Here is a 110652-nt window from a genome sequence, read left to right as displayed (position 1 = left end):
CGCGCAGGCGCACCAGCGGAACAGCCTGGGACAAGGTCAGCACGCCCGCGGCCACCAGCGCGGAATACTCGCCCAGCGAGTGCCCCGCGACCGCGACGGGCGCGACCCCAGTCTCGGCCATCCAGACGCGGTAGGCCGCGACGCCGGCCACCAGCATCACCGGTTGGGTGTTGGTGGTCAGCGCCAGCGTTTCCTTGGGGCCTTCATGGATGAGCCGAGCGACGTCTTCCCCCAGGGCAGTGGACGCTTCCCGCAAGGTTTTCACGACCTCTGGATGATCGCCCCAGGCATCCAGCATGCCCACGGATTGGGAACCTTGCCCCGGAAAGACAAAAGCGAAAGATTTCATTGTTCTTGTTCCTTGTACGTGGCTTCGGTGGCTCCTCAGGCCGCACGGTCCCGGAACCCACACCACGCAGCGTGTCAATAAGTGAGCAGCACAGCGCCCCAGGTCAGTCCGCCGCCCACGGCTTCGAGCAAGACGGTATTGCCTCGTTTGACGTGACCTTGGCGCACGCCATGGTCCAGTGCCAGAGGAATCGATGCCGCGGAAGTGTTGCCATGCTGGTCCACCGTGACCACGACCTTCTCGGGAGCGAGTTTCAACTTCTTGGCGGCGCCCATCATGATGCGGATATTGGCTTGGTGAGGGACCAGCCAGTCGATGTCAGCCTCGGTCTTGCCGGCCTTGGCCAGCACAGCGCGCGAAGCCTCGTCGAGCACAGTCACCGCCTGCTTGAACACGGCCTGGCCGTCCATCTTCAGGAAGGGATCACCCAGCACCTTGCCCGCTGCCACAGTGCCCGGGGTGCAGAGTATGCCCACATGCTTGCCATCGGCCTTGAGGTCGCTGGACAGGATGCCGGGTGTTTCGCTGGCCTGAAGCACGACGGCACCCGCGCCGTCGCCGAACAGCACGCAGGTTGTGCGGTCCTTGAAATCAATGATGCGAGAGAACACTTCGGCGCCCACCACCAGGGCCTTGGTCGCGGCACCCGCGCGGATCATGGAATCCGCCACGGTCAGCGCGTAGATGAAGCCGCTGCACACCGCCTGCACGTCGAAGGCTTGGCAGCCATTCGCGCCGATCTTGTTCTGCAGGATCACGGCGGTCGACGGAAAGATCATGTCGGGCGTCGAGGTCGCGACGATGATCAGGTCGATCTCGTTCGCGGCCAGGCCCGCGGCCTGCAACGCGCGGCGCGCGGCCTCGGCGCCCAGGTCACTGCTCATCACGCCCTCGGCGGCGAAATGACGGGCGCGAATGCCGGTGCGCTCCACGATCCATTCGTCGGAGGTCTCAACACCATCGGCAGCCAGTCGAGCGGCGAGATCGGCATTGGTGAGGCGCTGAGGCGGCAGGAAACTGCCGGTGCCGGTGATGCGGGAATAAAGTCTCATGGATCAGTTCTGGTTTGTTCTTTGCCTGAGCCCAGGGCTCGGCTTGTCGTCATGTTGTCGGTGAACCGCGTCGCCTGCATTACAACCCAACCATTCGCTGGGGGGCATGGTACGCCCCCCGCTGTGCGGGCAAGAATGCTGGCGTTCCGACCAGCGCACCACCTTGCGAAAGTGTCAGGCAGGCGTCGTCGAGGTCGCCGCGACGCTGGTGAGCAGAGGCGCGGCATGGGCGATACGGGCCTCCACCCTCTGCAGCAATTGATTGCGGGCCGCATCATACGCGCGGCTTAGCGCGTAACGAAACGACAATTCGTCAGCCGAACCGTGGCTCTTGAACACCAGTCCACGTAGCCCCAGCAGGGCCGCTCCGTTGTAGCGACGATGATCGATGCGCTTCTTCAGCGATAGCAGCACGGGGAATGCAAATAACGCCGCGATCCAGGTTAGCGGGTTACGCGCGAATTCCTTTGTAAGAAAGGTGCCAATCATCGAGGCTACGCCTTCGCTGGTCTTGAGCGCCACGTTGCCGACAAAACCGTCGCACACCACGATATCAGTCGTGCCTTTGAAGATGTCATTGCCTTCCACATTGCCGTGGAAGTTGAGATCGCCAGACTCCGCGGCCGAGCGCAGCAGTTCGCCCGCGCGCTTGATCACCTCATTGCCCTTGATGACTTCCTCGCCGATGTTCAGGAGGCCAACCGTCGGGCTTGGGTCGGCTTGTCCGCCCACATGTTGCAGCACCGAGACCAGGGCCGAGCCCATGACAGCGAATTGCAGCAAGTGTTCAGCCGTGCAATCCACGTTGGCGCCCAAGTCCAACACCGTGGTTGCCCCGCCCTTGGCGTTGGGGAGTTGTGTGGCGATGGCCGGGCGGTCGACGCCTTCGACGGTCTTGAGCACGTAGCGGGCGATGGCCATCAAGGCACCGGTGTTACCGGCGGAAACCGCCGCCTGAGCGGCACCGTCCTTGACCTGCTCAATGGACACCCGCATGGAGGAATCCCGCTTGCGGCGCAAAGCCACCTCGATGGGATCGTCCATGCCCACGACCTCGGAGGCGGCCACAACGCGGGCGCGCTCATGCTTGAAGCCAGCGAGGGCCTCGCTCTGGCCGACCAGCAGCAAGTGAGCGTCAGGGTGTTGTTCCAGGAAGCGACGGCACGCGGGCAGCGTGACGCGGGGGCCGTGATCGCCCCCCATGCAATCCACAGCAAGGGTGATCATGAGCGAAGCGCGCGCACCTGAAGTGCGCGTGGAAAAGATGGGCGCAACCCATCAAACGCATGGGGTTGAGAGCCGCGACACAGCGGAACCCCATATGAAAATGCGCAGCACGAGGAGGCACTGCGCACGGCTGACGCGGATGAAAAGGTCTGCATCAAGACAAAGCCCGGACTACCGGAAGGGCACCGGACCGGAAAGACTGAGGCGAAGCTCAGGCTTCAGACTTGGTCTTCAACACCTTGCGCCCACGGTAGAAGCCGTTGGGGCTGATGTGGTGGCGCAGATGGGTTTCGCCGGTGGTCGGCTCGACGGCCAGACCGGGCGTGCCCAGAGCGTTGTGGGAACGGTGCATGCCGCGCTTGGAGGGCGACTTCTTGTTCTGTTGAACGGCCATGATGGACTCCTTGGATTCCCAGGACAGGATGCCTCGAAGCGGCACCCATGGCGCAAGGGTAAGAATGGGTTGGACACAAAGCGCGGCCTGCTACAGATACCCAAAGCCGCACGAAGCCCGCCATTATAGCAGCAGCGCCTCAAGGCAACGCCAGCCGCCCTACTCCCACCGCCTCAGCCCGCCCCGCCCTTGCCAGTTCGCAGCCCCGCCAGGGCGGCGAAAGGATTCGGCTTGTCCAGGGCTGGCTCCTTGAAATCCGCATCGGCCACGCTGAAAGAGGGGCGGCTCGGACAGGACTCGTGCGTTGGCGCCAAAGGCAGTTCCATCAGCAATTCATCCTCCACAAGGGCCAGCAGGTCAAATTCCCGGCTGATTGCCAGCACGTCTTCCTCCGACTCCTCATCTTCAATCTCTGCCTGGGCCTCGGTCGCCACGAAACGAAAGCTGCGCTCCACTGCCAAGGGCATGTCCACCGGCTCCAGGCAACGCTGGCAGGTCAGCGACAGCACGGTCTCGGCCCGCAGGTGCAACCAGTGGCGCGCATGCCCGCTCGCATCTTCCTCCCGTTCCCCCTTGGCGTGCCAGTGCACGGCCCGGTCCGCGCAACGGCCATCGGTTTCAGCCAGCAAGCGCTCGAAGCCGGCCTGGGCATCGTCACGCTCCAGCACGGCGCCTGCGCCCGCAAAAGCGGGGATATCAAGGTGTCGAGGGTGATAGGCATTCATGGGCAGACGGGCACACAGCGGGGACGTGGAACGGCGAGACAGCGGCGCAGTGTAAGAGAATCGCGGCATGTCCTCCACCACTCCCCGCCCCCTGCTGCTTGGCTCCACATCGGTCTACCGGCGTGAACTGCTGCAGCGTCTGCGCCTACCCTTTGACATCGCCGCCCCGGACGTGGACGAAACACCCGAGGCAGGCGAGCGCCCGCCCGAACTGGCCCGCCGCCTGGCGCTGGCCAAGGCGCGCGCCGTGGCGGCACGCCATCCAAAGGCCGTGGTCATTGGGTCGGACCAAGTGGCCGATCTGGGCGGAGAGCCTCTGGGCAAGCCGGGCACGCACGAGCGAGCGACAGAGCAGTTGCGCCGGATGCGTGGACGCACGGTCATCTTCCAAACCGCGGTCGCCGTGGTCTGCCAGGAGAGTGGTTTCGAGCAGCTGGATATGGCGGCCGTGCGCGTGCGCTTTCGCGCGCTGAGCGACGCCGAGATCGAGTTTTATCTGCGGGCAGAGCAGCCCTACGATTGCGCGGGCAGCGCCAAGAGCGAGGGGCTGGGCATCGCTTTGCTTGATGCGATCGACAGCGACGACCCCACTGCCTTGGTGGGCCTACCGTTGATCCGCACGGCGCGGATGCTGCGCGCCGCCGGCCTTCCCCTGCTGGCATGAGCGCCGAGGCCCCTGCTGGCGCACTGCCGCGGACCACACCCGCGCGGGGCCGACTCTACTTGGTGCCCGCTCCTCTGGATTTTGGCACCCACAGCCCCACGCCCCTGGACCAGACGCTGCCGACCGCGACGCTGCAAACCGCAGCCCGCCTCACGCACTGGATCTGCGAGAACGCCAAGAGCGCGCGCGCCTACCTCAAGCGCGTGAACGAGCACCACGCCCTGGCTGCGCCACTCCAGGCTCAGGCCATACAGGAGCTACCGCGCGCGGTCCACAAAAAGGGAGACCACCGGCCTGATGCCCCCCATGGTTTTGACGCCCGCCCGCTACTGGCCCCGGCTTTGCAAGGACACGACATGGGCCTGCTGAGCGAAGCCGGCATGCCCGCCGTGGCCGACCCCGGCAGTTCGGTGGTGCGCGCAGCACATGGCTTGGGCGTGGAAGTGGTTCCCCTGGTCGGCCCGGTTTCACTGTTGCTGGCCCTGGCCGCCAGCGGGCTGAACGGTCAAAACTTTGCCTTCGTTGGCTACCTGCCGCAGGACAGCGAGGCACGCGCCCCGCGCATCCGCGAGCTGGAAACACTGGCCCTCAAGACCGGCCAAACCCAGCTCTTCATAGAGACACCCTATCGCAACACCGCCTTGCTGGACGCTTTGCTCGCGACGCTGCGCAAGGACACTCGTCTGGCCCTGGCCAGTGGGCTGACGCTGCCACAGGCCCGACTTCGCAGCGCCACGGTCCAGGACTGGAGACAACGGCGTGAGGCCGAGACCCACGAGGTCTTGGAGCTGCCTACGGTGTTCGCCATCGGCCTATGAGCCTCATCCATGGCCCCTTTTTGTACGTTGTTTGATTTGACGTCAACACGCACGATGGGTGGTTATTGCGCCGGATCATCTTTGCGCGCGGTGGGGCGACCCCGAGGAGGACAGAACCGTAGGGAGGATCCGGGCCCGCCCTGACGATCTGATCTGACTGTAACAATCATGACAACGTGCAAAAACATTCCCTTGCGCAAGAGAGTGACCGCTAGACTGAGCCGATGCAACACTTCCAAGCCCATCGCATCTTCCGCAGCACGCGCCCCTCTTTGCTCGCCGCCGCCCTCTCCACGGCGCTGCTGAGCATGGCCTGCTTCACCAACACCGCCCACGCCCAAAGCGCGCGGTCTTATCTGGGGGTTGGCGGGGGTTTGGCGCATGCAGAGATCGGCAGCGACAGCGACACCGCCCCCGGACTGCAGCTGCTGGCCGGCTTGCATTTCAACCGCAATTTCGCGGTGGAAGTGTCCTACCTGTCCACGAGCAACTACGATGCACCGGGTACAGACTTCAGTCTGAGCAGCCTTGGTGCGGCAGGTCTGTTCATCTTGCCGCTGGGCCTAGGTAGCCGAGACAGCTGGGCCATCTATGGCAAGCTGGGCCTGAGCCAGACCAGCGCCCTTTACGAGGGCAACGACGGCACGGCCACGGTGGATGACTTTGGCTTGAACTATGGCCTGGGAGTCCAATACGCCACCGGCCGCGACTTCGCACTGCGTTTGTCCCGCGACACCCGGCCTTACGCACTCGGTCGCCAAAGCAATGACGTGACGGTGACCACCGTGAGCGCGATCTTCAGCTTCTGAAGACGCGCCCACGATCCACGCTCAACTCAGCGTAGCGCGGGCTGCAACTGCAAGGCGCGCACAGCGCCAGCGCCGACAGCCGCGCCAAAGCGCTTGGCCAAGCGCTCGGCCACATTGGGCGTGCGGGTGTAATCCACCAAAGCTTCGGCTTGCACCACCTCACGCGCCACATAACCTAGGCTGCCAAGTTGGTCGGCCAGCCCCATCTGCACGGCTTGCTCGCCTGTCCAGAACAGGCCACTGAAGATGTCGGGCGTCTCCTGCAGTCGCTTGCCGCGGCCGGCCTTGACCACGGCGATGAATTGCTGGTGAATTTGATTGAGCATGGCCTGAGCGTATTCACGCTGGGAAGCCGTCTGTGGACTGAAGGGATCCAAGAATCCCTTGTTTTCGCCTGCGGTCATGAGGCGACGCTCGACCCCCAGCTTGTCCATCAGTCCCGTGAAGCCGAAGCCGTCCATGAGCACGCCAATGCTGCCGACGATGCTGGCCTTGTCCACGAAGATGCGGTCCGCCGACACAGCAATGTAGTAAGCGGCCGAGGCACAGGATTCCTCCACCACGGCATAGACGGGCTTCTTGTGCAAGGTTTTGAGTCGGCGGATCTCGTCATTGATGATGCCCGCCTGCACGGGGCTACCACCCGGAGAGTCGATCAAGAGCACCACCGCCTGGGCCTCGGTGTTCTCAAACGCCTCGCGGGCGGCGGCCAGCACCAGATCGGCGCCGGCCTCGCTGTCAGAAGAAATCTCCCCCCGGATGCTCACCACGGCCGTGTGCTTCTGGGGTGTGGCCGTGCCGGGATGGCTGGGGCGAAACAAGAGCCACAGCATGAGCAAAAACAGGAACAGAAAAATCATGCGATTGGCGATCTTCCAGCGACGCGCGGCACGCTGCTCGTTCAGGGACGCGAAAGCCAGCTTCTCCAGCACGGCGCGCTCCCAACCTGGTTCGGACGTGGAACCCGTCGCAGCCGATGAGGCCACCGTGGAGTTCGCAGACTTGGAAGTCGCAGTCGGGCCTCCCTTGGCATCGGACGCGCCGAGCGTCTCGGCATCGGCGGAGACAGGATGACCAGACAAAGGCAGCGAGGCCGTTGAATGATCGGCCGGGGATGAACTGGCACTGATGTCGCCGAAACCGGGCTCGTCGCGAGAAGATTCGTTCATGGTGTTGTAGCTACGTGGAAAGAACGGATGAAACGGTGGCTCAGTCAGGCATTGTCGACTAGCCACGCATGAAGTTCGCGGGTGCTGTGTGCGATCGCCCTCGGCTTCAAGACATGGAAGGTGCCAGGCTCGTGCGCGCCGTAGCTCACGCCCACGCTGTCGCAGCCTGCGTTGAGCGCCATTTGCAGGTCATGCGTGGTGTCGCCAATCATCAAGGTGCGCTCGGCGGGAGCACCAAACTGCAACATCAGCTCCAGCAACATGCGCGGATGCGGCTTGCCCGCAGTTTCGTCCGCCGTGCGCGTGCCGTCGAAGACGTCGTGCAAGCGCGCCACCTGCAGCACGCGGTCCAGGCCCACGCGGTTCTTCCCGGTGGCCACTGTCAGCTTGTAGCCCCGCCCCTTGAGCGCATCCAACATCTCCAGCACGCCGTCGAACAGGCTGACGTCGTTCTCGTGCGCCAGGTAGTGGTGGCGATAGCGCACGGCCAGTTCGGGGTATTTTTCCGGCGGTACGTCAGGCGCGGCATGGGCCAGTGCCTGGCTGAGCGCCATGCCGATCACGTAAGAAGCACGCTCGTCGCTGGGAACCGTGCCACCCACGTCACGCACGGCCTCCTGGATGCTGCGCGTGATGATCGCGGTCGAATCGAACAGCGTGCCGTCCCAGTCGAAAGCGATCAGGTCATAGCGGCGGGAACGGTCACTCATGGGCAGGCGGCAATACGTGGTGCAAGAACGGGGTGAGATCGGTCGGCAATGGGGACATCAATTCGATGCGCTCACCACTGACCGGATGGGTGAACTGTAGCCGCCAGGCGTGCAAGAACATGCGCTTGAGCGGCGATGTCCCTTTCTGCAGGGCCCGGTTCAATTCGAAATCGCCGTATTTGTCGTCCCCCGCAATCGGGTGCCCCTCGGAAGCCAAGTGCACGCGGATCTGGTGCGTGCGGCCGGTCTTGATCGTCACCTCCAGCAGGCTGTGGGTGTCCGAGGATTGGCGCACCTTCACCAGTGTCACGGCGCGCATGCCATCTGGATCATCCTTGGCCACAACCCGGACCCGCCTTTCGCCATCCTCCAACAGGTATTTGTGCAAGGGCTTGTCCAGCACTTTCTTGTTCTGGGGCCAAGTGCCCGTGACCAGGGCGAGGTAGGTCTTGCCAGTCTCCCGTTCACGAAACTGATCCTGCAAGGCCTTCAGCGCGCTGCGTTTCTTGGCCAGCAAGAGAATGCCGCTGGTTTCGCGATCCAGCCGGTGCACCAGCTCCAGGAACTTGGCGCCACCGGCCTGCCCATACCCCCGGGCCGTGCGCAGCTGCTCGATCACCCCAAAGCTGACCCCGGAGCCACCATGCACGGCAACGCCGGCGGGCTTGTCCACGGCCAACACAGCCTCGTCCTCGAACAGCACGGGAAACTCCCTAGCAGGGGCTGCGGTGCCCTGGGCCATCGCCTCGGCCTTGTCCGCCGCCCGCTCAGACAGCCGCAACGGTGGCAGCCGCACCGCGTCGCCCGACTGCACCCGCGTTTCCGCGTTGGCGCGGCCCTTGTTCACCCGCACCTCCCCGCTTCGGATGATGCGATAGACATGGGTCTTGGGCACGCCCTTGAGATGGCGCAGCAAGAAGTTGTCCAGGCGCTGGCCCGCCGATTCTTCGTCGACCGTCACAATCCGCGCCGCTTGCGTGGAAAGGCTGACGCCCGCCGATTTGCCCTCTATAATGTGTTTCACTGGCGCCGCGCCGTAAGTGGTTGATTTGCCTGAATTTTATTTCACGCATCACTCGGCCGACAGTTCGGGCCGCGCCAGCCGGTCGATGCCGCCTCCGCCACGAGGGCAAACGCGCGAACCCGAGTTCGCCGTGGCCCCCACCCGCAGAGGTCAAGACCTGCGTTAGGAAACCCTGAACGGAATACCCCAGCTCGTCCGCCCTGATCGTGAAACAGCCATTCATCAGGGCAGGCGGGCGGATCAAAGCGAAATGTTTGTGTTGTTGAGTCTGCTCCTGCCGCCCCTGCATCGCGTCGCGTACGCGCTGCCCGTGCTCGTGCAGCCGCCACGCGTGCCCGCGGCAGAACGCGGCCCGCTCATCCTGGCCCCAACGGTCGGATTGGCGGTCACCACTTCACAAGCCGCCGTCTCCACGGCATCCCTCGCCTTCATCCAGACGCCTGCGTCGCGACTCTCATTCTGAGTCGACGGCTCCCCGGCAGTTCCCTGTTTCCTCGCGTCAGTCCCGGCATCACCACCCGTTGCGCAGGCCGCCCAAGGCGTGCATGCGCGGTTCCCGCTTCGCGCGGGTGTGCTGAACTGAAATGCAAAGGAACCATCCCATGAAACGGATGCTGATCAATGCCACGCAGGCCGAAGAGCGCCGCTTGGCCATCGTCGATGGACAGAAGCTCCTCGACTACGAAATCGAAATCGAAGGGCGCGAACAACGCAAGGGCAACATCTACAAGGCCGTGGTCACGCGGGTCGAACCCTCGCTCGAGGCCTGCTTCGTGGATTACGGCGAGGACCGCCACGGCTTCCTGCCCTTCAAGGAAATCTCCCGCCAGTACTTCGCCCAGGGCGTGTCGCCCAGTCAGGCCAAGATTCAGGACGTGATCAAGGAAGGCCAGGAACTGCTGGTCCAGGTCGAAAAGGAAGAGCGCGGCAACAAGGGCGCGGCCCTGACCTCCTTCGTCTCGCTGGCCGGCCGTTATGTGGTGCTGATGCCGAACAACCCGCGCGGCGGCGGCGTCAGCCGGCGCATCGAGGGCGATGACCGCGCCGAACTCAAGGAAGCGCTGGACCAGCTCGAATACCCGAACGGCATGTCCATCATCGCGCGCACGGCCGGCATTGGCCGCAGCGCCGCCGAATTGCAGTGGGACCTGAACTACCTGCTCAAGCTCTGGGAAGCCATTGACGCCGCTTCGAAGGCGGGCAAGGGCGCCTTCTTGATTTACCAGGAAAGCTCGCTGGTCATCCGCGCCATCCGCGACTATTTCAACAGCGACATCGGCGACATCCTGATCGACACGGACGACGTGTACGAGCAGGCCCAGCAGTTCATGGCGCACGTGATGCCCGAGCACGCGGCCCGGGTGAAGCGCTACCGTGACAACGCGCCGCTGTTCAGTCGCTTCCAAATCGAGCACCAGATCGAATCGGCCTACGCACGCACCGTGACACTGCCCTCGGGCGGCGCCATCGTGATCGATCACACGGAAGCCCTGGTGTCCGTGGACGTGAACTCGGCGCGCGCCATCAAGGGCGGCGACATCGAGGAAACCGCCACCCGCACCAACCTGGAAGCTGCCGACGAAGTGGCACGCCAGATGCGCCTGCGCGACCTGGGCGGCCTGATCGTCATCGACTTCATCGACATGGAAGAGTCGCGCAACCGCCGGGAGGTTGAAAACCGCCTGCGCGACGCGTTGCGCCAGGACCGCGCGCGCGTGCAGTTCGGCACCATCTCCAAGTTCGGCCTGATGGAAATGAGCCGCCAGCGCCTGCGCCCGGCGCTGTCCGAAGGTGCTTCCATCCCCTGCCCGCGCTGCGGCGGCTCTGGCCACATCCGTGACACCGAATCGAGCGCGCTGCAGATCCTGCGCATCATCCAGGAAGAGTCGCAGAAGGACAACACGGCCGCCGTGCATGTGCAGGTGCCCGTGGACGTGGCTTCCTTCCTGCTCAACGAAAAGCGCAACGAGATCACCAAGATCGAACTCAAGCAGCGCCTCAACGTGCTGATGGTGCCCAACAAGTCGCTGGAAACGCCCAACTACAAGCTGGAGCGTCTCAAGCACGACGACCCGCGCCTGGATCGCGTCGAGGCCAGCTACGCCATGGCCGAGGAGATCGAAGATCCGACCGCCATCACGCGCCGCTCGCAGGAGCCCACCAACAAGCAGACGCCCGTGCTCAAGGGCTTCCTGCCCGATGCGCCGCCCGCGCCCCTTCCGACCCCGAGCCCGGCACCCAAGTCCGCGAATCCGGTGGCCAAGCAGGCTGCGCACAAGACCACCAAGCCCGCGAGCGGCGATGCCGAGGGCGGTTTCTTTGGCTGGATCAAGCGCCTGTTCGGTGGTGCGGAAACGAAACCCGCGACCAGCCGCGCGCACGGCGACAAGAAAGATGCACGCCGCGAGGGCGGACGTGACGGCGGCCGAGGCGGTCGCCGTGAAGACGGCCAAGGCCGCCGCGAAGACGCGCGCGGTGAAGGTCGCCAGCGCGGCAATGCCAACGGCGGCGCGAATGCCAACAGCGGCGGACGCGGACGCCAGGAACCGCAGGCGCGTGGCGAACGGGGTGAGCAGCGCGCTGAACGCTCGGAACGCGGTGAAGGCCAGGCTCGCAACGAAGCCCGCAATGGCACGAGCAGCGAGCAGCGCCAGGATCGGGCCCCGCGTAACGGCAACGGCGAGACACGTGGTCGCCAGGAGAACCGGGGCGAACAAGTTCGCAACGGCCGCGGCGAACGTGCAGAGCGTCCCGAGCGTGCGGAACGCGGTGAACGCCAGGAGCGCACCGAGCGCGCCGAACGCACAGAGGGCGGCGAGCAGCCTCGTCGCGAACGTCAGGAGCGTCCACGCCGTGGCGAGCAGGACGTGCGTGCCCCGCAAGAAGTGCTGGAAGCAGGCCAGGCCCTGGCCGTGGCACCGGACGCCGTAGAAACCCCGACCACGGGGACCGACGACGCGACCCAAGGCGGCTCGGGCCAAGCCCCCCGTGAGCGCCGTTCTCGCGATCGTTATGGCCGCGACCGCCGTGAACGCAACGGCGGACAGAACCGAAGTGGCGAATCGCAGGGCGAACCAGCGACGACCGAGGACCGGGCCCAGGCTACTGCGCCCGCCCCGGCCCTGGCGCCTTCCGCAGCGAACCCGGAATCTCAGGCCGCAGCCGTTCCGCAAACCAAGAACGCCAGCGGAACCCGGCTGCCCCGTGTGCAAGCCTACAAGCTGCCCGTGGGTGCCTTGAACGAGATGGCCTCGACGGCCGGTCTGCAGTGGGTGAACTCGGACGCCGACAAGGTCGCCGCCGTGCAAGCCGCCATCGCCGCCGAGCCCAGGCCGGTGCATGTGCCGCGCGAGCGACCTGCGCCCGTCGTGCTCGACGAAGGTCCGCTGATCTTGGTGGAGACACGCAAGGATTTGAGCGAGCTCAAACTGCCTTTCGAGCAGCAGTGAAACCGCCTCTGCTGGCTGGCCGATGGCGCCGGTCGGTAGGGCGCCAGGCATGACATGAAAAAACCGCCATGGCATCCATGGCGGTTTTTTTGCGGAGGCGTCAGCTTGAACTGCGCCCCTGTGAGGCGGACGTCACTGAAACACGTCCACCGAACCGGATCGTTGGACCAGGCCAAAGAAACCACGCCGAAGCAGCCCGGCATGGCTGCAGACTTGGTTGTAGCCATTCCTTTGCACATAGTCGATGGCCTGCTCGGACCGCTCCAACGCGGCGTCTGGCGTGTCATCGGACTGAATCCGGGTGAATCCGATGCTGACGGTGACGCGGCTGAGCTGCGGAAAATTGAAGCGTTCGATGCTGTCGCGAAGACGCTCCAGCAGGTTCTGCGCCGAGGATTCTTCAGGACAGTGGAACAAGGCCGCGAAGCGGTCACCGCCCAGCCGGTAGAGTCGGTCGTGGGTGCGGAAAGTGTTGTTCATGATGCGCGTGATCAGCAGCGTGTTCTCCTCCATCAGCAGATGGCCATGCTTGTCGTTGAGGAGCTGGAAATGGTCCACTGCGATGGTTGCGAGCCAGTAATTCGGAGGGACACGATGACGGCGCTCCGGCTCGGCGGGCTTCGCGTCCTGCGATGCGCTGGAGGGTGTTGTGGAAGCACCCGCGTCAGAGGTGGTGCTGGTCAGTTCCTCCAGCACGGCGCTGTAAAAGGTATCGTCCAGCGACTTGCGATTCAGCAAGCCGGTCAGGGGATCGTGATCGCTGTAGGCCAACAGCACATGCATATTGCGGTAGACGCGGTGCAACTGCGTAATGATGGCCCGCGCGCCTTCGTCCAAGATGCTGCCAGCGTGGACTTCTAGAACACCCCGTTCATCGTCACGCACTTCGTCCAGCAAGGGGTAGAAATAAATGCGGGGGCCATCTTGCCCTGCCCAGGCCAATTCGATCTCCGCGTTCTCTTGCAGGCACCGCACCCGGTCAGGCTCGTCATCCAGGCGTGGCAAGCGCTTGAGGTTGACACGCAAAGGGTCCACCACCTTGCCGCCGCCGCCCGCGTCCAAGGTCACCTTGTCAAGCCAGCGTTTCTGCTCCTCGTCCACCATCAAGCGCGCAATCACCACGCGCTGGATGGAAGTCAGGTCGAGCAAGGCTTTGGCCAAGGTCAGATCCAGCAACTCGCGGTCACGGTGATCCGTCAGCTTGATGAGGTGGTCGATCAGGGTGGGCATGGTGTCGACCATATTAGCGGGGAGCCGACCTACTGTCACGGGTATGCAACCCATGCCAGGCGGCAATGGATACCGCAATCTTGGTCGCGGCGGCCAGCCCTTCAGCCCTGGCGCCGCCGCCCGCCGCTAACCGAGTGCCGCCCGCCGCCAAGCGTCCAACGCTGCGGGAGCGTCGTCACGCTGCTCGGCCAGCCGGGCCAGGCCGACCCAGGCACGGCGACGCAATTCCTCGTCCTTGAGCTGCATGAGCGACTGTTTCAACAGTTGCTGCGCCTTGCCCCACAAACTCAGGTGCATGCAGGCCACCCCCGCCAGATACTGCAGCAAAGGGTCCCCAGGACTGGCCATTTGCGCGGTCTCGATGCGTCCCAACCACGCAGCATCCGGCGGCACCCGCTCAAAACCGCGCTCCAGCAGTCGCACCAGACGCAGGCGCAAGGCAGAAGCCGCCGCCGCCCCCTGGACGACCGACGACGCCGACAGGGATGCCGTGGCCGACAAGGGCTGGGCCGGCCGCACGAGTTGCTCCCACACCGGCTCCAGCCAGCGCAGAACCTGAAGGATGTCGCCGTCGTCATCCCCCTCCCCGCCGCCGCTTGCCCGAATTGGGTCGCTCAGGGCGAGCATCCGTTCCCCCGCCTGAAGGGCGGCCTCGGGCAGATCCCGCTCCGCGGGCTCCAGGGATTCCCAGGCCTGCAACAGTTGCGCCTGGTCGTGGGCGTCACGCAACACTTCAGCGACCAGGCCTCGCACGATGACCTGGGTGGCCGCGTCCGAGAACGCGCGGTGCTTGCTCAGCAAGCGCAAGGTCTCCAGCGCAGCCAAGGGCCGGCCTGCCATCCGCGTGACACGCAGGCGCAGGCGCAGGGCCGCCAGCCGGCGCGCCACGCCCTGTGGCAGCTCATCCACGCGGCGCAGTGCCGCCTGAGCGTCACGGTCTTCATAAGCCCATCTCGCCATCCGCAGTTGCACGCCATCGCGCACCTCTTGGGCATCGCGCATGCGCACGGCGCCGCGCTTGACGCTGTCTCCAGCGCCAGCCAACTCGCCCGCCACCGCGTCCAGCGCCGCTTGGGCATGCTCGTCCCGACGAGGTCGGTCTTGCAAGGCGTGCGCGCACTCGGCGGCCAGCAGATGGGCCAGCGCCACGGTGCGAACGCTTTGGGGCAGCGCCTGCTCATTGCGCATCAGGGATTGGGTTTGCTCCACCACGTTCTCGGCCGCCTTGCGGCCGCGCAGGTAGCGCCCCGCCGTCCAGTGAGCCATGGCATCCAGCAGGCCCTGCTGCTGGACACGCTCTTGGTGCTTGCGGCGCCAGAGCCGGGCGCGCTCAGGCATGCCCATCAGGAGGGACAACCCGCGCAGCAGCGCATGCAGGACCAGAAACGCCACCAGCAAGGCCAGCGCCGCGAAGTTGGCGGAGACGTCCAGCCGGTAGGGCGGCCAGAAGAGGGTGACCAGGCCGGTGTTGTCGGCCAGGAACAGCGCGGCCCCCACGGCCAGCGCGAACAGAAACAGCAACCAGACCAGACTGCGCATCACTCGACCTTCTCCCTCATGGCCCCAACAGCACTGCTGAACACGCGTGTCACGGCATCACGGCGGCCAAGGCCGCCAGCGTCGCGTCTGGACGCGGCAACTTCAGGTTCTGCACCTGCATCTGGACACCGCGCAGCAGCTCCAGCGCCTCGCGGGTGGCGCCGGCGTCCGGACTGAAATACTTCCTCAGCAGTGACTCGACCCGCAGCAGGTCCGTGCGCGCGGCCTCCGGCTGACGCGCCAGCAAAGCCTGGCGTGCGTTGAGCAGGAGCAACTGGAGGTTCTCACGCAGGAAAAAGGCTTGGTCCGGCGCCAGCAAAGCGGCCTCCGGCCCATCGATGCGGCTCACGCGCACCAAGCCAGCGAGCGTTTGCGACGCGTAGGCCCATTGCCGCAGCCACCAGGCCTGCAATTTGTCGGTCCAGCTGGCGCTGGCGTCGTCCGTCGTGGTGGCCGCGGTGCCCTCCCGCGATGTGGATGTGGCCGTGGACGCGGTTTTTGGAGGTTTGAGCGCCGAGTTCGTCGCAGAACTGGCCGGGGCGCCACTGGGGCGCGCCGGGTCGTGGGCGTTGGCCAAGGGCAACTCGGGCGCCAGGCGCAGCAGTTCATTCAGCCGGGCAAGCAGCGCTGGCGTGTCCAAGTAAGAGGAGGACTCGATGCGCGCCAGATCCTGCGCGACAGCGCGCTGAATGGGAGCCAACCGGGGCGAGGCGGACTGCAAGCGCCGCTGCAGGGAGCGCAGCGCAGCCACCATGGGCTGAGCGCCGCCGCTCATCTGCGTGTACTCCTGGGCCAGACGCAGCGTGGACTCGACGTCGGCCAGCAGGTGTTCATCGCGCGAGCGGGAGAGACTCTGCATCAGAGACTCGAGCTGGCTGCGCTGCAGCGCCGTGTCGCTCAGACGGGCATCGAGCACGGCTTGGCGCGCGGTCAGGTCTTGCTCACGCACATGGCCTTGCTGGGCCAGCGCACGCGCCTCCGTGGCCACCGACAAGGCATCGGAGGCTTGGCGCGCGAGCTGGTCCGCGGTGATGTGCAGTCGCACGCCCAGCAGGAGCACGAGCAGCAAAGCCAAGACGGTCAAGCCCGCCAGCAGCCAGACCGGCCAGCGCGCGGGCCTGGGCGTGGCTGCAGCGGGGGAAAACGTGCCCCCCTGCGGCAAACGGGTGTCGGGGGGGGCGCTGGGCGAGAACTCGGAACCGGTGGGCTGGGGCGTGGTGCTCATCGCAACGATTCTATCGAGGCGCCCGCCGCGCGAGGGCCGTCAAGGCCTCGCGCACGTCGGTCAAAGCCGGTCTGGAAATCTCGATATCGCCAAAGCCGGTCTCACGCGCGGCCCGCGCGATCCGCTCATGCGTCACCAACGCGCGAGCGGCCCGCCAATCTTCATCGGGCAGCAGCATGCGCAGGTTGCGCAGGGCCTCGCTGCTGCTGAACAACCAGACTGTGCCGTCTCGCGCCGCCGCGCGGGCCTGGGACAGTGGCGCGGAGTCCGCCGCCCAACGGGGCGCGCGGCGCTGGTAACTCACGAGGAAATCCACCTGCGCGCCCGCCTGGCGCAGCCGTTGCGCGAACCAGTCGCGTCCGACACCGGCGACAGGGGAATCCAGGCGAGCTCGGTCGGCAGGGCCACCGCTGGCTTGGGGGCTCATGACCGTTGCGTCAGGCGTGTCAGGCCCGTCCAGCGCGTCGGCGCCGCGCACGATCAGCACCCGCGAGTTCGCGTCCACCCGCCGCGCGACCCGTTCCCAAAGGGCTTCTGAATCGAACTGTGGCGCATCCTCCGACGGAGCGACGATGCGATCAGCCGACCAGCCCATCGCCACCAAGGCACGGGCCGTGCCCGGCCCGGTCGCCCAAGCTTGAGGCCGGTCCGCATGAAACCCGTCTACATGGTGCCCACTCATCAGCGGCTGCGCCAACCCCACACGCGCAGCGCAGAAGCCCTCGACGGCGTTCGCGCTCACGAACATCAGTGCCTGCCAACGCTGGGCATCGGCCTCCAGTTGCGCCCAAGCGCGCTGCACAGCATCCGGGTTGGGGGCGGACGCGATCTCGATCAAAGGCAGCGCTTGCGCCTGCCATCCCGTGTGCCGCAGGGCGTCTACCCACTGCTGGGCGTCACGGGCGGGGCGGGTGACGATGACACGCATCGGAGGGTTCCGGCTCAGGCGGACTCAGGATTCAGGGCTCAGGACTGCAAAGTGCCGCCGGCTCGACGCACCGCTTCTTGCAGTTGGCGGGACACCCGCAGGCCCAGGGCCTCGGCATCGTGCAGGCCCTGCACGATTGCTTCGTCTTCCACGTGCACCAGAGGCAGGCGCCCTTCCACGTCACCCCAGGCGGCGCGCAAGCGCAGGGCGCCGCCATCGGACGCGGGGGCACTCACAAAGGCCGCGTGCGCAGCCAAGGGCATCGAGCAGCTGCCACCCATGGCGCGGCTGACAGCGCGTTCGGCGGCGACGCGCAACCAGGTGGGCTGGTGCACCAGCGCGGACAGGGTCTGTTGCAGCGCGGCGGTCTGCGCCGTGGCGCCGTTCTTGATCTCGATGCCCAACGCGCCCTGCCCGGCGGCGGGCAACATCTCGTCTGGCGTGAAAATCTTGCCGATACGCGCTGCCAGGCCCAGGCGCTTGAGCCCCGCGGCGGCCAGCACGATGGCGTGGTATTGCCCCTCGTCCAGCTTGCGCAGGCGCGTATCCAGATTGCCGCGCAACGGTTCGATACGCACATCGTCGCGCCCCAGGGCACGCAGGGCCTCACGCAGCAGCACCACGCGGCGCAGGCTGGACGTGCCCACGATGGCACCGCTGGGCAGATCGGCCAGCCCAGCGCAGTGGGGCGAGACCCAGGCATCGCGCTCGTCCTCACGTTCGAGCACGGCGGCCAAGACGAAGCCCTCGGGCAGTTCCATGGGCACGTCCTTGAGCGAGTGCACGGCCAGATCGGCGCGGCCTTCGTCCAAGGCGACTTCCAGCTCCTTAACGAAGAGGCCCTTGCCACCCACCTTGCTCAAGGCACGATCCAGGATTTGATCGCCCTGGGTGGTCATGCCCAGCAGCGTCACCGCGTGGCCCTGCTGGCGCAGCAAGCCTTGCACATGCTCGGCTTGCCACAGAGCGAGACGGCTTTCACGGGTGGCGATGGTGAGATTCATGGACATCGGATCAAAGGGCGTCAAGGCCTGGGAAACGGGAGCAGAAAAAGCAGCGAGAGGATCGGATTTATTCGCCGCGAACATGAGCGTTATTCGCTGAGCGGGGCTCGCTTCGGCGGGGCCGAGCGGCTGGCGATGCTAGCATGCATGCGACACCTGACCCGAGCGCGGAACATGCACAAAACACGAGACGAAGAACAGGCTTTGATCGAAGACACCCGCTTGCTGGGCCGCGTTCTGGGCGACGTGATCCGGGACCAGGAAGGCAACAGTGCCTACGAACTGATCGAACAGATCCGCAAGCTCTCCGTCGCCTTCCGCCTGGACGCCGATGCCGAAGCAGGCCAGCAGTTGAACAAGCTGCTCAAACGCCTGAGCGATGAGCAAACCGTCAGCGTGATCCGTGCCTTCACCTACTTCAGCCATTTGGTCAACCTGGCCGAAGACCGGCACCAAATCCGGCTGCACGCGGGCCGCGAACGCGCGGGCGAGACCGAGGAAGACAGCATCGCCGCAGCGCTGACCCGCTTGAGCGACGCGGGCATCGCGAAGACCGAGATCGCCGACACCCTGGCACAGAGCTATCTCTCCCCAGTACTGACGGCCCACCCCACCGAGGTGCAGCGCAAGAGCATCCTGGACGCGGAACGCACGATCGCCCACCTGCTGGCGCAACGCGATGAAATCAAGGCCCGCGCCGCCGGCGTGGACCCGCGCCGGGACAAACTCACCCCGCGCGAGCTTGCAGCCAACGAAGCCCAGTTGCGCGCCCGCGTGCTGCAGCTCTGGCAAACGCGCCTGGTGCGCGGCAGCAAGTTGGCGGTGGCCGATGAAATCGACAACGCGCTCAGCTACTACGAGCCGACCTTCCTGCGCGAGATTCCGGCCATCTACACCCAACTTGAGGAGGCACTGGGCGCGCCCGTGCACGACTTCCTGCGCATGGGGCATTGGATCGGCGGGGACCGCGACGGCAACCCCTACGTCACCGCGAAGACCATGGAACAGGCTTTGATGCGCCAGTCCGAGGTCGCCCTGCGGCACTACCTGCACGAGGTGCATCTGCTGGGCACGGAGCTTTCCGTGTCCGAACGGCTGGTGGGTTGCAGCCCCGCGCTGCGCGCCCTGGCTGACGCCTCGCCCGACCAAAGCGAACACCGTCAGGACGAACCCTACCGCCGCGCGCTGGTGCACATCTATGCCCGCTTGGCCGGTACCCTGCGGACCCACGCTGGTGCTGAGGCCCCGCGCATGGCCCTTGCGGAACGCCCTGCCTACACCCGCGCGGACGAGCTGCTGGCCGACCTGCGCACCGTCGACGATTCCCTGGCCGAGCGCCATGGCGTGCCCTTGGCCCAGACACGCCTGCGCCCGCTGATCCGCGCCGTGCAAGTCTTTGGTTTCCATCTCGCCACACTGGACTTGCGCCAAAGCTCGGACAAGCACGAGGAAGTCATCGCCGAACTGCTGCGCGTGGCGCGCATCGAGCCCCACTACGCCGCGTTGACCGAGGACGCGAAGCGCAGCCTGTTGCTGGGCCTGTTGAATGAGGCCCGGCCGCTGCGCGTGGTTGGCGCGCGCTACAGTGACTGGACCCAGAGCGAGCTGGCGGTCTTCGAGAGCGCGCGCACCCTGCGTGAGCGCTATGGCGCCGAGGCCATCCGGCACTACATCATCAGCCACACCGAAACCGTGAGCGACTTGCTGGAGGTGCTGCTGCTGCAGAAGGAAGTGGGACTGCTGCAAGGCAGGCTCGGCGGCACCCTCGACGACGCGGACTGCACGGCGGGTCTGATCACCGTGCCCCTGTTCGAAACCATCGAGGACCTGCGCAACGCCGCGCCCATCATGCGCGACTACTACGCCCTGCCCGGCATCACCGCCATGGTGGAACGCGGCGGCGAGCAGGACATCATGCTGGGCTACTCCGACAGCAATAAGGACGGCGGCATCTTCACCAGCAACTGGGAGCTGTACCGCGCCGAGACCGAGCTGGCCGCGCTGTTCGATGGCATGAACGCCGCAGGGCTGTCCCACGGCGTGAGCTCCCCCTCGGGAGGCAGCGCACCCCGCGCAGCGGGAAGCGTGGGGGCCAACAGACCCCAAGTGAAGATGCGCCTTTTTCATGGGCGAGGTGGCACGGTGGGCCGCGGCGGTGGCCCGAGCTACCAGGCCATCCTGGCCCAGCCTCCGGGCACGGTACGCGGCCAGATCCGGCTGACCGAGCAGGGCGAGGTGATCGCCTCCAAGTACGCCAACCCATTGATCGGCCGACGCAACCTCGAAACCCTGGTGGCGGCCACGCTGGAAGCCACCTTGCTGCAACCCACCGAAGCCGCAGCCCCCGCTTGGCTGCGAGCGGCGGAAGAACTGTCACACGCCAGCATGACGGCGTACCGCAAGCTGGTCTACGAAACCCCGGACTTCGCCGATTACTTCTTCAGCGCCACGCCCATCCGCGAGATCGCGGAACTCAACATCGGCTCGCGCCCGACCTCCCGCAAGGCCACGCAGAAGATCGAAGACCTGCGCGCCATTCCCTGGGGCTTCAGCTGGGGCCAGAGCCGCATCAACCTGCCGGGCTGGTACGGCTTTGGCTCCGCCGTGACAACCTACCTCGATGCTGGCGGCGCGAACGCGCGCAAGACCCGGTTGTCCCTGCTGCGCAAGATGGCGCGCGAATGGCCCTTCCTGCGGACCCTGCTGTCCAACATGGACATGGCCCTGGCCAAGAGCGACCTGGCCTTGGGATCACGTTATGCCGGACTGGTCGACGCGCCCCTGCGCCGCAAGATCTACGCGCAGATCGAAGCCGAGTGGCACCGCACCGCCGAGGCCCTGAGCCTGCTCACCGGCGACAAGGTGCGCTTGGCCGCCAACCCGGCGCTGCAACGCTCGATCCACCACCGCCTGCCCTACATCGACCCGCTGCACCACTTGCAGGTCGAGCTGATGCGCCGCCACCGCGCCGGCAAGGCCGACGATCCCCACACCCTGGACCGCCTGCGGCGTGGCATCCACATCTCCATCAACGGGATCGCGGCGGGTTTGCGCAACACGGGCTGATTGTTTGAGGTATCGCGCGAACCAGGGCTTGTTCACACTGATTTTTCAACGGCGATGAATTGGCGTGACCAGGCAACAGAGTGTGGACGCGTGAGCGTCTGCAACGCGGAGTCCGTAGCCCTTTAGCGCCTTCCTTGGCGACGCTCCGGGCCCGAGTTCATGCGCGCCGAGGTGGAAAGCGCCACCAGCACAAAAGCACCGCGACGCCAAACAGCGTGTACGCCAAAACGAAGACTTCGAACGGCGCTTCGTAGTAAAGCAGGGCCTGAACCCAGTGTTCAACAAAGCTTTTGCTGTACCCGGAGGCGCCAGCCTGGACGCGCAGCCAGGACTCCAGCACCGTGAGCGGACAGACCTCCCCCAGCCACGACAGCGCGACCACGATCCCGATGGCGACAAGGTGCGCAAGGCGAAACCCAAAGGCATTGACCCAGCGCCAGCCCAATGCGTTGCCCACGAGGACGAGCAGCAGACCCCCCACGACGAAAAGGACGACGCCAAAGTGGAGCACCAGCACCACGTCAGCCAGGGCTTGATACGGCAACGCCATCGTCACGGCCCAGACGACCCCACCACACTGAGGACGAACCCGGTCTTGGCTTCGGTATAGGCCTCTCTGTCCTTGGGGTGCTGCATGGCGGCTGCGGCCTTGAGCTCTGCGTAACGCACCGCGAGCGCCGGGCTGGTACGCAGCGCATCCCGAAAGCGCAGCCGTTCACGCCAAGCCTGGCCATCGTGGACGACCACATGGAGATGGTGCGTGCGGCGGCCATCGGCCCAGCGCATCAGCCATTTGCGATCGCGCAGCGTTGCGTTGAATTCGGCCGAAGTGGTGTAGCCAGAAGCGCACAGAGGCGCGATGACGGATTCAGCCACCGCCATGGACGCCACGCCGGCCAGGATATCGATGATGGGCTTGGCCACCAGGCCGTCCACTGCGGTGCTGCCGATGTGCTGCACGTCGATGAACACGTCGGGCAGCATCGACAGCAGGCGCTCCCGCTCGGCAGCGTATAACTGGGGCCACAAGGGGTCATGGGGTTGCAGCTTCACTTCCTCGTGGATCGCCACCCACAGAGATGGCTGCGCGTTCACTGGCTCGCCCCGCCATCGCGCAGGAAAACGGGCAGGTCCATCACCGGCGGACGCGAGCCGATTTGGTACAGGAGATCCGCGACATAGCCACGGTGATAGGTCTTGTGGTTGACCACATGCAACAGCATTTCGCCACGGGTCATGACGCCCGAGCCGCCATCAACGAACTTGAACTGCACGGACTCGTCGTGCATAGGCTCTGTCAAGGCCAAGGCATAGTGGATGTACCACTGATCCATCTCGGCTTGCGCGCTGCGCAATTCGGCCAGCGTGGGCTCGACCTCCGTGATTCGGCTCGTGAATCCGTGAGGTTTGTGCTCGAGGTGCGCCTTCCAAATCAGGTCGACGACGTAGGCATGGTTGAGGGTGTTCACCATGCTGCCAAAACCGGTGACCCTCCTGGCACTCGCCTCGCCCTCCGGCAGAGAGCCCAACAAGTCGAAGAGGCGACGGTTGGCCCATGCGTTGTAGCGCATGAGCAGCTGGATGGTCCTGATGGCAGACATGAGCGTGCAGCCGATGAAAGCTTGCATCATGCCAAACACACGCACAGGCGCCACCTAAAATCCACCGGTCATGTCCAAAGCGCCCCTGAGTCCGCCCCACCAACCCCTGGCCGAACGCCTGCGGCCCCACACACTGGGCGAGGTGATCGGCCAGCGACAGTTACTGGGCGAAGGCATGCCGCTGCGCATCGCCTTCGAATCGGGCCAGCCGCACAGCTGCATCCTGTGGGGGCCGCCGGGCACGGGTAAGACCACGATCGCGCGGCTGATGGCCGATGCCTTTGGTGCCCAGTTCATCAGCATCAGCGCGGTGCTGGGCGGTGTGAAGGACATCCGCGAAGCGGTGGAGTTGGCCGAGGCCGCGCGCGACGGCCTGCAACAGCAGCGCACCATCGTTTTCGTGGACGAGGTGCACCGCTTCAATAAAAGCCAGCAAGACGCCTTCCTGCCGCACGTGGAAAGCGGCCTGTTCACCTTCATCGGCGCGACGACGGAGAACCCCTCCTTCGAGGTCAATTCCGCCCTGCTGTCGCGTGCGGCCGTGTACGTGCTGCAGGCGCTGACCGAGGACGACCTGAAGCAGATCGTGCAGCGCGCCCGTGACATCGACGCCGTCCCCCCCCTGGAGGACGCCGCGTTGGACCGATTGATCGCCTACGCCGATGGCGATGCGCGCCGACTGCTGAACACGCTGGAGACGCTGAGCGTTGCGGCCCGACAGCAAAAGCAGGAACAGATCCGTGATGAATGGCTGCTCAAGGTGCTGGGCGAACGCATGCGCCGCTACGACAAGGGTGGCGAGCAGTTCTACGACACCATCAGTGCCCTGCACAAAAGCGTGCGCGGCAGCGATCCAGATGCGGCGCTCTACTGGTTTGTGCGCATGCTGGATGGCGGCGCGGACCCGCGCTACATGGCGCGGCGTTTCGTGCGCATGGCCGCCGAAGACATCGGACTGGCCGACCCGCGCGCCCTGCGCTTGGCGCTCGACGCGGCGGAAGTCTACGAACGCCTAGGCTCGCCCGAGGGTGAACTGGCCCTGGCTGAAGCGGTGATCTACCTCGCCATGGCGCCCAAGAGCAACGCGGTCTACAAAGCCTACAAGGCCGCACAAGCCTTCATCAAGAAGGACGGCACGCGTCCCGTTCCACTGCATCTGCGCAACGCGCCGACGACATTGATGAAAGAGTTGGACTACGGCAAGGGTTACCGCTATGCCCATGACGAAGAGAACGCCTTCGCCGCGGGGGAACAGTATTTGCCTGAAGGAATGGCACAGCCGGGTTTCTATGAGCCAGTGGAACGTGGTTTGGAGATTAAAATCGCTGAAAAGCTGCGCCAATTACGCGCGCTGAACGAGCAGAGCGCTCAGCGCCGCTGACGGCCGCCCCAGGGTGGCGACTGACGCGCGCGAACGCTTTTCATCCCCCCCGCCGCCACAAGTGGCATAAAGCTTGCAACCACCTTGGCGCAAAACCCCGAGGCCTGCTTTTCTATGGATATTTTCTTTCAACAGATCATCAACGGACTGGTGCTGGGCAGCATGTATGCCCTCGTCGCCCTGGGTTACACCATGGTGTACGGCATCATCGGCCTCATCAACTTCGCCCACGGGGAAGTGCTGATGGTGGGCGCACTCGTGAGCTGGACGGTCATCGGCTTCATTCAGCCCCTGCTGCCGCCCTGGTTGGTGCTGCTGGTGGCGCTGGTCGTCGCCTGCCTGGTCGCCGCCGTCCTCAACTACACCATTGAGCGCGTGGCTTACCGGCCTCTGCGCAACAGCCCGCGCCTGGCGCCGCTGATCACGGCCATCGGCATGTCCATCTTGCTGCAGACGCTGGCCATGATCATCTGGAAGCCGAACTACAAGTCCTACCCGACGCTGCTGCCCAGCGAGCCGATCTCGCTCGGTGGCGCCAGCATCACGCCCACGCAGATCATGATCCTCGTCGTGACGGCGCTGACCTTGGCCGGTCTGGTGTGGCTGGTGCACGGCACCAAGCTGGGTCGCGCGATGCGCGCGACCGCCGAGAACCAGCGCGTGGCCGCGCTGATGGGCGTGCAGCCCAACCGCGTGATCTCCGCGACCTTCGTCATCGGCGCCATGCTGGCGGCCCTGGCCGGGGTGATGTGGGCCAGCAATTACGGCACCGTGCAGCACGCCATGGGTTTCATTCCCGGCATCAAGGCCTTCACGGCCGCCGTGCTGGGCGGCATCGGCAACCTGGCGGGTGCCGTGGTCGGTGGCATCTTGCTCGGATTGATCGAATCCATCGGCGCGGGCTACATCGGTGACTTCACGGGAGGCGTGCTGGGCAGCCACTACGTGGACATCTTCGCCTTCGCCGTGCTCATCGTCGTGCTGACGCTGCGTCCGTCCGGCCTGCTGGGTGAACGCGTCGCGGACCGTGCCTGAGCCGGACGCACCGCTTGATTTAAGAGCCTGATCAAAGAAACGCTCCTATGAATTTCTCTCAAATGACCAACCGGCAGCGCCTCATCGGCATCCTGCTCGCGGCCGTGGGCTTGCTGGTGCTGCCCATCCTGCTGCAAGGCTTCGGCAGCGCTTGGGTGCGCATCGCCGACATGGCGCTGCTTTTCGTTCTGCTGGCCCTGGGCCTGAACATCGTGGTCGGCTACGCCGGTCTGCTGGACCTGGGTTTCGTCGCCTTCTTCGCGGTCGGCGCCTACATGTTTGGCCTGCTGGCCTCACCGCACCTGTCGGACCACTTCCCGACCTTCGCGGCACTCTTCCCGAATGGCGTGCACATGCCACTGTGGGTGGTCATCCCGATGGCAGCCGCGCTGGCGGGGATCTTCGGCATCCTGCTGGGCGCGCCCACGCTCAAGCTACGCGGCGACTACCTCGCCATCGTGACGCTGGGCTTCGGCGAAATCATCCGGGTGTTCATGAACAACCTGGACCATCCTTACAACATCACGAACGGCCCCAAGGGCATCAGCCAGATTGATCCGATCCACTTCTTCGGTTTCAGCCTGGGCCAGCGCTGGGACTTCTTTGGTTACACCGTCACACCGGTGGTGATGTACTACTACCTCTTCCTCGTGCTGGTGGTGGTGAGCGTCATCATCTGCCATCGCCTGGAGCTGTCGCGCATCGGCCGCGCTTGGATGGCCATCCGCGAGGATGAAACCGCCGCCAAGGCCATGGGCATCAACACGCGCAACATGAAGCTGCTGGCCTTCGCCATGGGCGCCACCTTTGGGGGTGTCTCTGGCGCCATGTTCGCGGCTTTCCAGGGCTTCATCTCACCGGAATCATTCAGCCTGATGGAGTCGGTGATGATCGTGGCCATGGTGGTGCTGGGCGGCATCGGTCACCTGCCCGGCGTGGTGTTGGGCGCCGTGCTGCTGGCGTCCCTGCCTGAAATGCTGCGCTATGTGGCGGGTCCGCTGCAGGCCATGACGGACGGTCGCCTCGATTCGTCCATCCTGCGCCAGCTGCTGATCGCACTGGCCATGATCATCATCATGCTGTTGCGTCCGCGCGGCCTGTGGCCTTCGCCGGAACACGGCAAATCCCGCAAGACATCGGAAGGCAAGAAGACGGCATCGGCCCAGGAGAGCGCAGCATGAGCCAGAACAAGGAAACCCTGCTGTTCGTCACCGGCGTGTCCAAGCGCTTTGGCGGCCTGCAAGCCCTGAACGACGTCAGCCTGTCGATCGAACGCGGCCAGGTCTATGGCCTGATTGGCCCCAACGGCGCGGGCAAGACAACCTTCTTCAACGTCATCACTGGGCTGTACACGCCCGACAGCGGCGAGTTCGTGCTGGGCGGCGTCTCCTACAAGCCCACGGCGGTGCACGACGTGGCCAAGGCAGGCATTGCACGCACCTTCCAGAACATCCGCCTCTTCGCCGACATGACCGCGCTGGAGAACGTGATGGTCGGCCGACACATCCGCTCTCGCTCCGGCCTGCTGGGCGCCATCCTGCGCTCCAAGGCCTTCAAGCAGGAAGAAGCCGCGATCGCCAAGCGCGCGCAAGAGCTGTTGGACTACGTGGGCATCGGCCAGTTCGCCGACTACAAGGCACGCACGCTGTCCTACGGTGACCAGCGCCGCCTCGAAATCGCCCGCGCCCTGGCCACGGAGCCCAAGCTGCTGGCGCTGGACGAACCCGCCGCCGGGATGAACGCCACCGAGAAGGTGGAACTGCGCGCCTTGATCGAGCGCATCAGCAAGGACGGCGTGACCGTGCTGCTGATCGAACACGATGTGAAGCTCGTCATGGGCCTGTGCAACCGCGTGACCGTGCTCGACTATGGCCGCCGCATCGCCGAGGGCACACCCGCCGAAGTGCAGAAGAATGGAAAAGTGATCGAGGCCTATCTGGGCCACGGCGGCGCCAAGACGGCCGCCGAAGCCACCGCCGCATAAACATCATGAGCGACACGAAACAAAACGAAGTACTGCTGCAAGTCAGCGGCCTGACCGTGGCTTACGGCGGCATCCAGGCTGTCAAGGGTGTGGATTTCGAAGTGCGACGCGGCGAACTCGTCAGCCTGATCGGCTCCAACGGCGCGGGCAAGACCAGCACCATGAAGGCCATCACCGGCGGCCTGCCCTGCGGCGGCACGATCAGCTACATGGGCAAGAGCATCCGCGGTCAGGGCCCCTGGGACCTGGTGCGCCAAGGCCTGGCCATGGTGCCCGAAGGTCGCGGCATCTTCACGCGCATGACCATCGCCGAGAACCTGATGATGGGCGCCTACGTGCACGACGACAAGGACCGCATCGGCGCGGACATGGAGCGCATGTACGGCCTGTTCCCGCGTCTGAAGGAACGTCACCAGCAGCTCGCTGGCACGCTCTCGGGCGGTGAACAGCAGATGCTGGCCATGGGCCGCGCGCTGATGAGCCGCCCGCAGGTGCTGCTGCTGGACGAACCCTCGATGGGTCTGTCCCCCATCATGGTGGACAAAATCTTCGAGGTCGTGAACGAGGTTTCCAGCCAAGGCGTCACGGTGCTGCTGGTCGAACAGAACGCCAGCCGCGCCCTGTCCATCGCGGACCGCGGCTACGTGATGGAAAGCGGCCTGATCAGCCTGTCCGGCCCGGCCGACCAGTTGCTGCACGATCCGGCGGTGCGCGCCGCTTACCTCGGCGAAGGTTGACAGCTGGCTCCCGCGCGAGCGGCTCGGGCTTGCCGCCCGCGCGCTCATGCGGGGATGGCCTTCGGCTCCGCGCTTCAGCCGTGCCTGAAGCCGCTGCGGCATAACTCACTGCGCGCCCACCTTGTCAGGTGAGCGCTCCGTTCAAACACGATGCCGCAAATCAGAGGACGATGCGCCGCACTTGCGGCGCTGCGGCTTCATGCTCGTCTGAATCGCCATCCCCGAAATCGCGCCCGATCGGCAAACCCGATCCGCTCTCCAACCTCTCCCTCTTCACGCCGCCTTGCGCGACACCGAGGCACACTCCCCCACGATTTCACCCAGCCGACGCAGCGCGGCCTGGATCGTGTCGGTGATCGGCCAACCGCAATTGATGCGCAGGTAGTGGTCGAAACGCGAGGAGTTCGAGAACAGCGCCCCGGGCGCCACGAAGATTTTGTCGCGCAGCGCCCGGTCGAAGACGGTCATCGACGAGAGCCGATCCGGCAACTCCACCCACAGCTGCAAGCCCCCCGGCGGATAGTTCAGCCGCGTGCCCGCCGGAAAATGCGCCGCGATCGCGTCGGCCGTCTGTTCGGCCTGCTGCCGCAGGTGTTCGCGCAGACGACGCAGGTGCCGGTCGTAATCGCCCGTGTTCATGTACTCACCCGCCGCCGACTGCGACAGTTCTTCGTTGCTGCGGGATTGGGTGAACTTGAGCATCTCCACCCGGCTGTGCCAGCGGCCCGCCGAGATCCATCCCAGGCGCATGCCGGGCGCGAGGATTTTGTGCAGCGAGGCGCAGTGGATGACGTTGCCCGTGCGGTCCCAGGACTTGATCGCGCGCGGCGGCGTGTCCACGTCCAGCAGTTCGCTGTAGGTGTCGTCCTCGATCAAGGGAATGCCATGGCGCTCGCACAGGGCGACCAGCCGCTCCTTGTGCGCGTCGGGCATCACGCTGCCCAGCGGGTTCTGCAGGTGCGGCACGGTGACGACGGCCTTGATGTTGTCGTAGGCGCCCAGCGCCATGTCCAGGGCTTCGATCGACAGGCCTGTTTGCGGACTTGTGGGTATTTCGAGCGCGCGCATGCCCAGGCTTTCCAGCACTTGCAGCAGACCGTAGAAGGTAGGTGACTCAACAGCGACGGTATCGCCGGGCTGAGCGACAGCGCGCAGCGCGAGGTTGAGCGCCTCGATGCAGCCGTTGGTCGTCAGTACCTCCTGGGGTGCCAGCGTCATGCCCGTGCGCAGACCCCGCCGCGCGGCCGCTTCCCGCAGCGGGTTGAGGCTGCGCGAGGGGGTGGCGGTGGTGAGCAACGCGGGCTTCTGGCGCAGCAGCCGCATCATGATGGCGCGCAAGGCCTCGCCAGGGTACAGCTCGGGCGCGCCGCGCGCGCTGGAGAAATCGATGCGCACTTCGTCCTGGCGGCGGCGCGCGACGAAGTCTGACACTTTGGAATGGATGCCAACGTACTGCGCGGGGTCGGGCGCGACATTCGTGACGGGCTCCTCCATCGCGGCGATCGCGAGGCGGCGCGGGCGCTTGACGAAATAACCCGAGCGGTCACGCGCCTCGACCCAGCCCTCGCTTTCCATGGCGCGGCAAAGTTGCAGCGCGGTGGACAGGCTGATGCCATGCATGCGCATCAAGCCGCGCAGCGACGGCAGCTTGTCGCCGGGCTGGAGCGAACCCGCGCGGATCGCGTCCAGGTAATGCGCTGCGAGCTTGCGGTAGAGCGGCGGCGTGTCCATGCTGGGCTTCAGGGGTGATTCACGGGGTCACGTGAACTCGATGATGGCCTCGATCTCGACCGCGAAACCCTTGGGCAAAGTGCCAACACCGATGGCCGAGCGGGCGTGCTCGCCCCGGGCGCCAAGCACTTGCACGAGCAGGTCCGAGCAGCCATTGATGACTTCCGTGTGTTGCGTGAAGTCGGGCGTGGCATTGACCATGCCAAAGACCTTGACGACTTGCTGGATGCGCTCGAGGTCACCCAGGGCCTGCCGTGTCACGGCCAGCAGGTACAGCGCGATGTCCCGCGCGTGCGCCTGCGCTTCGGCGACCGAGACCTCGGCCCCGACCTTGGGGACGTGCTGCACGCCCTCTCGCAACGGCGCGCCCTTGCCGGAGAGGTGGAGGGTGTTGCCGAACATCACATAGGGTTTGAAGCTGCCCCGTGTTGCGGTGACAGCGGGAAGCACGAGGCCCAAGGCGCTCAGGCGGGATTCGATGGATTCGGGCATGGCTTAGGAGGTGATGAGTCTGCGAGCGATCTTCCCGCGCGCGGCGCGCCAAAAACAGATGCAGATTCCAGGCAGGTAGACCATAACAGATGGTCGCTGGCGCGTCTGTTGCGTTGTGCTTCCCTGGGCGCTGTGCCTGTTTTTTGCGCGCCCGGATTTCTACGATGAAGCCCTCCCCCACTCACTTCACGAGGTGCTTTCATGGATGCAGCGCTCACCGAATACACGGCCCTGGAACCGGGTCAGTCCTTGCGCATGGCTGTGGACGCGGGGGCTTGGGTGCGGGTGGTGGAGGGCCAGGTTCAGTTGCTGTCGCCGCCCGCTTGGCTGGGTGAGACGGTGTTCAACACCCGGGTCACGCTGCATGCGGAGGATGTGCACTGGGTGGAGCGTGGTGGGTGGATCGAGGTTGTGGCCCGCTCTGCGGCGCGGGTGCAGGTGTTGCCTCGTTCTGTGCCGGTACGTACGACTCACCTCACCCGCCTGATGCGCTGGGTGCAGCTGTTGACTGGAAGGTTTGGGGTTCTGCGCTGCAGATGAACCTGCTGCTGGCTGGGCAAGGAAGGGGCGTTTGATCAGGACCACCGCACCGAGCCTGCCGCCCACGCGCTCATGCGGGGATGGCCTTCGGCTCCGCGCTTCAGCCGTGCCTGAAGCCGCTGCGGCATAACTCACTGCGCGCCCACCTTGTCAGGTGGACGCTCCGTTCAAACACAATGCCGCAAAACAGAGGACGATGCGCCGCACTTGCGGCGCTGCGGCTTCAGGCCCATCTGAAGCGCCATCCCCGAAATCGCGCGCGGGCGGCAGGCCCGGTGCGGTGGTGGTTGACATGGCGAGGCCGAGGTACTCCGTGCATGGTCGACCAAAATGAGCTAGCTGAATTGCTCATGCACCATGACACCGCAGCTGCCAGATATATGGCTGCAGGCGCCTTGCCCGTGGGTCACCACTCAATCAGCGTCTTGCAGTTGAGAGGGAGTACATATATGAGGTGTTAGGCATCTCCTTCAGAGTCGCTGAATCCTGCATATTGACCTAAGGCTACCTAATCGAAGACTGTGCTTTGGGTGGTTCACACGTTTCGGCGGGCGATTCCCTTCGGGCGGGGTCAGGCTCAGCTGCACGTTCTGCACGGCGAAAGCGTCACCCATTGGCACAGCGATTCGGTACTCCTTCTGCCATTGAAAGGAGTCTGGCTTGCGCAACGCAATACGCTCCGGGAGTGCCCAGTCCACTCCTGGGGGATCGCGTGGGTTCACATACTTCACGTTTCCGTGCACGAGCTGCGTAGGTTCCGCCTGAGGGATCAACGCTAGCGCGCGACGGATTCGAGCGAGAAAGGTGCCTCGATCCTTGATAAGAACGGCCACCTTGGCTTCGAAGCGGCGCCCTATGTAGGGGCTTAGTTCCGTGCTGAGGCAATAGACAAGGATGTCGTCTTCCTTGGTCCGAGCCTCGAACGTATGAGGAAGCTCAAGTGTTTGGCGTTCCTTGACGAGTTGCGCCTTGAGCCCATCGTCTGGGCGATGGGCAAGCGTTCCTTCGTAAGGATCTGCCCTTACACCCGCGTCCTCGTAGTCTCTGAAGTATGACAACGAGCGAAGGAGAACTGCGCCTTCCTCAACGAGCGATTGGGCGTAGTCTTCGCGGCTGAAGTAGCGAACAAGCGATGCCAATGCGATGCCTAAAGTGATATGGACTGCAAAGGTGCTGAATAACTTGGAGGGACATTCATCCTGGTCTCTCCTTGCAGCAATCTAAGTATTTGTTTTGCTTGAAGAATTCAGACAACGATAGCGCAGTCCCGCACGCATAACAAACCGTGAAGCCCCGCAATGCATGTCACAGCAACGCAATCGCCGCGCCGGGCCTGCCGCCCGCGTGCGATTTCGGGGATGGCGATTCAGATGGGCCTGAAGCCGCAGCGCCGCAAGTGCGGCGCATCGTCTTCTGATTTGCGGCATCGTGTTTGAACGGAGCGCTCACCTGACTAGGTGGGCGCGCAGTGAGTTATGCCGCAGCGGCTTCAGGCACGGCTGAAGCGCGGAGCCGAAGGCCATCCCCGCATGAGCGCGCGGGCGGCAGGCTCGGCGCGGCTCCCCACAAACTCAATCCACCCGCGCCCCGCTCAGCTTCACCACCTGCTGGTACTTCGCCAGCTCGCCCTGCATGAGCGCGCCAAAGGCCTCGGGCGTGGTGGGCACGGGCTCGGCCATCAAGGCGGCGAAACGCTGACGGGTTTCGGGCGCATTCAGCGCTTCCACGAAGGCGCGGTTCAAGCGCGCGATCACATCCTTGGGCGTGCCCGCGGGCGCGACCAGCCCCCACCAGGTGTCGATGGCAAAACCCGGCAACACCTCGGCCACGGCCGGAACCTCGGGCAGCATGGCGCTGCGCCGCGCGGACGTGACGGCCAAGGCGAGCAGCTTGCCTGACTTGATGTTGGCGGACGCCGCGGCCAGGTTGTCGAAGTTGAAATCCACCTGCCCGCTCACCAAGGCCAGTTGCGCGGGATTGGCGCCGTTGTAAGGCACATGCAGCACGGAGATGCCCGCACCGGACTTGAACAGCTCACCCGCCAGATGGCCCGCGCTGCCATTGCCACCACTGCCGTAGTTCAACTTGTCCGGATGGGCCTGGGCATGGGCGATCAGGCTCTTCAGGTCCTGGATGCCCAGGCGCTGCGCGGTCTGCGCGTTGATGACCAGCACATTGGGCACGCGCGCGATTTGCGTGATCGGCGCGAAGTCCTTGGCGGCATCGAAAGGCATCTTGCTGAACAACCACGGGTTGACGGCATGGGTGGCCGTTGCCGCCAGGCCGATGGTCAGGCCATCGGGCGTGGCCTTGGCCACGGCGTCCGCGCCGATGTTGCCGCCCGCGCCCGGGCGGTTGTCCACGATCACCGTGCCCAGGCTGGCCTGCACGCGCTCGGCCAGGGCGCGCGCGGTCACGTCCAGCGGACCACCGGGCGCATAGGGCACGATCAGGCGGATGGGCTGTTGCTGAGCGAGAGCGCGCGTGGCGGATGTGGCCGCCACGGCAGCCGCGGCCGTGCCAGCGAGCAAGAGGTGTCTGCGTTGCATGGTGTCTCCTGAAGTAATTCTTAAAGTTAGCCTGCACCGCAAGCACGGCGCTACGCGCCGTGCTTGTAGCTCCGGCTCACATCCGCTACGCGGATATGACCCTGCAATGTAGTGTTTGTGGCTACGACACGGTGCTTTCGCACCTTAACTTTGCTTCGCAAAGTGAGTCTTCGCCGCAAGCACGGCGCTACGCGCCGTGCTTGTCCGCCTCGCTGGTGAAGCTGTCGGCGAAAAACTCTTCCTCGGGCAGGCCTGCCTTCACGTAATCGCGCTGCGCGGATTCGACCACGATGGGCGCGCCGCAGGCGTAAACCTGATAGCCCGACAGATTGGGGATGTCCTGCAGCACGGCGGCGTGGACGAAACCGGTGCGGCCCGTCCAGCCGTCTTCGGGCAGAGCGTCGGAGGCCACGGGCACGTATTTCAGGTTCGGCATTTCCGCGACCTTCTGCTGCACCCAGTCATTCAAGTAGAAATCCTGCGGACGGCGGCCACCCCAGTAAAGCGTCGCCGGCCGGGTGATGCCTTTGTGCTGCATCTGCTCGATCAGGGCCTTGATGGGCGCGAAGCCCGTACCCGAGGCCAGCAGCACGATGGGCTTGTCGCTGTCTTCGCGCAGGAAGAAGCTGCCGAAGGGGCCTTCGGCGCGCAGGATTTCTTTCTCCTTCATCGCGCCAAACACATGGTCGGTGAACTTGCCGCCGGGCATGTGGCGGATGTGCAGTTCCATCATGGCGCCGACCGGCGGGGTGGCGTCCGGCTGACCGGCACGGGTGTGCGGCGCGGTGGCCATGGAATAGCTGCGGCGCGAGCCGTCGCGCAGCAGGAAATCCACGTACTGGCCCGCACGGTACTGGAAGCCGTCGTTCGCGGGCAGTTGCAGCACTAGGCGCATCACGTCGGGCGAGAGTCGCTCCAACGTGTTCACGCGCACGGGCAGCTTCTTGATGGGAAAGGCCCCGGCCTCCACCACCTGGCGCGACTCGAGCACCACGTCGCTGTGCGGCACGCCGCAGCAGGTCAGCACCATGCCCGCGGCTTCCTCCTCGGGGCTCAAAGCCTTGGCCTGATGAACGCCATGCACCACCGTGCCGGAAATTTTCTTGCTCTTGCAGGAACCGCAGGCGCCATCACGGCAGCCATAGGGCAGGCCGATGCCCGCCCGGATGCCGGCGGCCAAAATCGCCTCGCCCGGCTCCACGCCAAAACAGCGCCCGCTCGGCTGCACCGTGACCTGGTATGTCATGCTCTCTTTATCCTTGCTCGGTTCCAGAAGAAAACTGCGTTGAACCCATGATTTTGCCAGCCCCCCGGCGCCTGGCCGGCCTGCCCACCACCCGGCCCCACCGCCCCGCTGTTCGACCCGCCCGCCCCATGCGATTCAGGCGCACCCGCCTGCTGATCGTGGGCTGCGGCGACGTGGGCCTGCGGGCCGTGGCCGCCCTGCCCACCCGGGTGCGCGTGCTGGCCCTGAGCTCCAGCCCAGCGCGCTTCCCCGAGCTGCGCGCACGCGGTATCACGCCGCTGGTGGGCAACCTGGACGACCCCACCAGCCTGCGACGCCTGGCTGGCCTGGCGCGGCACGTGCTGCACCTGGCACCACCGCCCGGCCAGAGCGAAGGGGACCCGCGCACCCGCGCCCTGCTGCGGGCGCTGGCGCACGGCCGGGCCGGGTCCGGCGCGGGAACAAGCACCACCCTGATCTACGGCTCCACCAGCGGCGTGTACGGCGACTGCGCGGGAGCCTTGATCGACGAGACCCGCACCCCCCGCCCGATAACGGCACGGGCGCGGCGGCGCGTGGCGGCGGAAGCATTGCTGCGCGACTGGGGCCAGCGCAGCGCACGGCGCCGGGTGAGCATCCTGCGCATCCCCGGCATCTACGCACCAGACCGCCCGGGCGGCACCCCGCGCGAGCGCCTGCTGGCGGGTACGCCCACGCTGCGGGCCGAAGGCGATGTCTACACCAGCCACATCCATGCCGATGACTTGGCGCGCGCCTGCATTGCGGCCCTCTGGCGTGGCCGACCACAACGCGTCTACCACGTCAGCGACGACAGCCACATGAAGCTGGGGGATTACCTCGACCTCGCGGCGCAGCGCTACGGCCTACCCCGCGCGCCGCGCCTCACGCGCGCGCAGGCCGAGCAGGCCCTGACACCGGAGCGCATGAGCTTTCTGCGGGAGTCGCGCCAGTTGGACAACCGGCGCATGAAGCAGGAGCTGCGCCTGAGCCTGCGCTACCCCACGGTGGCCCAGGGGCTGTGATCCACCGCCCGAGACGGGAACGGCGAAGGGGCGCTACGCGGGCCTGACCGAGGCGAGGGCCAGACCCGGCTTAGACCCGGCTCAGGTCCAGATCCCGTGTTTCACGGGTGGCAGCGAGGGCCGCCAGCGTCAGCAAGCAGTTCGCCGCCAAGTACAGGCCCACGCCGGACAAGCCGTGGCTGGCGTTGATCTGCAAAGCCACCAGGGTCGGCACGGAAGCGCCGACGATGGACGCCAGGTTGTAGGCCAGCGAAGCGCCGGAATAACGCACCTCGGTCGGGAACAACTCGGGCAACAAGGCAGCCATCGGACCGAAGGTGGCTCCCATCAGCACGAAACCGACGCAGACGAAGGCCAGCAGCGGCCCAGGCGTGGCGCCCTCCAGGGTGTAAGGCATCGCCAGGCCGAAAGCCGCAATGGCCAGAGTCACCAGCGTCAGCCAGCGGCGGCGCCCCAGACGGTCAGCGAGCACACCGCCCAGGCTGGTGCAGATGCCGAACACGATGGCGCCGACCAGCAAGATGCCCGTGAAGGTGTTGGCCGGTATGCCCAAGCCCAGCACATGCCCAGCCGCAGACAAGGCGACAGCGCTCTTGGAATAGACCTGCACGAAGGCCGTCATCAAGTAAAACAGCACGTAGGTGGTCGTCATGATCAGCGTGCCCTGCAGCAGCGCCACGCCGTGTTTGCTGAACACCACACCCACGGGCGCGTGCACCTTGCGGCCGGCTTCCTCGGCCTGGCGGAACACACGGCTCTCATGCAGGTTCAGGCGCACGTAAAGGCCCACGCCCACCAGCACGATGGACAGCAGGAAAGGAATGCGCCAGCCCCACTCGACCATGGCCTCCACGCCCAGCCAGGCGGTGACCAGGAAGAACACACCATTGGCCGCGAACAGGCCGATGGGCGCGCCCAGCTGCGGGAAGCTGCCGAACCAGCCGCGCTTGCCCTGGGGGGCGTTCTCGGTCGCGACGAGCGCAGCACCGCCCCATTCACCGCCCAGGCCGATGCCCTGCCCGATGCGGAAGATGCACAGCAGCACCGGCGCCCACAGGCCAATGCTGTCGTAGGTCGGCAGCAGGCCGATGGCCACCGTCGACAGGCCCATGGTCAGCAGCGAAGCCACCAGGGTCTGCTTGCGGCCGAGCTTGTCACCAAAGTGGCCGAACAGCGCCGAGCCGAAGGGCCGCGCCAGGAAGGCCAGCGCCAGCGTGGACAGCGAGGCCAGCATGGCGACCGAATCGTTGCCCTTGGGGAAGAACTGGGAGTTGAAGACCAGCACCGCGGCGGCGGCGTAGATGTAGTAATCGTAGAACTCGATGGCCGTGCCCACGAGGGAGGCAATGGCGACTTGGCGCGGCGTGTTGGCGGGTGCCGACGCAGCGGGGGTGGCAGAAGCAGACATGGAAGAAATGACGAAAGAAGGGGGCGACAACAACAAGGAGCAGCGGAAACTGGCCTCAGCCCGGGTAGGTGCGGTGTGCGGCCAAGAGAGCCCGACATCGTGTGTCGGGCCGATGGACCGCAAAAACGACCAGTTCGGCAAGCTGGAAAACACCTTGGCGTCCGCGGTGCACGGACGCACTGCTTGAATGTTCAAGCATTTCCAGGTCACGCCAGTGTAAACCCTAGGTCTCTTGCGCCGGATCCGATTCGCCACGATACTGCACCAAATGGTTCAGTATCAAGCCAATTCCATCAACGCATCGTTCGCCGCGCTCTCCGACGCCACCCGCCGCGGCGTTTTGGAACAGCTCGGGCAGTCGGACGCCTCGATCACAGACTTGGCCGACAAGTTCCACCTGACCCTCACGGGCATGAAGAAGCATGTCGACGTGCTGGAACAGGCGGGCTTCGTCATCACCGAAAAGGTCGGGCGGGTGCGGACCTGCAAGCTCGGTCTGCGCCGGCTGGAAGAAGAAGCGGCCTGGATCGCGCGCTACCACCAGCTCTGGGCCGCGCGCTTCGACGCGCTGGACGGCGTCATCGAAGAACTGAAACACAAGGAGCAAGTCGATGGACGCAAGCAAAGAAAGTAAGCCCAGCCCCAGGAAGCACCCCACCACGGTGGAACGCCAGTCCGCGCGTGAGGTCGTCGTCACGCGCATGTTCAACGCTCCAGCGCGCCTCGTGTTCCAGGCCTGGACGCAAGCGGAATTGTTCCAGCGCTGGTGGGTGCCGAAGTCCATGGGCATGACCCTGCTCTCCTGCAACATGGATGTGCGCGTTGGCGGCCAGTACCGCCTGGTGTTCAGCTACCAAGGCTCGGAAGCGGCCTTCTTCGGCACCTACCAGGAAGTGACGCCGAACTCGCGCCTGGTCTGGACCAACGAGGAAAGCCCGGACGGCCCTATCACCACGGTGACCTTCGAGGAGAAGGATGGCAAGACGCTGGTCGTCATGCACGAGCTGCATCCCTCGAAAGAAGCGCTCGACGCCGCCGGCACGGGTGCGTCGGAGGCCCTGGTCGAGACCTTCGGTCAACTCGACGAATTGCTGCCCACCTTGGGCTGAGCGACAACTCAGCAACTCAAACAGCGGGGCCCGAAACGCCGACCCGCTGCAGAGCGGCAATAACGCGGAGACATCGCGGCCGAACGAATGGCGAATGCCAAATTGCGGGCCACTGCGCCGTCCGAGGACAATGGGGCCATGTCCTCCATACCTCAGCCCCAACCTGCCTTCGCCGTCCCTTTTGCCCTTGGCGAAACCGACGAAATCATCGTTCAGAGCTTGCTGCATGCCCACCGAAGTGGCTCCGTCGTGGACGAACAAAGCGCCCTGACGACCATCACCCACCTGGAACAGGCCTATGCGCTGCAAGAGCGGCTGTACGCCGCGCTCGGCCATCCGCCGGGCGTGCCGCCGTACTGGAAATCCGGCGGGCCGACCCGCTCCGACCCGATGCGGCATGCGCCACTGCCTGTGGCCGGGGTCCGGCCGTCGGGCAGCGCGCTGGGGGCGATCCCTTTGCGCCACCGCTGGGTCGAGGCTGAGATCGCGCTGCGCCTGGGCCAGGCCGTGACGCCGGAACGCGCTGAGCGCCTCACGCCCGAAGACGCCCCGGCCCTGGTGGACGCCCTGTGCGTCTCGATCGAAGTCGTGGACACCCGCTGGGCCGCCGGCCGCGCCGTGCCGCCCCTGCTCAAGCTGGCCGACCTGCAGGTGCATGGCGCGCTGGTGCTGGGTGATTTCAGGCCCTACGCGCCCTTCCAATCCCACGACTGGAACGCACAGGAATGCCTAGTTCGCATCGGCACTCAGTCGCACACCTTCCGCGGTAGCCTGGGCGTGGGCGACCCAATCTGGGTACTGCCCGATTGGCTGCGCCACCTCAGCCGCCACGGCGCCATCGTCCCTGCGGGCACGGTGGTCAGCACCGGAACTTGGTGCGGGCTGCTGGATGCGCAAAAGGGCGACGACGTCAGCGTGGAGTTTCCGGGGGTGGGGGCGACTAGGCTCAGGTTCTAAAGCAGGAACCACGTGACAGCCTCAGCACAACTCAGCCTCATCACGCGTCTTGAAAGAAGAACGCCATGGGCCTCCTGACCTTCAGCCTCAACCTCACCCTGGACGGCTGCGTCGACCACCAGGAAGGCATTGCCGACGACGAGACGCACGCCTTTTTCACCCAGCTCATGGACGAGAGCGGTGCAATGCTGTGGGGTCGTGTCACCTACGAGATGATGGAGAGCTACTGGCCGGCGGTGGCCCGGGGCGACACGGAAGCACCGGCAGCGATGCGCGAGTGGGCGGTCAAGCTGGAGGCCAAGCCGAAGTACGTGGTCTCGTCGACGCGCAATCACTTCCCCTGGAACAAGAGCCATCACCTCACTGGGGATCTGCGCACGGCGGTGAGCAAGCTCAAGGACGCGACGCCGGCCGGCGTGCTCCTCGGCAGTGGCAAGCTGGCGACGGCGCTGGACCAGCTGGACCTGATCGACGAGTACCAATTCCTCGTCCATCCCCGAATCGCCGGCCATGGCCCGACGCTGTACCAGGGCGGGCTAACCAGCACACGGGGGCTGGAGCTGGTCACGGCCAAGCCACTGCGCTGCGGCGCGGTCGTCATGCACTACCGGCGCGCGCGCTGACGCGGATTGATCTGGTTTCACTCTGCCGCATGGCCGACGACTCGCCCCCAGCGGCCGAACCAGGCGCCCAACTCAGACCGGGCGCTTGAACGCCAAGCGCGCCCGCGCCACCGCGGCCCGGGTCACGCAATCGCTGGCATGGTCGTTGACCAGGCCCATGGCCTGCATGAAGGCGTACACCGTGGTGGGGCCGACGAACTTCCAGCCCCGCCGCTTGAGGTCCTTGGACAGAGCCAGTGACGTAGCCGAGGTGGATTGGGTCTGCGGCGGCGGCAACTGCGTGGGATCGGGTTCGTGACGCCAGAAGTAGGCTGCCAGCGAGCCCTCTCGGGCAACCATCTCCTCGGCCATGCGGGCGTTGTGGAGGGTGGCCTCGATCTTGCCGCGATGGCGCACGATGCCCTCGTCGGCGAGGAGCCGTTCGACATCGGACGCGCCGAAGCGCGCCACGCGGTGGAAGTCAAACCCCGCGAAGGCGGCCCGGAAGTTCTCGCGCTTGGCCAGGATGGTGCGCCAGCTCAGACCGGACTGGAAGCCCTCAAGGCAGATCTTCTCGAACAGGCGCCGGTCGTCGTCCACCGGGAAGCCCCATTCGGTGTCGTGGTAGTGGAAGAACTCGGGCGCGGCCGCGCACCAGCGGCAGCGTGGCCGTCCATCGGGGCCGGGTACGGTGCCCATCTCAAGCCTCGGGCAGCAAAAAGCGCAAGCGCGCATCGGCGAGGGACGGGGTGATCTCCATGATCTCGGCGCGCACCACGTCTGCCACCACAAACGGGTCTTGCTGCACACGCGCCTGCAGCGCCTCGCGCGTGAGGCCATGCGCCAGCAGCGCACCGCCTCCCCGGTCCCGCAGGCTGCCGGCCAGCAGGAACACCCCCTCGTCCAAGCCTTGTTTCAGCCAAGCCTGGTGCCCCGCCAGATGCAAAGCGGCCTGGGCCCGCTGGGTGGAAAAACCGAGAACAACGACGAACATGCACTTCTCCTCTGAATGCCTCAAGACCGGCCACGCGCTGCAGGCGGCGCGCAGGACCGAACCCAGACGACCATCTGGTCCACTTCCTGCGGCACAAAGGCCGGGTCGCGCAACGCCTGGGCCAGCGTGGCCACGCCCTGGCTGCGCACCAGCAAGTGCAGAGCCAGCGCGTCCGCGTCCTTGCGGCGCCCCATGCGCGCGAACTGGCCGCGCAACCACTCGCGGAACAGGTCGAGGATGGCGTTCGCCCCGTCCTGCGCGGCATGTTCCAGCTTCGCCAGCTCCATGCACAAGGTGCCCACGGGGCAGCCGTGCTTCATGATCTTGGCCTGATTGCGGACCAGGATTTCGGCGAAGAGGCAGATACGCTCCTGCGGGCTGTCCACCTCGGCCTCCCACTGCGCGAGCATGGCGCGCGTGCGGTCCAGGCGCAGGGCGATGACCGCGTCCAGGATCTCGTCCTTGGTCTTGAAGTGGTAGTAGAAGTTGCCACGCGACATCTGCACGGCGTCGGCGATGTCCGCGAAGGACGTGTGCTCGAAGCCGCGCTCGTAGAACAGCGCGTCGGCTGCCTGGACGATATGGTCGCGTTTGGTCATGGCTTGATTAGGACAAATGTCCTATGCTCGCCAGAATGTAGGATAACCGTCCTAATGTGTCAACACGATGGTCCGAATTGGTCGCCCCGATCCCGACAACGGAGCAGTCGGGCAGTCGTGCCACCGCGATCTCAAGCCCCCAAGAAGAAACCCACCTTCCAGATCGATCAACGGCCCCGTCTGCTTGAGGGCCTCGGTGGCCAACCCGTAGGCAGCGCGCGCCACGTCCTGGGGCAGCACCACGGCGCCGATCAAGGCGCAACCTTCGTAGGGATGCAGGTTTCCTAAAGAAGTACTGGCCACTGAGCCAGCACATGCTGGCCTTACTCGTTCTGACGGTCGCCGGCACAGTCGCATCCAGCGGATTTATACCGATGGAGCGCAGCATGACCGACAGCAATCCCGATACCCACACCAACACTAACACCCGTCCAAGCCAGGCTGAACGCGAAGCTCAGGACTTTGATGTGCTGCCGAAAAAGACCATCGCGGAGCCAATGTCTCAAGCCCTAGGTCCGAGAGAACTCGACGAAGAGGACGAAGAGGACGAAGAGGACGAAGAGGATTCTTCCGTTCAATTGGATGCGAACGAACCCGTTTCGGTCCCGGATTCGCTGGAGTTCGAAGACTTAATCAACGTGTGGAACAGCGGCAGCCACCGTCCCACTTTTGACTGAGAGATGGAAGACATGGCTACTTTCCCTACTTGGGTTCAGATCGGCTGGCGCGAGATGACGCTCACGCCTGGTAACGTGGTGCAGACCTCTGAGCTAGAGCGCGGGCGACCACGCAGTCGACGGATTGCCAGCGACGCGCGTGACAGCCTGGAGCTGACCCTCTACTTCAACACCATCGCGCAGCAAACGGAGTTCGAAGACTGGTTCGACCAGGAGATCAACTCCGGCGCAGACTGGTTCGACTTCACTGACCCACGCACGGGCACAGTTCGTCAAGCGCACTTTGCACAGGGCGAGATCGGGGCGCTGAAGTTCGAGAGCAATACGTTGGCCTACGCGACGAGAACGGTCAAGCTGGAACTCATGCGCTCGACCTGGAGCGGCGCGTGATGGACAGCCCCAGCATTCGCAACCTGCAAGCGGTCAGCGACCCAGTAGGACAGCTCTGGCTGGTTGAAATCGACGTGATCGGTGGCAACGACCCGGTGCGCCTGGCGCAGGACACACGCAACTGGACCATCGACGGCCACACCTATATTGGCCTGCCGATGCGCATCACGCCACCTCAAAACGTCGAGGGTGAAGCCGCGCGCGCCACGCTGCAAGTGGACAACATCGGACGCGACATGATTCCGCTGCTGGACGGGCTAGCGCCAGGCATCGCGCTGGAGTGCGTCATGAAATTCGTGCGTCGCGATGCCCCAGAGATTGTGCAGTGGGAATGGTCCACGGGCATCAGCAAAGCGGATGCCAGCGCACCGATGCTGAGCTTTACCTTGGGCGACGATGATCTGATGCGCCGCCCGGCCGTTCTGATCCGCATTGATCCGACCACTCGCCCCGGTCTCTTCAAGGGAACTGCGGAATGAGCACGCGGCCCACGCTGGCCCAAGCGGCCCGCTACACCACACGAAGCTATGTCCCAGGGCGCTACGACTGCGCTGATCTGGCCATCGACGTCCAACTGGAATTGTTTGGTCGGCGTGTCACCCTGCCCTGCCACCCGCGCCGACGCGCGGAGCAAGACAAGGCCGTCGTGACGCAGCGCGATGCGGTTTCTACACGCTTGAACCTCGCGGCTGGAGAGCAAGCCGAGACTGGCTGCGCGGTGCTGATGCGTGCCCTCGACGGAAGTTGGCACATTGGCACCTTGTTCCATGACGCTTCTGGCCAACCCTGGGTGCTGCACGCCCACAGCACGGCGCTGGGCGTCTTGCTGCAACCCCTGCCCGAGCTCGCCGCTTTGGGATTGACGGTAGAGGAGTACCGCACATGGATGTGACCCCGCAATCATCTTCACTCGTCTTGAGCACGGCACTTCGGCCGTTCGAGGCCATGCGTGTCAGCTACGCGCCCGCCGGACAGACCCTGGCTGAGTTGCTGGATGCGGAGGGCTTGGACCTGAGCAGATCGCACCTTGGCCATTGGCATGTCAGCGTTGGGGGCGTGAACGTTCCACAAACGCTGTGGGTGCGAGTGCGACCAAAACCCGGGCAGATCGTGGAAATTGCCCCTGCGATCAAAGGCGGAAATGCGCGCAATATCGCGATGATCGCTGTGGCCATCGTTGCGATCTGGCTAACCAGTGGTGCCGCGGCTCCATATGTCGGCACGTACGGTGCATATGCGGCGGTAGCTGTTCAGTACGTTGGCATGGCGCTGATCAACAAGTACCTGCCACCGCCGATCCCCAGGGCTAGCGATCCCAGCATCAACCCCACCTACTCCTTGCAAGGTGGTCGAAACCGAGCCCGGCCCTACAAGCAGGTGGCGCTGGTCCTGGGCGAAACCAAGATGGTCCCGGATTTTGCGAACGAGCCCTGGACCTGGTTTCAAGGACCCGATCAGTACCAATCCATCATGCTGGACGCAGGCATCCACTGCGGCAGCGTGTCAGACATCAAGATCGGCGATACCTCCATCGACTTCTACCAGGACGTGACCGTGCTGAAGAACGGTTTCTGGAGCGGCAACACGGGACAGATTTCCGATATGACCGACGTGGAAACTGTGGCGGGCTCCTTGATTGAGCACGCCAACGGATGGACCACACGCACGACCAGCGACGGCTGCACGCGCATCGATGTCGACATCGAAGCCACCCTCTACAGGCAGAACAGCCAAGGAAGTTTTCGGAACGCTGTCTTGCATTTGGAGATCGAATATCGTCGGGTTGGAACATCCACATGGGAGAAGTTCTATGTGACCGAACCCTACAACGTGGTGGTGGCAGGGCACACGACAAGAGATAGAGAAGGCAATGCCAATAGTGTTCCTGGCTACACCTACGTCTACACCCCTACAGACATCGAACTCTCCTCGAAATCCACGACCCCGCTGCGGCGGACATTCACCCGGAACGTCGAGAAGGGGCAATACGACGTTCGGATGCGCAAGGTCACACCGGATGTCGGAAACCCAAGCGACGGATCCAACACGGTCTATTGGACACAGCTCAAGAGCTATTTGCCGGATCCGGCGGACTATGCTGGACAAGCGCGCGCTCAAATCATGGTTCGGGCCAGTGGCCAGTTGAATGGGGCACTGGACGAGGTGAGTTGGATCGCGCGCAGCCAGCCATTGGAATTTTGGGATGCCCGCGTCGAAGGTGGCGGCGCTTGGACCCTCGTGAGTGAACCCGGCGCGGCAGGCGTCAGCAACCCTGGCGCCCAAATCCTGCGACTCTTGCGAGGCATACGCCGCGACAACAACGACAACACCAGCAAGTTGTTGGCTGGCGCTGGCCTGAGCGATCACCGCATCGACATGGACAGCCTCAAGGGGTTCATGACGCACTGCGCGCTGAACGACTATCGGTGCGACATGGTGGTCCAAGAAAGCATGGGCCTGAACGACTTGCTGCAGACGATTGCCTCTTGTGGCATGGGCAGCGTAGGCCGCATGAGCAACGGCAAATGGGGCGTGACCTGGTTCAGCAAGGACCAACCCGTGCGGGGTGTCATCAACATGGCGTCGATGAAGGCGCGCAGCTTCGCTGTGAGCTATGACCTGCGCCGCACGGCGGACGAATTGCAGGTGGAATACTTCGACGCCCAAGCTGGCTGGGCTTGGCGTCAGGTCGGTGTTCCGATGAAATCGAAGGATCAAGTCTTCGAGCAGACAGCGCGCCGTCAGTTGCAGGGCATCACTCGCGAGGAACACGCCGCCGAACTGGCTCGTTTCTACAAGGGCCAGGACATTTACGGACGCAAGTCCATCAGCTTCGAAATGGACTGGGAGTACCTGACCCATCAACGGGGCAGCCTGGTGGCCTTGAGCCATGACTTGACGCAATGGGGGTATGGCGGTCGACTGGTTTCGGCCGAGACGGACGGTATCAACGTGACGCTGGAATTGGACAACCCGGTCCCCAGCGAAGGGCTGGATGGCTCGGCCGCCCGCTACATTGGGCTGCGCCTGGCGGGGGAAATGCAGTACCGCGTGTTTGAGGTCGAGTCGTTCGAAGGAGAAACCACCCGGTTGACGCTAAAGTCAGAGTTGGGCACGGATGAGAGCCCCGTCAGCCCCTGGCCCACGGGCGTAGCGCTGCCCGGCAGCGGCACGCCTGCATGGGACACGCTCTGGATCTTCGATTTCCGATCCACGCCGGGGCTCAAAGCCCGGATCACGAGCATTGAACCTGGCCAAGACGGGGATTCGGCGCGCGTGACCGTCGTTCCTGAACCGGATGAGTTCTGGACCTTTGTCCGCACCGCGGAGTATTCCCCGCCCCCCAGCCAGAGCCTCGTGCCTCGAGCGCCCGTGATCTCGGCGGTGACTGTGACGGAAGAGCTCAAACGCCAGGGCAGCAGCTTTTACACGGAAGTGACTGCGAGTTTTGACGTGGTGGGGCCATTCGATCAGGCTGAACTGTGGGGTACCTTGGTGGAAAGCGGCGAGTTCGGCGGCGTGGGCACCTCGATGGCGTTGTTGACGACCACTCGCACCACACTGGCAAGCTGGCGAGGTAGCTTGGATGAGACATGGCTGTTGGAACTGCGGCCTTTCCATGGCTCTCGCAAAGGGCCGACTCATACCTTTCAATACGACGTGCGCGGTTTGCGCGTCCCTCCTGCAGCACTGCTCTCCTACACAGCCGTGCCGGAGGGGGAGCGACTGCTTATCACATTGTCAGAGGCCTCGGAACCTGACATCGCGGGCTACGAGCTCAGATCCACCGACAGCGACTGGGGAAGCTCAGGCCAGGTCTATCGCGGCCCAGGTCCTCAAGCGCGGGTGATGCCGCCATTGCCCGGTTCCACCATGGCGCTATACGCCAAAGCGTTTGACACCAGCGGCAACTACAGCGCGGGTGCCGCACTGGCAGTCACGTTCACATCCGCGCCCATCCCCGCGCCGTCGAGTGTCACGCATGTTTTCCAGACCACCAGCATTTCAGGGAGTACGGTCACGCTGGATTGGTCTGACGTGAGTGTCCAGTTCGGACTGGGCAGCTACCTCGTTAGCTACGAGGTGGAAGGCCTGCCCAAGGTGAAGATGGCCAAGGCCAGCAGCATCACCCTGGCCGCAGATTGGATCGGCACGCGTCATTTCCAGATCCAAGCGACCGACCAATTGGGCAATATCGGTGGCGAGATCGACTACTACATCAACAAGACCGCACCTGGTGGTGTGCTGGACCTGGACGGCTACACGATCGACAACACGGTCACCTTGAGTTGGGAACCAGCCTCCGCCAGCGCATTGCCCATCAGCCACTACCGCATCTACAAGAATGGCACCCTGGGCTGGCGCTCGGATGCACACCGCATCACCCTGGCGGAGCAAGATGCGGGCGTGAACACCTATGGCATCGCTCCAGTGGACACCGACGGGCGCGAAGGCGCAGTGACGACGATCACGCTGAATGTGGCGGCCCCGCCCGATTTTGTTCGCCACGGCCGCTACGTCGCGGATGGGTCGGGTGTGAAAAGCAAGGCCTACCTCATCCCCGCCAATGGGGCGCTGCTCTTGCCCGTGGATCCATCGCGATCTCGCGCCGATGTATTCGACGCCCGTGGCTGGTCCAGCCGCGCCGACAAGATGGCTGACGGCTATGCGCGCTGGGTACAGCCCGCGCACGACGGCCTCGTCGCCTACTACGAGCAAATGTGGGACGCAGGCCAAGTACTGCCAGCGATGATCATTCGCGCGCAGTACCAACTTCAGTTTCTGTCCGGTAGCGGCGGGGCGGCGACCATCACGTTGACCACCGCGTTGGACTCCGATTTCACGAGCGGGGTCTTGGTGGGCGAGCAATCGACGCCGATCGTCGCGGACGAACCGGTGGAAATCAGCGACGTTCGGAACAATTTCCGCTATTGGAAGATCCGGCTGGCCGTGTCCGTGCCGAACGATGCCACGGTCCTCAAACTGCTGGACGACGCGATCTCGGTGGACCTCTTCGTAAAGGTTCGCACGGAACAGCTCACTGGGCGCACTGTGCCAGGGGGTGCCCATGCGCTGCGCAGCAGCCTTCCCACCTATTGGAACGTGTGGGAGCCCGCCATGAGCATGCCGCCTCGGGGCTGGAACCTGCTCGGCGCAGACACTGAAAACGCCATCGTGCTCGATGGTGGCCCTTCTGAACCCTTTGGTGGCCAACCCGAACCGCTGTGGGCTTGCGTGAACGCCGGCCATTCGACCGGCCTGCGCGTGGATGGCTTGCCTGCGGCCCTGAGCACCACGGGTCTGCTGTATGCCTGCTGGGTCAAACAGGACATGGCAGCAGGCCAGTTCGAGATCGCAGGCGCGACGGATGGCAGTCTGCAGACCCTGGCAGGCGCGCCCGTCACAGGCGCACTGGCCACCTTGAACCTGCCTCTGCCCGATACCTGGTACCTGGTGGCAATTTATGTTCACCCGGCGGGCTACGTTGGCGTGGATACGGGGTACAGCGGGGTCTACGACGACCAGGGCGAGTTGTTGGACGTGCTTGAAGAGTTCAGATCCGACGCCAGCGTGACCCATGCGGCCTTCAGCGCCGCTCAAGCGGCGTCGAGCGGCACGCTGGATTCGACCTTGTGGCTGTGCCGCCCTGCCCTCATGTCCTGCACCGCAGCGCAAGTGCCTGAGCGCATTGCCTACCTGGTGCGCTGCGCCACCCAACCCGGCATCGCGCTGCCATTGCCTTCGGACTTGCTGGCGACTGTGTCGATTGCGCCGGGTGTCGCCGGCAACGGCGGTGAGCGTCTGGCACCTCAGGTGGACAGCGATCCGGCCACCTTGAGCCATATCAACGAGTTCGTCTTCAACAGCGCTGAGGCGCTGGTCGAGGCGGATGTGACCGCCGTCATTCGACGTTATTGACATTGAAAGGACCCCGTCATGGCAAACCATGCCCCATTCGACATTGAAGAAAACGAAATTCAACTACTCGCCCGCACGGGGGACCGCATGGTCGACCAGGCGCGCATGTTCGACCCGGGCTCAACCGCTCCACAGAACCTCCCCGAGGGTGCCGTGCGCCTGAACCTGTCGGCACGCAAGTTTGAAAAGCTCGGTCCTGGTGGGGTATGGGAAGACGCGCTGGATTACATGGCGATGAAAGTCAACGAGTTGCAAAGCTCCGCGGTGTTGCAGGTGTTGCAAGCGGCATACCCCGTCGGGTCGGTTTACATCAACGCGAATGTAGGAACGAGCCCAGCAACGCTTCTCGGATTTGGGACATGGACCTCGATCGGTGCAGGTCGGGTGCTCGTCGGGCAGGACACCGGCAACAGCGTTTTTGATGTTCTAGGCGAGACTGGCGGTACCGCAGACGCAGTTGTTGTAGCGCATACACACTCCATAAGTGATCCAGGCCATAGCCACGCATACGGGTATTTCGCCTTAAGTAACGGAGTGTCGAGTGGAAGCGGGCGGGCCGGCGCCCCCATAAGCAGTTCCACTTCGGCAAGTACAACCGGAATCACCGGCACCAACAGCGCGGGCGTCTCTGGGGTCAATGCGAATTTGCCACCGTACCTGGTCGTCAAGATGTGGAAGCGCACAGCATGAATTGGTCCATACTGAACGCGCAAGGCCTGGAGGTGCGGCGCGTGACTGCGCTTACACACACCGTGCAGGTACCGGAGGGCGGCTGGTGCGCCCGCTATGAGCCACCGGCATTCGACCCCACCACACAGACCTGCAAGCCTGTCTGGCCGGTACCGCACTTGCAGGACCGGGTGGAGTTCATGGTCACCGACAAAGTGCTGACGTCCGAGCAACAAGCCGCCTTGCTGAGACGTGCCGTGGCCGCTGCACATGCGCAGATCGACACAGCCGCTGGCAGGGCGCGCTCGCGCCACATCACGGTCGTGCCAGGGCAGGAAGCGACTTACATCCTCAAGGAACAGCAATCTCGAGGGTACATCGCCGCCCTAAAGTCCGACAACCCTCCCGCCAATGCCTCGGCCTGGCCGCTGGTCGCGGTGGAGGCCGCCGCGACAGGTACAAGTCCCGAAGCTGCGGCTCTGGCGGTCATCTCACAGGCCGAGGTTTGGATGCCATTGAACGCTCAGATCGAACAGTTGCGTATTGGCGCGAAGCGGGCGGTCGAATCCATGTCCGAATTGACGCAAATTCGCTCAACCTGTGCCGCAGCCTGTGCGGCGCTGGCAACGATTTGATGCACCAGGCTCGCCGACCACGGGCTTGATGCGCTTTGCCAAGGCCGAAACTGGGAACACGCGCGCAAAGCGCGCTTCACATTCGACCGCTCGCCAGGCGTGCCGGTTCAGTCCTTGCCAGAGATACAAAGCAAAAGCACGCCTGGAAGGCGGGCTTGAAGCGTGTTGCCGGAGGTCGGATCGAACCCGCGTACTTCAGTACGCTTCAACAATACGGCCCACGCAAGGCGTGCCGGTTCGATTCCGGCTGCAGGCACAAAAGCAAAAGCCCGCTTGAAAAGCGGGCTTGAAGCGTGGTGCCGGAGGCCGGAATCGAACCGGCACGCCTTGCGGCGGGGGATTTTGAGTCCCCTGCGTCTACCAATTTCACCACTCCGGCACGGAGGAGGAAGGCGCGAATTATGGCACAGTGCGGCCTATGAATGACGCACCCAAGCCCCAGAAATCCGTTTACCCGAGCATCGAGGACGCGATTGGCAAGACTCCCTTGGTCGCCTTGCAGCGCATCGGCGCGGCGGACAATGCCCAGCGCGGCAACGTGGTCCTCGGCAAGCTGGAGGGCAACAACCCGGCGGGTTCGGTGAAGGATCGCCCAGCGCTGTCCATGATCCGGCGGGCGGAGGAGCGCGGCGAAATCAAGCCGGGCGACACTTTGATCGAAGCCACTTCAGGCAATACCGGCATCGCCTTGGCCATGGCGGCGGCCATCAAGGGCTACCGAATGGTGCTCATCATGCCGGAGGACCTGTCCATCGAGCGCGCCCAGACCATGAAGGCTTTTGGCGCGGAACTCATCCTCACACCCCGCGCGGGCGGCATGGAATACGCCCGTGACCTGGCCGACAAGATGGTGGCCGAAGGCAAGGGCCGGGTGCTGGACCAGTTCGCCAACCCCGACAACCCCCGTATCCATTACGAAACGACCGGCCCCGAGTTGTGGGAACAGACCGGCGGACGCATCACCCATTTCGTGAGCGCGATGGGGACCACCGGCACCATCACCGGCGTGGCGCGTTTCCTGAAGGAAAAAAACCCGGCCATCCGCATCGTCGGGGCCCAACCGGCCGAAGGCGCGCGCATCCCGGGCATCCGCAAGTGGCCGCAGGAGTACCTGCCCAAGATCTACGACGCCAGCTTGGTCGATGAACTGATTTACGTGGGACAGGACGAGGCGGAAGACATGTGCCGCCGCCTGGCGCGGGAAGAAGGCATTTTCGCTGGCATCTCGGCTGCCGGTGCCCTTTGGGCGGCGCAGCAGGTCGCCCAGCAGGTACGCAACGCCACCATTGCCTTCATCGTCTGCGACCGGGGTGACCGTTACCTGTCCACCGGCGTTTTCCCGGCCTGAGGCCAGGTCTGCAAGTTTCGGGGTCACTTAAAGCCGGGGGAGACTTTCGCACCCCCAGCGACGTGCTCACCACCGGGGCAGCCCCTGAGATGCCTCAGGGGAACCTCGCCACAGCGCGTCCGGCAAGAGGCCCTACACTACCTGCCTGCAGCCGTACGTTCACGCCTGCTGACGGACAGACGCCACGCTGACAACAAAAAGGAGAAATATCCCCATGTCGGAAGAAGAGGCAAGCCAACCCCAAGGCATCGACAGCTTGGTCCTGTCGGAGCAAGGCGTGCGCGTGGTCGCGCAGGTCAGCCCCGCCGAGAGCCGCACCCCGCTGACAGGCGGCACCGTGCGCAACCTGCTGGACCAAGCCGGTTATGGTGCTTGGATGATCCTGGACGATGGCATCGGCGTGCTGGTCGAACGCTGGGAAGGCTCTCCCGAGGGGTTCGAGGTCCCCATCGCCGAAAAGCGCGATGCCTCGGTCATGGTGGGCGTAGCGGCGGACAGTTCGGTCGCCTGGCTGCAGGTGGCGCCAGCGCGTGGCGGCAAATCGCTGCAGCGCGCCGACGTGGCACGCGCCTTGCAGCAGGCCGGGGTCGTGTTCGGCATCGATGAAAAGGCCGTGCTGGTGGCCTGCAAAGCCGTGATGCCGACCAAGATCGAAGTGGCCTTCCAGAAGCCGCCCGTGGATGGCGCCGACGCCGAATTCAAGCTGCTGATCAAGACCGTCGCGGTGCGCGTGCCGCAGGTGAACGAGGACGGCCTGATCGACTTTCGCGAGCTGGGCGACATCCCCTTCGTGCAGCCGGGCACGCCCCTGATGCGCCGCATCCCGGCGACCCAGGGTGTGCCGGGACGGGACGTGCGCGGCAATGCCGTGCAGCCCACGCCAGGCATCGACACGCCATTCGCCAACGTGCTCAAGGGCGTGCGTTATTCCCCCGGTGACTTCAATGTGCTGGAAGCCGACATCAAGGGCCAGCCGGTGCAGGTGGAAAACGGCATGCTGGTCGAGGATTTGCTCTCCATGGACTCGGTGGACATGGACAGCGGCAACGTCAGTTTTGATGGCAGCATCCAAATCAAGGGCGACGTGCTGGCCAATATGAAGGTCAAGGTGACCGGCAACATCGTCGTCGGCGGCACGGTCGAGGGCGCCGAGCTCGAGGCGGGTGGCGACATCCAGATCGGCCGCGGCATCATCGCTCACGCCAAGGTGAAGGCCGAAGGCGCGGTGTCGGCCAAGTTTGTCGAGAACTCCGAAATCTCGGCGGGCACGGTCATCTCGATCGACGACATGGTGCTGCAAAGCGAGTTGCAGGCGCTCAACCAAGTGATCGTTGGCGTCAAGGCACAAAAGCGCGGGCGCATCGTCGGCGGCACCACGCGCAGCATGATGTTGGTACGCGCCCCACAGATCGGGGCGGACGACGCCAGCGGCCTGACGACCGTGCAGGTGGGCGTGAACCCCATCCTCGAAGCCAAGCTGCTGGAAGTCCAGGCCGAGATCGCGAAGATGGAAGCCGAACAGGAGAATCTGAAAAAGGCCGTGCAGCACCTCCGAGCCAATGGCGACAAGAACAACGTCTTGCCGCGCGCGCAGGCCGCACTGCAGCAAGCGCTGCAGGCTTGGGCCAAGTTGCTGAAGGAAAAGAACAAACTGGAAGAGCAGTTGGCCATGTTCCAGGACGCCCGCGTCGAAGTCTCCCAGTGCGTGGAGGGTTCGGTGGCCCTGATCTTCGGCAAGCGCTCGCGCAGGCTGCAGAAGCCCTATGACGCGGGCGCCTTCACGCTCGACCCGACGGGCCACATCTTGCACGTCGACTCGCGCGGCAGTTCCACGGTGGTCACCTGATCGGACGGTAGACCCTCCAATGCAGATCGACCGTGAACTGGACACGCGGGGGCTGAACTGCCCCCTGCCCATCCTGAAAGCCAAGAAAGCCCTGTCGGAGATGACGAGCGGTCAGGTGCTGCGCGTGGTGTCGACCGACCCTGGCTCCAAGCGTGACTTCGCGGCTTTCGCCAAGCAGACCGGCAATGAGTTGCTGGAGCAGAGCAGCGAGGGGACGGACTTCATCCACGTGTTGAAGCGACGCTGAGTTTTCACTCACTGTCCAGCACAGGCTACAGCCGTCGGGGACGGCAACGCCAATACGGAGGCTGGAGCTCGGACGCACGAGGGCACCCGAGGCAGGAGACCGCTCCTCATACGATTTGCTGCGCAAATCCAAATCGTCGGGTTCCCCTGCCTCGGGCGCCCTCGTGCTTGTAGGCTCGCGACAAACCTCAACAGACGCCACGCGCTTTCGCGCCCCCTATTTCTGCGGCGCGCGCCAACCGTGCAAATTCAAGCGAGTTGGGGGAACGCCGACTGCCGATTTAGATTTGCGCAGCAAATCATATGAGGCGGGCGGCGTTCCCCCAACTCGCGAAGCCGAGGCCACAACCAAGGCTGAGACCACGGCCAGAACCAAGACCAGGGCACGGCCACAGCCGTCCCCTGGAAACCGGCATCAAACAGCCAAGGTCTTCAAATACTCGCGGAAGCTCGCGCCGACTTCCGGGTGCGCCAAGGCCAACTCCACCGTGGCCTGCAAAAAACCTTCCTTGCTGCCACAGTCGTAGCGCTTACCCGCGTAGGTGTAGGCGTACACGCTCTCACTCGCCAACAGACCTGCGATACCGTCCGTCAGCTGGATTTCGCCACCCGTTCCACGCGGCTGTTGGCGAATCTGGTTGAACACCGCGGGCGTGAGGATGTAACGCCCCGACACCGCCAGGCGGGACGGCGCCTTCTCGGGCGCGGGTTTTTCGACCATGCGCTCGATCTGCAGCAGCCGATCACCGGCCTGCGTTCCTGCGACGATGCCGTAGCGCTTGACTTGGTCTTGCGGTACTTCCTGCACGGCCAACACGCTGCGCCCCTGGCGTCGGAAGATGTCGGCCATCTGCGCCAGCACCGGCTGCCCCTTCAAAGGGCCTTCGTCCGGGCCGATCATCAAATCGTCGGCCAGCAGCACGGCGAAGGGTGCGCCTTCGGTCAGGTGCTCGGCACACAGCACGGCGTGCCCCAAACCCAAGGCGCGCGGCTGACGAACGTAGGAACAGAGCATGTCGTCCGGCGCCATGGCTTTCACGACATTCAGCAGCGCATGCTTGCCCGCGTGCTCCAGCTCGTTCTCAAGTTCATAGGCGGTGTCGAAGTGGTCCTCGATCGCGCGCTTGTTGCGGCCCGTCACGAAGACCATGTGACGGATGCCCGCGGCATAAGCCTCTTCCACCGCGTATTGAATCAAGGGCTTGTCCACCACCGGCAGCATCTCCTTGGGGCTGGCCTTGGTGGCGGGCAGAAAACGGGTGCCCAGGCCGGCCACGGGAAACACGGCCGTCTTGATTACATTGCTCATGCGTTATTCACTCCTTCAGGGATACCCAACTTCAAATTTGATGGCGCCAGCATGCCAGCGTTTCATGACACGGCTTTTTCCAGCTGCCCCAACTGGGCCTGGACCTTGGACAACGTGGCCGTGAAATCCGCGACGCGCTTCTTCTCCTGCTCGATCACTGCGGGCGGAGCCTTGGCCACGAAGGCCTCGTTGCCCAGCTTGGCCGTGGCCTTGGTGATTTCGCCCTGCAAACGCGCGGCTTCCTTGCCCAAGCGAACCTTCTCGGCGGCGACGTCGATCTCCATGTGCAGGCACAGGCGGGCCTCGCCCACGACGGCCACCGGCGCGGCTTGGGCGGCGGCAGCCCATTCGGCTTCGACGGTGAAGACACGCACCTCGCTCAATTTGGCCAAGGACTGCAGCACAGGCGCCCACTGCCGCAAGAATTCGGCGTCGGTCGCTTTGGCGGACAAGGCGTAAAGCGGCAACCGGGTCGAGGGCGAGACGTTCATCTCGCCGCGCAGGTTGCGGCAAGCATCAATGAACTGCTTGAGGCGCGCCACCTCGGCCACGGCCTTCTCGTCGATGCGCTCGGGCTGGCTGACCGGATAGTCAGCCACGCTGACCGAAGCACCCGCTCGACCCGCTGCATCGGAAGTGGCTGGCCAGCGGCCCGCCACGGGCGCCACCTTCTGCCACAGCTCCTCGGTGATGAAGGGAATGATGGGGTGGGCCAGGCGCAGGATGGTTTCCAGGGTGCGGATCAGGGTGCGGCGCGTCGCGCGTTGCTGCGCTTCATTGCCCGTCTGGATCTGCACCTTGGCGATTTCCAAGTACCAGTCGCAGAACTCGTTCCAGACGAAGTCGTAGATGGCGTTGGCCACGTTGTCTAGGCGGTACTCGGCGAAGCCTTGCGCAACAGCGGCCTCCGTCTTCTGCAGTTCGGAAACGATCCAGCGGTCGGCCGGGCTGAAGTGCATGTAGCCCGCGAACTCACCGCCGGGCTGGCATTGTTCCTTCGTGTGCTCCTTCAGGCCACAGTCATGGCCTTCGCAGTTCATCAGCACGAAGCGGGTGGCGTTCCAGAGCTTGTTGCAGAAGTTGCGGTAGCCCTCGCAGCGCTTGCTGTCGAAGTTGATGCTGCGGCCCAGCGAGGCCAGGGCGGCGAAAGTAAAGCGCAGCGCATCCGCGCCGTAGGCCGGAATGCCCTCGGGGAACTCCTTCTCGGTGTTCTTGCGGACCTGGGGCGCTGTCTCCGGCTTGCGCAGGCCGGTGGTGCGCTTGTCCAGCAAGGGGGCGAGCGCGATGCCGTCAATCAGGTCCACCGGGTCCAGCACATTGCCTTCGCTCTTGCTCATCTTCTTGCCCTGCGCGTCGCGCACCAGGCCGTGGATGTAGACATGCTTGAAGGGCACACGACCGGTGAAGTGGGTCGTCATCATGATCATCCGGGCGACCCAGAAGAAGATGATGTCGTAACCCGTGACCAGCACGGTGCTGGGCAGGTAGAGGTCGTAGTCCTTGGTCGGCGCGGTGTCGTTCAGCGCCTCGGGCCAGCCCATGGTGCTGAAGGGCACGAGGGCGGAGGAGTACCAGGTGTCCAGCACGTCTTCGTCGCGCGTGAGCTTTTTGCCAGCGCCGGCCTGGGCCTGCGCCTCGGCCTCGTTGCGCGCGACGTAGACCTTGCCGTCCTCGTCGTACCAGGCCGGAATCTGGTGGCCCCACCAGAGCTGGCGGCTGATGCACCAGTCCTGGATGTTGTTCATCCACTGGTTGTAGGTATTGACCCAGTTCTCGGGCACGAACGTGACTTCGCCGGAGGCCACGGCGTCGATGGCTTTTTGGGCAATGCTCTTGCCGGTCGAATCCTGGTCGCTCACTTTGCTCATGGCCACGAACCATTGATCCGTGAGCATGGGCTCGACGACTTGCCCCGTGCGCGCACAGATCGGCAGCATCAGCTTGTGCGCCTTGATGTCTTGCAGAAAACCTTGCTCCTGCAGATCCTTGACCACAGCCTTGCGCGCATCAAAACGGTCCAGACCTTGATAGGCCTTGGGGCCGTTCTCGTTGACCTTGGCGTCCAGGGTGAAGATGGTGATCAGCGGCAAGTTGTGCCGCTGCGAACAGGCGTAGTCGTTGAAGTCGTGTGCGCCGGTGATCTTCACGCAGCCGGAACCGAAGGCGCGGTCCACGAAATCGTCCGCGATGATCGGAATCGTCCGGTCCATCAAGGGCAGCACCACCCGCTTGCCGACGAGGTGCTTGTAGCGTTCGTCCTCCGGATGAACGGCCAGCGCGCCGTCGGCCATCATGGTCTCGGGCCGGGTGGTGGCGATCACCATGCCGGGACGCACCTCGTCCGCCGCGCCGTCGATGCCCTTGATGGTCTGCGGACCGTCGACGAAGGGGTAGAGCACATAGTGCATCTTGCCTTCGGCCTCGGTGCTTTCCACCTCCAGATCCGACACCGCCGACTGCAGCACCGGGTCCCAGTTCACCAGGCGTTTGCCGCGGTAGATCAAGCCTTGCTCGTAGAGGCGCACGAAGGTCTCGGTCACGACGGTGGACAGCTTCTCGTCCATCGTGAAGTACTCATGCCCCCAGTCCACGCTGTCGCCCAAACGGCGCATCTGGGTGGTGATGGTGTTGCCCGACTTTTCCTTCCACTCCCAGACCTTGGCGACGAAGTTCTTGCGCCCGAGGTCGTGGCGGCTGAGTTTCTGCTCCTGCAGCTGGCGCTCCACCACGATCTGGGTGGCGATGCCCGCGTGGTCGGTGCCCGGCACCCACAGCGTGTTGTGGCCCCGCATGCGGTGGTAGCGCGTCAACGAGTCCATGATGGTCTGGTTGAAGGCATGACCCATGTGCAGCGTGCCCGTGACGTTGGGCGGCGGAAGCTGGATGGCGAAGGACGGGGCACTGGCCTGCGGCACGCCCGTACCTCGGACACCCGCTTTGCCATAGCCGCGCTTTTCCCACTCAGGGCCCCAGTGCGCTTCCAGCGCGGCGGGTTCAAAGGACTTGGACAGACTGGCAAGGCCGGGTTGCTGAAGGGCTTCGGTCATGGTGTAGGAGACGCCGTGAAGCGGAGAAACGTGGCAAGAAGGGGAAAGGGTGCGACAGGGCAGGCCAGTCATCCGTACCGGGACGGCCATGTTGCGCGCGGAAGAAGCATCCTTGAAAGCCCCTGATTTTAGGACATGGCCTCTGAACCTCCGTCGGGCCAGCTCTGGCCGCGACGGATCGCTCCGGTTCGCCATGGCGCTTGCCGCGAAGCATTTGAAATAATCCCGGCCATGCCCTCCCCCTCCGCGCCCTGGCGCGCGCGCCTGCCTGCGCTGCTCCCCTTCCTGAACTGGCCTCGCCCCACCGGCGTGCTGCTGCGCGGCGAGGCCTTGGCGGGATTGACCGTGGGCTTGATGCTGATTCCTCAGAGCGTGGCCTACGCCACGCTGGCGGGCATGCCCCCCGTGACCGGCATCTACGCCGCCATCCTGCCAGCCATCCTCGCTGTGCTGTTCAGCTCGTCGACACGCCTGGCCGTCGGCCCCACGGCGCTGACCGGCCTGCTGGTCGGCGCCGGGCTGGCAGGCGCCGTGCCTGGCTTGCAACCAGGTTCGGCGCAATGGGTACAGCTCGCAATGTGGTTGGCGCTGCTGTCGGGTCTGCTGCAATTGCTGCTGGGCTTCATGCGCTTTGGCTGGCTGCTCAACGTGGTCAATGCGCCGGTGCTCACGGCTTTCACCCAGGCTGCGGCGCTGCTGATCATTGGTTCGCAAGTGCGCGCCTTGCTGGGCGTGGGCGCCGCAACGGATGGCCCCTCCGACTGGCTGCCCTGGCTTGCCACACCCCAGAACCTCATCACCGCGATCGACGGGCGCGCCCTGGCCTTTGGCGCGGGCACCCTGGCCTGGCTGTTGCTGGCCCGGCGCTGGCGCCCCGGCTTTCCGGCGGTGCTGGTGGCCGTGCTGGCGACGTCCGGCCTGTCCTATCTGAGCGCTTACGAGGCTTCAGGCGGCGCCGTGGTGGGCGCCCTGCCCGCCGGCCTGCCCTCGCTGGCCCTGCCCGGCTGGCCGGGCTGGAGCGTGTTGGGCACGCTGGTGCTGCCCACGCTGGTGATCACCCTGATCAGCTTCCTGGAAACCGCGTCCAGCGCCAAGGTGGACCACGAGCGCAGCGGCACGCGCTGGAACCAAGATCAAGATTTGATCGGCCAAGGCCTCGGCAAGATCGCCGCCGGCTTCTCGGGGGCCTTCCCGGTCAGCAGTTCCTTCTCGCGCTCCGCGCTCAATTTGTACGCGGGCGCGCGCACCGGCTGGGCCACCGTGTTCAGCGCGGTGGTGGTGCTGCTGGCCTTGCTGTTCTTCATCCCCGTGCTGCACCACGTGCCGCTGTCCGTGCTGGCGGCCATCGTCGTGACCGCGGTGCTCGGCCTCATCAAGCCCCGTGAGTTCGCCCGGTTGTGGCGGGTGGCGCGGGCGGAGGCCTTGATCGCGGCGCTCACGTTCACCGTGACCCTGCTGGCCGCGCCCCAGCTTTACTGGGGCGTGTTGACGGGGGTCGTGCTGTCGCTGGGCCACTTCCTCTACACGCGACTGCACCCGCGCATCATCGAGGTGGGGCTGCACCCTGACGGCAGCCTGCGAGACCGCCATCTCTGGCATCTGCCACCGCTGGCCCCGCACACCGTCGGCCTGCGCATGGACGCTGCCCTGGATTTCGCCAGCGCGGCGGAGTTCGAGCGGGCCATCGTGGAGCACCTGACCGCGCACCCCGACACCCGGCATTTGGTCGTGTTCGCGCAATCCATCAACCGTTTGGACGCGACGGGCGCCGAGACCTTCCTCAAGATCGCCCAGCATCTCCGAGAGCAGCAGGTGGTGCTGCACATCAGCGGCATGAAGCTGCCCGTGGAGCAAACCTTGGCCCGCGCGGGCTGGCGGGCACAAGAACCCGCGCACCGGCTGTACCGCACGGACGCGGAAGCGCTGGCGGCACTCGCTTTGACACGTGGCGAGGGCGAGCCCTGAACCAGGGCGTGGGTCAGCGGCCTTCGGCTACACTCCCGCCCCAATTCGAAACAACCAGGTTCGCGCATGGCGCAGGCCCCCAACACCTCTCTCGCTTTCCCGGTCGCTCGCCCGGAACGCAGCGTCCTGTCGTGCGTGGTTCCCGCCTACAACGAGGCGGGCCACCTGGCCGCGTTCATCGAGGACTTGGCCCAGGCCCTGAAACCGCTGTGCGAGTCCTATGAAATCATCGTCGTGAACGATGGCAGCACGGACAACACGGAGAGCGTGATGGCGTCCCTGCTGCCGCGGCCGGGTCTGCGCTACCTCTCGCTGGCGCGCAACTTCGGCAAGGAAGTGGCCCTGACCGCAGGCATCGAACATGCCCGGGGCGACGCGGTGCTCTTGATTGACGCCGACTACCAGCACCCCTTGGCCCTGCTGCCGGAAATGGTCCGCCTCTGGCGCGAGGGCTACGACATGGTGTACGGCGTGCTGGCCAGCCGCGAGAAGGAAAGCCTTTTGCGACGCTGGGGCGTGGGTGCCTTTTACGGATTGATGGAACTGAGTTCCTCCATCCACATGCCACGCCACGCGGGCGACTTCCGCCTGCTCGACCGCCAGGTCGCCGACGCACTGCGCCAGCTGCCCGAGCGCAACCGCTTCATGAAGGGCCTGTACGCCTGGGTGGGCTACCGCAGCATCGGTCTGCCCTTCACGCCCGCCGAGCGCGCCTCCGGCCAATCCAGCTTCAACTTGCACCGTCTGGCGCAGTTGGCGGTCAATGGGGTCATGGCATTCACCACGTTGCCGCTGCGCATCTGGAGCGGGATTGGGGCGGTGATCTCGTTGATCGCGTTCTTTTATGGCCTTTACATCGTCGTGGAGCACCTGATCTGGGGCAGCGATGTGCGTGGCTGGCCCACGCTGGCAGCGGGGCTGATGTTCTTCTCGGGCATCCAGCTGATTTCGATTGGAATTGTCGGGCAATACCTGAGCCAGGTATACGACGAGGTCAAGCGGCGGCCCCTGTATTTGCTGGCCCGGGACGTGGATGGCGGCGTGGCCGCTCACGCCGATCGACCTGTGTCCCCGAACGCCAGCGGCCCAGGCGGCGCGAAAGAAGGCCGGGGTCCATGATCCCGATCGCCGTCTGCGCCGATGACTACGCGCAGAACGCCGCCATCAGCGCGGGCATTCTGAATCTGCTGGATCAAAAAGCGCTGAGCGCAGCGAGCTGTTTCAGCACGGCACCGTCCTGGCGCGAGCAAGCCGCCCCGGCCCTGCGCGAGCGCATGCAAGCCGGGGTGGACCTCCATCGGCAAGCAGACATTGGCCTGCATTTCAACCTGACGGAGGGTTTTGGCGGCTCGGCCGCGGGGTCCTTGAATGGCTGGATCCTGCGTGGTCTGGTCGGCGAATTGAATCGCCCCACGGTGAGGACGATGATTGCCACCACCCTGCAACGGCAACTCGACGCCTTCGAGCAAGGCGTGGGCCGGACGCCGGATTTCATCGACGGGCATCAACATGTGCACCAGTTTCGCGGCGTGCGCGACCTGCTGTTGGACGTGGTGGCGCAACGTTACCCCCAACGCAATTCGTCCGGCCAGGGCGCGACACAGCCCTGGATACGCAACACGGTCCGCGCGAGCCGGGCCTGGCGTGGCAAGGCCCAGGTGCTGGAGCGCTTGGGCGGGAGCACCCTGGCGAACGAGCTGCTGCGACTTGGCTACGCCAGCAACCACGGCTTTGCCGGCGTCTACGGCTTTGACCGCGCCGACTACGGCGCCTGCTTCGATCAGTGGCTGAAGGCCGCGCAGCCGGGCATGCTGATCATGTGCCACCCGGCCAACCGAGTGCTGGACAGCGGACCACCGGACCTCATCGCCGCCCAACGCGTGGTGGAGCATCGGTATTTCACCTCGTCGGCTTACACCGAAGCACTGCACGCGGCCGGTGTGCAGGTGCAACGTCTGAGCGACCTGCTTCCATGAGCCCCCTGCCCCCGCCCGCCCGCCTGATGAACGACCGCAAGACCTGGGTGCCCATGCTGTTGGCGCTGCTGGCCTGCTTCGCGCTGATGCTGCCCTTGCAGCTGTTCACGCCCATGCACTCGGACGACTACGCCTACACGCACAAGGGCATTACTTGGGCCGCGACGTGGAGGCATTACACGAACTGGAGCGGCCGGCTGGTGGCGGATTTCCTGTCCAGCGCCGTGCTGATCACGCGCAGCCACGCTCTGGCGGCCACCGTCAACACCTTGGCCTTCGTCGCGCTGATCGGTGTGCTGTGGTGGCTGCCGCGCTTTGAACTGTACCGGAGCACCTCCCTTGCCTCTGAACGCGCACGGCGCTCGCGGCCATGGAAGTCGGTTCAGACCTTCGCCTTGCTGTTCCTGCTCTACTGGCTGGGCAACCCCGCATTGGGTGAAATCAATTTCTGGCTCGTTGGATCGGCCAACTATGTGTGGACGAATGTGCTGCACCTGCTTTTTCTGGGCCTGTACCTGCGCGAAGCGCTGGAACCCAAATCCTTACCCTCCGACCGCGCGGGGTGGCCCGTACGCTTCATACTGACCCTGATGCTCGCGCCGATCGCGGGTTGCACGAATGAAAACACCAGCCTGTCCAGCCTGATGCTGATGGGCTTGGTGGGGCTGTATGTGCTCTTCGTGCGGGACGGCGGTCGCTGGCGGGTCTGGCACGCCAAGCTGCTGGCCTTGGGTCTCGCTTTCTCGCTGGGCGCGGCGGCTTTGCTGCTGGCCCCGGGCAATGCGGTCCGCCAACAGATCTACATCCAGTGGAACAAGCTGGGCTGGGATGAGCGCTTCTTGCTGCACTTCACGGAACGCGCGCCCCTGGCCTTGCACCATCTGGGGCTGGTGCTGCTGGCCGCTCTGGTGCTGCTGCTGATCGCCCAGCGCCTCAGGACGGCGGTGGCCAAGCCCCAAGTGGTCATGGCTTGGCTCTTCATGCTGGCTGCGGTCTTTTCACTGGCCATCATGGTCGCCTCGCCTGTGCTGCCGCAGCGCTCGCTCGCGGGCACGCTGGTCTACCTGCTGCTGGTCGTCAGTACCCTGATGCTCTGGTGGGAGCGGCAAGAGATCGGCACCGTTCCCAGCCGCCTGCGCCAGGGCCTGCATGCCTGCACCGCCGCGTTGGCACTGGTCTTTGCCCTCTCTTACGGACTGATGCTGCGCGCCTACCACCAGGTCGCTGAGCAGAACGCCGTGCGCCAGCAGATCATCCACGACGGCATGGCGCGGGGCGACGTCTACATTTTCATTCCCAAATACCACTGGCTGCCCTTGCTGCGCGATGAGTCCGAGCCCTTCTCCGAGTTCTTCAACGACGAGATGGTGAGCTGGTTCGAGGGCACCTGGTCCCCCATCCGTCAATTTGACGCGACCGGCCCCTACCGCACGATCGAGCAGGCACGGGCCATGCTGACACCCGACGAGCAAGCCGAGCAGCAGGCCATGGAAGCCTGGGGCCGGGAGATCCGAAAAAGGCCACGCTGATGTCGCGCCTGATCCGAGTCGCGCGACTCGCCCGACAGTTATCCTTGTTCGTCGCCGTGGGCACGGGCGCCGCGCTCACCCATTGGGGCGTGACGGTGCTGCTGGTCTCGCAGTTCGCCTGGACCCCGGCGCTGGCCAATGGGGCCGGATGGCTGATCGCCTTCATGGTGTCGTTCGCCGGCCATCACTTCCTGACCTTCCGCGCCGCCCAAGCCCCCTGGGGCGTGGCGGCACGCCGCCTCTTCCTGATCTCGGCCAGCAATTTCGCGCTCAACGAAATCGTCTACGTGGCGCTGCTGCACAGCACTGAACTGCCTTACGACGGCTTGCTGGCCGGCATCCTGGTTGTGCAGGCCGTGCTGACCTTTCTCGCCAGCCGCTACTGGGCGTTCCGGTCCGCGTCCCGGCCCGAAACGCCGTGAAGCGCCGTGAAGCCCCATGAAGCGCTTCAAGCACTCCGCATAATCCGCCCATGCTGTTTCTCCTCTCCCCCGCCAAATCCCTGGACTACGACAGCCCGGTTGCCGCTGCGTTGCCGCACAGCCAGCCCCTGTTCGCCCAACAGGCCGCCGCGCTGATCCAAGTCCTGCGCGGCTACTCGCCCCAAGAGATCGCCAGCCTCATGGACCTGAGCGATGCGCTGTCTCAACTGAACGTGGCCCGGTACGCGGCCTGGTCGCCCAAGTTCACGGCGAAGAATTCGCGCCAGGCCGTGCTGGCCTTCAACGGCGACGTGTACGAAGGGCTGGACGCGAAGACCCTCCCACCCGAAACCCTGGATTGGATGCAAGACCATGTCTGCATCCTCAGTGGCCTTTACGGTGTGTTGCGTCCCTTGGACTGGATGCAACCTTACCGCCTCGAAATGGGCACGACCCTGCCAACTCACAAGAACGGCAAAGCCTGCAAGAACCTCTACCAGTTCTGGGGCAGCACGATCGCCGAGCACCTGAACGGGCGACTCGCCGGGGAGAAGAACCCCATCGTCGTCAACCTGGCCTCACAGGAGTACTTCAAGTCCGTGGACCGCAAGGTGCTGCAGGCCCGCGTGATCGAGTGCGTGTTCGAGGACTACAAAGGCGGCACCTACAAGGTGATCAGCTTCAACGCCAAGCGCGCGCGTGGCCTGATGGCCCGTTATGCCGCCAGCAAGCGCGTCACCACGCCCAAGCAACTCGAGAAGTTCAAGGTGGACGGCTACACCTTCGACGCGGCAGCGTCCGAGCCGGACCGCCTGGTGTTCCGCCGCCGCGTCCAGGACTGATCCTCATGGCCATGACCCCATCCGCCCCCAAGCCCGAGGACTCCCAGCTCGGCAAGACCTCGGCCTACAAGGACCAGTATGACCCTGGCCTGCTTTTCCCGCTGCCGCGCGCGACCAAGCGCGAAGAAATTGGTATCCCCCAGCTGAAGAAAGGAAGCACCCTGCCTTTCCTGGGCGCCGACCTCTGGACGGCTTATGAACTGAGCTGGCTCAACGCGCGCGGCAAGCCACAGGTGGCCATCGCGCACATCACCGTGCCTTGCGAGACGCCCAACATCGTCGAGAGCAAATCTTTCAAGCTCTACCTCAACAGTTTCAACAACACCCAGTTCGCCGACGTGGACGAGGTGAAGGTCCGACTGCGCGTGGATTTGAGCGAGGCCGTCTGGCGTGGCTCGGGCAAGTCCGGCTTCGTGGGCCTGCGCCTGCTCACGCCCGAGCAGTTCGACCAGGAGCCCATTCACGAACTCGATGGCCTGAGCCTCGACCGTCTGGACGTGGAGTGCACGCAGTACCAACCCGCGCCGGAGCTGCTGAGCGCGGCCTTCGACGAGCAACCGGTGACGGAAACGCTGACCAGCAGCCTGCTCAAGAGCAACTGCCTGGTGACCGGTCAACCCGACTGGGGCAGCGTGCAGATCAGCTACAGCGGCCCGCAGATCGACCAGGCCGGCCTGCTGCAGTACCTGGTGAGCTTCCGCCAGCACAACGAATTCCACGAGCAATGCGTGGAACGCATCTACATGGACGTGATGCGGCGCTGCAAGCCGACCAAGCTGACGGTCTACGCGCGCTACACGCGCCGCGGTGGCCTGGACATCAACCCCTGGCGCAGCAGCCACCCGCAGACCTTGCCGCCGAACGTGCGCACGGCGCGTCAGTGAACAGGCCCTAGCGCTTCCCCGGCTCCCCGCCCTTGCCGGTCAAAGCCGCGAAAGATCGGATGAGGTCGCCCACCAGCTTGCGTTGCGGGGGCGGCAGGTTCAGAAAGGCCTCGAAGGTCTCGCGCTCCGTGTAACCCACGCCCTCTTCCCAGCGCCGTTCACGGGCTTGCAAGCGCGTTTGTGATTGAACTCCGAAGCGCAGGACGCTGGGCTCGACCCGCAGCAGTTCGGCCAGCACCACCAACTTGTCCTGGGCGGGAATCGCCTCGCCCTTCAACCAGCGCGACACCGCCTGAAAGGTGACCGAGCGTCCCCAGTAGCGGCTGTTGAACAAGTTCAACAGCACGCTGGGCCGGGGATCCAGCCCCGCCGCCGCCATGGCCTCGCGCAGGCGCCGGGCGAATTCGAGCTTGTTGTCCATGCCCTGAAACTAAATTTCGATGGCATGGGAAATGCACTAACTGTTGAATTGAAAATTCAATTAGAAGTTTCATTCGCACGGGACCGTGAGGTTGGAGCCCCGTGCGAGACGGCCCTGAAGAACGGATCAGCCTCGGGCCAGCGCAGCAAAGCGCCAGCCCACGCGCATCACCAAGGTCTCGCCGGAACCCAGGACGCGCAGACCCGGGCGCCCCGGCAAGTGGAAGGCGTCGATGGGTTGGGTGATGGGCTCGAAGCAGAAGGCCGGTCCTTGCGGTGGGCGATAGATGAGGCAGTAATGCGACGCCGCGCCGCCGTCCGCGTCGAAGTCGGGCATGTGGGCCGTCAAGGCAAGGCCGTGCTCAGGCCACTCGATGCGGGCTTGACCGCCCCAGCCGGTGTAGCCGTTGTCGATCAAGCTTCCGTGGGCCGAGATGCCTTGGTTCAGATCCCAACCTTGCGGGAACTGCGCCGTGTGGCCCACGGGCAAGGGGTCTTGGCCACTGAGCCAAACGCCCTGCACGGGCGCCGTGATGCGCGTCTGGGGCGTGCGCGGGAACCACGGGTGCAGGCCAATGCCATAGGGCAAGGGCGATGCGCCCAGGTGGCGCAAGCGCACTTGCTGGTCCAAGCCCCCCTCCACCAAGCGGAAGGTTTGAACGGCTTCGTAGTCGTAGGGATTGCCTTGGAAGCCGCGCGAATGCAGGGTCATCTCCAGGGTGTCGGGCGCGGGCTGGCTCAGGGTCCAAGGCTGCAGCCATCCATCGCCATGGATGGGGTAGGGCTCGCCCGCGCGGTTGGGCTGCATGGCGTGGAAACGGCCCTCGTGTTCAAAACCGCCACCGCTGATGCGATTCGACCAAGGCACCATGGCGAAGGAGGCCAGCTGGTACAGATCCGGGGTGCGGCCGTCCCAGGGCCGCCAGAGGTCAAGTCGGCCTTGCGGGGCCGAGGGCAGATCGACCTGCCATGCGGCGACGCTACCGCCGAGGCTGGGAACCAGGCCCAGATGCTGCCCGGCGTGGTTCAACCAAACGATGGGATGCGTGGAGTGGCTCATGCATGCACTTTCATCAAAAAATAGGACAAGGGAAAGAGGGAAATCAGGTGGGAACAGAGCGGCGGGCCGACGGACCATGCACGCGCCTTGCGCGATGCGCGAACCCACCCCGTCGCATGCGGGAACTACCCGCCGTAGAGGTGCGCCGGCAGACCCGGGCTGTCCAGCTCCACCGCGAACAGCCCGCCGGCCAGGGGCTCGGCCGCCAGCTGCGCGGGGCCCATGCCGACCCGCGCGGTGGAGATGTAGAGGGTGCGCAGATCGGGGCCACCAAAGGCGCAGTTGGTGACTTGGCTGGTGGGCAAGGTGACACGACCCAATTCCTCGGCGGTGTGCGGGTCATGGCAACTCACGCAGGCGCCGCCCCAATGGGCGATCCAGAGGCGGCCCAGCGCGTCGGTGGTCATGCCGTCGGGCAGGCCCTCCCCTGCCGCGAATTGCTTCCACAGAACCTTGTTGGACAGCGTGCCCGCGACGGGGTCGCTGTCGTAGCGGTAGACGCGGCCTTGCACCGTGTCATTGAAGTACAGGTGACGCCGCCGCCCGATATCGCCCCCAGCCCAGGTCGGACCATTGGTGACGGCAAAGCCGTCTTCATGGCGGGTGCAGCGGCCATCTGGGTCCAGGCGGTAGAGCGCGCCAGTGGAGGCCACGCAGGCAAAGTCCATGGAGCCCGCCCAAAAACGCCCCTGGGCGTCACATTTGCCGTCGTTGAAACGGTTGCCCGTGCGCTCGGGTTCGGGTTGCTGCAGGTAGCGGGGCTCGCCACCGACCGCCGGATCGAACAAGGCATAGCCCCTGCGCAAGGTCACGACCAGACCGGGGGCGCGGGCGCGTTCGGCCAGGGCGGAGATTTCCTCGGCAAAGGTCCAGTGGGCTTGCGCCCCGGTTCGCGGGTCCCAGCGGTGCAATTGGCGCGACAAGATGTCCACCCAGTACAGCGCCTGTTCCCGTACCGACCAGAGCAGCCCCTCGCCGAGTTCGGCACCCGCCGCCTGCACGCAACGCAGTTCGCCGATCACGGGGGCCACGGATTCAGGCCGCCAGGGGGCGGCAGTGGGAATGTCCTGGGCAGGCATGCAGGTCTCCATCTTTGTTTTTCGCCAAGTCCGGCATGGCTCCGGTGTTGGCCTCTTGACACAGCCCATCTTATCAACGCACATTAATATACGGAATCCTTTTTTTTACTATTTATTGATATTTTTATTGATATGTCATCCAGCATCTCGACCCCAACGACCTCCCAGTTTTCCCGTTTCCCCAGCCTGAAAGACCGTGCCGTCTTCATCACGGGCGGCGGCAGCGGCATCGGCGCAGCCATCGTGAGCGCCTTCGCCGAACAAGGAGCGCGCGTGGCCTTCGTGGACGTGGCCCGTGACGCCAGTGAAAAACTGGCCGAGCAAGTGGCCCAGGCCGGGCATGCCCGACCCTGGTGGCGGGTCTGCGACGTGCGCGACGTGCGCGCACTGCAATCGGCGATTCAAGACGCCGCGAAGGAATTGGGCGACTTCTCGGCCCTGGTCAACAACGTGGCCAACGACGACCGCCACACGCTGGAGTCCGTGACACCCGAGTACTACGACGAGCGCATGGCGATCAATGAACGTCCAGCCTTCTTCGCCATCCAGGCCGTGGTGCCGGGCATGCGCCGCTTGGGGGCGGGTTCGGTGATCAACCTGGGCTCCACGGGCTGGCAGGGCAAGGGCGGCGCCTACCCCTGCTACGCCATCGCCAAGTCCTCGGTGAATGGCCTGACGCGCGGGCTGGCCAAGCCCCTGGGGCGTGACCGCATCCGCATCAACACCGTCTCGCCTGGCTGGGTGATGACCGAGCGCCAGATCAAGCTCTGGCTGGACGCGGAAGGCGAGCAGGAAATCCAGCGCAACCAGTGCCTGCCCGACAAGCTGCAACCGCACGACATCGCGCGCATGGTGCTCTTCCTGGCCTCGGACGACGCAGCCATGTGCACGGCGCAGGAATTCAAGGTGGACGCTGGCTGGGTGTGATTCGGCTCACCCGGATGAGGGCAACGCTCAGTCCGGGTCCAGGCGGCGCCCGTACTGGGCCTGGCTGGTCTGCTTGATGGCCTTCATCATCACCTTGGCCGCGGGCGAGAGCAGGCGGTCGGTGCGGGTGATGATGCCGAAATCGTCCATGTGACAAGGCAGGTCGATGGGCAGGATCGACATGATGCCGTGCGCGGCGTAGTACTGCGCCACGTCAACCGCCAGCACGGCCACCATGTCACTCTGCTGCAGCATGCGGGTGATGAAGAGCAGCGACGAGGTCTCGACGATGTTGAGCGGCGGTGCCAGGCCCTCCTGCTGGAACATCAGGTCAAAGCGGTGCCGCAACACGCTGCCCGAGGGCGGAAGAATCCAACCGGCTGACACGACGTCACGCAAGGTCAGCCCGCTCATGCCCAGCAAGGCGTGACCCGGCCGGGCCACCGCGCAGACCTGCTCGCTGGTCAAGGGCTCGTAACGCAGATGCGCCTTGTCGTGCTCGGCGAACAGCCGCCCTACCAGAATGTCCAGCCGTCCCTGCTCCAGCCGCTCCAGCAGCACCGGGCTGGTCTCGATGTCCAGCGACACCCGCAGGCTGGGATGCTCCTGTTTGACCAAGGCCACCGCCGCCGGCAACACCCGCAGGCCGGGCGAGGTGATCGCGCCGACCCCGACTTGGCCGAAATGCCCGGTCTTGAGCGCGCCCAGTTCGTCATGCGCTTGGTTCAGACTGGCCAAGGCCATGCGGGCATGCCGGATCATGGTTTCCCCGTACCACGTGGGCCGCATGCCGCGCGGCAGGCGTTCGAACAGCGGCACTTCCAGCACGTCCTCCAAGTCCTTGAGCAGCTTGGAAGCTGCGGGCTGGGTCATGCTGAGCACCTGCGCGGCCCGGTGGATATTGCCCTCTTCGGCCAAGGCCACCAGCAGCAGCAGTTGGCGGGTCTTGAGGCGGGCGCGGATGAACCAATGGTTGTAAGTACTCATCTGGTTTTCCAGAATGCAGATAGTGATATCTATTTTGCATAAAAATCTATTGGATTGATATTAAAAACATCCATAGACTCCGCTTCCACATTCAGTAAACGGCCCGACCCCTCCATGAAACGCGGTGACACCCAGCCCACACCCCGCCACTACATCAACGGGCGTTGGGTGAGCGGCAGCACCACGGGCACGAGCATCAACCCCTCGGACACGCGGGAAGTGGTGGCCGAATACGCCCGGGCCGACCGCAACCAGGCCGAGGAAGCCATCCGGGCCGCGGCCGACGCCCTGCCGTCCTGGAGCCTGAGCACCCCTCAACGCCGTGCCGATGCGCTGGACCAGATCGGCAGCGAGATCCTGGCGCGCAAGGACGAACTGGGCACCCTGCTGGCGCGCGAGGAAGGCAAGACCCTGCCCGAAGCCATCGGCGAGGTGGCCCGTGCCGGGCAAATTTTCAAGTTCTTCGCGGGCGAGGCGCTGCGCGTGCCCGGCGACACCATCGCCTCGGTGCGCCCCGGCGTGCAGGTGGACGTGACCCGTGAGCCCGTGGGGGTGGTGGGGCTGATCACGCCCTGGAATTTCCCTTTCGCGATTCCGGCCTGGAAGATCGCGCCCGCGCTGGCCTACGGCAACACCGTGGTGTTCAAACCGGCCGAGCTGGTGCCTGCCTGCGGCTGGGCCCTGACCGACATCATCAGCCGCTGCGGACTGCCTGCGGGGGTCTTCAATCTGGTGATGGGCAGCGGCCGTGAAGTGGGCCAAACCCTCGTGGACCATCCCCTGGTCAACGCACTGAGCTTCACCGGCTCGGTGCCCACCGGCGAACGCATCCTGCAGGCGGCCAGCGCTCGGCGTGCCAAGGTGCAATTGGAAATGGGCGGCAAGAACCCGCTGGTGGTGCTGGCCGACGCCGATCTGGAGCAGGCCGTGGACTGCGCGCTGCAAGGCGCGTATTTCTCCACCGGGCAGCGCTGCACCGCGTCCAGCCGCCTGATCGTGGAAGCCAAGGTGCATGACGCCTTCGTGGCGCGGCTGCGCCAGCGCCTGGTGGACCTCAAGGTCGGCCATGCGCTGGAGCGCGGCATCGAGATGGGCCCCGTGGTGGATAAGAATCAGCTCGACCAAGACCTCGCCTATGTCGAGATCGCACGCAACGAAGGCGCCGAACAGGTCTGGGGCGGCGAACGGTTGGAACGGCCCACACCCGGCCACTACATGAGCCCGGCTCTGTTTCTGGCGCGGCCCGAGCACCGCATCGCGCGCGAGGAAGTATTCGGCCCCGTGGCCTGCGTGCTGCGCGCGGAGGACTACGACCACGCCCTGACGCTGGCCAACGACACGCCCTTCGGTTTGTGCGCCGGGATCTGCACGACCTCGCTCAAGCACGCCATGCACTTCAAGCGGCACGCCGATGTCGGCATGACCATGGTCAACCTGCCCACCGCGGGCGTGGATTTCCATGTGCCCTTTGGAGGCCGCAAGGCTTCCAGCCACGGGCCACGCGAGCAAGGCCGTTACGCCGCCGAGTTTTTCACCACGGTCAAGACCGGTTACATGCTGGCCTGATCTTTTTTTCTCACTTCAACAACCAGGAGACAAAACCATGAGACTCAACCGCCGCATCCTCACCTTGGCCTTGGCCTGCGCGCCACTGGCCGCCCTGCCCACGGGCGCTTGGGCGCAAAAACCGCTCGTCATGGGCTTCAGCCAAGTCGGTGCCGAGAGTGAGTGGCGCACGGCCAACACCGAGTCGATCAAATCGGCGGCGAAGGAAGCGGGCATCGAACTCAAGTTCTCCGACGCCCAGCAAAAGCAGGAAAACCAGATCAAGGCCATCCGTTCCTTCATCGCGCAGAAGGTGGACGTGATCGCCTTCTCGCCCGTGGTCGAGTCGGGCTGGGAGCCGGTGCTGCGCGAAGCCAAGGCCGCCAAGATCCCGGTGATCTTGACCGACCGCGCGGTCAATGTGAAGGACACCTCCCTGTACGTGACCTTCATCGGCTCCGACTTCGTGGAAGAAGGCCGCAAGGCCGGCCGCTGGCTGGTCGAGAAGATGAAGAACGAAAAGGGCCAGGTCAACATCGTCGAGCTGCAAGGCACCGTGGGCTCGGCCCCCGCGATCGACCGCAAGAAGGGCTTCGAGGAAATCATCAAGGCCGATCCGAAGTTCAAGATCATCCGCTCGCAAACCGGTGACTTCACCCGCGCCAAGGGCAAGGAAGTCATGGAAGCCTTCCTGAAGGCCGAGGGCAAGAAGATCAACGTGCTGTACGCGCACAACGACGACATGGCCATCGGCGCGATCCAGGCGATCGAAGAGGCGGGCCTGAAGCCGGCCAAGGACATCGTCATCATCTCGATCGACGCCGTGAAGGGCGCCTTCGAGGCCATGATCGCGGGCAAGCTCAACGTGAGCGTGGAATGCAGCCCGCTGCTGGGCCCGCAGCTGATGGCCGCCGCCAAGGACATCAAGGCGGGCAAGCCGGTGCAAAAGCGCATCGTGACCCAGGAAGGCATTTTCCCCATGGAAATCGCCGCCCAGGAATTCCCCAAGCGCAAGTACTGATCGAGCGATCGGCTGATCGCTCACGGGCCTGACCCGAGGCCGCCGACCCTCTCGGCGGTTTCCCCTCGCGCGGGCCCAAGGCCCTGTCCACGCCATTCAGCGCGGCGGGGCCACGCACCATGAACAAGCAGGAGACACACACATGAAACGAACCACCCTTCAGGCCCTGGTGGCCACCCTGGCTTTGGGCACCTTGGGTGCTCTCGGCCTCGCGCACACCGCGTCCGCTCAAGACAAGGGCAGCATCGGCATTTCGATGCCCACCAAGTCTTCGTCGCGCTGGATCGCCGACGGCGACAACATGGTCAAGGTGCTGAAGGCACGCGGCTACCGCACGGAACTGCAATACGCGGAAGACGACATTCCGAATCAGCTGGCCCAGATCGAAAACATGATCACCAAAGGCGTGAAAGTCCTGGTGATCGCCTCCATCGACGGCACCACGCTGTCGCGCGTGTTGCAGAACGCCGCCGACAAGGGCATCAAGGTCATCGCCTACGACCGCCTGATCAAGGGCTCGAAGAACGTGGACTACTACGCCACCTTCGACAACTTCCAGGTCGGCGTGCTGCAGGCCACCTCCATCGTGGACAAGCTGGGCCTGAAGCAAGGCAAGGGCCCGTTCAACATCGAACTCTTCGGCGGCTCGCCCGACGACAACAACGCCTACTTCTTCTATGACGGCGCCATGAGCGTGCTGCAGCCCTACATCGACAGCGGAAAGCTGGTGGTGCGCAGCAAGCAGACGGGCATGAACAAGGTCGGCACGCTGCGCTGGGACGGCGCGGTCGCGCAGGCACGCATGGACAACCTGCTGTCCGCCTTCTACGGCAAGGACAAGGTCCACGCCGTGTTGTCACCCTATGACGGCCTGTCGATCGGCATCCTGTCCTCGCTCAAGGGCGTGGGCTACTGCACGGCGCAGCAACCTTGCCCGGTGGTCAGCGGCCAGGACGCGGAGATCCCGTCCGTCAAGTCCATCCTCAAGGGCGAGCAACATTCCACCGTGTTCAAGGACACGCGGGAGCTGGCCAAGGTCGCCGCCAACATGGTCGACGCCGTGCTTTCGGGCAAAACCCCCGAGATCAACGACACCAAGACCTACAACAACGGCGTGAAGGTCGTGCCCTCCTACCTGCTCAAGCCGGTGGCGGTGGACGCTTCCAACTGGAAGCAGGTGCTGGTGGGCAGCGGTTACTACACCGAAGCCCAACTCAAGTAAGACCGCATACCTGACCGACGGAGCGTTCGTCTCATGCTGCTCGAGATGCGGGACATCCGCAAGACCTTCGCAGGCGTGGTCGCCCTGGACCGGGTGAACCTTCGGGTCCAGGCCGGCGAGATCCATGCCATCGTCGGCGAAAACGGCGCGGGCAAGTCCACGCTGATGAAGGTGCTGTCCGGCATCCATCCGCATGGCAGCTACGACGGTTCGATCCGCTTCGACGGTCAGGAGCGCCGCTTTGAAGGCATCCGCGACAGCGAGCGTCTGGGGATCATCATCATCCACCAGGAGCTGGCCCTGGTGCCTCTGCTCTCCATCGCCGAGAACATCTTCCTCGGCAAGGAAACAGCGCGCCACGGCGTGATCGACTGGATGGTCGCTCACGCCAAGACCCAGGCCGTGCTCAAGAAGGTCGGCCTGCGCGAACCCTCGGACGCGCTCGTGGGTCAGCTGGGCATCGGCAAACAACAGTTGGTGGAAATCGCCAAGGCGTTGTCGCGCGAGGTCAAGCTGTTGATCCTGGACGAGCCGACCGCGAGCTTGAACGAAGAGGACAGCCAGGCCCTGCTCGACCTGTTGCTGGAACTCAAGGGACAGGGCATCACCTGCATCCTGATCTCGCACAAGCTCAACGAGATCGCGCGCGTTGCGGACGCCATCACCGTGCTGCGCGACGGCAGCACGGTGGAGACGCTGGACTGCCGCGCAGGCCCGGTGAGCGAAGACCGCGTGATCCAGGCCATGGTCGGCCGCAAGATGGAAGACCGTTACCCGCGCCGCCAGCCCCGCATCGGTGAAACCGCCTTCGAGGTACGCGATTGGCATGTGCACCATCCCGAGCGCGGCGACGCCTTCATCAAGGGCGTCAACCTGCAGGTCAAGCGCGGCGAGATCGTGGGCATTGCCGGGCTGATGGGCGCAGGCCGCACCGAACTGGCCATGAGCATCTTCGGACGTTCCTGGGGCCAGCGCATCAGCGGCCAAGTGCTGCTCAACGGACAAGCCATCGACGTGAGCACGGTGGGCAAGGCCATTCGCCACGGCCTGGCCTACCTCACCGAGGACCGCAAGGGCTACGGCCTGGTGCTCGATGAAGACATCCGTTTCAATGTTCCGCTGGCCCGCCTTGAAGGCGTCTCGCGCGCCACCGTGATCGACGACGCACGCGAACATCAGATCGCGCAGGACTACCGGCAAAGGCTGCGCATCCGTTGCGCGGGTGTGGACCAGAAGACGGTGCACCTCTCGGGCGGCAACCAGCAAAAGGTGGTGTTGAGCAAGTGGCTCTTCACCAACCCCGAGGTGCTCATCCTCGACGAGCCCACGCGCGGCATCGACGTGGGCGCCAAGTACGAAATCTATACCCTCATCGCGCAGCTGGCCCAGGAGGGCAAGTGCGTGATCGTGATCTCCTCCGAGCTTCCCGAGCTGCTTGGCATCTCGGACCGGATCTACGTGATGGACGAGGGCCGCTTCGTCGCCGAGATGCCCACGGCCGAAGCCTCCCAGGAAAAGATCATGCGAGCCATCGTGAAAACCGCCTGACCATGTCCCAGTCTTCCGCCACCACCCAGCCTTCCCCGAGCCAGGCCTTGCCCCTGCCCGCTCAAGCGCATGCAAACGCGAATGCGCACGCGGGCCGTTCCACGCTCCACTACCTCAAGCAAAACTTCCGCGAGTACGGCATGTTGATCATGCTGATCGCGATCATGGCTTTCTTCCAGGTCATGACCGAGGGCACGCTGATGCAGCCCTTGAACCTCACCAACCTGGTGCTGCAAAACAGCTACATCGTCATCATGGCCTTGGGCATGTTGCTCGTCATCGTGGCAGGTCACATCGACCTGTCGGTGGGCTCGGTCTGCGGCTTCATCGGCGCGCTGGCCGCGGTGCTGATGGTGCAGTACGAATGGCACTTCCTGCCCGCGACGCTGGTTTGCCTGCTGTGCGGTGGACTGATCGGCGCGGTCCAGGGCTGGTTCGTGGCTTTCTCGCGCATCCCCTCCTTCATCGTCACGCTGGCGGGCATGCTGGTCTTCAAGGGCCTGGCGCTGGCGCTGCTGGCGGGCCAGTCGGTGGGGCCATTCCCCGATGCCTTCCAAATGCTCAGCTCGGGCTTCATCCCCGACTTCTTCAACGCCGAGAATCTGCGCCTCACCTCCCTGTGGCTGGGCGTGGCCGCCGCCGCGGCCTTGACCTTGGCGGTGCTGCGCTCCCGCGCCAAGCGGCTGCGCCATGGCATGCAGGTTGAGCCTCCGGCCCTGTTCAGCCTCAAGACCGCCGTGTTCGCCGCCCTGCTGATTTACTTCAGCTACCTGCTGGCGTCCTACAAGGGGCTGCCCAATGTGCTGGTCGTGATGGCCGTGCTGATCGTGCTGTTCGACTTCGTCACCAGCCGCACCACCGTGGGCCGCCGCCTCTACGCCATGGGCGGCAACGAAAAAGCAGCCAAGCTGTCTGGCATCAAGACCGAACGCCTGGCCTTCTACGCCTTCGTCAACATGGGCGTGCTGGCCGCGCTGGCCGGTCTGGTGTTCGCCGCGCGCTTGAACACGGCAACGCCCAAGGCTGGACTGGGCTTTGAGCTGGATGTGATCGCCGCCTGCTTCATCGGCGGTGCCTCGGCCTCGGGGGGCGTGGGCAAGGTGCTGGGCGCGGTGATTGGCGCCTTCGTCATGGGCGTGATGAACAACGGCATGTCCATCCTGGGCATCGGCATCGACTACCAGCAGGTCATCAAGGGCGTGGTGCTGCTGGCGGCGGTACTGGTCGATGTCTACGGCAAGAACAAGACCTGAAGTCTGGAACACCATGAGCAGCCTATCCCCAACGCCCGTACTGGAGCTCAGCGGCATCCACAAGCAGTTCGCGGGCATCCCGGTGCTGCGCGACGTGCAACTGCGCCTCTACCCCGGCGAGATCCACGCGCTGATGGGCCAGAACGGCGCGGGCAAGTCCACGCTGATCAAGGTGCTGACCGGCGCGCTGCCGCCCAGCGGCGGGCAAATGCGGTTGACGGGAACCGAGTCAGCCGGCGAACCGATCTCCGCCTGGCCGGATTCGCCGCTGGCCGCGCAGCGCATGGGCATCAGCACCGTCTACCAGGAAGTCAACCTCTGCCCCAACCTGTCGGTGGCGGAGAACATCTACGCGGGCCGTTACCCACGCAAATCTTGGCTCCAAGGTGGGCGCATCGACTGGACCGCGGTCCACCAGCACGCGCGTGAACTCGTGGCCCGCGTGGGCCTGGACATCGACGTGACCCGCCTGCTGTCCGACTACCCGGTGGCGGTGCAGCAACTGGTGTCCATCGCGCGCGCGCTCAGCATTGAATCCCGCGTCCTCATTCTGGACGAACCCACGTCCAGCCTGGACGATGACGAAGTGCGCAAGCTCTTCGACGTGCTGCGCCGCTTGCGTGACGAGGGCTTGTCCATCGTGTTCGTCACGCACTTCCTGAACCAGGTCTATGCCATTTCGGACCGCATCACCGTGCTGCGCAACGGCAGTTGGGTGGGCGAGTGGCGGGTCGGGGATTTGCCGGCCCCGGCCTTGATCGCGGCCATGCTGGGCCGTGAATTGGCCGCATCCTCCACCCAGCGGCAGGCGGAACCCGCCTTCGATGCCACCCAGCCTGCCTTGTTGGAGGTGGACGGTCTGGGCCAGGGCGGCCAGCTTCAGCCCATGGACCTGCGCCTGCGCGCGGGCGAGGTGGTCGGGCTGGCCGGATTGCTGGGCGCGGGCCGCACCGAGCTGGCACGCCTGCTGTTCGGGCTGGAACTGCCAGACCGCGGCGTGCTGCGCATCGACGGCCAGGTGAGGACGTTCTCCAACCCCATGGACGCGATCCGCCATGGCTTGGCCCTGTGCCCCGAGGAGCGCAAGACCGATGGCATCGTCGCCGACCTGTCGGTGCGCGAAAACATCGCCCTGGCCTTGCAGGCCCGCCAGGGCATGGGCCGCTTCATCTCGCGGGCCGAACAAAGCGCGCTGGCGCAGCGTTACGTGGATCTCCTGGGCATCAAGACCGCGAGCGTGGAAACGCCGATCGGCCTCTTGTCCGGCGGCAACCAGCAAAAAGCCATCCTGGCGCGCTGGCTCGCCACCGAACCGCGCCTGCTGATCCTGGACGAACCCACGCGCGGCATCGACGTGGCCGCCAAGCAAGAAATCATGGACCAGATCCTGCGCCTGGCGCAGGCCGGCATGGCCGTGCTCTTCATCTCGTCCGAAATGAGCGAGGTGGTGCGTGTCGCGCACCGCATCGTGGTGCTGCGCGACCGCCAGAAGGTCGGTGAACTGCCCGCGGGCAGCAGCGAGGACGCCGTTTACGAGTTGATTGCCGCAGGATGAACCGCCCCAACCCCAGCGCCACGAGCGCACCTTTGACCGTCTCCGTCTTGACCGCCTTGTTGCGGCACCGCTTGGCTTGGCCCCTGTTGACGCTGTTGCTGCTGCTGGCGGTGAACACGGCGTTCAACGACAGCTTTCTGCACATCGAGTGGCGCGATGGCCACCTGTACGGCAGCCTGATCGACATCCTGAACCGCGCCGCGCCCCTGGTGCTGGTCGCCCTGGGCATGACCATGGTGATCGCCACGCGCGGGATCGACATCTCGGTCGGCGCGGTGGTGGCCATCGCCGCGGCCGTGGCAGCCTGGATGATCGGCGGCTCGGTCGCGGGGGATGAAAGCCGCTTCCCCCTGCCGCTGGCCCTGCTGGGTGCGGTCGGTATCGCCGCGCTGTGCGGTCTGTGGAACGGTCTGCTCGTCGCACGGGTCGGCATGCAACCCATCATTGCCACGCTGATCCTGATGGTGGCGGGCCGCGGCATCGCGCAGCTCATCACCGACGGGCAGATCATCACCATCTACTACAAGCCCTACTTCTTCCTGGGCGGCGGGTACTTCGCGGGCCTGCCCTTCTCCCTCTTCGTGGTGGCGGCGATCTTTGTCTTGCTCTACCTCGCCGTCACCCGCACGGCGCTGGGCCTCTTCATCCAGGCCGTGGGCATCAACCCATCGGCGGCCCGGGTGGCTGGCGTGAAATCGGGGCGACTGATCCTGGGCGCCTACGTCTTTTGCGGCGTGTGCGCGGGCATCGCTGGGCTGCTGATCAGCTCCAACGTGAAAAGCGCCGATGGCAACAACGCAGGGCAGTTGCTGGAGCTGGACGCCATCCTGGCCGTGACCTTGGGCGGCACCTCGCTGCTGGGGGGGCGATTCAGCCTGGTGGGCAGCGTGATCGGCGCCTTGATCATCCAGACGCTGACCTACGCCATCTATTCCCTGGGCGTTCCACCTGAGATCAATCTGGTGGTCAAGGCAGGCGTCGTGTTCGTGGTGATGCTCTTGCAGTCGCCGGAGTTCCGCGCCGAATTGGGGGTGCTCGTGCGCCGCAGCGTGTCCAAGGAGGCTTGGTGATGCGCACCTCGTCCACGTCCTTGTCCAACACCTCGTCGCTCTCCCCGTCCGCGCCATTGCCAGCGGGTGCCGCCGAGGCGGCCTCTTCGGCGGGCCACCCCTCACCTTTCCTGTTCTCGGGCATGAACGCCAAATACCTGCCGCTCGCGGCCACCACCTCCCTCTTCGTGCTCATGGCCGCCTTGGGGTCGATGCTGTATCCCGGCTTCTTCTCGGTCCAGGTGTTCTTGAACCTGCTGATCGACAACGCCTTCTTGATCATCGTCGCGATCGGCATGACCTTCGTGATCCTGTCCGGCGGCATCGACCTGTCGGTGGGCTCCGTCGTGGCCTTGAGCACCATGGTGCTGGCGACCTTGGTCGAACACCATGGCTGGAGCCCGCTGGCGGCGATTCCCCTGGTGCTGCTGATGGGCGCGAGCTTTGGCGCGTTCATGGGCTTCCTGATCCAACGCTACCGGCTGCAACCCTTCGTGGTGACGCTGGCGGGCATGTTCCTGGCACGGGGCCTGTGCTACCTGATCAGCATTGACTCGATCACCATCACCCACGAAGGCTATTCCGAATTGGCCCAGTGGCGCTTGCCGCTGGGTGAAACGGCCTCGATCTCCCTGGGCGCGCTGATCGCCGTCGGGTTGCTGCTGGCCGCCATCTTCGTGGCCCATTGGACGCCCTTCGGCCGCGCGGTCTACGCCGTGGGCGGCAACGAACAGTCGGCGGTGCTGATGGGCTTGCCAGTGCGCCGCACCCTGGTGGGGGCCTACCTGCTCTCGGGCTTCTGCGCGGCACTGGGCGGCGTCGTCTTCACCTTCTACATGCTCTCGGGCTACGGCCTGCACGCCACCGGGATGGAGCTGGACGCGATCGCGGCCGTCGTCATCGGCGGCACCCTGCTGACCGGCGGCGTGGGTTACGTGGCGGGCACGCTCTTCGGCGTGCTGACGCTGGGCATCATCCAGACGCTGATTTCCTTTGACGGAACGCTCAGTTCCTGGTGGACCCGCATCGTCGTGGGTGTGCTGCTGCTCATCTTCTGCCTGCTGCAGCGCGTGCTGGTGCGCAAGCAGGCCCGCGCCCTCTGATTTTTCTTCTCCTCTTTTTTTCTTCGCATCATGACCACCCCTCCGAAAAAGAAACTCCGTTCCACCGAATGGTTCGGCACCGCCGACAAGAACGGCTTCATGTACCGCAGCTGGATGAAGAACCAGGGCATCCCGGACCATGAGTTCGATGGCCGCCCCGTGATCGGCATCTGCAACACCTGGTCGGAACTCACGCCCTGCAACGCGCATTTCCGCAAGATCGCCGAGCACGTCAAGCGCGGCATCTACGAGGCGGGTGGTTTTCCGGTGGAGTTCCCGGTGTTCTCCAACGGTGAATCCAACCTGCGCCCCACCGCCATGCTGACGCGCAACCTCGCCAGCATGGACGTGGAAGAGGCTATCCGCGGCAACCCCATCGACGCGGTGGTGCTGCTGGTGGGCTGCGACAAGACCACGCCCGCGCTGCTGATGGGCGCGGCCAGCTGCGACGTGCCCGCCATCGTGGTCACGGGCGGCCCCATGCTCAACGGCAAGTTGGATGGCAAGGACATCGGCTCGGGCACGGCGGTGTGGCGCCTGCATGAATCGCTGAAGGCGGGTGAGATCAACGAGCACCAATTCTTCGCGGCCGAGGCCGGGATGTCGCGCTCGGCCGGCACCTGCAACACCATGGGCACGGCCTCCACCATGGCGTGCATGGCCGAGGCGCTGGGCACCTCGCTGCCGCACAACGCGGCCATTCCCGCCGTGGACGCGCGCCGTTACGTGCTGGCCCACATGTCGGGCCGACGCATCGTGGAGATGGTGCACGAGGACCTGCGCCTGTCCAAGATCCTCACGCGCGAAGCCTTCGAGAACGCCATCCGCACCAACGCGGCGATCGGCGGCTCGACCAATGCCGTGATCCACCTCAAGGCCATCGCGGGACGCATCGGCGTTCAACTGGAGCTGGAGGACTGGACCCGCATCGGCCGCGGCACCCCCACCCTGGTGGACTTGCAGCCCTCGGGCCGCTTCCTGATGGAAGAGTTCTACTACGCCGGTGGCCTGCCCGCCGTGCTGCGCCGCCTGGGCGAGAACAAGCTGCTGCCGCACCCGAACGCGCTCACCGTCAATGGCAAGAGCCTGTGGGACAACGTGCGCGAAGCGCCGCAGTACAACGACGAGGTGATTCGCCCCATCAACAAACCGCTGATCGCCGACGGGGGCATCTGCATCCTGCGCGGCAACCTGGCGCCACGCGGCGCGGTGCTCAAGCCCTCAGCGGCCTCGCCCGAGCTGCTCAAACACCGAGGCCGCGCCGTGGTGTTCGAGAACCTGGAGCACTACAAGGAACGCATCGTCGACGAGAACCTGGACATCGACGCGAGCTGCGTGATGGTGATGAAGAACTGCGGCCCCCGGGGCTATCCGGGCATGGCCGAGGTCGGCAATATGGGCCTGCCGCCCAAGCTGCTCAGACAAGGCGTGAAGGACATGGTGCGCATCTCCGACGCGCGCATGAGCGGCACGGCCTACGGCACGGTGGTGCTGCATGTCGCGCCCGAAGCCGCGGCGGGCGGCCCCTTGGCCGCCGTGCGCGACGGTGACTTCATCGAACTCGATTGCGAACAAGGCCGCCTGCACCTGGACATCAGCGAAGCCGAACTGGCCCAGCGCATGCAGGCGCTCAAGAATGCCGACATGGGCGGTCGCGGCGGCTACCAGCGCCTGTACGTGGACCACGTGCTACAGGCCGACGAGGGCTGCGACTTCGATTTTCTGGTGGGCTGCCGCGGGTCTGCGGTGCCTCGCCACTCGCACTGATATGCCCCCCTGCGCCGCTTCGCGTCTTCCCCCCGCTCTCGCAACGCAACGCGTTGCGGGCAGGGGGACGCTCCCAGTGGCCCGGCAAAGCCGGTTCCACGGGAGCCCTGGATGTGGGCCCAGCGCTCCGGATGGACCGTACATGCGATGCCCCGCTTTCACGCCTTACTTTTGATTCTCTGATCTGACCATGACTGCTTCCGCTCGCGCTCCGCGCTACCAAGGCATCTTCCCCGTGGTGCCGACCATCTTCCATGAGAACGGCGAACTGGACCTGGAAGGCCAGAAACGCTGCCTGGATTTCATGATCGACGCGGGCGTGGATGGCCTGTGCATCCTGGCCAACTTCTCCGAGCAGTTCTCGCTCTCCGATGAAGAGCGTGAAATCCTCACGCGCACTTCCCTCACGCACGTGGCCGGTCGTGTGCCGGTGATCGTCACCACCACCCACTACGGCACCAGCGTCTGCGCGGCCCGCAGCCGGCGCGCGCAGGACATGGGCGCGGCCATGGTGATGATCATGCCGCCCTACCACGGCGCCACCTTCCGCGTGCCCGAGGCGCAGATCCACGAGTTCTACGCGCGGGTCTCCGACGCCATCGACATTCCCATCATGGTGCAAGACGCCCCCGCCAGCGGCACGGTGCTGTCGGCGCCCTTCCTCGCGCGCATGGCGCAGGAGATCGAACACCTGGCGTACTTCAAGATCGAGGTGCCGGGCGCCGCCAACAAGTTGCGAGAGTTGATCCGCCTGGGTGGCGCGGCCATTGAAGGCCCCTGGGACGGCGAGGAAGCCATCACGCTGCTGGCCGACCTGGACGCAGGCGCCACCGGCGCCATGACCGGCGGCGGCTTTCCCGATGGCATCCGCCCCATCATCGTGGCCCACCGCGAAGGCAAGGCCGACCTGGCTTTCGAGCTGTACCAACGTTGGCTGCCCCTGATCAACCACGAGAACCGCCAAGGTGGCATCCTCACCGCCAAGGCCTTGATGAAAGCGGGCGGCGTGATCGCCTGCGAAGCGGGTCGTCACCCCTTTCCGCCCATGCACCCCGAGGTGCGCCGCGGCCTGCTGGACATCGCGCGCCGGCTGGACCCGTTGGTGCTGCGCTGGGCGCGCTGACGGTCATGGCCGCGATCCACACCTCACGAACCACCGGCCTGATCGGACTGGACTGGGGCACGACATCGCTGCGCGCCTACCGCATGGACGCCACGGGGCGCGTGCTGGAAACCCGCCAACGGCCCTGGGGCATCATGCGCCTGCCCCAGCCCAGCGACGGCAACGCGGCGCCCGGCGCGGGCTTCGAGTTGGCCTTCGCCGAGAGCTGCGGTGACTGGCTGGACGCGCACCCCGCGCTGCCGGTGATCGCCTGTGGCATGGTGGGCAGCGCCCAGGGCTGGAAGGAAGCGGCTTACCTGGAGGCGCCCCTGCCCCTGGCCCGCATCGGCGCGCACCTGACCGTGATCGAACGGCCAGGAGGAACCGCCGTGCATGTCGTGCCGGGGCTGATCCAGCGCCAGGGTTTGCCGAACGTGATGCGCGGCGAAGAGACCCAGGTGCTGGGCACCGTCGCCGCGTTGGACGACGACGGGTCCGACCGCGAGTGGCTGATCGGGCTGCCCGGCACGCACTCGAAATGGGTGAGCGTGAGCCCCGGGTCGACACCGGGCAAGGCCAGCGAGGGAGCGAGCGTGAGTCGCTTCGAAACCTTCATGACCGGCGAGGTGTACGCGGCCTTGCGCGAGCACACCCTCTTGGGCCGCACCATGAAAGCCACACCCCATCCCGATTGGGCGGCCTTCGAGCGCGGGCTGCGCGTGGCCGGTGAGCCCGAGGGCGCGGCCGGTCCCTTGTCCACCATCTTCAGCACCCGCACCTTGGGCCTCACAGGCGCGCTGCCCCCGACCGCCCAGGCCGACTACCTCTCGGGCTTGCTGATCGGCCACGAAATCGTGGCGCTGGCGGGGCTGCTGCGCGCGCGGCAGGCGCGACCGCGCATCCTGCTCTGCGGCGAACCCGATTTGTGCCACCGCTACACCCTGGCCCTGCGCCACCACGGCCTGCCTGAACCGGCACGGGCCGAACACGCCACCGAACGCGGCCTCTGGCGACTGGCCCTCGCTGCCGACCTGGTGGAAGCCACCACCCCCATGCACACGACGCCATGAGTCATCCCGACCTCTCCAGCACCTTGGCCCAATGCGGCCTCATCGCCATCCTGCGAGGGCTGCGGCCCGAAGAGGCCGTGGACATCGGTCGCGGTCTCTACAAAGCGGGCTTTCGCCTGATTGAAGTACCGCTGAATTCGCCCGAACCGCTGGAGAGCCTGCGCCTCCTGCGCAATGGCCTGCCCCACGACTGCCTGGTCGGCGCGGGCACGGTGATCGACCCCGCCGACTGCGCACGCATCCGCCAAGCCGGCGGCGAATTCATCGTCATGCCGCACAGCGACGCCGCCGTGATCCGGGCCGCGCGGACGGCAGGGCTGGCCTGCTGCCCCGGCGTGGCCACGCTGACCGAGGCCTATGCCGCACTGGCCGCTGGCGCGGACGCGCTCAAGCTTTTTCCCGCCGAACAACTCGGCCCCAAGGCCTTGCAGGCCTGGCGCAGCGTGCTGCGCCCACCCGTGATGCTGTTGCCCGTGGGCGGCATCACGCCCTCGCACCTGGCGCCTTACGTGCAGGCGGGCGCGAGCGGCTTCGGTCTGGGCTCGGCCTTGTACAAGCCCGGCTTCGACGCGGCGGAAGTGGCTCGGCGCGCCCGCGATTTCGTCGCGGCCTGGCGCGAAGCACGCAGTGACGAAGGAGCACGGGCATGAAGATCACCAAGCTCAGCACCTTCATCGTCCCGCCGCGCTGGTGCTTTCTGAAGATCGAGACCGACTCAGGCATCGTCGGCTGGGGCGAACCGGTAGTCGAAGGCCGCGCGCATTCGGTGGCCGCCGTGGTGGACGAACTTTCTGACTACCTCGTGGGCAAGGACCCCCGCAACATCGAAGACCATTGGACGGTGCTCTACCGCGGCGGCTTCTACCGGGGCGGGGCCTTGCACATGAGCGCGCTGGCGGGCATCGACCAAGCGCTGTGGGACATCAAGGGCAAGCACCTGGGCGTGCCGGTGTCGCAGCTGCTGGGCGGCAATGTGCGCGACAAGATCCGCGTCTATTCCTGGATCGGCGGTGACCGGCCCGCCGACACAGCCGCCGCGGCTCAGCGCGCGGTCGAACGTGGCTTCACCGCCGTCAAGATGAATGGCACCGAGGAGTTGCAGTACATCGACAGCCACGACAAGGTCGACAAATGCCTGGAGAACGTCGCCGCCGTGCGTGACGCGGTCGGCCCCAACGTCGGCATCGGGGTGGACTTCCACGGCCGCGTGCACAAGCCCATGGCCAAGGTGCTCATCAAGGAACTCGCGCCCTACAAGCTCATGTTCATCGAGGAGCCGGTGCTCAGCGAACACTACGAGGCCCTGAAGGAACTCGCGCCCCTGAGCGCCACACCCATCGCCTTGGGCGAGCGCCTCTACTCACGTTGGGACTTCAAGCGCATCCTGTCGGAGGGCTACGTGGACATCATCCAGCCCGACCCTTCGCACGCAGGCGGCATCACCGAGACCCGCAAGATCGCCATGATGGCCGAGGCCTACGACGTCGCCCTGGCCCTGCACTGCCCGCTGGGCCCCATCGCGCTGGCCACCTGCCTGCAACTCGACGCCGGTTGCTACAACGCCTTCATCCAGGAGCAGAGCCTGGGCATCCACTACAACGCCAGCAACGACCTGCTGGACTACGTGGTCAACCGTGAGGCTTTCGCCTACGAAAACGGCATGGTGACCATCCCGCAAGGCCCGGGCCTCGGCATCGAGATCAACGAGGACTACGTGAAGGAGCGCGCGGCCGTCGGCCACCGCTGGCGCAACCCGGTCTGGCGGCACGCGGACGGTAGTTTCGCGGAGTGGTGACGGGGGTGGCGCGCCGGGGCATGCTATTGCGTGCACCCAAAGTCGCAACCTGTCGTTACGGAAAGCCTTACTGGATTTGAGAGGCTGCTCTGCAGCGATAGGTACCGACTGCGCCTGAGCCGTCACGTTCCGGTGTAGTTCACACAGCGGTCATCCGCTTGCCCACGCCCTTGGTCGATTCGACGGCTGGGATCAGGTGACGCTCCGACATTGGCAGCGCGCCGAATCTCAGTCGCGACTTGAAGGTCCGTTGTTGACGAGTGCGAATAGATGCTGCCGACCCAAAGCGGGTGTTCAAAGGCAGGCCTTTAGCGCCTCTTAGCAGACGCTCAAAATTTTCTTATCAGGCAAGTGCTTAATCGTGCAGCCATCGGAGGGCTACTCCATATTCTTTTCAAATTTGAACATCTCATCGCTGCCCTCCTCACCCAGATTGAGGCTTGGCTGATGGTGAGGGTCAGGATTGCTCTTGTTATAGAACTCCACAATCTTGAAACCACATTTGTTGACGTAGAAGTGGATGTTCCTCTTCTCGAAATATGGGGTGACTGTCTCCCAAACCCTGGTCGATGGATACGCCTTTTCGATGGCTTGCCACGCACGAAGTCCAAGGCCGCGACTTTGTTGATTTGTAGAAACAAAAAAAAATGAAAGTGTGTTGCGTCTGCTCTTCTCGTCTACAGAGACCACCGCTCCACCGACCCGCTCTCCATTGGCCATGATCCAATGCGCGACCGAGCCTGGCGCGCTGAGCGAATGCGCAACGTCATCGTCGGACGGAATGGGTTCATCCAGCGGGTGTCCGAACTCGGCAATCGCGGCAACGCTGAAAGATTCTTGCAGTGCCAATGTGAATTCTTTGAAGCTGCTTGGCTGCGCGGTGAGCAGCGTCACTGGGGCTTTCTCATTAGGGGGAGGCACGTCTCTTTCTCCTGCGGAATGCGACACTAAGAAGCTGCGGCAACTTTGGATGTTGGATTGGGCCACGACAAGGTGAAGATCGTCCCGCCCTTGACCGGTAACGATCTCCGCAGCCATTCAAGCGACCGACGATGACTGACCGAGATAGCCTGAAACTGTCATCGCTATGGCAAAGAGTCCGGCGGTAGCGGTTTCCGCCAGACTGGGAGCGACCGACGTGTCGCGCGGTCTCTTCCCGAAACGGGCTCAAGAACAGCAGCGCGCGCCGAGGTGTTCCATGCGCCCCCCAGCCAATTCCACCTACAGCCGGAACACCTGCACCGCGTGCGCCAGCGTGTCCGCGCCGGATTTCAGGTCGGCAGACGCTCCAGCGGATTGCTCGGCCAGGGCCGCGTTCTGTTGCGTGAGTTCGTCCAGGCGGTTGATAGCGTCGTTGACCTGGGCAACGCCCAGGGTCTGCTCGTGCGCGGCGGTGCTGATTTGGTTGATCAGCGCGCCCACCTCGCGCACGGCGGCCACCACGTCGGCGATGGTCTGGTTGGCGTGCTGCATGCGCTGCGCGCCGTTGCCGATCTGGGCGGAGGACTGGGCGATCAAGTCGCGGATTTGCTTGGCGGCGGCACCGCTGCGCTGGGCCAAGGCGCGCACCTCGCTGGCCACGACGGCGAAGCCCTTGCCCGCGTCGCCCGCGCGCGCGGCTTCGACGGCGGCATTGAGCGCCAGCAGATTGGTCTGAAAGGCGATGCCTTCGATGGTGTTGACGATGTCGCCCATCTTGCTGGCCGAGCGCTGGATTTCCCCCATCAGCTGACTCAGCTCTTGCACGGACGCGCCGCCCTGGGTCGCGACCTGGGTGCTGCGCTCGCTGTGGCCCAGCACCTCGGAGGCGATCTGCGCGGTGTTCTTGATGGTGCCGGAGATCTGCTCCATCGAGGACGCCGTTTGCTCTAGGCTGCTGGCCTGAGACTCGGCGCGCAAAGCCAGGTTCTTGCTGCCATCGGCCATCTCGCTGGCGGCGGAGTAAAAGCTGGCAGCCTGCCGGTTCACGTCGCCGATCACGGCACGCAGGTTGATCTGCACCTGGCGCAAATTGCCCAGCGTGCGCGCCATGTCGCTGTAGGGGCTCGGGTCCAGCTCGGTCTTGAGGTTGCAGGCGGCCAGGTCACGCGCGAAGCGCTCCACCTGCCGCATGGGATGCACGAGGAATTTCTGGAACCAGGCCAGCATGATGCCCGTGCCCAGCAGCAGGCCGAGCAGCTGCGCCCCGCCCGTGAGCCCTGGCCCCCAGCCCAGCCAGGCGCCCAATGCCCAGGGCAGCATGCCCAGGGCCACCACCATCAGCAAGGCTGCGCCCATGCGCAGCGAGAGGCTGCGCTCGAACCAGCCCACCGTGAGGCTGCTGATCAAGCCCTTGAGGCCATGCCAACGAACCCGGCCATGCTCCAGGTGGAAGCTGGGCCGACCGGCCTGGGTCTCTTCGTTCAAGCGCTGGTAGAGCGCGGCCGTGGCCTCGATCTCGGCGCGGGAGGGTTTGGTGCGCACCGACAAGTAGCCGATGGGCTTGCCGTCTTCCATGATGGGCGTGACGTTGGCGCGCACCCAGTAGTAGCGCCCGTCCTTGCGGCGGTTCTTGACCAGCCCCGTCCAGGGACGGCCGCGCCCGATGGTGCGCCAGAGGTCACGGAAGCCTTCGGCAGGCATGTCCGGGTGGCGCACGATGTTGTGGTTCTCGCCGATGAGTTCGTCGGCAGCGTAGCCGCTGGTCTCGAAGAAGGCCGCATTGCCATGCACGATGTGGCCGCGCGTGTCGGTCATGGACACGAGCATCACGTGAGCCGGATAGTCGTATTCCTGATCGATGACGGGCAGATTGACGCGCACGTGGACTCCTTGTTGCCGTTGATATTGCGACTGCTGATCGCTCAGCGATTTTCGCCTGCGCGATGCGCAAACCTCTCCTCAGGAATCGATGCTAATAAGGAAATGCCTTGCCGTAAAACCACTTCGGGTCTTTGCGCAAGCTGCGTTTGATCCACGTCAAACTTTACGCAAGCCTCCCACGCGCACCCCGAGCAAGCGAAAGCGGCGCTGCAGATCCACGCGCTTGAGGCACAGCCCCGCGGCGCGGCGGATGGCCTGCGCGTCGGCGGTGTGAAAGTCCAGGGTCTGGTCACGCGTGACGCTCTTGAAGTCCGCGTAGCGCAGCTTGACGCCGATGGTGCGACCTTCGTAGCCCTTGCGCTGCAAGTCGGCGGCCACGCGCTCGCACAGACTGGTGAAGATGGCGGCCAGCTCGGCTTTGTCGCGCACGGCGTGCAGGTCGCGATCGAAGGTGGTTTCGCGACTCACCGACACGGGCTCGCTCTCGGTCACCACCGGCCGTTCGTCACGCCCCCAGGCGGCTTCATGCAGCCACGCGCCATAGCTGCGACCAAAGCGTTCGACCAACTCGCTGCGCGAGCGCGCAGCAAGTTCACCGATGGTGACTATGCCCAGCGCCTGCAACTTCTCGTCGGTCTTGGGACCGATGCCATTGATCTTGCGGCAGGGCAGCGGCCAGATCTTGTCCTGCAGTTCTTCCGTCTGCACGATCGAAATACCATTGGGCTTGTTGAACTCGCTCGCCATCTTGGCCAGCAGCTTGTTGGGCGCGACGCCGATGGAACAGGTCAGGCCGGTGGCCTCGGCGATGCTTTTCTGGATCAGACGGGCCAAGGTACGCCCGCCCTCGCGCTGGCCGCCCGGTACCTCGGTGAAGTCAATGTAGACCTCGTCCACCCCGCGGTCTTCCATCACCGGCGCGATCTCCAGGATGACTTCCTTGAAGCGGCGCGAGTAGCGGCGGTACTCGTCGAAATCCACCGGCAGCAAGATGGCCTGTGGGCAGAGCTTGGCGGCTTTCATGAGCCCCATGGCGGAGCCCACGCCGAACTGGCGTGCCGCATACGTGGCGGTGGTGATGACACCGCGGCCTGTGTAGTTCGTGAGCAGAGGGAACGCCTCGACCGGGATCTCGGCCAGCGGCAAACCCTCGTGGGCTTTCAAGAGGGCGTCGTCGGCGCGCCGGCGCGAACCCCCAATGACCACCGGCAGGCCCTTGAGCTGGGGGTAACGCAGCAGTTCCACCGAGGCATAAAAAGCATCCATGTCCAGGTGGGCGATGCGCCTGGAGGTTGCTTGCGCCAAGGCGGATCGCGCCGGTGGCGACGCGGCGTCGTCGTCATCGAACAGACTGGGCTCGGGCAAGTGCGGCCCCGGCGCTCAGGCCACGGGATACGTCCCCGGCACCAGGATGCTGCGGTCCACGCCCTGCAAATTGCGGTGGCCGCAAAAGGCCATGGTCGTGTCCAGTTCCTTGTGCAGGATCTGCAGCGCTTTCGTCACGCCCGCCTCGCCCATGGCGCCCAGGCCGTAGACCATGGCGCGGCCGATCATCGTGCCCTTGGCACCGAGGGCCCAGGCGCGCAACACGTCCTGGCCGGAGCGGATGCCGCCATCCATCCAGACCTCGATCTTCGAGCCGACCTCGCTCACGATGGCGGGCAGCGCGGCGATGGAAGACGGCGCACCGTCGAGCTGGCGCCCGCCATGGTTGCTGACCACGATGGCATCGGCCCCGCTGGCCACGGCCTGTTTGGCATCTTCCACGTCCATGATGCCCTTGAGGATGAGCTTGCCGCCCCACTGCTCCTTGACCCAGGCCACGTCGGCCCAGGACAGGCGCGGGTCGAACTGTTCGTTGGTCCAGACCGCGAGCGACTTCATGTCGCTGACCGCTTGCACGTGGCCCACGAGGTTGCGGAAGGTGTGGCGACGGGTACCCGCCATGCCGAAACACCAGCGCGGCTTGGTCGCGAGGTTGAGGATGTTCTTGAGCGTGGGGCGCGGCGGCGCGGTCAATCCGTTCTTCAGGTCCTTGTGACGCTGGCCGATGACCTGCAAGTCGAGCGTGAGCACCAGGGCCGAGCACTTCGCGTCCTTGGCACGCTGGATCATGCGCTTCATCGCCTCGCGGTCGCGCATCATGTAGAGCTGGAACCAGAACGGCGCGCTGGTGTGCTCGGCGATGTCCTCGATGGAGCAAATGCTCATGGTCGAGAGCGTGAAGGGAATGCCGAACTTCTCGGCCGCGCGCGCGGCGTGGATCTCGCCATCGGCGTGCTGCATGCCCGTCAGCCCCACCGGCGCGATGGCCACGGGCATCTTGGCATCGATGCCGATCATCTTCACCGCGGTGCTGCGGCCTTCCATGTTCACCGCCACACGCTGGCGGAACTTGATGGACTGGAAATCCGCTTCGTTGGCGCGGTAGGTGCTCTCAGTCCAAGAACCGCTGTCCGCGTAGTCGTAGAACATGCGCGGCACGCGCTTCTCGGCCAAGCGGCGGAGGTCTTCGAGGTTGGTGATGACGGTCATGGAAGCTGCGGGTGATCGACGAAGCGGGCATTATCTGCGCAGCGCGCTTGCCCGATCTGCACCTCGCGCGCCATACATCACCAACCCCGAACACCGGGCTTATTCATAGTGGGTCCACATCCTGAGCACACGCACGGTCCGCTCCTTGTTGAACACCTCGTAGACGAGGCGGTGCTGGATGTTGATGCGCCTGGAATACGCACCCGCCAAGTCACCCACCAGCTTTTCATACGGCGGCGGATTTTGAAACGGGTCTTGGACGAGAAGGGCCAGAAGTTCCTGGGCTTTGGGTTTCAGGCCCGCTGCGGCGAGCTTCTTGGCGTCCTTCTGTGCAGGCCTGGCAAAGACAACTTGCCAACTCACCAGTCCAATTCCTTGGCGCTCTTGTCCAGGGGTTCGGCCATGCCTTCCTTGATCGATTCGCGCATACCAGGCACGGCCAGCAGATGCAGGGTCTCCTGTATGGCTTGCCAATCTTCCGCCGACACCAGCACCGCGCCCTGGCGCTTGCCCGCGATGTGGATGGGCTGATGCGACTCGGCTGCCTGGTCGATGAGACGGTACAGATTGGCGCGCGCCTCGCTAGCAGTGAGAGTGGTCATGGGGAATCTCCGATGCGATCAGATCGTACGCATTTGCGCACGTATCGTCAATCAGAAATCCTCTTCACGGCAACTCAAGCGCAGGACTCCCCGGGCGCATGATGGGTACAGGCCAATGTGGCCTCTGCACCCGCCTCACCCGCCTTCGGCGGCCCGGCGTGAAAGGCCTCCGCGCTGGTGTCGTAGCCCTTCTCTTGCAGAAAAGCCACCAGCCCCGCGTCCATGGAATTGGCATGGCCCGGGAACCATTCGACCAGGGCCTCGATCATGCTGCCGATGTACTCGGTCTCGCCTGCCAAGGCGCGGCGCTCGACTTCCTTCATCACGTCCAACACGTTCTTGTGCTGGCTGAAATGGCAGAAATCGGGGGCAATGCCGCAGGCCAGCATCCAGCGCTCTTCCTGCCCGAAATGCTCGACCGTGTGCGCGACCAGTTGCTGGTAGACGATGAGCTTGTCCGCGGGCGCGGCCGCGGTCGTGGCGTTGACCAGGTCCACGAACTCCTGGTGGGTGTGGTCGGTGCGGGCATCGCCGAGGGCGAGTTCGTCGCTCCAGCTCAGGGTGTTGGGAGACAGAGACATGGTTCCTCCAATGCTCGGGTTCAGATGGCGCCCAGTGGATCGCCTTAGCCCAGGCGCGCGCGGTGTCGCGCGATTTGCTGGCGCACCTGCGCGGGCGCGGTGCCGCCCACGGTGTTGCGCGCGTTGAGCGAGCCGCGCAGGCTCAGCACCTCGTACACGTCTTTCTCGATGCTCTTGTTGAATTGCTGCAGCACCGTCAAGGGCAGTTCGGACAGATCGCAGCTGTGGCTGACGGCGGCCTTGACGGCATGGGCCACGGTCTCGTGCGCGTCACGGAATGGCAGACCTTTTTTGACCAGGTAGTCGGCCAGATCGGTCGCCGTGGCATACCCCTTGAGCGCGGCCTGTTCCATGGCGGGCGCGTTGACGGTGATGCCGCCTTCGAGCTTGCCGGTGGCAGGGTTGAGCTGACCGCCAACCATCTCGCTGAAGATGCGCAGCGTGTCCTTCAAGGTGTCCACCGTGTCGAACAGCGGCTCCTTGTCTTCCTGGTTGTCCTTGTTGTAGGCCAGGGGTTGGCCCTTCATCAGGGTGATCAAGCCCATCAGGTGGCCGACCACGCGCCCCGTCTTGCCGCGCGCAAGTTCGGGCACGTCCGGGTTCTTCTTCTGCGGCATGATGGAACTGCCGGTGGTGAAGCGGTCCGCGATTTTGATGAAGCCGAAGTTCTGGCTCATCCACAGTATCAGCTCCTCGCTCAGGCGGCTGACATGCACCATGACCAGCGAGGCAGCGGCGCTGAATTCGATGGCGAAGTCGCGGTCGCTGACGGCATCCAGGCTGTTCTGGCAGAGGCAGGCCCGGCCTTGTTCGTCCACCATGCCCAGTGTTTTCGCCACGCGCTCGCGGTCCAGCGGGTAGGTGGTGCCAGCCAGCGCCGCGCTGCCCAGGGGCAGGCGGTTGACGCGCTTGCGCACGTCGGCCATGCGCTCGGCATCACGCGCGAACATTTCCACGTAAGCCAGCAGGTGGTGGGCGAAGCTCACCGGTTGCGCCACCTGCAAGTGCGTGAAGCCCGGCAGGATCGTGTCCACGTTCTGCTCGGCCACGCTGAGCAGGGCTTTCTGCAAATCAGAGAGCAGGCCGGTGTTGAGGTCGATCTCGCCACGCAGCCACAGGCGCACATCGGTCGCCACCTGGTCGTTGCGGCTGCGGCCGGTGTGCAGGCGTTTGCCGGCGTCGCCCACCAATTGCGTCAGGCGTGCCTCGATGTTGAGGTGCACGTCTTCCAGGTCGAGTTGCCACTCGAACTGGCCGCTCTCGATCTCGGCGCGGATCTGGGCCATGCCCTTCTGGATGGCGGCCAGGTCATCGGCGCCGATGATTTTTTGGGCGGCGAGCATGTCGGCGTGGGCCAGACTGCCCGTGATGTCGGCTTGCCAGAGGCGCTGATCGAAGAACACGCTGGCCGTGTAGCGCTTGACCAGCTCGCTCATGGGCTCGGAGAACAGGGCCGACCAGGCCTCGGATTTTTTGTCGAGTTGATTGGGGGTGGACATAATTGCGTGGATTCTATCGACCCACCAGCGAATACAAGGAGACAACCATGCTGGAACTCTTGACGGACCCCCAGGCCTGGATCGCTTTCGCCACGCTGACCGCGCTGGAGTTGGTGCTGGGCATCGACAACGTGATCTTCATCTCCATCCTGGTGGACCGGCTGCCCGCCGCGCAACGCGCGCTGGCGCGCCGCCTGGGCTTGTTCATGGCGATGTTCATGCGCATCGGCCTGCTGCTGGTGCTGTCCTGGATCATCGGCCTCGTGGCACCTCTGTTCACCGTGCTGGGCCAGGAGGTTTCGGGGCGAGACCTGATCCTCATCCTCGGCGGCCTGTTCCTGATCTGGAAGAGCACGGGCGAAATCCATCACGCCATGGAAGGCGGCGAGGAATCGTCCACGGGCAAGGCACGCGCCACGTTCACCGCGGTGATCTTGCAAATCATGGTGGTGGACTTGGTGTTCTCGCTGGACTCCATCATCACCGCGGTCGGCATGGTCGACGAAGTCGCGGTGATGATCGCCGCCGTGATCGCCTCGGTGGCGCTGATGATGGTGTTCGCGGGCGCCATCGGCAACTTCGTGTCCGAGCACCCGACCGTCAAGATGTTGGCCCTGTCCTTCTTGGTCGTGGTTGGCGTGGTGCTGATCGCCGAGGGCTTCGATCACCACGTGCCCAAGGGCTATATCTACTTCGCGATGGCCTTCTCGGTGGTGGTGGAAATGCTCAACATCCGGGTGCGCAGGCGCTTGGGCACGCCGGCGGGGGGCAAGGCGGGCGGCACGGGCAGCGCGGACAAGCACTGAACACGGAGCCTGGGCGACTCAGCCCTGAAGCCCGACACCAGGCTCTGTGCCTCCGCCCCATGGCAAGACATGCCAACAAAGTAGCAACCTCAGGGCCGGATGATGTCCGCGCCTGCAGGTGGCGTGAAGCGGAAGGTATCGGCGGGCAGAGTTGCGTTGACCTGCATGCGGCTGAAGGTCAGCAGGGAACGTTGACCCAAACTGTCCAGGATTTCGAAGGCGCCCAGTTCCACCTGGCTGGGCGACACGGCGCGCAGGCCGACGCGCAACTGCTGGGTCTGACCCTCGCGCGCCTTGGGCGTGGCGCGCACCCATAGCAGACCGTCACGCGCGCCATCGTTGGCCAACTCGTAGCTGGACTGCAAGGTGCGCACATCCGCGGCGCCAGCGATCAAGGCGGCCGGCGTGTCGTCCAGCGCGCCCGCCTGCGATCGGACGGTGACCTGGTTCAGGTCCTCGTCGTACAGCCACAAGGTCTTGCCGTCGGCCACGATGGTCTGCGGCAAGGGCGCGGCATACACGAAGCGGAAACGCCCAGGACGCTGGAATGCAAAACTGCCGTTGGAACTGCGCGTGCGGGCCACGCGAGTGCTGCCTTCGCTGGCGCGCGGTGGCAGGGTCACCACCTGGGTGAAGTCGGCCCGGCCACTGCGCGTGGTTTGCAGAAACACGGACAGGGCACCCATGCCATCCAGGGGCTTGTTCTCCTGCGCCTGGGCAGCACCGAACCAGCACGTTTGCAAGAGCAAGCCCGCCAGAACCAGCGCGACGGCCCGAAGTCTTGCCTGGGCGCGCCACGCAAGCGCTTCAAGCGTCACGAAAAAAAAGGAACGCGGCATGGTCGTTATCTGGGGCTGATTCATCTTCACTCCGAACGCGCGGGCACCAAGATGTCGCGCTGTCCATTGGTGTTCATGGGACTGACGAGGCCGGCGTTTTCCATGTCCTCGACCAGGCGGGCGGCGCGGTTGTAGCCGATCTTCAGGTGACGCTGCACCAGGGAAATGCTGGCCTTGCGGTTCTTGAGCACGATTTCCACGGCCTGGTCGTACATCGGGTCTTTTTCTCCACCGGCGCCACTGCCCTCCCCGCCCAGCCCCAGGCCGCCGTCTTCGCCATCGACCGTGCCCCCCTCAAGCACGCCTTCGATGTAGTCCGGCTCCCCCTGGCTCTTGAGGTAACTCACCACGCGGTGCACTTCCTCGTCGCTGACGAAGGCGCCATGCACGCGGATCGGCAGCCCCGTGCCGCTGGGCAGGTAGAGCATGTCGCCCATGCCCAGCAAGGCCTCGGCGCCCATCTGGTCGAGGATGGTGCGGCTGTCGATCTTGCTGCTGACCTGGAAAGCGATGCGCGTCGGAATGTTGGCCTTGATCAGACCCGTGATCACGTCCACGCTGGGGCGCTGCGTGGCCAGGATCAGGTGGATGCCCGCGGCGCGCGCCTTCTGTGCCAGGCGGGCGATCAGCTCCTCGATCTTCTTGCCCACGACCATCATCAGGTCGGCCAGTTCGTCGATGACCACCACGATGTGCGGCAAGCGCTTGAGCGGCTCTGGACTGTCGGGCGTGAGACTGAAAGGGTTGTAGAGGAACTCTTCCTTGGCCGTGGCCTCGTCGATCTTCGCGTTGTAGCCCGCCAGATTGCGCACGCCCAGCTTGCTCATCAAGCGATATCGCTTCTCCATCTCGGCCACGCACCAGTTCAGACCGTGCGCGGCTTGCCGCATGTCCGTGACGACGGGCGCGAGCAAGTGCGGGATGCCTTCGTAGACGCTCATTTCCAGCATCTTGGGGTCGATCATCAGCAGGCGCACGTCCTTGGCCTCGGCCTTGTAGAGCAGGCTGAGGATCATCGCGTTGATGCCCACGGACTTGCCGGAACCGGTGGTGCCGGCCACCAGCACGTGCGGCATCTTGGCCAGATCGGCCACGACGGGGAGACCCACGATGTCCTTGCCCAGGCCGATGGTCAACAGGCTCTTGGCGTCGTTGTAGACCTGCGAGCCCAGGATTTCCGACAGGCGGATGCTCTGGCGCTTGGCGTTGGGCAACTCCAGCGCCATGTAGTTCTTGCCAGGGATGGTCTCGATCACGCGGATGGACACCAGCGAGAGCGAGCGAGCGAGATCCTTGGCCAGGTTAACGATCTGCGAGCCCTTGACGCCCGTGGCCGGGTCGATCTCGTAGCGCGTGATCACCGGGCCGGGCTGGGCCGTCACCACGCGCACCTGCACGCCAAAGTCACCGAGCTTCTTCTCGATCAGGCGGCTGGTCATTTCCAGCGTCTCGGGCGCGACGGTTTCTTGGCGGCCCTGGGCGCTGTCGAGCAAATCAACCTGGGGCAGCTTGGTGTCCGGCATGTCGGCGAAGAGGTTCTTCTGCCGTTCTTTGACGACGCGCGCGCTGGGCTTCACGGCCGGTGGCGCCGCGACGTCGAACTGAGGCTCCAGGCGCGGCATGGCCGGTCGTGCAGTCGTCGCAGCGCTCAAGGAAGCGCCGATCGCCGAGGGCAGGTCATCCGCTTCGTCATCGTCCTGAGCATCGATTCCCTGGGCCTGGCGCCCTGCCAAAGCACGGGCGGCGTCCTCTTGTTCACGCTCGCGCGCGGCTTGCGCGCCCAGGGCGCGGTCTTGCGCGCGCTCACGGCGCGCGCGCCGAGCATCCAGTAGCCATTGCACGAAGGCACCCAAGCGCTCCGCGGTCAGGCCCCACGAAAAACGGAAAACCCAGGCCACCGCCAGCACCCACAGGCCGATGGCGAGCAGGGCCGAGCCGGTCGGACCGAGCCAGCGCGAGGCCAGTGGCCCCATCCAGTAGCCCAGCACGCCGCCCGCATGGCCGGGCAGGTGGGGCTCGTAACTGTAGAAACGCGACCACTCCAGGGACGTGCTTGCCAGCATCAGCAAGGCCAGGCCACTCCAAAAACCCCAGCGCCCGGCGACGAACTGCTCGGCCTTCAGCGTCCAGCCCGTGGACGAAGGCGCGGGGATGTCGGACGATGGTTCGGTCCAGGCAGACGCGGTGCCCGCATCCAGCCGGGGCGACCGCAAGGCTCGCGCCAGCGCGGAGAACCAGCTGCGCACTGCGGCAGCCCAGCACCACCAGACCGAGAAACCCAGCAGGTAATAGCTGGCATCGGCCACCCACGCCCCCAGCAGGCCGCCCTGGTTGCGAACCACGCCCGAGCCACTGCCGGAAGTAGACCAGGCCGGATCGCTCAAACTGTGCGTGCCCAGCGCCATGCCCCAGTAGACCAGCAACACCAGGCCCAGGAACAGCATCAGCTCGCTCGCGTAGCGGCTACGCAAGGTGGCCAAGGCCGTGGGGCCGGGATTCAGCGTGTCGGATCGATCAGTCATGCAAACAAAAAAGCAAACGGCCGGCAAGCCGGCCCGGAAAACGCCCCGGGGGCCAAGGTCAATGGCGCGGCGTGGCGCGGCGCTCTTTCACGTAGAGCGCGCCGCCTTCGAGCGGGATCACGAAGCCCTGCTCCTCGAAATCCTTCATCACCCGGCTCACCATCTCGCGCGAAGCGCCCACCATTTGGGCCAGATCCTGGCGTGAGAAGCGCACGCGAATGATCATGTCACCCGCTGGCGCGGCCTTGGCCATGTCGAGCAGCACATTGGCGACCCGACCATAGACGCTCATCAGCGCCAGCGTCCCAATCTTGCGATCGGCTTGACGCAAGCGCCGCACCAAACCTCGCATGATGCCGTGCGCGATGGCCGCGCTCTCGCCCAGCAGGCGGATGAAGGCGTCCTGGTCCAGGGCCAGCACGTCGAGTTCCGCCTCCGCGTCCACCGAGGCCGAGTGGGCCTCGCCATCGATCAGGCTCATCTCGCCAAAATAGTCACCCGTTTGCAAAGACGCGAGGATCACTTCGCGGCGCCGGCTGCCACTGCTCATCAGCACGCGGGCACGCCCAGAGAGAATCACGAACAGCGCGCCGGTTTTCTGGCCTTGGGTGACGACACGGTCGCCACGTTTGTAGCGCCGCTTGGACACGGAATCCGCCAGGGCCTGCAACTGCGTTTCGCTCAACAGGGAAAACAACGACACCCTGCGCAACAGATCCAGATTGCTCAACATCGACATGGGTACTACTCGTTTTTCTGCTCACTCGCCAACCTGGCGTGTTTCGCGAGCATAGACTGACAAGCAGCGATGTCTTGCAAGGATTCTTACAATGACATCTCTGTTGCATCGCGACACGAAATCCATGCGCCGGGCTGAATGGATCACCAGTCTACCTCGCCCCGCCGATCTGTCGGGACCCGTCCCTTTCAGCCCATTGAGCCCTAGCTTGCCCGATCCACTTCAAGAGTCCTCACATGACTGCCACCGCTTCCCGCCACGCCCAGGTTCTGATTCTCGGCTCCGGCCCCGCCGGCTACACCGCTGCGGTCTACGCGGCCCGCGCCAACCTCAAGCCCCTGTTGGTCACGGGGATGGCCCAAGGCGGCCAGTTGATGACCACCACCGAAGTCGATAACTGGCCCGGCGCAGTGGACGGCATCCAGGGCCCCGAACTGATGCAGAAGCTGCTGGAACACGCCGAGCGCTTCAAGACCGAGGTCGTTTTCGACCATATCCACAAGGTCGACCTCAGCAAGCGCCCGTTCACGCTTTGGGGCGATAGCGGCGCTTACACCTGTGACGCCCTTATCATCGCCACCGGCGCCTCGGCCAAGTACCTGGGCCTGCCCTCTGAATCCGCCTTCATGGGCCGCGGCGTCTCGGCCTGCGCTACCTGCGACGGCTTTTTCTACCGCGACCAAATCTGTTGCGTGGTGGGCGGCGGCAACACGGCGGTGGAAGAAGCGCTCTACCTGTCGAACATTGCGAGCAAGGTCTACCTGATCCACCGCCGCGACAAGTTCCGCGCCGAACCTATCCTCGTGGACAAGGTGATGGAGCGGGTCAAGGAAGGCAAGATCGTGCTCAAAACCTTCCGCACGCTCGAGGAAGTGCTGGGCGACGCCAGTGGCGTGACGGGCATTCGCCTCAAGAGCACGGTGGATGGCAGCACCGAGGATCTGGAACTCAAGGGTTGTTTCATCGCCATCGGGCATTCGCCGAACACGGAGATTTTCCAAGGCCAGGTGGATTTGAAGGACGGCTACATCGTCACCCGCTCGGGCCTGCAAGGCTTCGCCACCATGACCAGCGTGCCGGGCGTCTTCGCGGCGGGCGATGTGCAGGACCATGTCTACCGCCAAGCCATCACCAGCGCGGGCACGGGATGCATGGCGGCGCTGGATGCGCAGCGCTTTCTGGAGCAACAGGAGTAAGCGGCTCCGCGTGATCCTTGCGTTGCGCTTCACGACGCGGATTGCGGGCGGGGCGGGCCGTCCGCCTCATGAGATTTGCTGCGCAAATCAAAATCGGCGGCGCGACCCGCCCCACCCGCAATCCGCTTGAGCCTACGGGACCTTTCCCTGCACCCCTCCTCGGAACACCTCCGCTCTGGCCAGCACCCGGTGCGGCAGGCTTGGGGAACCCGACGATTTTGATTTGCGCAGCAAATCTCATGAGGAGGGTCCCCAAGCCCGCCGCGCCGGGTGCCAGCAACGGACGCCCCTGCGCCCTACCCACCCAAACCCATCCTACGCCAGCAATGTCACCAAATTGGCTATAATCGGTGGCTTTGCTGGAACTGCAAGCAGTTTCAGCAGCGATGGGGCCACCGCCACCCTACTTGGCGAGGTGAGGCGCTTGCGACAGCAACCGCCGGTTTAAAGAAAGCGAAGTGTCCACATGGCACGCGTCTGTGAAGTGACGGGCAAGAAGCCCATGGTCGGGAACAACATTTCCCACGCCAACAACAAAACCAAGCGCCGGTTCCTGCCGAACCTGCAATACCGCCGTTTCTGGGTCGAGAGCGAAAACCGTTGGGTGCGCCTGCGCGTCTCCAGCGCCGCCCTGCGACTGATCGACAAGAACGGCATCGACTCCGTGCTCGCTGACCTGCGTGCGCGCGGCCAAGCCTAATCAAGGAGAAGCACCATGGCCACCAAAGGCGGACGCGAAAAGATCAAGCTGGAATCCACGGCCGGTACCGGTCACTTCTACACGACCAGCAAGAACAAGAAGACCATGCCCGAGAAGATGTCGATCATGAAGTTCGACCCCAAGGCTCGCAAGCATGTGGAATACAAGGAAATCAAGCTGAAGTAATTCAGCCCCTGGTTCCCCGCCAAGCCCGCCCACCGTTCCGGTGCGCGGGCTTTTGTTTTGTTCACAAGCCGCACCTCGGATCTGGAAGTACGCCACCCCTGCTGGCTGCGAGTCTCGTTTGGACGTTCTGGGCGATTCCCTGTGGAGGACATGGTCATTGACATATTGAGAATAATTCTCAATACAATGAAAACAACTTCTGGAGACCTCCATGACCTGTGCCGCCGATGATGACCTGACCCACCCCTGTCTCGAAGCCCTGGTGGCCGGTACGGTGGCCCTGATGAGTTGCTGGGCCGCCCCAAGTGACAACGGGCCAACCTCCGCACGACAGCAGCGCACCGCCATGGCGCGCAAGATCGTCTCCAACCTGTATTTCCTCAAGAACCACCCGCACGCCAGTCCAGGGCTGCGCCACGTGATGGCCATGGCGCACGAACGCTGGATCGTGGTCAGCGATGCGAGCAGCGACGCTTCGGTGGTCACGCAGCCGGATCCCACCCTGGCCGACCCCTTGGGCCTCCCCCCCATCAGCACCCTGATGCACTGAGAGGAGCCTTCCCATGTGCGACACCCGTAGCGCGCCGCCCGTGGTGGCCTTGCCGCAAGCGTCACAGCCCCTCATCGGCGGCACGGTCACCTCCCCCAACACCACCGTGCCCACGGCCTCGGGTTCACGCCGCAGGCGCCTTTGGGAACTCGAAGGTCATGCCTTCTGCCCCATCATCGGGGTCTGCCTGCCCCTGCCCTTGCTGCGCAGGTTGACGGCCAAGGCGCTGGGCACGGTCCCCGCGCACAGCGACTATGAGGTGCACTGCATGGCCGTCACAGAGTGCCGGCGCCGTTCCCCGCTGGCCGATGCAGTTCAAAAAGACCTGGATCAGCGCTACGCCCTGGTGATCCGTGCCACCCAGCCCCTCAAATCCACCGAAGCCTTGGCGCGCTGGTGGGACGATTGCCGTGACCGCGCCCACGAAGGACGCGCCGACCTGGCCAGCGCACTCTGGGCCGCGCTCACGCATCCCCGGTGCGACTACCTGCTGGAGCAACGCATTCTTGGTGAAGTGCACATGCTGCAGCACCAGATCGGCACGGCCACCCGCGCCGACCTCAGCCGACTGGAAGCATTGCAGGAGGAAAACGCCATCCTCGCGCGGGAGCTGGCCGGTGCGCAGCAACGGAGCCAGCAGCAAGCGCGGCACTTTGGCGCGCAACTGGAAGCGCAAGAAGCCAGCGCCTTGCGCATGCGGGCCGAACTCATCCAGGCGCAGACACGGCTGCAGCAGTTGCAGGAAGCCCACGACCGCCTGCACGCCGCATCGCCTCAACTGCCCGAGCGGCAAGCGCTGGCGCAGCGCAACCGCGAGTTGCAAGAAGAACTGCGACAAACCCGGCTGGAACTGCGCGAAACCCGCGAGCACCGGGAGCAAGAGCGGGACCGCGCGGACCGGGCCGAGCATGCACTCGCGCTCGCGTCCGGGATGGATCAGCCCGCCAAAACGTCAGGCCCTGTCGAAACCTCGCGCTCGGAGGCGCTCGTCCCGACGCGGCTCGAAGGCTGTGCCGTGCTGTGCGTGGGCGGTCGCCAAGCCAGCGTGCCGGTGTACCGTGAGTTGATCGAGCACCGCGGCGCCCGTTTCCTGCACCACGATGGCGGAACGGAGGACAACACCAGTCAACTCGATGCCACCCTGGCCGCCGCCGACTTGGTGATCTGCCAGAGCGGCTGCATCAGTCACAACGCCTACTGGCGCGTCAAAGACCATTGCAAGCGCACCGGCAAACGCTGCGTCTTCCTGGACCAGCCCAGCCGCAGCGCGCTGGAACGGGCCTTGGGCGACCTCGGCTGGGAACTGCCCGTTGAAAGCGCGCGGACTCTGAGCGGAGTTAACCTCCTTAAATGACCACCGGCTCCGGCTCCAGCCGGATGCCGAAGCGCTCATAGACGCTGGTCTGGATCGCGCGCGCCAAGGTCATGACCTCGCCGCCTGTGGCGCCAGCCGGGGCTTGGGTGGCCGAGCCGCCCCGGTTGACCAGCACCAAGGCTTGCTTTTCATACACGCCCGCCTGGCCGATGCTCTTGCCCTTCCAGCCGCAGGCGTCGATCAACCAGCCTGCAGCCAGCTTGACCGTGCCATCAGGCATGGGGTAGTGCACGATGTTGGGCTCGCGGGCGATGATGTCCGCGCACTGTTCGGGTGTGACGGTCGGGTTCTTGAAAAAGCTGCCCGCGTTGCCGATCACTGCGGGATCGGGCAGTTTGGCGCGGCGGATCTCGCAAACCCAGTCAAATATCTGACGCGGCGTGGGCGCGGTGATGCCGGTTTCGGCCTGTTTGCGCTGCAAGTCCAGGTAGCCCAAGTCGGCCTTCCAAGCCTTGGGCAAGCGCAAGCGCACGCGGGTGATGAGGGCACGGTCTTTCAGACCCAGGTGGCTGCTGTCCGCGCCCGCTCCCGTCGCCCCGTGCTTGAACACCGAATCCCGGTAGGCGAAACCGCACTGGGAGGCGTTGAGCGTGAAGGCGCGCCCTGTGAGCAGGTCAATGGCATCCAGTGACTCAAAGCGGTCCTGCAGCTCCAAGCCATAAGCGCCAATGTTCTGTACCGGGGCCGCGCCCATGGTGCCGGGAATCAGCGCCATGTTTTCCAGCCCGGGCCAGCCCTGGGAGAGGGTCCAATCCACCACCTCGTGCCAAGATTCGCCCGCGCCGGCCTCGACGATCCAGGCCTTGTCATCCTCCGCGACCAGACGTCGGCCCATGATTTCGACTTTGAGCGTGACGGCCTTGACGTCGCCGGTCAGCACGATGTTGCTGCCGCCACCCAACACGAACTTGGGCGCGGGCCCCAACACCGGATCGGCCAGCACCTCAGCCACGTCGACCTCGCTCTTGACGCGAATCAAGGTCTGCGCCTTGGCGACAATGTGAAAGGTGTTGTAGGGCTCCAGCGGGACGTTGTTCTCGACTAACATAAAGGGCGGCTCATCGTAAGCCTCTGATTTTCTCACCCTGCTACCCCCTCATACGCAATATGCCTTCATTCGACACCGTTTGCGAAGCCGACATGGTCAAGGTCAAGAACGGCGTGGACAACGCCGCCAAGGAGATCGGCACCCGCTTTGACTTCAAGGGCACATCGGCCAGCATTGAGATCAAAGACAAGGAAATCACCCTCATCGGCGACGCGGATTTCCAGATCGAGCAGATTCTCGACGTGCTGCGCGGCAAGCTGACCAAGCAGTCCGTGGACGTGCGCTTCCTCGACATCGGTGATCTGCAAAAAATCGGCGGCGACAAGGTCAAGAAGGTCGTCAAGGTGAAGAACGGCGTCGAAGCCGAACTGGCCAAGAAGATCCAGCGCCTGATCAAGGACAGCAAGCTCAAGGTGCAGGCCAGCATCCAAGAGGACAAGGTGCGCGTCACGGGCACCAAGCGAGACGACCTGCAGGCGGCCATCGCCCTGTTGCGCAAAGAGATCAGCGACACCCCGCTGGACTTCAACAACTTCCGCGACTGAGGTGCCCTTGACGCGCAGCCGCCGCCAACCCGCCTGGGCCGCCGTTGCACCATGAGCGTCCAAGACGAAAACGAGTACGAAGACCTGCTCGGGCTGTGGTCCGATCTGGAGTCCGGCCTGGGCGTGTTGCTCTCCAACCCGCTGTCGGTGCGGGAGTTTGAGCAGCGCGTGGTGCAGTACGACCGCTGGCTGCGCGATTTGCTGCGCCGCGACGCGGACCTGGGCCTGTACCTGCTGTTCCAGTTGGCCACCAATTCCTGGGTCGGCTACAGCGCGTCGCACAGCCTGGTCTGCGCCACCCTATGCCATCTGCTGGGCAACGAGCTGCGACTGGACGGGAGCGAACACGACAGCCTGGTGCACGCCGCGCTGACCATGAACATCGCCATGACGGAGTTGCAGGACCAACTGGCTCTGCAGACCGAGAAGCCTGGCGCCGAGCAGCAGGAGGCCGTGCGCACCCATGCCCCGCGCGGTGCCCATTTGCTGGCTGACCGCCTGGGCGTGGCTGACTCGCTGTGGGTGGAGATCGTGCGCCGCCATCACGACGAGGATGCGACACCCCTGCCCCTGAATGCCCTATCGCCGCTGCGGCGGCTGGTGCGCATCCTGCACGCGGTGGACCGCTATGCGGCGATGATTTCTCCACGCAAGTCGCGCGCCGGGCGCAGCACCACCGAATCCGTGCGGGCCATCATGAACGGCTCGCACGCCACGGCGGATGAGGTCGGACATGCCCTGGTGCGCGCCGTCGGCCTGTGCCCTCCGGGCACCTACGTGCAATTGGAAAACAATGCGCTGGCCTTGGTGGTGCGACGCAGCGAACGGGCCAATCTTCCCCACGTGGCGGTGCTGACCGGGTCGGACGGACAAGCCCTACCTCAACCGCGACTGCACCAGACCCTGCAGGGCAGCCCGTCCATCAAGGCCGCGCTGGCCACCGCCCTGGTCCGGCTGCGGCCCAATCACCACCAGATCCTGCAACTCGGCGCGCAGGCCCACTGGCGCTGAGCACTCCCGCTACGGGGCCGCTGTCAGACGATCGGGCCCGTGACCAGTTCGCGGCTTGCGCGAGCGACGGGTCTAATGGTCAAGCAGCCAAACATCAAGCAGTCAAGCAGTCAATCGGCTGTTATTTCTTTTTCTGACCCAGCTTGCTTTCCTGGCCCCGCGCAAGACGCCCGATGTTCTCGGCATGGCGGTAGATCAGCAGCAAAGACATCGCGCAAACCGCAAACAGCACCGGCGGATTCGTGTTCCATAGCTCGCCGCCACCCAGCATGTAGTACAGCGGCGCGGCCACCGAAGCGATCAGCGCCGACAGGGACGAATACCTCGACACCACGGCCACCAGCACCCAGGTCAGCAGCACGGCCAGCCCCAGCGCCCAGTGCAGACCCAGCAGCACGCCGGCGGCAGTCGCCACCCCCTTACCGCCCACAAAGCGGAAGAACACCGGGTAGAGATGCCCCAGGAAGGCCCCCAAAGCCGCGAGCGCCACCGAGCCGTCGCCCAAGCCGTAGCTTGGACCGAACCAAGCCACCAGAGCCACCGGCAACCAGCCCTTGGCCCCGTCGAGCAGCAAGGTGACCACGGCCGCCTTTTTGGAGCCGGAACGCAGCACGTTGGTGGCGCCAGGATTCTTGCTGCCATAGGTGCGCGGATCGTTCAGCCCCATCACGCGACTGACGATGACGGCAAAGGACAAGGAGCCGAGCAAGTAGGCGGCCAATGCCACGAGTGCCGGGAGCAGGAAAGAGGAGTAAGTAGCCAAGATGCGACGAGCCAACAAAAACAAGGCCGTTATTGTGCCCGAGCCTGCACCGCCCACCGATCGAGGGCGAGCCCGCGGCGGCACGGATGCCACAATCCGTGCATGACCGATTTTGTTGACTCCGCGAATCCAAGTGCCAAGAACCCGGGCACTCGCCCCCCCGTCGCACCCCGGCACAGCCTGGCTGAGGACGCTCTGGCCCTCTTGTTCGGCACCGCGCTGATTGCCCTGGCCGTGACCCTGTTCCAGCACGAACGCCTGTTGGGCGGTGGCGTGGCTGGCTTGTCGTTTCTGCTGCATTACGGCCTGGATTGGAACTACGGCCTGGTGTTCTTCGTGCTCAACCTGCCCTTCTACGCCCTGGCCTGGCGCCGCATGCCGCGCGCCTTCCTGGTCAAGACCATCATCGCGGTGGCCCTTTTGTCCCTGCTGACGGAAATCACGCCGCGCTGCGTGAGCTTCGGCACGGTGCAGCCGCTGTATGCCGCACTCATCGGCGGCGTGCTGCTGGGGGTGGGATTCCTGATCTTGTTCCGCCACCAAGCCAGCCTGGGCGGCGTGGGCATCCTGGCCTATTGGCTACAAGAAACGCGCGGTTGGCGAGCCGGCCAGGTTCAGATGGCCACCGATGGCTTGGTCCTGCTGTTGGCCCTGCTGACCATGCCCTTGACGCAAGTCGCGCTGTCCGTGATCGGCGCGGTGGTGCTCAACCTCACACTCATCGTCAACCATCGGGCCGGGCGCTACATGGCCCACTGATTTGGCCCAGTCACCGGCATTCGCGGACCAAGCCCCCGACCCACGACAGGAGAACGCCATGACCGCAAGCACCGAACTGCTGCAGACTGCTCTGCACGCCCAGCGCGAGGCCTATCTCGCGGACCCGGCACCCGACCGCGCCAGCCGCTTGGCTGATCTGCATCAGTTGGAACGTTTCGTGAGGGAACAGCAAGACGCGATCTGCGCGGCCATCAGCGCGGACTATGGGCACCGCTCGCACCATGAGACGCTGGTGACCGAGGTCATCCCCACGCTGCACGCGATCCACCATGCGCGCAAACATCTGCGTCGATGGATGCGCCCGCAGCGCAGGGGCATCGATCGCCTGGCCTTTGGTCTGGCACGCAACCGTGTGATCCCGCAGCCCCTGGGGGTGGTCGGCGTGATCGTGCCCTGGAACTTCCCGCTCAACCTGAGTCTGGTGCCTCTCTCGGCCATCCTCGCCGCGGGCAATCGCGCCATGGTGAAGATGAGCGAAAACTCGCGCCATCTGGCCGCGCTGATGATGCGCGAGTTGCCGCGCTACTTCCCTGCGGACAAGCTGCAGGTGTTCGACGAGACCGGCGGCGTGGGCATCGAGTTCTCCAAGCTGCCTTTCGACCACCTGCTCTTCACGGGCTCGGGCCAAACGGGCAAGGCCGTGATGGCGGCGGCTGCCGCCAACCTCTGTCCCGTCACGCTCGAGTTGGGTGGCAAGTCACCCGCTGTTCTGCTGGACGACTTTCCGCTGCGCACGGCCGCCGAACGCCTGCTCTACGTGAAGTACTTGAACGCGGGTCAAATCTGCACCACGGTCGACCACGCCTACGTTCCCCGACACCGGGTGGAGGCCTTCGTGCAAATGGCCCAGGAGATCGTCGCCCAACGCTACCCCGCGCTGGACACGCCGGACTACACCAGCATCATCGACGCCAGGGCCTACGCCCGACTGAAGAACGCGATGGAGGAGGCTCGGTCACGCGGCGCGCGCCTGGTCCCGCTCATCCCCGGTCCGGCCTTCGACGAGGCCAAACGCCGCATCGCGCCGCATTTGCTGCTGAATGCTCCCGCAGATTGCGAGCTGATGCAGCGCGAAATCTTCGGGCCCATCCTGCCGGTCATCGCCTACGAAGATTTGGACACCGAGGTGATTCAACGCGTCAACGCAGGTCCACGGCCGCTGGCGCTGTACCCGTTCACGAACGACCGTGCGCAACAGGAGAAGCTGCTGACGCGCATCATGTCCGGCGGTGTTTCCATCAACGATGCCTTGTTCCACGTTGCCCAGGATGAGTTGCCCTTTGGTGGGGTCGGCGCGTCGGGCATGGGGCATTACCACGGCTTCGAAGGTTTCCTCACCTTCTCGAAACTGCGGCCGGTGTTCACGCAAGCTCGTTTCTCCACGGCGGCTTTGTTGGCGCCGCCGTATGGGAAGTTGGTGGATCGGCTGTTGAAGTTCTTGCTGCGGTAATCCAACTGGGCGTTTCTGCTGAGTTGGCGATGCACGGACCGGGCTGTGCGCCGAGACGCGATTTCGGGGGCGGCAGCGTCAGGGCGGGGCACGCCGTCGCGCGCTGAAGTCAGCGCGCTTCGTGATCTGACTTCCGGCATCCTGTCTGAACGGAGCGCTGAAGGCGCGCAGTGAGTTATGCCGGACAGGCGTGCGCCGCCCTGACGCTGCGAAGTCGGCGAAGCCGACCGGCCTCGTATGAGCGACTTGGCGCACAGCCCGGCTCGCGCAACGCCACCCCTGCAAGCACACCAAACGCCAACAAACCCGTCAATCCACCAAGGCGCAATTCACCACTTTGGCATTCAGCAATTCAAGGCACACCGACGGCGCGATCCTGACCAGATACCCCCGCCGCCCGCCGTTGATCGCAATCTTCGGCAAGGCCAGGATGCTCTCTTCGATGTAGACCAGCATCTCGCGCTTCGTCCCGAACGGCGAAGTGCCGCCCACCAAATAGCCGCTGTGCCGGTTCGCCACCTCAGGCTTGCAGGGCTCCACCGACTTCGCGCCGATCTGCCGCGCCAGGTTCTTGGTGGAAACCTTGCGGTCGCCATGCATCAGCACGATCAAGGGCTTGGCATCCTGGTCCTGCATCACCAGCGTCTTCACCACCTCGTGCTCCGGAAACCCGAGCTGCCGCGACGATTCCGCCGTTCCGCCGTGCTCCACGTAGTCATACAGGTGCTCGGTGAACACGACCCCCCGCGCCTTGAGCAAGGCGGTCGCGGGGGTTTCTGAAACGTGCTCTTTCTTCGCCATGCACGAACCCTCGCTCAGACCGCGGGGTCGCGGATCTCCTTGCGAATCTGGTCGATCGCCTGCAACAACTCGGGCGACAGGGTCGTGCCCCAGGCGTCCAGGTCCTCGTCCAGCTGCGCCACCGAGGTCACGCCGATGATCGTGCTCGCCACCTGCCACTTGGTGTAGCAAAAGGCCAGCGCCATGCGCGTGGGCGTCAGCCCATGGGCACGTGCCAAGGCGTTGTAACGACGCGCGGCTTCCAACGATTCAGAGCGCCCCCAACGCTGCTTGCGCGAGGACTCGAACTTGGTCAGGCGTGCCTGCTCCGGCGCGCCGGGGCCGATGAAACCGCTGGCGTCGTACTTGCCCGTCAAGGCCCCGAAGCCCAGCGGCGAGTAGGCCAGCAAGCCCACATTCAGGCGGTAAAGGGTTTCGTCCAGCCCGTTCTCGACCGTGCGGTTGCTCAGGCAATAAGGGTTCTGCACCGTGGCCACGCGCGGCAGGCCGTGTTGCTCGGCCAGGCGTACGAACTCGTGCACGCCATAAGGCGTTTCGTTGGACAGACCGATGGCGCGCACCTTGCCGGCCTTCACCAGCTTGTCCATGGCCTCCAGCTGCGCGAGGATGGGCGTGAGCTTTGCGTCTTCCTTCTTGGATTTCTCCACGTCGAAATACATGGCCCCGAAGGCCGGAACATGGCGCACGGGCCAATGGATTTGGTAGAGATCAATGACGTCGGTCTTCATGCGCTTGAGACTGCCCTCGCACGCCGCGATGATGTCGGCGGGCGTCACGTCCAGCGCGCCATTGCGCACCCAGGGCATGCCGCGGGAAGGCCCGGCGATCTTGGTGGCCAGCACCATCTTCTTGCGGGCATCGGGGCGCTTGGCCAGCCAATTGCCAATGATTTTCTCGGTCGCGTTGAAGGTTTCCGCACGCGCGGGCACCGAATACATCTCGGCCGTGTCCAGGAAATTCACGCCACGGTCCAGGGAACGGTCCAGGATGGCGTGCGCGTCCGACTCGCTCACCTGCTCACCGAAGGTCATCGTGCCCAGGCAGATGGGAGTGACGCGCAGATCGCTGGTGCCAAGCGGGACGAGGTTCATCGCAAGGGTCATGGTGTCTTTCTTTCTCAGGTTCGAAGGAATGCCCGGCGAGTTTACGGCCAGCTCGGGCACGGCGCAGTAGTCACGCCATTGACTGAGTTCGCGCGTCGGCCTTCGTATGATCGGGCGATGTACCAGCCTCGTCGCGTTGCCCGCAGCAGCCATGTCCCCGTCCGCACCCTGAGCTACCACGTGCTGCGATGGGGACCCGATACCCCGAACGCCGCCACCCCGCCGCCTTTGGTGCTGATGCACGGCTGGATGGACGTGGCCGCGTCCTTCCAGTTCGTCGTGGATGCCTTCAGCGAGGACTTCGCGCAGGGCCGCGCCATCATCGCGGCGGACTGGCGGGGCTTCGGATTGACCGAGGGGCCGTCGCAAGATCACTATGGGTTTCCCGATTACCTGGCTGACCTGGACTTCCTGCTCGACCAGGTCGCGCTCGGCCAGCCGGTGGACCTGCTGGGCCACAGCATGGGCGGCAACGTGGTCATGCTGTACGCAGGCGCGCGGCCCCAGCGCATCCGCCGACTGATCAACCTTGAAGGCTTCGGCCTGCCGGCGACCCAGCCCGAGCAGGCCCCGGCACGTCACGCCACCTGGATGGACGAACTCAAGCAGTTCCATCGCGGCGAATTGGCGCTCAAGACCTATG

At 64.8% G+C, this 110652-nt stretch carries 105 protein-coding genes and 1 tRNA gene (2 of these 106 only partly in view); 60 read left to right on the top strand and 46 right to left on the bottom strand.

All coding sequences use genetic code 11. The features are described 5' to 3' along the window. The 5 genes from fabD to ACLBKS_RS08325 form a co-directional block, all read right to left on the bottom strand. A protein-coding gene (gene fabD, locus ACLBKS_RS08345) for an ACP S-malonyltransferase (RefSeq protein ID WP_410192324.1) crosses the window boundary here: on the bottom strand, window positions 1-349 show its 5' end (the start). Its footprint begins 590 nt before the window's first position; 349 of the gene's 939 nt are visible here — the first part of the coding sequence; its start codon is at window positions 347-349; its stop codon lies off the left edge, out of view. A gap of 74 nt (window positions 350-423) precedes the next feature. Continuing rightward, a complete protein-coding gene (locus tag ACLBKS_RS08340; RefSeq protein ID WP_410192323.1) occupies window positions 424-1401 on the bottom strand; it encodes a beta-ketoacyl-ACP synthase III in 978 nt (325 codons plus the stop codon). 174 nt (window positions 1402-1575) lie between these two features. Next, window positions 1576-2628 carry a phosphate acyltransferase PlsX gene (gene plsX / locus ACLBKS_RS08335; RefSeq protein WP_410192322.1) on the bottom strand — a complete coding sequence of 351 codons (1053 nt, stop codon included), beginning with the start codon at window positions 2626-2628 and terminating at the stop codon, window positions 1576-1578. Between the two features lie 211 nt (window positions 2629-2839). Next, window positions 2840-3022: a 50S ribosomal protein L32 gene (gene rpmF / locus ACLBKS_RS08330; protein WP_006297202.1), complete on the bottom strand. Its 183-nt coding sequence runs from the start codon at window positions 3020-3022 to the stop codon at window positions 2840-2842. Between the two features lie 173 nt (window positions 3023-3195). Next, complete coding sequence (locus ACLBKS_RS08325) at window positions 3196-3747, bottom strand: YceD family protein (protein WP_410192321.1); 552 nt, start codon at window positions 3745-3747, stop codon at window positions 3196-3198. Window positions 3748-3814: 67 nt separating this feature from the next. Here ACLBKS_RS08325 and ACLBKS_RS08320 point away from each other — a divergent pair, with 67 nt between their 5' ends. The 3 genes from ACLBKS_RS08320 (at window position 3815) to ACLBKS_RS08310 (ending at window position 6038) form a co-directional block, all read left to right on the top strand. Further along, the gene (locus tag ACLBKS_RS08320; protein ID WP_410192320.1) at window positions 3815-4411 is read left to right on the top strand and encodes a Maf family nucleotide pyrophosphatase; all 597 of its coding nucleotides are present in this window, start codon (window positions 3815-3817) and stop codon (window positions 4409-4411) included. Then, a complete protein-coding gene (locus ACLBKS_RS08315) occupies window positions 4408-5229 on the top strand; it encodes an SAM-dependent methyltransferase (RefSeq protein WP_410192319.1) in 822 nt (273 codons plus the stop codon). The genes ACLBKS_RS08320 and ACLBKS_RS08315 overlap by 4 nt, the downstream gene beginning before the upstream one ends. 224 nt (window positions 5230-5453) lie before the next feature. Continuing rightward, window positions 5454-6038 (top strand): porin family protein, encoded by a 585-nt coding sequence (locus tag ACLBKS_RS08310; RefSeq protein ID WP_410192318.1) that lies wholly within the window; start codon window positions 5454-5456, stop codon window positions 6036-6038. Between the two features lie 26 nt (window positions 6039-6064). Here ACLBKS_RS08310 and ACLBKS_RS08305 read toward each other — a convergent pair whose 3' ends face one another. Genes ACLBKS_RS08305 through ACLBKS_RS08295 form a run of 3 tightly spaced genes read right to left on the bottom strand, consistent with a single transcriptional unit; the run spans window position 6065 to window position 8941 of the window. Continuing rightward, window positions 6065-7207, bottom strand: a complete 1143-nt coding sequence (locus ACLBKS_RS08305) for a S49 family peptidase (protein ID WP_410192317.1) — start codon at window positions 7205-7207, stop codon at window positions 6065-6067. 44 nt (window positions 7208-7251) lie between these two features. Beyond that, window positions 7252-7917: an HAD family hydrolase gene (locus ACLBKS_RS08300; protein WP_410192316.1), complete on the bottom strand. Its 666-nt coding sequence runs from the start codon at window positions 7915-7917 to the stop codon at window positions 7252-7254. Continuing rightward, complete coding sequence (locus tag ACLBKS_RS08295; RefSeq protein ID WP_410192315.1) at window positions 7910-8941, bottom strand: RluA family pseudouridine synthase; 1032 nt, start codon at window positions 8939-8941, stop codon at window positions 7910-7912. Before ACLBKS_RS08295 ends, ACLBKS_RS08300 begins: the two co-directional genes overlap by 8 nt. Before the next feature lie 259 nt (window positions 8942-9200). Between ACLBKS_RS08295 and ACLBKS_RS08290 the strand changes: the two genes are divergently transcribed. After that, window positions 9201-9404, top strand: a complete 204-nt coding sequence (locus ACLBKS_RS08290) for a hypothetical protein (protein ID WP_410192314.1) — start codon at window positions 9201-9203, stop codon at window positions 9402-9404. A gap of 139 nt (window positions 9405-9543) precedes the next feature. Continuing rightward, window positions 9544-12390 (top strand): Rne/Rng family ribonuclease, encoded by a 2847-nt coding sequence (locus ACLBKS_RS08285; RefSeq protein WP_410192313.1) that lies wholly within the window; start codon window positions 9544-9546, stop codon window positions 12388-12390. 132 nt (window positions 12391-12522) lie between these two features. Here the strand turns inward: ACLBKS_RS08285 and ACLBKS_RS08280 are convergent, their stop codons facing one another. The 5 genes from ACLBKS_RS08280 to hemC all read right to left on the bottom strand — a co-directional run bounded on the left by ACLBKS_RS08280 (window position 12523) and on the right by hemC (window position 18322). Next, window positions 12523-13620: a GGDEF domain-containing protein gene (locus ACLBKS_RS08280; protein ID WP_410192312.1), complete on the bottom strand. Its 1098-nt coding sequence runs from the start codon at window positions 13618-13620 to the stop codon at window positions 12523-12525. Between the two features lie 126 nt (window positions 13621-13746). Continuing rightward, window positions 13747-15159 (bottom strand): heme biosynthesis protein HemY, encoded by a 1413-nt coding sequence (locus ACLBKS_RS08275; RefSeq protein WP_410192311.1) that lies wholly within the window; start codon window positions 15157-15159, stop codon window positions 13747-13749. 49 nt (window positions 15160-15208) lie between these two features. After that, on the bottom strand, window positions 15209-16384 hold the full coding sequence (locus tag ACLBKS_RS08270; RefSeq protein ID WP_410192310.1) for a uroporphyrinogen-III C-methyltransferase: 1176 nt from the start codon (window positions 16382-16384) through the stop codon (window positions 15209-15211). A 10-nt stretch (window positions 16385-16394) separates the two neighbouring features. After that, the gene (locus tag ACLBKS_RS08265) at window positions 16395-17312 is read right to left on the bottom strand and encodes a uroporphyrinogen-III synthase (RefSeq protein ID WP_410192309.1); all 918 of its coding nucleotides are present in this window, start codon (window positions 17310-17312) and stop codon (window positions 16395-16397) included. A 38-nt stretch (window positions 17313-17350) separates the two neighbouring features. Then, window positions 17351-18322 carry a hydroxymethylbilane synthase gene (gene hemC / locus ACLBKS_RS08260; protein WP_410192308.1) on the bottom strand — a complete coding sequence of 324 codons (972 nt, stop codon included), beginning with the start codon at window positions 18320-18322 and terminating at the stop codon, window positions 17351-17353. A gap of 168 nt (window positions 18323-18490) precedes the next feature. Between hemC and ppc the strand changes: the two genes are divergently transcribed. After that, a complete protein-coding gene (ppc, locus tag ACLBKS_RS08255; RefSeq protein WP_410192307.1) occupies window positions 18491-21382 on the top strand; it encodes a phosphoenolpyruvate carboxylase in 2892 nt (963 codons plus the stop codon). A 157-nt stretch (window positions 21383-21539) separates the two neighbouring features. Here ppc and ACLBKS_RS08250 read toward each other — a convergent pair whose 3' ends face one another. The 3 genes from ACLBKS_RS08250 to ACLBKS_RS08240 are packed head-to-tail and all read right to left on the bottom strand — an operon-like array spanning window position 21540 to window position 22983. Further along, window positions 21540-21932 carry a DUF2784 domain-containing protein gene (locus ACLBKS_RS08250; protein ID WP_410192306.1) on the bottom strand — a complete coding sequence of 131 codons (393 nt, stop codon included), beginning with the start codon at window positions 21930-21932 and terminating at the stop codon, window positions 21540-21542. 2 nt (window positions 21933-21934) lie between these two features. Further along, on the bottom strand, window positions 21935-22477 hold the full coding sequence (locus tag ACLBKS_RS08245; protein WP_410192305.1) for a GrpB family protein: 543 nt from the start codon (window positions 22475-22477) through the stop codon (window positions 21935-21937). Continuing rightward, a complete protein-coding gene (locus ACLBKS_RS08240) occupies window positions 22474-22983 on the bottom strand; it encodes a DinB family protein (RefSeq protein WP_410192304.1) in 510 nt (169 codons plus the stop codon). Before ACLBKS_RS08240 ends, ACLBKS_RS08245 begins: the two co-directional genes overlap by 4 nt. Before the next feature lie 70 nt (window positions 22984-23053). On the opposite strand from ACLBKS_RS08240, the gene ACLBKS_RS08235 reads away from it, so the two are divergent. From ACLBKS_RS08235 to ACLBKS_RS08215, 5 genes are all read left to right on the top strand, one after another. Then, window positions 23054-24364 (top strand): replication-associated recombination protein A, encoded by a 1311-nt coding sequence (locus ACLBKS_RS08235; protein ID WP_410192303.1) that lies wholly within the window; start codon window positions 23054-23056, stop codon window positions 24362-24364. A gap of 114 nt (window positions 24365-24478) precedes the next feature. After that, on the top strand, window positions 24479-25399 hold the full coding sequence (locus tag ACLBKS_RS08230; protein WP_410192302.1) for a branched-chain amino acid ABC transporter permease: 921 nt from the start codon (window positions 24479-24481) through the stop codon (window positions 25397-25399). 47 nt (window positions 25400-25446) lie between these two features. Further along, complete coding sequence (locus ACLBKS_RS08225; protein WP_410192301.1) at window positions 25447-26580, top strand: branched-chain amino acid ABC transporter permease; 1134 nt, start codon at window positions 25447-25449, stop codon at window positions 26578-26580. Then, window positions 26577-27383: an ABC transporter ATP-binding protein gene (locus tag ACLBKS_RS08220; protein WP_410192300.1), complete on the top strand. Its 807-nt coding sequence runs from the start codon at window positions 26577-26579 to the stop codon at window positions 27381-27383. The genes ACLBKS_RS08225 and ACLBKS_RS08220 overlap by 4 nt, the downstream gene beginning before the upstream one ends. Window positions 27384-27388: 5 nt before the next feature. Further along, window positions 27389-28120: an ABC transporter ATP-binding protein gene (locus tag ACLBKS_RS08215; RefSeq protein WP_410192299.1), complete on the top strand. Its 732-nt coding sequence runs from the start codon at window positions 27389-27391 to the stop codon at window positions 28118-28120. A 273-nt stretch (window positions 28121-28393) separates the two neighbouring features. On the opposite strand, the gene ACLBKS_RS08210 is transcribed toward ACLBKS_RS08215, so the two are convergent. Further along, window positions 28394-29851, bottom strand: coding sequence for a PLP-dependent aminotransferase family protein (locus ACLBKS_RS08210; protein WP_410192298.1), 1458 nt, complete (start codon window positions 29849-29851; stop codon window positions 28394-28396). 27 nt (window positions 29852-29878) lie between these two features. Then, on the bottom strand, window positions 29879-30343 hold the full coding sequence (locus ACLBKS_RS08205) for a RidA family protein (RefSeq protein ID WP_410192297.1): 465 nt from the start codon (window positions 30341-30343) through the stop codon (window positions 29879-29881). 201 nt (window positions 30344-30544) lie between these two features. Between ACLBKS_RS08205 and ACLBKS_RS08200 the strand changes: the two genes are divergently transcribed. Then, the gene (locus ACLBKS_RS08200; RefSeq protein ID WP_410192296.1) at window positions 30545-30883 is read left to right on the top strand and encodes a hypothetical protein; all 339 of its coding nucleotides are present in this window, start codon (window positions 30545-30547) and stop codon (window positions 30881-30883) included. A gap of 1571 nt (window positions 30884-32454) precedes the next feature. On the opposite strand, the gene ACLBKS_RS08195 is transcribed toward ACLBKS_RS08200, so the two are convergent. Both ACLBKS_RS08195 and ACLBKS_RS08190 read right to left on the bottom strand, forming a co-directional pair. Then, window positions 32455-33432: a tripartite tricarboxylate transporter substrate binding protein gene (locus ACLBKS_RS08195; protein WP_410192295.1), complete on the bottom strand. Its 978-nt coding sequence runs from the start codon at window positions 33430-33432 to the stop codon at window positions 32455-32457. 187 nt (window positions 33433-33619) lie between these two features. Beyond that, window positions 33620-34678, bottom strand: a complete 1059-nt coding sequence (locus tag ACLBKS_RS08190) for a CDP-6-deoxy-delta-3,4-glucoseen reductase (protein ID WP_410192294.1) — start codon at window positions 34676-34678, stop codon at window positions 33620-33622. A 47-nt stretch (window positions 34679-34725) separates the two neighbouring features. Between ACLBKS_RS08190 and ACLBKS_RS08185 the strand changes: the two genes are divergently transcribed. Continuing rightward, window positions 34726-35700: an NAD-dependent epimerase/dehydratase family protein gene (locus ACLBKS_RS08185; RefSeq protein ID WP_410192293.1), complete on the top strand. Its 975-nt coding sequence runs from the start codon at window positions 34726-34728 to the stop codon at window positions 35698-35700. Between the two features lie 70 nt (window positions 35701-35770). On the opposite strand, the gene ACLBKS_RS08180 is transcribed toward ACLBKS_RS08185, so the two are convergent. Further along, window positions 35771-37108, bottom strand: coding sequence for an MFS transporter (locus ACLBKS_RS08180; protein ID WP_410192292.1), 1338 nt, complete (start codon window positions 37106-37108; stop codon window positions 35771-35773). Between ACLBKS_RS08180 and ACLBKS_RS08175 the strand changes: the two genes are divergently transcribed. The 5 genes from ACLBKS_RS08175 (at window position 37107) to ACLBKS_RS08155 (ending at window position 39797) form a co-directional block, all read left to right on the top strand. Next, a complete protein-coding gene (locus ACLBKS_RS08175) occupies window positions 37107-37295 on the top strand; it encodes a hypothetical protein (protein ID WP_410192291.1) in 189 nt (62 codons plus the stop codon). The genes ACLBKS_RS08180 and ACLBKS_RS08175 overlap by 2 nt on opposite strands. An 81-nt stretch (window positions 37296-37376) precedes the next feature. Beyond that, window positions 37377-37742 carry an ArsR/SmtB family transcription factor gene (locus tag ACLBKS_RS08170; RefSeq protein WP_410192290.1) on the top strand — a complete coding sequence of 122 codons (366 nt, stop codon included), beginning with the start codon at window positions 37377-37379 and terminating at the stop codon, window positions 37740-37742. Then, window positions 37720-38217, top strand: coding sequence for an SRPBCC family protein (locus tag ACLBKS_RS08165; protein WP_410192289.1), 498 nt, complete (start codon window positions 37720-37722; stop codon window positions 38215-38217). Before ACLBKS_RS08170 ends, ACLBKS_RS08165 begins: the two co-directional genes overlap by 23 nt. Before the next feature lie 138 nt (window positions 38218-38355). Next, window positions 38356-39174 carry a fumarylacetoacetate hydrolase family protein gene (locus tag ACLBKS_RS08160; protein ID WP_410192288.1) on the top strand — a complete coding sequence of 273 codons (819 nt, stop codon included), beginning with the start codon at window positions 38356-38358 and terminating at the stop codon, window positions 39172-39174. A gap of 65 nt (window positions 39175-39239) precedes the next feature. Next, window positions 39240-39797: a dihydrofolate reductase family protein gene (locus ACLBKS_RS08155; protein ID WP_410192287.1), complete on the top strand. Its 558-nt coding sequence runs from the start codon at window positions 39240-39242 to the stop codon at window positions 39795-39797. Window positions 39798-39869: 72 nt separating this feature from the next. On the opposite strand, the gene ACLBKS_RS08150 is transcribed toward ACLBKS_RS08155, so the two are convergent. Genes ACLBKS_RS08150 through ACLBKS_RS08140 form a run of 3 tightly spaced genes read right to left on the bottom strand, consistent with a single transcriptional unit; the run spans window position 39870 to window position 41369 of the window. After that, complete coding sequence (locus tag ACLBKS_RS08150) at window positions 39870-40475, bottom strand: DNA-3-methyladenine glycosylase I (RefSeq protein WP_410192286.1); 606 nt, start codon at window positions 40473-40475, stop codon at window positions 39870-39872. A 1-nt stretch (window position 40476) separates the two neighbouring features. Then, window positions 40477-40770: a YciI family protein gene (locus tag ACLBKS_RS08145; protein ID WP_410192285.1), complete on the bottom strand. Its 294-nt coding sequence runs from the start codon at window positions 40768-40770 to the stop codon at window positions 40477-40479. 20 nt (window positions 40771-40790) lie between these two features. Beyond that, window positions 40791-41369: a TetR/AcrR family transcriptional regulator gene (locus ACLBKS_RS08140; RefSeq protein WP_410192284.1), complete on the bottom strand. Its 579-nt coding sequence runs from the start codon at window positions 41367-41369 to the stop codon at window positions 40791-40793. 314 nt (window positions 41370-41683) lie between these two features. Between ACLBKS_RS08140 and ACLBKS_RS08135 the strand changes: the two genes are divergently transcribed. The 7 genes from ACLBKS_RS08135 to ACLBKS_RS08105 are packed head-to-tail and all read left to right on the top strand — an operon-like array spanning window position 41684 to window position 49659. After that, the gene (locus ACLBKS_RS08135; protein ID WP_410192283.1) at window positions 41684-42046 is read left to right on the top strand and encodes a hypothetical protein; all 363 of its coding nucleotides are present in this window, start codon (window positions 41684-41686) and stop codon (window positions 42044-42046) included. Between the two features lie 12 nt (window positions 42047-42058). Further along, window positions 42059-42436 carry a hypothetical protein gene (locus ACLBKS_RS08130; protein ID WP_410192282.1) on the top strand — a complete coding sequence of 126 codons (378 nt, stop codon included), beginning with the start codon at window positions 42059-42061 and terminating at the stop codon, window positions 42434-42436. Next, a complete protein-coding gene (locus tag ACLBKS_RS08125; protein WP_410192281.1) occupies window positions 42436-42915 on the top strand; it encodes a DUF1833 family protein in 480 nt (159 codons plus the stop codon). Before ACLBKS_RS08130 ends, ACLBKS_RS08125 begins: the two co-directional genes overlap by 1 nt. Beyond that, window positions 42912-43328 carry a hypothetical protein gene (locus ACLBKS_RS08120; protein WP_410192280.1) on the top strand — a complete coding sequence of 139 codons (417 nt, stop codon included), beginning with the start codon at window positions 42912-42914 and terminating at the stop codon, window positions 43326-43328. Before ACLBKS_RS08125 ends, ACLBKS_RS08120 begins: the two co-directional genes overlap by 4 nt. After that, entirely contained in the window at window positions 43319-48355 is a 5037-nt protein-coding gene (locus ACLBKS_RS08115; protein WP_410192279.1) for a phage tail protein, read from the top strand. Before ACLBKS_RS08120 ends, ACLBKS_RS08115 begins: the two co-directional genes overlap by 10 nt. 18 nt (window positions 48356-48373) lie before the next feature. Continuing rightward, window positions 48374-49045, top strand: coding sequence for a phage baseplate protein (locus ACLBKS_RS08110; RefSeq protein ID WP_410192278.1), 672 nt, complete (start codon window positions 48374-48376; stop codon window positions 49043-49045). Then, complete coding sequence (locus ACLBKS_RS08105) at window positions 49042-49659, top strand: hypothetical protein (protein WP_410192277.1); 618 nt, start codon at window positions 49042-49044, stop codon at window positions 49657-49659. The genes ACLBKS_RS08110 and ACLBKS_RS08105 overlap by 4 nt, the downstream gene beginning before the upstream one ends. Before the next feature lie 294 nt (window positions 49660-49953). Here the strand turns inward: ACLBKS_RS08105 and ACLBKS_RS08100 are convergent. Beyond that, window positions 49954-50038, bottom strand: a tRNA-Leu gene (locus ACLBKS_RS08100). Between the two features lie 39 nt (window positions 50039-50077). On the opposite strand from ACLBKS_RS08100, the gene cysM reads away from it, so the two are divergent. The 3 genes from cysM to ACLBKS_RS08085 all read left to right on the top strand — a co-directional run bounded on the left by cysM (window position 50078) and on the right by ACLBKS_RS08085 (window position 53100). Then, window positions 50078-51007 (top strand): cysteine synthase CysM, encoded by a 930-nt coding sequence (gene cysM, locus ACLBKS_RS08095; protein ID WP_410192276.1) that lies wholly within the window; start codon window positions 50078-50080, stop codon window positions 51005-51007. 214 nt (window positions 51008-51221) lie between these two features. Then, window positions 51222-52853 carry a DUF342 domain-containing protein gene (locus tag ACLBKS_RS08090; protein WP_410192275.1) on the top strand — a complete coding sequence of 544 codons (1632 nt, stop codon included), beginning with the start codon at window positions 51222-51224 and terminating at the stop codon, window positions 52851-52853. 19 nt (window positions 52854-52872) lie between these two features. Then, window positions 52873-53100 carry a sulfurtransferase TusA family protein gene (locus ACLBKS_RS08085; protein ID WP_410192274.1) on the top strand — a complete coding sequence of 76 codons (228 nt, stop codon included), beginning with the start codon at window positions 52873-52875 and terminating at the stop codon, window positions 53098-53100. A gap of 414 nt (window positions 53101-53514) precedes the next feature. On the opposite strand, the gene galU is transcribed toward ACLBKS_RS08085, so the two are convergent. Together galU and ACLBKS_RS08075 are read right to left on the bottom strand one after the other, a co-directional pair. Continuing rightward, entirely contained in the window at window positions 53515-54408 is an 894-nt protein-coding gene (gene galU, locus ACLBKS_RS08080) for a UTP--glucose-1-phosphate uridylyltransferase GalU (RefSeq protein WP_410192273.1), read from the bottom strand. 62 nt (window positions 54409-54470) lie between these two features. Then, window positions 54471-57455, bottom strand: coding sequence for a valine--tRNA ligase (locus ACLBKS_RS08075; protein ID WP_410192272.1), 2985 nt, complete (start codon window positions 57453-57455; stop codon window positions 54471-54473). Window positions 57456-57686: 231 nt separating this feature from the next. Here ACLBKS_RS08075 and ACLBKS_RS08070 point away from each other — a divergent pair, with 231 nt between their 5' ends. The 7 genes from ACLBKS_RS08070 (at window position 57687) to queF (ending at window position 65073) form a co-directional block, all read left to right on the top strand. Beyond that, complete coding sequence (locus ACLBKS_RS08070) at window positions 57687-59420, top strand: SulP family inorganic anion transporter (RefSeq protein WP_410192271.1); 1734 nt, start codon at window positions 57687-57689, stop codon at window positions 59418-59420. 66 nt (window positions 59421-59486) lie between these two features. Next, window positions 59487-60539 carry a glycosyltransferase gene (locus ACLBKS_RS08065; RefSeq protein ID WP_410192270.1) on the top strand — a complete coding sequence of 351 codons (1053 nt, stop codon included), beginning with the start codon at window positions 59487-59489 and terminating at the stop codon, window positions 60537-60539. Continuing rightward, the gene (locus tag ACLBKS_RS08060) at window positions 60536-61396 is read left to right on the top strand and encodes a ChbG/HpnK family deacetylase (protein ID WP_410192269.1); all 861 of its coding nucleotides are present in this window, start codon (window positions 60536-60538) and stop codon (window positions 61394-61396) included. The genes ACLBKS_RS08065 and ACLBKS_RS08060 overlap by 4 nt, the downstream gene beginning before the upstream one ends. After that, entirely contained in the window at window positions 61393-62925 is a 1533-nt protein-coding gene (locus ACLBKS_RS08055) for a DUF6056 family protein (RefSeq protein ID WP_410192268.1), read from the top strand. Before ACLBKS_RS08060 ends, ACLBKS_RS08055 begins: the two co-directional genes overlap by 4 nt. Continuing rightward, a complete protein-coding gene (locus ACLBKS_RS08050) occupies window positions 62925-63347 on the top strand; it encodes a GtrA family protein (RefSeq protein ID WP_410192267.1) in 423 nt (140 codons plus the stop codon). The genes ACLBKS_RS08055 and ACLBKS_RS08050 overlap by 1 nt, the downstream gene beginning before the upstream one ends. Before the next feature lie 50 nt (window positions 63348-63397). Then, window positions 63398-64189, top strand: a complete 792-nt coding sequence (gene yaaA / locus ACLBKS_RS08045) for a peroxide stress protein YaaA (protein WP_410192266.1) — start codon at window positions 63398-63400, stop codon at window positions 64187-64189. 5 nt (window positions 64190-64194) lie between these two features. Beyond that, on the top strand, window positions 64195-65073 hold the full coding sequence (gene queF, locus ACLBKS_RS08040) for an NADPH-dependent 7-cyano-7-deazaguanine reductase QueF (protein WP_410192265.1): 879 nt from the start codon (window positions 64195-64197) through the stop codon (window positions 65071-65073). A gap of 7 nt (window positions 65074-65080) precedes the next feature. Here the strand turns inward: queF and ACLBKS_RS08035 are convergent, their stop codons facing one another. The 3 genes from ACLBKS_RS08035 to ACLBKS_RS08025 all read right to left on the bottom strand — a co-directional run bounded on the left by ACLBKS_RS08035 (window position 65081) and on the right by ACLBKS_RS08025 (window position 67632). Next, on the bottom strand, window positions 65081-65494 hold the full coding sequence (locus ACLBKS_RS08035) for a transcriptional regulator (RefSeq protein WP_410192264.1): 414 nt from the start codon (window positions 65492-65494) through the stop codon (window positions 65081-65083). Between the two features lie 126 nt (window positions 65495-65620). Then, window positions 65621-66553 carry an aldose 1-epimerase gene (locus tag ACLBKS_RS08030; protein WP_410192263.1) on the bottom strand — a complete coding sequence of 311 codons (933 nt, stop codon included), beginning with the start codon at window positions 66551-66553 and terminating at the stop codon, window positions 65621-65623. 125 nt (window positions 66554-66678) lie between these two features. Further along, on the bottom strand, window positions 66679-67632 hold the full coding sequence (locus ACLBKS_RS08025) for an SMP-30/gluconolactonase/LRE family protein (protein ID WP_410192262.1): 954 nt from the start codon (window positions 67630-67632) through the stop codon (window positions 66679-66681). Window positions 67633-67764: 132 nt separating this feature from the next. Here ACLBKS_RS08025 and ACLBKS_RS08020 point away from each other — a divergent pair, with 132 nt between their 5' ends. Further along, window positions 67765-68559: an SDR family NAD(P)-dependent oxidoreductase gene (locus ACLBKS_RS08020; RefSeq protein ID WP_410192261.1), complete on the top strand. Its 795-nt coding sequence runs from the start codon at window positions 67765-67767 to the stop codon at window positions 68557-68559. 27 nt (window positions 68560-68586) lie between these two features. Here the strand turns inward: ACLBKS_RS08020 and ACLBKS_RS08015 are convergent, their stop codons facing one another. Next, window positions 68587-69546 (bottom strand): LysR family transcriptional regulator, encoded by a 960-nt coding sequence (locus ACLBKS_RS08015; RefSeq protein WP_410192260.1) that lies wholly within the window; start codon window positions 69544-69546, stop codon window positions 68587-68589. Between the two features lie 114 nt (window positions 69547-69660). Between ACLBKS_RS08015 and ACLBKS_RS08010 the strand changes: the two genes are divergently transcribed. The 13 genes from ACLBKS_RS08010 to dgoD all read left to right on the top strand — a co-directional run bounded on the left by ACLBKS_RS08010 (window position 69661) and on the right by dgoD (window position 85576). Beyond that, window positions 69661-71112, top strand: a complete 1452-nt coding sequence (locus ACLBKS_RS08010; RefSeq protein ID WP_410192259.1) for an aldehyde dehydrogenase family protein — start codon at window positions 69661-69663, stop codon at window positions 71110-71112. Between the two features lie 37 nt (window positions 71113-71149). Further along, on the top strand, window positions 71150-72112 hold the full coding sequence (locus ACLBKS_RS08005; RefSeq protein WP_410192258.1) for an ABC transporter substrate-binding protein: 963 nt from the start codon (window positions 71150-71152) through the stop codon (window positions 72110-72112). A 142-nt stretch (window positions 72113-72254) separates the two neighbouring features. Beyond that, the gene (gene chvE, locus ACLBKS_RS08000) at window positions 72255-73334 is read left to right on the top strand and encodes a multiple monosaccharide ABC transporter substrate-binding protein (protein ID WP_410192257.1); all 1080 of its coding nucleotides are present in this window, start codon (window positions 72255-72257) and stop codon (window positions 73332-73334) included. Between the two features lie 33 nt (window positions 73335-73367). Continuing rightward, complete coding sequence (mmsA, locus tag ACLBKS_RS07995) at window positions 73368-74882, top strand: multiple monosaccharide ABC transporter ATP-binding protein (RefSeq protein ID WP_410192256.1); 1515 nt, start codon at window positions 73368-73370, stop codon at window positions 74880-74882. Between the two features lie 2 nt (window positions 74883-74884). Further along, a complete protein-coding gene (gene mmsB / locus ACLBKS_RS07990; RefSeq protein WP_410192255.1) occupies window positions 74885-76135 on the top strand; it encodes a multiple monosaccharide ABC transporter permease in 1251 nt (416 codons plus the stop codon). Window positions 76136-76148: 13 nt separating this feature from the next. Next, complete coding sequence (locus tag ACLBKS_RS07985; protein WP_410192254.1) at window positions 76149-77690, top strand: sugar ABC transporter ATP-binding protein; 1542 nt, start codon at window positions 76149-76151, stop codon at window positions 77688-77690. Beyond that, the gene (locus ACLBKS_RS07980; protein WP_410192253.1) at window positions 77687-78760 is read left to right on the top strand and encodes an ABC transporter permease; all 1074 of its coding nucleotides are present in this window, start codon (window positions 77687-77689) and stop codon (window positions 78758-78760) included. The genes ACLBKS_RS07985 and ACLBKS_RS07980 overlap by 4 nt, the downstream gene beginning before the upstream one ends. Window positions 78761-78882: 122 nt before the next feature. After that, window positions 78883-79842 (top strand): galactofuranose ABC transporter, permease protein YjfF, encoded by a 960-nt coding sequence (gene yjfF / locus ACLBKS_RS07975; RefSeq protein ID WP_410192369.1) that lies wholly within the window; start codon window positions 78883-78885, stop codon window positions 79840-79842. Window positions 79843-79872: 30 nt separating this feature from the next. Then, the gene (locus ACLBKS_RS07970; RefSeq protein ID WP_410192252.1) at window positions 79873-81609 is read left to right on the top strand and encodes an IlvD/Edd family dehydratase; all 1737 of its coding nucleotides are present in this window, start codon (window positions 79873-79875) and stop codon (window positions 81607-81609) included. Window positions 81610-81799: 190 nt separating this feature from the next. Further along, the gene (locus tag ACLBKS_RS07965) at window positions 81800-82732 is read left to right on the top strand and encodes a dihydrodipicolinate synthase family protein (RefSeq protein WP_410192251.1); all 933 of its coding nucleotides are present in this window, start codon (window positions 81800-81802) and stop codon (window positions 82730-82732) included. A 5-nt stretch (window positions 82733-82737) separates the two neighbouring features. Further along, a complete protein-coding gene (locus ACLBKS_RS07960; protein WP_410192250.1) occupies window positions 82738-83781 on the top strand; it encodes a 2-dehydro-3-deoxygalactonokinase in 1044 nt (347 codons plus the stop codon). Next, on the top strand, window positions 83778-84431 hold the full coding sequence (locus tag ACLBKS_RS07955) for a 2-dehydro-3-deoxy-6-phosphogalactonate aldolase (RefSeq protein ID WP_410192249.1): 654 nt from the start codon (window positions 83778-83780) through the stop codon (window positions 84429-84431). Before ACLBKS_RS07960 ends, ACLBKS_RS07955 begins: the two co-directional genes overlap by 4 nt. Then, on the top strand, window positions 84428-85576 hold the full coding sequence (gene dgoD, locus ACLBKS_RS07950) for a galactonate dehydratase (protein WP_410192248.1): 1149 nt from the start codon (window positions 84428-84430) through the stop codon (window positions 85574-85576). Before ACLBKS_RS07955 ends, dgoD begins: the two co-directional genes overlap by 4 nt. Before the next feature lie 378 nt (window positions 85577-85954). Here the strand turns inward: dgoD and ACLBKS_RS07945 are convergent, their stop codons facing one another. The 8 genes from ACLBKS_RS07945 to argH form a co-directional block, all read right to left on the bottom strand. Next, window positions 85955-86614, bottom strand: a complete 660-nt coding sequence (locus ACLBKS_RS07945) for a GNAT family N-acetyltransferase (RefSeq protein ID WP_410192247.1) — start codon at window positions 86612-86614, stop codon at window positions 85955-85957. A 183-nt stretch (window positions 86615-86797) separates the two neighbouring features. Continuing rightward, window positions 86798-88378, bottom strand: a complete 1581-nt coding sequence (locus ACLBKS_RS07940; RefSeq protein WP_410192246.1) for a methyl-accepting chemotaxis protein — start codon at window positions 88376-88378, stop codon at window positions 86798-86800. Between the two features lie 156 nt (window positions 88379-88534). Beyond that, window positions 88535-89644: a DNA polymerase IV gene (gene dinB, locus ACLBKS_RS07935; protein WP_410192368.1), complete on the bottom strand. Its 1110-nt coding sequence runs from the start codon at window positions 89642-89644 to the stop codon at window positions 88535-88537. Window positions 89645-89758: 114 nt separating this feature from the next. Then, window positions 89759-90913: an L-lactate dehydrogenase gene (locus ACLBKS_RS07930; RefSeq protein WP_410192245.1), complete on the bottom strand. Its 1155-nt coding sequence runs from the start codon at window positions 90911-90913 to the stop codon at window positions 89759-89761. 99 nt (window positions 90914-91012) lie between these two features. After that, window positions 91013-91276: a Txe/YoeB family addiction module toxin gene (locus tag ACLBKS_RS07925; RefSeq protein ID WP_410192244.1), complete on the bottom strand. Its 264-nt coding sequence runs from the start codon at window positions 91274-91276 to the stop codon at window positions 91013-91015. After that, entirely contained in the window at window positions 91273-91515 is a 243-nt protein-coding gene (locus tag ACLBKS_RS07920; RefSeq protein ID WP_410192243.1) for a type II toxin-antitoxin system Phd/YefM family antitoxin, read from the bottom strand. Before ACLBKS_RS07920 ends, ACLBKS_RS07925 begins: the two co-directional genes overlap by 4 nt. A gap of 74 nt (window positions 91516-91589) precedes the next feature. Continuing rightward, on the bottom strand, window positions 91590-92096 hold the full coding sequence (locus ACLBKS_RS07915; RefSeq protein ID WP_410192242.1) for a hemerythrin domain-containing protein: 507 nt from the start codon (window positions 92094-92096) through the stop codon (window positions 91590-91592). 44 nt (window positions 92097-92140) lie between these two features. Continuing rightward, window positions 92141-93595 (bottom strand): argininosuccinate lyase, encoded by a 1455-nt coding sequence (gene argH / locus ACLBKS_RS07910; protein WP_410192241.1) that lies wholly within the window; start codon window positions 93593-93595, stop codon window positions 92141-92143. A 47-nt stretch (window positions 93596-93642) separates the two neighbouring features. Between argH and ACLBKS_RS07905 the strand changes: the two genes are divergently transcribed. Next, entirely contained in the window at window positions 93643-94401 is a 759-nt protein-coding gene (locus ACLBKS_RS07905; protein WP_410192240.1) for a TerC family protein, read from the top strand. A gap of 89 nt (window positions 94402-94490) precedes the next feature. Here ACLBKS_RS07905 and lolA read toward each other — a convergent pair whose 3' ends face one another. The 3 genes from lolA to ACLBKS_RS07890 form a co-directional block, all read right to left on the bottom strand. Continuing rightward, window positions 94491-95087: an outer membrane lipoprotein chaperone LolA gene (gene lolA, locus ACLBKS_RS07900; RefSeq protein ID WP_410192367.1), complete on the bottom strand. Its 597-nt coding sequence runs from the start codon at window positions 95085-95087 to the stop codon at window positions 94491-94493. A 179-nt stretch (window positions 95088-95266) separates the two neighbouring features. After that, the gene (locus ACLBKS_RS07895) at window positions 95267-97762 is read right to left on the bottom strand and encodes a DNA translocase FtsK (protein WP_410192239.1); all 2496 of its coding nucleotides are present in this window, start codon (window positions 97760-97762) and stop codon (window positions 95267-95269) included. A 58-nt stretch (window positions 97763-97820) separates the two neighbouring features. Continuing rightward, window positions 97821-98501: a Crp/Fnr family transcriptional regulator gene (locus ACLBKS_RS07890; protein ID WP_410192238.1), complete on the bottom strand. Its 681-nt coding sequence runs from the start codon at window positions 98499-98501 to the stop codon at window positions 97821-97823. 236 nt (window positions 98502-98737) lie between these two features. Between ACLBKS_RS07890 and trxB the strand changes: the two genes are divergently transcribed. The 5 genes from trxB (at window position 98738) to ACLBKS_RS07865 (ending at window position 102487) form a co-directional block, all read left to right on the top strand. Then, a complete protein-coding gene (gene trxB, locus ACLBKS_RS07885) occupies window positions 98738-99697 on the top strand; it encodes a thioredoxin-disulfide reductase (protein ID WP_410192237.1) in 960 nt (319 codons plus the stop codon). Window positions 99698-100163: 466 nt separating this feature from the next. Continuing rightward, window positions 100164-100397 carry a 50S ribosomal protein L28 gene (rpmB, locus tag ACLBKS_RS07880; protein ID WP_006298736.1) on the top strand — a complete coding sequence of 78 codons (234 nt, stop codon included), beginning with the start codon at window positions 100164-100166 and terminating at the stop codon, window positions 100395-100397. A 15-nt stretch (window positions 100398-100412) separates the two neighbouring features. Further along, on the top strand, window positions 100413-100583 hold the full coding sequence (gene rpmG, locus ACLBKS_RS07875; RefSeq protein ID WP_006298735.1) for a 50S ribosomal protein L33: 171 nt from the start codon (window positions 100413-100415) through the stop codon (window positions 100581-100583). A gap of 211 nt (window positions 100584-100794) precedes the next feature. Further along, a complete protein-coding gene (locus tag ACLBKS_RS07870) occupies window positions 100795-101133 on the top strand; it encodes a hypothetical protein (RefSeq protein WP_410192236.1) in 339 nt (112 codons plus the stop codon). Between the two features lie 13 nt (window positions 101134-101146). Next, a complete protein-coding gene (locus ACLBKS_RS07865) occupies window positions 101147-102487 on the top strand; it encodes a DUF2325 domain-containing protein (RefSeq protein ID WP_410192235.1) in 1341 nt (446 codons plus the stop codon). On the opposite strand, the gene murB is transcribed toward ACLBKS_RS07865, so the two are convergent. After that, window positions 102480-103556, bottom strand: coding sequence for a UDP-N-acetylmuramate dehydrogenase (murB, locus tag ACLBKS_RS07860; protein ID WP_410192234.1), 1077 nt, complete (start codon window positions 103554-103556; stop codon window positions 102480-102482). The genes ACLBKS_RS07865 and murB overlap by 8 nt on opposite strands. Window positions 103557-103615: 59 nt before the next feature. Here murB and ACLBKS_RS07855 point away from each other — a divergent pair, with 59 nt between their 5' ends. Together ACLBKS_RS07855 and ACLBKS_RS07850 are read left to right on the top strand one after the other, a co-directional pair. Further along, entirely contained in the window at window positions 103616-104101 is a 486-nt protein-coding gene (locus ACLBKS_RS07855) for a YajQ family cyclic di-GMP-binding protein (RefSeq protein ID WP_410192233.1), read from the top strand. A gap of 51 nt (window positions 104102-104152) precedes the next feature. Next, window positions 104153-105112, top strand: coding sequence for an HD-GYP domain-containing protein (locus tag ACLBKS_RS07850; protein WP_410192232.1), 960 nt, complete (start codon window positions 104153-104155; stop codon window positions 105110-105112). 121 nt (window positions 105113-105233) lie between these two features. Here ACLBKS_RS07850 and plsY read toward each other — a convergent pair whose 3' ends face one another. Continuing rightward, window positions 105234-105893 (bottom strand): glycerol-3-phosphate 1-O-acyltransferase PlsY, encoded by a 660-nt coding sequence (gene plsY / locus ACLBKS_RS07845; RefSeq protein WP_410192366.1) that lies wholly within the window; start codon window positions 105891-105893, stop codon window positions 105234-105236. An 84-nt stretch (window positions 105894-105977) separates the two neighbouring features. Between plsY and ACLBKS_RS07840 the strand changes: the two genes are divergently transcribed. Further along, window positions 105978-106634: a YitT family protein gene (locus ACLBKS_RS07840; protein WP_410192231.1), complete on the top strand. Its 657-nt coding sequence runs from the start codon at window positions 105978-105980 to the stop codon at window positions 106632-106634. A 58-nt stretch (window positions 106635-106692) separates the two neighbouring features. Continuing rightward, complete coding sequence (locus ACLBKS_RS07835) at window positions 106693-108105, top strand: coniferyl aldehyde dehydrogenase (protein WP_410192230.1); 1413 nt, start codon at window positions 106693-106695, stop codon at window positions 108103-108105. Between the two features lie 309 nt (window positions 108106-108414). Here ACLBKS_RS07835 and ACLBKS_RS07830 read toward each other — a convergent pair whose 3' ends face one another. Beyond that, the gene (locus ACLBKS_RS07830) at window positions 108415-108906 is read right to left on the bottom strand and encodes an aminoacyl-tRNA deacylase (protein ID WP_410192229.1); all 492 of its coding nucleotides are present in this window, start codon (window positions 108904-108906) and stop codon (window positions 108415-108417) included. 14 nt (window positions 108907-108920) lie between these two features. After that, window positions 108921-109997 carry an aldo/keto reductase gene (locus tag ACLBKS_RS07825; protein WP_410192365.1) on the bottom strand — a complete coding sequence of 359 codons (1077 nt, stop codon included), beginning with the start codon at window positions 109995-109997 and terminating at the stop codon, window positions 108921-108923. Window positions 109998-110126: 129 nt separating this feature from the next. On the opposite strand from ACLBKS_RS07825, the gene ACLBKS_RS07820 reads away from it, so the two are divergent. Beyond that, a protein-coding gene (locus ACLBKS_RS07820) for an alpha/beta fold hydrolase (protein ID WP_410192228.1) crosses the window boundary here: on the top strand, window positions 110127-110652 show its 5' portion. The gene runs 422 nt beyond the window's last position; only the first 526 of its 948 coding nucleotides appear in the window; its start codon is at window positions 110127-110129; its stop codon lies beyond the right edge, outside the window.

The organism is Hylemonella sp. W303a (assembly GCF_046452315.1).
GTDB lineage: Bacteria > Pseudomonadota > Gammaproteobacteria > Burkholderiales > Burkholderiaceae_C > Hylemonella.
The sequence above is the reverse complement of the archived record's forward strand: the minus strand, read 5'-3'. Positions and strand labels throughout refer to the sequence as shown.

What these genes read in the sequence shown, in the direction of transcription:
- ACLBKS_RS08340 (WP_410192323.1), bottom strand. Translation starts at nt 1,401, where the DNA reads ATGAGACTTTATTCCCGCATCACCGGCACCGGCAGTTTCCTGCCGCCT.
- plsX (WP_410192322.1), bottom strand. Translation starts at nt 2,628, where the DNA reads ATGATCACCCTTGCTGTGGATTGCATGGGGGGCGATCACGGCCCCCGC.
- rpmF (WP_006297202.1), bottom strand. Translation starts at nt 3,022, where the DNA reads ATGGCCGTTCAACAGAACAAGAAGTCGCCCTCCAAGCGCGGCATGCAC.
- ACLBKS_RS08325 (WP_410192321.1), bottom strand. Translation starts at nt 3,747, where the DNA reads ATGAATGCCTATCACCCTCGACACCTTGATATCCCCGCTTTTGCGGGC.
- ACLBKS_RS08320 (WP_410192320.1), top strand. Translation starts at nt 3,815, where the DNA reads ATGTCCTCCACCACTCCCCGCCCCCTGCTGCTTGGCTCCACATCGGTC.
- ACLBKS_RS08315 (WP_410192319.1), top strand. Translation starts at nt 4,408, where the DNA reads ATGAGCGCCGAGGCCCCTGCTGGCGCACTGCCGCGGACCACACCCGCG.
- ACLBKS_RS08310 (WP_410192318.1), top strand. Translation starts at nt 5,454, where the DNA reads ATGCAACACTTCCAAGCCCATCGCATCTTCCGCAGCACGCGCCCCTCT.
- ACLBKS_RS08305 (WP_410192317.1), bottom strand. Translation starts at nt 7,207, where the DNA reads ATGAACGAATCTTCTCGCGACGAGCCCGGTTTCGGCGACATCAGTGCC.
- ACLBKS_RS08300 (WP_410192316.1), bottom strand. Translation starts at nt 7,917, where the DNA reads ATGAGTGACCGTTCCCGCCGCTATGACCTGATCGCTTTCGACTGGGAC.
- ACLBKS_RS08285 (WP_410192313.1), top strand. Translation starts at nt 9,544, where the DNA reads ATGAAACGGATGCTGATCAATGCCACGCAGGCCGAAGAGCGCCGCTTG.
- ACLBKS_RS08280 (WP_410192312.1), bottom strand. Translation starts at nt 13,620, where the DNA reads ATGCCCACCCTGATCGACCACCTCATCAAGCTGACGGATCACCGTGAC.
- ACLBKS_RS08275 (WP_410192311.1), bottom strand. Translation starts at nt 15,159, where the DNA reads ATGCGCAGTCTGGTCTGGTTGCTGTTTCTGTTCGCGCTGGCCGTGGGG.
- ACLBKS_RS08270 (WP_410192310.1), bottom strand. Translation starts at nt 16,384, where the DNA reads ATGAGCACCACGCCCCAGCCCACCGGTTCCGAGTTCTCGCCCAGCGCC.
- ACLBKS_RS08265 (WP_410192309.1), bottom strand. Translation starts at nt 17,312, where the DNA reads ATGCGTGTCATCGTCACCCGCCCCGCCCGTGACGCCCAGCAGTGGGTA.
- hemC (WP_410192308.1), bottom strand. Translation starts at nt 18,322, where the DNA reads ATGTCCATGAATCTCACCATCGCCACCCGTGAAAGCCGTCTCGCTCTG.
- ppc (WP_410192307.1), top strand. Translation starts at nt 18,491, where the DNA reads ATGCACAAAACACGAGACGAAGAACAGGCTTTGATCGAAGACACCCGC.
- ACLBKS_RS08250 (WP_410192306.1), bottom strand. Translation starts at nt 21,932, where the DNA reads ATGGCGTTGCCGTATCAAGCCCTGGCTGACGTGGTGCTGGTGCTCCAC.
- ACLBKS_RS08240 (WP_410192304.1), bottom strand. Translation starts at nt 22,983, where the DNA reads ATGTCTGCCATCAGGACCATCCAGCTGCTCATGCGCTACAACGCATGG.
- ACLBKS_RS08235 (WP_410192303.1), top strand. Translation starts at nt 23,054, where the DNA reads ATGTCCAAAGCGCCCCTGAGTCCGCCCCACCAACCCCTGGCCGAACGC.
- ACLBKS_RS08230 (WP_410192302.1), top strand. Translation starts at nt 24,479, where the DNA reads ATGGATATTTTCTTTCAACAGATCATCAACGGACTGGTGCTGGGCAGC.
- ACLBKS_RS08225 (WP_410192301.1), top strand. Translation starts at nt 25,447, where the DNA reads ATGAATTTCTCTCAAATGACCAACCGGCAGCGCCTCATCGGCATCCTG.
- ACLBKS_RS08220 (WP_410192300.1), top strand. Translation starts at nt 26,577, where the DNA reads ATGAGCCAGAACAAGGAAACCCTGCTGTTCGTCACCGGCGTGTCCAAG.
- ACLBKS_RS08215 (WP_410192299.1), top strand. Translation starts at nt 27,389, where the DNA reads ATGAGCGACACGAAACAAAACGAAGTACTGCTGCAAGTCAGCGGCCTG.
- ACLBKS_RS08210 (WP_410192298.1), bottom strand. Translation starts at nt 29,851, where the DNA reads ATGGACACGCCGCCGCTCTACCGCAAGCTCGCAGCGCATTACCTGGAC.
- ACLBKS_RS08205 (WP_410192297.1), bottom strand. Translation starts at nt 30,343, where the DNA reads ATGCCCGAATCCATCGAATCCCGCCTGAGCGCCTTGGGCCTCGTGCTT.
- ACLBKS_RS08200 (WP_410192296.1), top strand. Translation starts at nt 30,545, where the DNA reads ATGGATGCAGCGCTCACCGAATACACGGCCCTGGAACCGGGTCAGTCC.
- ACLBKS_RS08195 (WP_410192295.1), bottom strand. Translation starts at nt 33,432, where the DNA reads ATGCAACGCAGACACCTCTTGCTCGCTGGCACGGCCGCGGCTGCCGTG.
- ACLBKS_RS08190 (WP_410192294.1), bottom strand. Translation starts at nt 34,678, where the DNA reads ATGACATACCAGGTCACGGTGCAGCCGAGCGGGCGCTGTTTTGGCGTG.
- ACLBKS_RS08185 (WP_410192293.1), top strand. Translation starts at nt 34,726, where the DNA reads ATGATTTTGCCAGCCCCCCGGCGCCTGGCCGGCCTGCCCACCACCCGG.
- ACLBKS_RS08175 (WP_410192291.1), top strand. Translation starts at nt 37,107, where the DNA reads ATGGAAGAAATGACGAAAGAAGGGGGCGACAACAACAAGGAGCAGCGG.
- ACLBKS_RS08180 (WP_410192292.1), bottom strand. Translation starts at nt 37,108, where the DNA reads ATGTCTGCTTCTGCCACCCCCGCTGCGTCGGCACCCGCCAACACGCCG.
- ACLBKS_RS08170 (WP_410192290.1), top strand. Translation starts at nt 37,377, where the DNA reads ATGGTTCAGTATCAAGCCAATTCCATCAACGCATCGTTCGCCGCGCTC.
- ACLBKS_RS08165 (WP_410192289.1), top strand. Translation starts at nt 37,720, where the DNA reads ATGGACGCAAGCAAAGAAAGTAAGCCCAGCCCCAGGAAGCACCCCACC.
- ACLBKS_RS08160 (WP_410192288.1), top strand. Translation starts at nt 38,356, where the DNA reads ATGTCCTCCATACCTCAGCCCCAACCTGCCTTCGCCGTCCCTTTTGCC.
- ACLBKS_RS08155 (WP_410192287.1), top strand. Translation starts at nt 39,240, where the DNA reads ATGGGCCTCCTGACCTTCAGCCTCAACCTCACCCTGGACGGCTGCGTC.
- ACLBKS_RS08150 (WP_410192286.1), bottom strand. Translation starts at nt 40,475, where the DNA reads ATGGGCACCGTACCCGGCCCCGATGGACGGCCACGCTGCCGCTGGTGC.
- ACLBKS_RS08145 (WP_410192285.1), bottom strand. Translation starts at nt 40,770, where the DNA reads ATGTTCGTCGTTGTTCTCGGTTTTTCCACCCAGCGGGCCCAGGCCGCT.
- ACLBKS_RS08140 (WP_410192284.1), bottom strand. Translation starts at nt 41,369, where the DNA reads ATGACCAAACGCGACCATATCGTCCAGGCAGCCGACGCGCTGTTCTAC.
- ACLBKS_RS08135 (WP_410192283.1), top strand. Translation starts at nt 41,684, where the DNA reads ATGCTGGCCTTACTCGTTCTGACGGTCGCCGGCACAGTCGCATCCAGC.
- ACLBKS_RS08130 (WP_410192282.1), top strand. Translation starts at nt 42,059, where the DNA reads ATGGCTACTTTCCCTACTTGGGTTCAGATCGGCTGGCGCGAGATGACG.
- ACLBKS_RS08125 (WP_410192281.1), top strand. Translation starts at nt 42,436, where the DNA reads ATGGACAGCCCCAGCATTCGCAACCTGCAAGCGGTCAGCGACCCAGTA.
- ACLBKS_RS08120 (WP_410192280.1), top strand. Translation starts at nt 42,912, where the DNA reads ATGAGCACGCGGCCCACGCTGGCCCAAGCGGCCCGCTACACCACACGA.
- ACLBKS_RS08115 (WP_410192279.1), top strand. Translation starts at nt 43,319, where the DNA reads ATGGATGTGACCCCGCAATCATCTTCACTCGTCTTGAGCACGGCACTT.
- ACLBKS_RS08110 (WP_410192278.1), top strand. Translation starts at nt 48,374, where the DNA reads ATGGCAAACCATGCCCCATTCGACATTGAAGAAAACGAAATTCAACTA.
- ACLBKS_RS08105 (WP_410192277.1), top strand. Translation starts at nt 49,042, where the DNA reads ATGAATTGGTCCATACTGAACGCGCAAGGCCTGGAGGTGCGGCGCGTG.
- cysM (WP_410192276.1), top strand. Translation starts at nt 50,078, where the DNA reads ATGAATGACGCACCCAAGCCCCAGAAATCCGTTTACCCGAGCATCGAG.
- ACLBKS_RS08090 (WP_410192275.1), top strand. Translation starts at nt 51,222, where the DNA reads ATGTCGGAAGAAGAGGCAAGCCAACCCCAAGGCATCGACAGCTTGGTC.
- ACLBKS_RS08085 (WP_410192274.1), top strand. Translation starts at nt 52,873, where the DNA reads ATGCAGATCGACCGTGAACTGGACACGCGGGGGCTGAACTGCCCCCTG.
- galU (WP_410192273.1), bottom strand. Translation starts at nt 54,408, where the DNA reads ATGAGCAATGTAATCAAGACGGCCGTGTTTCCCGTGGCCGGCCTGGGC.
- ACLBKS_RS08075 (WP_410192272.1), bottom strand. Translation starts at nt 57,455, where the DNA reads ATGACCGAAGCCCTTCAGCAACCCGGCCTTGCCAGTCTGTCCAAGTCC.
- ACLBKS_RS08070 (WP_410192271.1), top strand. Translation starts at nt 57,687, where the DNA reads ATGCCCTCCCCCTCCGCGCCCTGGCGCGCGCGCCTGCCTGCGCTGCTC.
- ACLBKS_RS08065 (WP_410192270.1), top strand. Translation starts at nt 59,487, where the DNA reads ATGGCGCAGGCCCCCAACACCTCTCTCGCTTTCCCGGTCGCTCGCCCG.
- ACLBKS_RS08060 (WP_410192269.1), top strand. Translation starts at nt 60,536, where the DNA reads ATGATCCCGATCGCCGTCTGCGCCGATGACTACGCGCAGAACGCCGCC.
- ACLBKS_RS08055 (WP_410192268.1), top strand. Translation starts at nt 61,393, where the DNA reads ATGAGCCCCCTGCCCCCGCCCGCCCGCCTGATGAACGACCGCAAGACC.
- ACLBKS_RS08050 (WP_410192267.1), top strand. Translation starts at nt 62,925, where the DNA reads ATGTCGCGCCTGATCCGAGTCGCGCGACTCGCCCGACAGTTATCCTTG.
- yaaA (WP_410192266.1), top strand. Translation starts at nt 63,398, where the DNA reads ATGCTGTTTCTCCTCTCCCCCGCCAAATCCCTGGACTACGACAGCCCG.
- queF (WP_410192265.1), top strand. Translation starts at nt 64,195, where the DNA reads ATGGCCATGACCCCATCCGCCCCCAAGCCCGAGGACTCCCAGCTCGGC.
- ACLBKS_RS08035 (WP_410192264.1), bottom strand. Translation starts at nt 65,494, where the DNA reads ATGGACAACAAGCTCGAATTCGCCCGGCGCCTGCGCGAGGCCATGGCG.
- ACLBKS_RS08030 (WP_410192263.1), bottom strand. Translation starts at nt 66,553, where the DNA reads ATGAGCCACTCCACGCATCCCATCGTTTGGTTGAACCACGCCGGGCAG.
- ACLBKS_RS08025 (WP_410192262.1), bottom strand. Translation starts at nt 67,632, where the DNA reads ATGCCTGCCCAGGACATTCCCACTGCCGCCCCCTGGCGGCCTGAATCC.
- ACLBKS_RS08020 (WP_410192261.1), top strand. Translation starts at nt 67,765, where the DNA reads ATGTCATCCAGCATCTCGACCCCAACGACCTCCCAGTTTTCCCGTTTC.
- ACLBKS_RS08015 (WP_410192260.1), bottom strand. Translation starts at nt 69,546, where the DNA reads ATGAGTACTTACAACCATTGGTTCATCCGCGCCCGCCTCAAGACCCGC.
- ACLBKS_RS08010 (WP_410192259.1), top strand. Translation starts at nt 69,661, where the DNA reads ATGAAACGCGGTGACACCCAGCCCACACCCCGCCACTACATCAACGGG.
- ACLBKS_RS08005 (WP_410192258.1), top strand. Translation starts at nt 71,150, where the DNA reads ATGAGACTCAACCGCCGCATCCTCACCTTGGCCTTGGCCTGCGCGCCA.
- chvE (WP_410192257.1), top strand. Translation starts at nt 72,255, where the DNA reads ATGAAACGAACCACCCTTCAGGCCCTGGTGGCCACCCTGGCTTTGGGC.
- mmsA (WP_410192256.1), top strand. Translation starts at nt 73,368, where the DNA reads ATGCTGCTCGAGATGCGGGACATCCGCAAGACCTTCGCAGGCGTGGTC.
- mmsB (WP_410192255.1), top strand. Translation starts at nt 74,885, where the DNA reads ATGTCCCAGTCTTCCGCCACCACCCAGCCTTCCCCGAGCCAGGCCTTG.
- ACLBKS_RS07985 (WP_410192254.1), top strand. Translation starts at nt 76,149, where the DNA reads ATGAGCAGCCTATCCCCAACGCCCGTACTGGAGCTCAGCGGCATCCAC.
- ACLBKS_RS07980 (WP_410192253.1), top strand. Translation starts at nt 77,687, where the DNA reads ATGAACCGCCCCAACCCCAGCGCCACGAGCGCACCTTTGACCGTCTCC.
- yjfF (WP_410192369.1), top strand. Translation starts at nt 78,883, where the DNA reads ATGAACGCCAAATACCTGCCGCTCGCGGCCACCACCTCCCTCTTCGTG.
- ACLBKS_RS07970 (WP_410192252.1), top strand. Translation starts at nt 79,873, where the DNA reads ATGACCACCCCTCCGAAAAAGAAACTCCGTTCCACCGAATGGTTCGGC.
- ACLBKS_RS07965 (WP_410192251.1), top strand. Translation starts at nt 81,800, where the DNA reads ATGACTGCTTCCGCTCGCGCTCCGCGCTACCAAGGCATCTTCCCCGTG.
- ACLBKS_RS07960 (WP_410192250.1), top strand. Translation starts at nt 82,738, where the DNA reads ATGGCCGCGATCCACACCTCACGAACCACCGGCCTGATCGGACTGGAC.
- ACLBKS_RS07955 (WP_410192249.1), top strand. Translation starts at nt 83,778, where the DNA reads ATGAGTCATCCCGACCTCTCCAGCACCTTGGCCCAATGCGGCCTCATC.
- dgoD (WP_410192248.1), top strand. Translation starts at nt 84,428, where the DNA reads ATGAAGATCACCAAGCTCAGCACCTTCATCGTCCCGCCGCGCTGGTGC.
- ACLBKS_RS07945 (WP_410192247.1), bottom strand. Translation starts at nt 86,614, where the DNA reads ATGGCTGCGGAGATCGTTACCGGTCAAGGGCGGGACGATCTTCACCTT.
- dinB (WP_410192368.1), bottom strand. Translation starts at nt 89,644, where the DNA reads ATGGATGCTTTTTATGCCTCGGTGGAACTGCTGCGTTACCCCCAGCTC.
- ACLBKS_RS07930 (WP_410192245.1), bottom strand. Translation starts at nt 90,913, where the DNA reads ATGACCGTCATCACCAACCTCGAAGACCTCCGCCGCTTGGCCGAGAAG.
- ACLBKS_RS07920 (WP_410192243.1), bottom strand. Translation starts at nt 91,515, where the DNA reads ATGACCACTCTCACTGCTAGCGAGGCGCGCGCCAATCTGTACCGTCTC.
- ACLBKS_RS07915 (WP_410192242.1), bottom strand. Translation starts at nt 92,096, where the DNA reads ATGTCTCTGTCTCCCAACACCCTGAGCTGGAGCGACGAACTCGCCCTC.
- argH (WP_410192241.1), bottom strand. Translation starts at nt 93,595, where the DNA reads ATGTCCACCCCCAATCAACTCGACAAAAAATCCGAGGCCTGGTCGGCC.
- ACLBKS_RS07905 (WP_410192240.1), top strand. Translation starts at nt 93,643, where the DNA reads ATGCTGGAACTCTTGACGGACCCCCAGGCCTGGATCGCTTTCGCCACG.
- lolA (WP_410192367.1), bottom strand. Translation starts at nt 95,087, where the DNA reads ATGGGTGCCCTGTCCGTGTTTCTGCAAACCACGCGCAGTGGCCGGGCC.
- ACLBKS_RS07895 (WP_410192239.1), bottom strand. Translation starts at nt 97,762, where the DNA reads ATGACTGATCGATCCGACACGCTGAATCCCGGCCCCACGGCCTTGGCC.
- ACLBKS_RS07890 (WP_410192238.1), bottom strand. Translation starts at nt 98,501, where the DNA reads ATGTCGATGTTGAGCAATCTGGATCTGTTGCGCAGGGTGTCGTTGTTT.
- trxB (WP_410192237.1), top strand. Translation starts at nt 98,738, where the DNA reads ATGACTGCCACCGCTTCCCGCCACGCCCAGGTTCTGATTCTCGGCTCC.
- rpmB (WP_006298736.1), top strand. Translation starts at nt 100,164, where the DNA reads ATGGCACGCGTCTGTGAAGTGACGGGCAAGAAGCCCATGGTCGGGAAC.
- rpmG (WP_006298735.1), top strand. Translation starts at nt 100,413, where the DNA reads ATGGCCACCAAAGGCGGACGCGAAAAGATCAAGCTGGAATCCACGGCC.
- ACLBKS_RS07870 (WP_410192236.1), top strand. Translation starts at nt 100,795, where the DNA reads ATGACCTGTGCCGCCGATGATGACCTGACCCACCCCTGTCTCGAAGCC.
- ACLBKS_RS07865 (WP_410192235.1), top strand. Translation starts at nt 101,147, where the DNA reads ATGTGCGACACCCGTAGCGCGCCGCCCGTGGTGGCCTTGCCGCAAGCG.
- murB (WP_410192234.1), bottom strand. Translation starts at nt 103,556, where the DNA reads ATGTTAGTCGAGAACAACGTCCCGCTGGAGCCCTACAACACCTTTCAC.
- ACLBKS_RS07855 (WP_410192233.1), top strand. Translation starts at nt 103,616, where the DNA reads ATGCCTTCATTCGACACCGTTTGCGAAGCCGACATGGTCAAGGTCAAG.
- ACLBKS_RS07850 (WP_410192232.1), top strand. Translation starts at nt 104,153, where the DNA reads ATGAGCGTCCAAGACGAAAACGAGTACGAAGACCTGCTCGGGCTGTGG.
- ACLBKS_RS07840 (WP_410192231.1), top strand. Translation starts at nt 105,978, where the DNA reads ATGACCGATTTTGTTGACTCCGCGAATCCAAGTGCCAAGAACCCGGGC.
- ACLBKS_RS07835 (WP_410192230.1), top strand. Translation starts at nt 106,693, where the DNA reads ATGACCGCAAGCACCGAACTGCTGCAGACTGCTCTGCACGCCCAGCGC.
- ACLBKS_RS07830 (WP_410192229.1), bottom strand. Translation starts at nt 108,906, where the DNA reads ATGGCGAAGAAAGAGCACGTTTCAGAAACCCCCGCGACCGCCTTGCTC.
- ACLBKS_RS07825 (WP_410192365.1), bottom strand. Translation starts at nt 109,997, where the DNA reads ATGAACCTCGTCCCGCTTGGCACCAGCGATCTGCGCGTCACTCCCATC.